The organism is Bacillus sp. NEAU-Y102 (assembly GCF_054788175.1).
This window is the reverse complement of record NZ_JBTWFK010000001.1, coordinates 287,351-402,693: the sequence shown is the minus strand read 5'-3', so window position 1 is coordinate 402,693 and position 115,343 is coordinate 287,351. Positions and strand designations below refer to the sequence as shown.

General features: G+C 33.7%; 114 protein-coding genes and 7 pseudogenes (2 of these 121 running past the window's edge). 88 read left to right on the top strand and 33 right to left on the bottom strand.

The features are described 5' to 3' along the window. From ACYFX0_RS02020 to ACYFX0_RS01970, 11 genes and pseudogenes are all read left to right on the top strand, one after another. Positions 1 to 588, top strand: partial view of a glycosyltransferase family 2 protein gene (locus tag ACYFX0_RS02020; protein WP_106081745.1) — the 3' portion only. The gene continues 180 nt to the left of window position 1, outside the view; the window shows 588 of its 768 coding nt (coding positions 181-768); its start codon lies beyond the left edge, outside the window; the stop codon is at positions 586 to 588. A gap of 4 nt (positions 589 to 592) precedes the next feature. Next, a complete protein-coding gene (locus ACYFX0_RS02015; protein WP_001280559.1) occupies positions 593 to 1,996 on the top strand; it encodes a CDP-glycerol glycerophosphotransferase family protein in 1,404 nt (467 codons plus the stop codon). A gap of 213 nt (positions 1,997 to 2,209) precedes the next feature. Then, positions 2,210 to 3,235, top strand: coding sequence for an SDR family NAD(P)-dependent oxidoreductase (locus ACYFX0_RS02010; protein ID WP_000465155.1), 1,026 nt, complete (start codon positions 2,210 to 2,212; stop codon positions 3,233 to 3,235). After that, a complete protein-coding gene (locus ACYFX0_RS02005) occupies positions 3,232 to 4,194 on the top strand; it encodes a dTDP-glucose 4,6-dehydratase (protein WP_000699376.1) in 963 nt (320 codons plus the stop codon). The genes ACYFX0_RS02010 and ACYFX0_RS02005 overlap by 4 nt, the downstream gene beginning before the upstream one ends. After that, positions 4,194 to 5,399 carry a UDP-4-amino-4,6-dideoxy-N-acetyl-beta-L-altrosamine transaminase gene (gene pseC / locus ACYFX0_RS02000; protein ID WP_106081743.1) on the top strand — a complete coding sequence of 402 codons (1,206 nt, stop codon included), beginning with the start codon at positions 4,194 to 4,196 and terminating at the stop codon, positions 5,397 to 5,399. Before ACYFX0_RS02005 ends, pseC begins: the two co-directional genes overlap by 1 nt. After that, positions 5,400 to 6,395 carry a cytidylyltransferase domain-containing protein gene (locus ACYFX0_RS01995; RefSeq protein ID WP_000679359.1) on the top strand — a complete coding sequence of 332 codons (996 nt, stop codon included), beginning with the start codon at positions 5,400 to 5,402 and terminating at the stop codon, positions 6,393 to 6,395. It begins immediately after the preceding gene. A 39-nt stretch (positions 6,396 to 6,434) separates the two neighbouring features. Continuing rightward, positions 6,435 to 7,535, top strand: coding sequence for a UDP-2,4-diacetamido-2,4,6-trideoxy-beta-L-altropyranose hydrolase (pseG, locus tag ACYFX0_RS01990; RefSeq protein WP_106081742.1), 1,101 nt, complete (start codon positions 6,435 to 6,437; stop codon positions 7,533 to 7,535). Between the two features lies 1 nt (position 7,536). Then, entirely contained in the window at positions 7,537 to 8,097 is a 561-nt protein-coding gene (gene pseH / locus ACYFX0_RS01985; protein WP_000884084.1) for a UDP-4-amino-4,6-dideoxy-N-acetyl-beta-L-altrosamine N-acetyltransferase, read from the top strand. After that, a complete protein-coding gene (gene pseI, locus ACYFX0_RS01980; protein WP_016077412.1) occupies positions 8,090 to 9,139 on the top strand; it encodes a pseudaminic acid synthase in 1,050 nt (349 codons plus the stop codon). The genes pseH and pseI overlap by 8 nt, the downstream gene beginning before the upstream one ends. A gap of 767 nt (positions 9,140 to 9,906) precedes the next feature. Continuing rightward, positions 9,907 to 10,747 (top strand): annotated as a pseudogene (locus ACYFX0_RS01975) (FtsW/RodA/SpoVE family cell cycle protein). After that, entirely contained in the window at positions 10,723 to 10,908 is a 186-nt protein-coding gene (locus tag ACYFX0_RS01970; protein WP_367399326.1) for an FtsW/RodA/SpoVE family cell cycle protein, read from the top strand. Before ACYFX0_RS01975 ends, ACYFX0_RS01970 begins: the two are co-directional and overlap by 25 nt. Before the next feature lie 73 nt (positions 10,909 to 10,981). On the opposite strand, the gene ACYFX0_RS01965 is transcribed toward ACYFX0_RS01970, so the two are convergent. The 3 genes from ACYFX0_RS01965 to ACYFX0_RS01955 all read right to left on the bottom strand — a co-directional run bounded on the left by ACYFX0_RS01965 (position 10,982) and on the right by ACYFX0_RS01955 (position 12,694). Continuing rightward, complete coding sequence (locus tag ACYFX0_RS01965) at positions 10,982 to 11,959, bottom strand: CgeB family protein (protein WP_000772272.1); 978 nt, start codon at positions 11,957 to 11,959, stop codon at positions 10,982 to 10,984. 31 nt (positions 11,960 to 11,990) lie between these two features. Next, the gene (locus ACYFX0_RS01960) at positions 11,991 to 12,236 is read right to left on the bottom strand and encodes a hypothetical protein (protein ID WP_000477970.1); all 246 of its coding nucleotides are present in this window, start codon (positions 12,234 to 12,236) and stop codon (positions 11,991 to 11,993) included. Between the two features lie 224 nt (positions 12,237 to 12,460). After that, the gene (locus ACYFX0_RS01955) at positions 12,461 to 12,694 is read right to left on the bottom strand and encodes a hypothetical protein (RefSeq protein WP_000752669.1); all 234 of its coding nucleotides are present in this window, start codon (positions 12,692 to 12,694) and stop codon (positions 12,461 to 12,463) included. 1,016 nt (positions 12,695 to 13,710) lie between these two features. Between ACYFX0_RS01955 and ACYFX0_RS01950 the strand changes: the two genes are divergently transcribed. Together ACYFX0_RS01950 and ACYFX0_RS01945 are read left to right on the top strand one after the other, a co-directional pair. Continuing rightward, the gene (locus tag ACYFX0_RS01950; protein ID WP_000857326.1) at positions 13,711 to 14,910 is read left to right on the top strand and encodes an FAD/NAD(P)-binding oxidoreductase; all 1,200 of its coding nucleotides are present in this window, start codon (positions 13,711 to 13,713) and stop codon (positions 14,908 to 14,910) included. A 66-nt stretch (positions 14,911 to 14,976) separates the two neighbouring features. Then, positions 14,977 to 16,413 (top strand): MBL fold metallo-hydrolase, encoded by a 1,437-nt coding sequence (locus ACYFX0_RS01945; RefSeq protein ID WP_000925301.1) that lies wholly within the window; start codon positions 14,977 to 14,979, stop codon positions 16,411 to 16,413. Positions 16,414 to 16,466: 53 nt separating this feature from the next. Here the strand turns inward: ACYFX0_RS01945 and ACYFX0_RS01940 are convergent, their stop codons facing one another. Then, entirely contained in the window at positions 16,467 to 16,970 is a 504-nt protein-coding gene (locus ACYFX0_RS01940) for a GNAT family N-acetyltransferase (RefSeq protein WP_000636433.1), read from the bottom strand. Positions 16,971 to 17,221: 251 nt separating this feature from the next. Between ACYFX0_RS01940 and ACYFX0_RS01935 the strand changes: the two genes are divergently transcribed. The 6 genes from ACYFX0_RS01935 (at position 17,222) to ACYFX0_RS01910 (ending at position 21,916) form a co-directional block, all read left to right on the top strand. Next, positions 17,222 to 17,620, top strand: a complete 399-nt coding sequence (locus ACYFX0_RS01935; RefSeq protein ID WP_000737896.1) for a DUF2871 family protein — start codon at positions 17,222 to 17,224, stop codon at positions 17,618 to 17,620. A 126-nt stretch (positions 17,621 to 17,746) separates the two neighbouring features. Next, positions 17,747 to 19,138, top strand: coding sequence for an FAD-binding oxidoreductase (locus ACYFX0_RS01930; RefSeq protein ID WP_106081741.1), 1,392 nt, complete (start codon positions 17,747 to 17,749; stop codon positions 19,136 to 19,138). A 4-nt stretch (positions 19,139 to 19,142) separates the two neighbouring features. After that, positions 19,143 to 20,120: a bile acid:sodium symporter family protein gene (locus ACYFX0_RS01925; protein ID WP_000865817.1), complete on the top strand. Its 978-nt coding sequence runs from the start codon at positions 19,143 to 19,145 to the stop codon at positions 20,118 to 20,120. A 12-nt stretch (positions 20,121 to 20,132) separates the two neighbouring features. Continuing rightward, entirely contained in the window at positions 20,133 to 20,480 is a 348-nt protein-coding gene (locus ACYFX0_RS01920) for a DUF4260 domain-containing protein (protein WP_001172057.1), read from the top strand. Between the two features lie 155 nt (positions 20,481 to 20,635). Then, positions 20,636 to 21,730, top strand: a complete 1,095-nt coding sequence (locus ACYFX0_RS01915; RefSeq protein ID WP_001025501.1) for a response regulator aspartate phosphatase — start codon at positions 20,636 to 20,638, stop codon at positions 21,728 to 21,730. 54 nt (positions 21,731 to 21,784) lie between these two features. After that, positions 21,785 to 21,916 carry a hypothetical protein gene (locus ACYFX0_RS01910; RefSeq protein WP_000229165.1) on the top strand — a complete coding sequence of 44 codons (132 nt, stop codon included), beginning with the start codon at positions 21,785 to 21,787 and terminating at the stop codon, positions 21,914 to 21,916. 153 nt (positions 21,917 to 22,069) lie between these two features. Here the strand turns inward: ACYFX0_RS01910 and ACYFX0_RS01905 are convergent, their stop codons facing one another. From ACYFX0_RS01905 to ACYFX0_RS01895, 3 genes are all read right to left on the bottom strand, one after another. Then, positions 22,070 to 23,536 carry a protein adenylyltransferase SelO gene (locus ACYFX0_RS01905; RefSeq protein ID WP_000164912.1) on the bottom strand — a complete coding sequence of 489 codons (1,467 nt, stop codon included), beginning with the start codon at positions 23,534 to 23,536 and terminating at the stop codon, positions 22,070 to 22,072. 178 nt (positions 23,537 to 23,714) lie between these two features. Further along, positions 23,715 to 24,713 (bottom strand): NADP-dependent oxidoreductase, encoded by a 999-nt coding sequence (locus tag ACYFX0_RS01900; protein ID WP_017763469.1) that lies wholly within the window; start codon positions 24,711 to 24,713, stop codon positions 23,715 to 23,717. A gap of 18 nt (positions 24,714 to 24,731) precedes the next feature. After that, complete coding sequence (locus ACYFX0_RS01895) at positions 24,732 to 25,076, bottom strand: ArsR/SmtB family transcription factor (protein WP_017763468.1); 345 nt, start codon at positions 25,074 to 25,076, stop codon at positions 24,732 to 24,734. A 91-nt stretch (positions 25,077 to 25,167) separates the two neighbouring features. On the opposite strand from ACYFX0_RS01895, the gene ACYFX0_RS01890 reads away from it, so the two are divergent. From ACYFX0_RS01890 to ACYFX0_RS01880, 3 genes are all read left to right on the top strand, one after another. Beyond that, the gene (locus ACYFX0_RS01890) at positions 25,168 to 25,299 is read left to right on the top strand and encodes a hypothetical protein (RefSeq protein ID WP_000516656.1); all 132 of its coding nucleotides are present in this window, start codon (positions 25,168 to 25,170) and stop codon (positions 25,297 to 25,299) included. Between the two features lie 287 nt (positions 25,300 to 25,586). Continuing rightward, on the top strand, positions 25,587 to 27,206 hold the full coding sequence (locus ACYFX0_RS01885; protein WP_460269753.1) for an FAD-dependent oxidoreductase: 1,620 nt from the start codon (positions 25,587 to 25,589) through the stop codon (positions 27,204 to 27,206). A 395-nt stretch (positions 27,207 to 27,601) separates the two neighbouring features. Further along, the gene (locus ACYFX0_RS01880; protein WP_460269751.1) at positions 27,602 to 28,546 is read left to right on the top strand and encodes a glycerophosphodiester phosphodiesterase; all 945 of its coding nucleotides are present in this window, start codon (positions 27,602 to 27,604) and stop codon (positions 28,544 to 28,546) included. Between the two features lie 38 nt (positions 28,547 to 28,584). Here the strand turns inward: ACYFX0_RS01880 and ACYFX0_RS01875 are convergent, their stop codons facing one another. Further along, complete coding sequence (locus ACYFX0_RS01875; RefSeq protein WP_001208326.1) at positions 28,585 to 29,094, bottom strand: DUF3916 domain-containing protein; 510 nt, start codon at positions 29,092 to 29,094, stop codon at positions 28,585 to 28,587. Further along, positions 29,087 to 29,938: a LysR family transcriptional regulator gene (locus ACYFX0_RS01870; RefSeq protein ID WP_000351677.1), complete on the bottom strand. Its 852-nt coding sequence runs from the start codon at positions 29,936 to 29,938 to the stop codon at positions 29,087 to 29,089. The genes ACYFX0_RS01875 and ACYFX0_RS01870 overlap by 8 nt, the downstream gene beginning before the upstream one ends. Before the next feature lie 117 nt (positions 29,939 to 30,055). Between ACYFX0_RS01870 and ACYFX0_RS01865 the strand changes: the two genes are divergently transcribed. Next, entirely contained in the window at positions 30,056 to 31,255 is a 1,200-nt protein-coding gene (locus ACYFX0_RS01865) for an MFS transporter (protein WP_081359131.1), read from the top strand. Positions 31,256 to 31,365: 110 nt separating this feature from the next. Here ACYFX0_RS01865 and ACYFX0_RS01860 read toward each other — a convergent pair whose 3' ends face one another. Beyond that, positions 31,366 to 31,596, bottom strand: a complete 231-nt coding sequence (locus tag ACYFX0_RS01860; RefSeq protein WP_000798793.1) for a hypothetical protein — start codon at positions 31,594 to 31,596, stop codon at positions 31,366 to 31,368. A 257-nt stretch (positions 31,597 to 31,853) separates the two neighbouring features. On the opposite strand from ACYFX0_RS01860, the gene ACYFX0_RS01855 reads away from it, so the two are divergent. The 7 genes and pseudogenes from ACYFX0_RS01855 to ACYFX0_RS01825 all read left to right on the top strand — a co-directional run bounded on the left by ACYFX0_RS01855 (position 31,854) and on the right by ACYFX0_RS01825 (position 38,634). Continuing rightward, entirely contained in the window at positions 31,854 to 32,981 is a 1,128-nt protein-coding gene (locus ACYFX0_RS01855) for a serine hydrolase domain-containing protein (RefSeq protein ID WP_199669931.1), read from the top strand. A 250-nt stretch (positions 32,982 to 33,231) separates the two neighbouring features. Continuing rightward, positions 33,232 to 34,389: an agmatine deiminase family protein gene (locus ACYFX0_RS01850; RefSeq protein ID WP_199669930.1), complete on the top strand. Its 1,158-nt coding sequence runs from the start codon at positions 33,232 to 33,234 to the stop codon at positions 34,387 to 34,389. A 164-nt stretch (positions 34,390 to 34,553) separates the two neighbouring features. After that, positions 34,554 to 34,970 (top strand): phosphate-starvation-inducible protein PsiE, encoded by a 417-nt coding sequence (gene psiE / locus ACYFX0_RS01845; RefSeq protein WP_000916567.1) that lies wholly within the window; start codon positions 34,554 to 34,556, stop codon positions 34,968 to 34,970. A 210-nt stretch (positions 34,971 to 35,180) separates the two neighbouring features. Then, positions 35,181 to 35,372 (top strand): annotated as a pseudogene (locus ACYFX0_RS01840) (bestrophin family protein); the annotation flags it as partial. Positions 35,373 to 35,603: 231 nt separating this feature from the next. Continuing rightward, positions 35,604 to 36,551, top strand: coding sequence for an agmatine deiminase family protein (locus ACYFX0_RS01835; RefSeq protein WP_098015280.1), 948 nt, complete (start codon positions 35,604 to 35,606; stop codon positions 36,549 to 36,551). A gap of 35 nt (positions 36,552 to 36,586) precedes the next feature. Next, positions 36,587 to 37,408: a MerR family transcriptional regulator gene (locus tag ACYFX0_RS01830; RefSeq protein ID WP_460269746.1), complete on the top strand. Its 822-nt coding sequence runs from the start codon at positions 36,587 to 36,589 to the stop codon at positions 37,406 to 37,408. Between the two features lie 188 nt (positions 37,409 to 37,596). Beyond that, positions 37,597 to 38,634, top strand: a complete 1,038-nt coding sequence (locus ACYFX0_RS01825; protein WP_079245794.1) for an agmatine deiminase family protein — start codon at positions 37,597 to 37,599, stop codon at positions 38,632 to 38,634. A gap of 48 nt (positions 38,635 to 38,682) precedes the next feature. Here ACYFX0_RS01825 and pepF read toward each other — a convergent pair whose 3' ends face one another. Both pepF and ACYFX0_RS01815 read right to left on the bottom strand, forming a co-directional pair. Further along, positions 38,683 to 40,470 carry an oligoendopeptidase F gene (gene pepF, locus ACYFX0_RS01820; RefSeq protein ID WP_106081736.1) on the bottom strand — a complete coding sequence of 596 codons (1,788 nt, stop codon included), beginning with the start codon at positions 40,468 to 40,470 and terminating at the stop codon, positions 38,683 to 38,685. A gap of 117 nt (positions 40,471 to 40,587) precedes the next feature. After that, positions 40,588 to 41,379: an arylamine N-acetyltransferase family protein gene (locus ACYFX0_RS01815; RefSeq protein ID WP_106081735.1), complete on the bottom strand. Its 792-nt coding sequence runs from the start codon at positions 41,377 to 41,379 to the stop codon at positions 40,588 to 40,590. Positions 41,380 to 41,582: 203 nt separating this feature from the next. Here ACYFX0_RS01815 and amyS point away from each other — a divergent pair, with 203 nt between their 5' ends. Beyond that, the gene (gene amyS, locus ACYFX0_RS01810) at positions 41,583 to 43,124 is read left to right on the top strand and encodes an alpha-amylase (RefSeq protein WP_079245791.1); all 1,542 of its coding nucleotides are present in this window, start codon (positions 41,583 to 41,585) and stop codon (positions 43,122 to 43,124) included. 101 nt (positions 43,125 to 43,225) lie between these two features. Here the strand turns inward: amyS and ACYFX0_RS01805 are convergent, their stop codons facing one another. Next, positions 43,226 to 43,939 (bottom strand): exosporium leader peptide-containing protein, encoded by a 714-nt coding sequence (locus ACYFX0_RS01805; protein ID WP_001001586.1) that lies wholly within the window; start codon positions 43,937 to 43,939, stop codon positions 43,226 to 43,228. A gap of 608 nt (positions 43,940 to 44,547) precedes the next feature. Between ACYFX0_RS01805 and ACYFX0_RS01800 the strand changes: the two genes are divergently transcribed. The 3 genes from ACYFX0_RS01800 (at position 44,548) to ACYFX0_RS01790 (ending at position 47,851) form a co-directional block, all read left to right on the top strand. Then, complete coding sequence (locus ACYFX0_RS01800; protein WP_001095201.1) at positions 44,548 to 46,449, top strand: endonuclease MutS2; 1,902 nt, start codon at positions 44,548 to 44,550, stop codon at positions 46,447 to 46,449. Between the two features lie 6 nt (positions 46,450 to 46,455). Next, a complete protein-coding gene (locus ACYFX0_RS01795; RefSeq protein WP_000256473.1) occupies positions 46,456 to 46,980 on the top strand; it encodes a GNAT family N-acetyltransferase in 525 nt (174 codons plus the stop codon). Between the two features lie 160 nt (positions 46,981 to 47,140). Then, positions 47,141 to 47,851, top strand: a complete 711-nt coding sequence (locus ACYFX0_RS01790; protein WP_001042048.1) for a histidine phosphatase family protein — start codon at positions 47,141 to 47,143, stop codon at positions 47,849 to 47,851. A gap of 67 nt (positions 47,852 to 47,918) precedes the next feature. Here the strand turns inward: ACYFX0_RS01790 and ACYFX0_RS01785 are convergent, their stop codons facing one another. After that, positions 47,919 to 48,884, bottom strand: a complete 966-nt coding sequence (locus ACYFX0_RS01785; RefSeq protein WP_000645236.1) for a quinone oxidoreductase family protein — start codon at positions 48,882 to 48,884, stop codon at positions 47,919 to 47,921. A 123-nt stretch (positions 48,885 to 49,007) separates the two neighbouring features. Between ACYFX0_RS01785 and ACYFX0_RS01780 the strand changes: the two genes are divergently transcribed. The 3 genes from ACYFX0_RS01780 to ACYFX0_RS01770 all read left to right on the top strand — a co-directional run bounded on the left by ACYFX0_RS01780 (position 49,008) and on the right by ACYFX0_RS01770 (position 51,207). Beyond that, on the top strand, positions 49,008 to 49,901 hold the full coding sequence (locus ACYFX0_RS01780) for a LysR family transcriptional regulator (RefSeq protein WP_000403874.1): 894 nt from the start codon (positions 49,008 to 49,010) through the stop codon (positions 49,899 to 49,901). Positions 49,902 to 50,200: 299 nt separating this feature from the next. Beyond that, positions 50,201 to 50,713: a YjfA family protein gene (locus ACYFX0_RS01775; RefSeq protein ID WP_000473731.1), complete on the top strand. Its 513-nt coding sequence runs from the start codon at positions 50,201 to 50,203 to the stop codon at positions 50,711 to 50,713. A 17-nt stretch (positions 50,714 to 50,730) separates the two neighbouring features. After that, on the top strand, positions 50,731 to 51,207 hold the full coding sequence (locus tag ACYFX0_RS01770) for a DUF2690 domain-containing protein (RefSeq protein WP_000771161.1): 477 nt from the start codon (positions 50,731 to 50,733) through the stop codon (positions 51,205 to 51,207). A 113-nt stretch (positions 51,208 to 51,320) separates the two neighbouring features. Here the strand turns inward: ACYFX0_RS01770 and ACYFX0_RS01765 are convergent, their stop codons facing one another. Then, on the bottom strand, positions 51,321 to 51,809 hold the full coding sequence (locus ACYFX0_RS01765) for a DinB family protein (RefSeq protein WP_000902413.1): 489 nt from the start codon (positions 51,807 to 51,809) through the stop codon (positions 51,321 to 51,323). A gap of 192 nt (positions 51,810 to 52,001) precedes the next feature. On the opposite strand from ACYFX0_RS01765, the gene ACYFX0_RS01760 reads away from it, so the two are divergent. Together ACYFX0_RS01760 and ACYFX0_RS01755 are read left to right on the top strand one after the other, a co-directional pair. Then, entirely contained in the window at positions 52,002 to 52,457 is a 456-nt protein-coding gene (locus tag ACYFX0_RS01760) for a DinB family protein (protein WP_106081733.1), read from the top strand. Positions 52,458 to 52,650: 193 nt separating this feature from the next. After that, positions 52,651 to 53,688: a DUF4003 domain-containing protein gene (locus tag ACYFX0_RS01755; protein WP_003309751.1), complete on the top strand. Its 1,038-nt coding sequence runs from the start codon at positions 52,651 to 52,653 to the stop codon at positions 53,686 to 53,688. An 83-nt stretch (positions 53,689 to 53,771) separates the two neighbouring features. On the opposite strand, the gene ACYFX0_RS01750 is transcribed toward ACYFX0_RS01755, so the two are convergent. Continuing rightward, complete coding sequence (locus tag ACYFX0_RS01750; RefSeq protein WP_000499382.1) at positions 53,772 to 54,536, bottom strand: DUF817 domain-containing protein; 765 nt, start codon at positions 54,534 to 54,536, stop codon at positions 53,772 to 53,774. Positions 54,537 to 54,804: 268 nt separating this feature from the next. Here ACYFX0_RS01750 and ACYFX0_RS01745 point away from each other — a divergent pair, with 268 nt between their 5' ends. The 5 genes from ACYFX0_RS01745 (at position 54,805) to ACYFX0_RS01725 (ending at position 58,882) form a co-directional block, all read left to right on the top strand. Then, positions 54,805 to 55,839, top strand: coding sequence for a FecCD family ABC transporter permease (locus tag ACYFX0_RS01745; protein WP_000902700.1), 1,035 nt, complete (start codon positions 54,805 to 54,807; stop codon positions 55,837 to 55,839). After that, the gene (locus ACYFX0_RS01740; protein ID WP_000677264.1) at positions 55,840 to 56,856 is read left to right on the top strand and encodes a FecCD family ABC transporter permease; all 1,017 of its coding nucleotides are present in this window, start codon (positions 55,840 to 55,842) and stop codon (positions 56,854 to 56,856) included. 21 nt (positions 56,857 to 56,877) lie between these two features. Next, a complete protein-coding gene (locus ACYFX0_RS01735) occupies positions 56,878 to 57,786 on the top strand; it encodes an iron-hydroxamate ABC transporter substrate-binding protein (protein WP_000728216.1) in 909 nt (302 codons plus the stop codon). 217 nt (positions 57,787 to 58,003) lie between these two features. Further along, positions 58,004 to 58,555 (top strand): GNAT family N-acetyltransferase, encoded by a 552-nt coding sequence (locus ACYFX0_RS01730; RefSeq protein ID WP_106081732.1) that lies wholly within the window; start codon positions 58,004 to 58,006, stop codon positions 58,553 to 58,555. Between the two features lie 99 nt (positions 58,556 to 58,654). Then, the gene (locus tag ACYFX0_RS01725; RefSeq protein WP_017763453.1) at positions 58,655 to 58,882 is read left to right on the top strand and encodes a coiled-coil domain-containing protein; all 228 of its coding nucleotides are present in this window, start codon (positions 58,655 to 58,657) and stop codon (positions 58,880 to 58,882) included. 71 nt (positions 58,883 to 58,953) lie between these two features. On the opposite strand, the gene ACYFX0_RS01720 is transcribed toward ACYFX0_RS01725, so the two are convergent. Further along, positions 58,954 to 60,279 carry an ArsB/NhaD family transporter gene (locus ACYFX0_RS01720; protein ID WP_106081731.1) on the bottom strand — a complete coding sequence of 442 codons (1,326 nt, stop codon included), beginning with the start codon at positions 60,277 to 60,279 and terminating at the stop codon, positions 58,954 to 58,956. Positions 60,280 to 60,541: 262 nt separating this feature from the next. Here ACYFX0_RS01720 and ACYFX0_RS01715 point away from each other — a divergent pair, with 262 nt between their 5' ends. Together ACYFX0_RS01715 and bshB2 are read left to right on the top strand one after the other, a co-directional pair. Beyond that, a complete protein-coding gene (locus tag ACYFX0_RS01715) occupies positions 60,542 to 60,892 on the top strand; it encodes a YojF family protein (RefSeq protein WP_000407045.1) in 351 nt (116 codons plus the stop codon). Between the two features lie 15 nt (positions 60,893 to 60,907). Continuing rightward, positions 60,908 to 61,570, top strand: coding sequence for a bacillithiol biosynthesis deacetylase BshB2 (bshB2, locus tag ACYFX0_RS01710; RefSeq protein ID WP_000439480.1), 663 nt, complete (start codon positions 60,908 to 60,910; stop codon positions 61,568 to 61,570). Positions 61,571 to 61,680: 110 nt separating this feature from the next. On the opposite strand, the gene ACYFX0_RS01705 is transcribed toward bshB2, so the two are convergent. Next, positions 61,681 to 62,424, bottom strand: coding sequence for an SDR family NAD(P)-dependent oxidoreductase (locus ACYFX0_RS01705; protein ID WP_460269737.1), 744 nt, complete (start codon positions 62,422 to 62,424; stop codon positions 61,681 to 61,683). Positions 62,425 to 63,186: 762 nt separating this feature from the next. On the opposite strand from ACYFX0_RS01705, the gene ACYFX0_RS01700 reads away from it, so the two are divergent. Then, positions 63,187 to 63,465: a hypothetical protein gene (locus tag ACYFX0_RS01700; RefSeq protein ID WP_000865002.1), complete on the top strand. Its 279-nt coding sequence runs from the start codon at positions 63,187 to 63,189 to the stop codon at positions 63,463 to 63,465. 318 nt (positions 63,466 to 63,783) lie between these two features. Further along, positions 63,784 to 64,008 (top strand): hemolysin XhlA family protein, encoded by a 225-nt coding sequence (locus tag ACYFX0_RS01695; protein WP_000390464.1) that lies wholly within the window; start codon positions 63,784 to 63,786, stop codon positions 64,006 to 64,008. A 66-nt stretch (positions 64,009 to 64,074) separates the two neighbouring features. On the opposite strand, the gene ACYFX0_RS01690 is transcribed toward ACYFX0_RS01695, so the two are convergent. Beyond that, positions 64,075 to 64,641 (bottom strand): DUF5823 family protein, encoded by a 567-nt coding sequence (locus ACYFX0_RS01690; protein WP_000570034.1) that lies wholly within the window; start codon positions 64,639 to 64,641, stop codon positions 64,075 to 64,077. A gap of 397 nt (positions 64,642 to 65,038) precedes the next feature. Here ACYFX0_RS01690 and ACYFX0_RS01685 point away from each other — a divergent pair, with 397 nt between their 5' ends. After that, the gene (locus tag ACYFX0_RS01685; protein WP_106081728.1) at positions 65,039 to 66,238 is read left to right on the top strand and encodes a multidrug effflux MFS transporter; all 1,200 of its coding nucleotides are present in this window, start codon (positions 65,039 to 65,041) and stop codon (positions 66,236 to 66,238) included. A gap of 549 nt (positions 66,239 to 66,787) precedes the next feature. Continuing rightward, positions 66,788 to 68,179, top strand: coding sequence for an amino acid permease (locus ACYFX0_RS01680; protein WP_001284408.1), 1,392 nt, complete (start codon positions 66,788 to 66,790; stop codon positions 68,177 to 68,179). Positions 68,180 to 68,377: 198 nt separating this feature from the next. On the opposite strand, the gene ACYFX0_RS01675 is transcribed toward ACYFX0_RS01680, so the two are convergent. Continuing rightward, the gene (locus ACYFX0_RS01675; protein ID WP_000643781.1) at positions 68,378 to 69,397 is read right to left on the bottom strand and encodes a zinc-binding alcohol dehydrogenase family protein; all 1,020 of its coding nucleotides are present in this window, start codon (positions 69,395 to 69,397) and stop codon (positions 68,378 to 68,380) included. Between the two features lie 188 nt (positions 69,398 to 69,585). Between ACYFX0_RS01675 and aiiA the strand changes: the two genes are divergently transcribed. Further along, on the top strand, positions 69,586 to 70,338 hold the full coding sequence (gene aiiA / locus ACYFX0_RS01670) for a quorum-quenching N-acyl homoserine lactonase AiiA (protein ID WP_000216598.1): 753 nt from the start codon (positions 69,586 to 69,588) through the stop codon (positions 70,336 to 70,338). A gap of 40 nt (positions 70,339 to 70,378) precedes the next feature. Here aiiA and ACYFX0_RS01665 read toward each other — a convergent pair whose 3' ends face one another. The 3 genes from ACYFX0_RS01665 to ACYFX0_RS01655 form a co-directional block, all read right to left on the bottom strand. Further along, the gene (locus ACYFX0_RS01665; protein WP_000901705.1) at positions 70,379 to 70,873 is read right to left on the bottom strand and encodes a hypothetical protein; all 495 of its coding nucleotides are present in this window, start codon (positions 70,871 to 70,873) and stop codon (positions 70,379 to 70,381) included. Positions 70,874 to 70,962: 89 nt separating this feature from the next. After that, complete coding sequence (locus tag ACYFX0_RS01660) at positions 70,963 to 71,427, bottom strand: DMT family transporter (RefSeq protein ID WP_000965812.1); 465 nt, start codon at positions 71,425 to 71,427, stop codon at positions 70,963 to 70,965. A gap of 13 nt (positions 71,428 to 71,440) precedes the next feature. Next, a complete protein-coding gene (locus ACYFX0_RS01655) occupies positions 71,441 to 71,887 on the bottom strand; it encodes a DMT family transporter (protein ID WP_002082423.1) in 447 nt (148 codons plus the stop codon). A 108-nt stretch (positions 71,888 to 71,995) separates the two neighbouring features. Between ACYFX0_RS01655 and yeiL the strand changes: the two genes are divergently transcribed. The 4 genes from yeiL (at position 71,996) to ACYFX0_RS01635 (ending at position 74,879) form a co-directional block, all read left to right on the top strand. Then, a complete protein-coding gene (gene yeiL, locus ACYFX0_RS01650; protein WP_000754841.1) occupies positions 71,996 to 72,688 on the top strand; it encodes a transcriptional regulator YeiL in 693 nt (230 codons plus the stop codon). A 15-nt stretch (positions 72,689 to 72,703) separates the two neighbouring features. Beyond that, positions 72,704 to 73,063 (top strand): glyoxalase superfamily protein, encoded by a 360-nt coding sequence (locus ACYFX0_RS01645; RefSeq protein ID WP_106081727.1) that lies wholly within the window; start codon positions 72,704 to 72,706, stop codon positions 73,061 to 73,063. Between the two features lie 194 nt (positions 73,064 to 73,257). Then, positions 73,258 to 74,301 carry a flavin-containing monooxygenase gene (locus tag ACYFX0_RS01640; RefSeq protein ID WP_000882897.1) on the top strand — a complete coding sequence of 348 codons (1,044 nt, stop codon included), beginning with the start codon at positions 73,258 to 73,260 and terminating at the stop codon, positions 74,299 to 74,301. A gap of 329 nt (positions 74,302 to 74,630) precedes the next feature. Continuing rightward, positions 74,631 to 74,879, top strand: a complete 249-nt coding sequence (locus ACYFX0_RS01635) for a hypothetical protein (protein ID WP_000666947.1) — start codon at positions 74,631 to 74,633, stop codon at positions 74,877 to 74,879. Between the two features lie 36 nt (positions 74,880 to 74,915). Here ACYFX0_RS01635 and ACYFX0_RS01630 read toward each other — a convergent pair whose 3' ends face one another. Together ACYFX0_RS01630 and ACYFX0_RS01625 are read right to left on the bottom strand one after the other, a co-directional pair. Beyond that, positions 74,916 to 75,953 (bottom strand): serine hydrolase domain-containing protein, encoded by a 1,038-nt coding sequence (locus ACYFX0_RS01630; protein ID WP_106081726.1) that lies wholly within the window; start codon positions 75,951 to 75,953, stop codon positions 74,916 to 74,918. Between the two features lie 111 nt (positions 75,954 to 76,064). Next, entirely contained in the window at positions 76,065 to 76,259 is a 195-nt protein-coding gene (locus ACYFX0_RS01625) for a hypothetical protein (RefSeq protein ID WP_000819655.1), read from the bottom strand. 133 nt (positions 76,260 to 76,392) lie between these two features. On the opposite strand from ACYFX0_RS01625, the gene ACYFX0_RS01620 reads away from it, so the two are divergent. After that, complete coding sequence (locus tag ACYFX0_RS01620; protein ID WP_000397727.1) at positions 76,393 to 76,674, top strand: hypothetical protein; 282 nt, start codon at positions 76,393 to 76,395, stop codon at positions 76,672 to 76,674. Between the two features lie 28 nt (positions 76,675 to 76,702). Here ACYFX0_RS01620 and ACYFX0_RS01615 read toward each other — a convergent pair whose 3' ends face one another. After that, on the bottom strand, positions 76,703 to 76,993 hold the full coding sequence (locus ACYFX0_RS01615; RefSeq protein ID WP_000171767.1) for a DUF3784 domain-containing protein: 291 nt from the start codon (positions 76,991 to 76,993) through the stop codon (positions 76,703 to 76,705). Between the two features lie 141 nt (positions 76,994 to 77,134). Here ACYFX0_RS01615 and bla point away from each other — a divergent pair. The 7 genes and pseudogenes from bla to ACYFX0_RS01580 form a co-directional block, all read left to right on the top strand. Then, positions 77,135 to 77,650: pseudogene (bla, locus tag ACYFX0_RS01610) on the top strand (subclass B1 metallo-beta-lactamase); the annotation flags it as partial. Between the two features lie 741 nt (positions 77,651 to 78,391). Further along, complete coding sequence (gene hcp, locus ACYFX0_RS01605) at positions 78,392 to 79,678, top strand: hydroxylamine reductase (RefSeq protein WP_002082429.1); 1,287 nt, start codon at positions 78,392 to 78,394, stop codon at positions 79,676 to 79,678. An 865-nt stretch (positions 79,679 to 80,543) separates the two neighbouring features. Beyond that, entirely contained in the window at positions 80,544 to 81,860 is a 1,317-nt protein-coding gene (locus tag ACYFX0_RS01600; protein WP_000415486.1) for a condensation domain-containing protein, read from the top strand. Between the two features lie 463 nt (positions 81,861 to 82,323). Continuing rightward, the gene (locus ACYFX0_RS01595; protein ID WP_000429487.1) at positions 82,324 to 82,644 is read left to right on the top strand and encodes a PadR family transcriptional regulator; all 321 of its coding nucleotides are present in this window, start codon (positions 82,324 to 82,326) and stop codon (positions 82,642 to 82,644) included. Positions 82,645 to 82,719: 75 nt separating this feature from the next. Next, the gene (locus tag ACYFX0_RS01590) at positions 82,720 to 83,061 is read left to right on the top strand and encodes a DUF1048 domain-containing protein (RefSeq protein ID WP_000891986.1); all 342 of its coding nucleotides are present in this window, start codon (positions 82,720 to 82,722) and stop codon (positions 83,059 to 83,061) included. A 168-nt stretch (positions 83,062 to 83,229) separates the two neighbouring features. Further along, positions 83,230 to 83,991: an ABC transporter ATP-binding protein gene (locus ACYFX0_RS01585; RefSeq protein WP_000063331.1), complete on the top strand. Its 762-nt coding sequence runs from the start codon at positions 83,230 to 83,232 to the stop codon at positions 83,989 to 83,991. Continuing rightward, positions 83,992 to 84,741, top strand: coding sequence for an ABC transporter permease (locus ACYFX0_RS01580; RefSeq protein ID WP_460269727.1), 750 nt, complete (start codon positions 83,992 to 83,994; stop codon positions 84,739 to 84,741). 163 nt (positions 84,742 to 84,904) lie between these two features. Here the strand turns inward: ACYFX0_RS01580 and ACYFX0_RS01575 are convergent, their stop codons facing one another. Then, positions 84,905 to 85,867, bottom strand: a complete 963-nt coding sequence (locus ACYFX0_RS01575; protein ID WP_074789798.1) for a helix-turn-helix transcriptional regulator — start codon at positions 85,865 to 85,867, stop codon at positions 84,905 to 84,907. 110 nt (positions 85,868 to 85,977) lie between these two features. Here ACYFX0_RS01575 and ACYFX0_RS01570 point away from each other — a divergent pair, with 110 nt between their 5' ends. The 8 genes and pseudogenes from ACYFX0_RS01570 to ACYFX0_RS01535 all read left to right on the top strand — a co-directional run. After that, positions 85,978 to 86,457: a GyrI-like domain-containing protein gene (locus tag ACYFX0_RS01570; RefSeq protein WP_000801027.1), complete on the top strand. Its 480-nt coding sequence runs from the start codon at positions 85,978 to 85,980 to the stop codon at positions 86,455 to 86,457. 146 nt (positions 86,458 to 86,603) lie between these two features. Further along, the gene (locus tag ACYFX0_RS01565) at positions 86,604 to 86,861 is read left to right on the top strand and encodes a DUF3963 domain-containing protein (RefSeq protein ID WP_001036202.1); all 258 of its coding nucleotides are present in this window, start codon (positions 86,604 to 86,606) and stop codon (positions 86,859 to 86,861) included. A gap of 648 nt (positions 86,862 to 87,509) precedes the next feature. Then, entirely contained in the window at positions 87,510 to 88,232 is a 723-nt protein-coding gene (gene sigI / locus ACYFX0_RS01560) for an RNA polymerase sigma factor SigI (RefSeq protein WP_002082432.1), read from the top strand. Next, on the top strand, positions 88,222 to 89,511 hold the full coding sequence (locus tag ACYFX0_RS01555; RefSeq protein WP_086397778.1) for an anti-sigma-I factor RsgI family protein: 1,290 nt from the start codon (positions 88,222 to 88,224) through the stop codon (positions 89,509 to 89,511). The genes sigI and ACYFX0_RS01555 overlap by 11 nt, the downstream gene beginning before the upstream one ends. Positions 89,512 to 89,704: 193 nt before the next feature. After that, positions 89,705 to 93,052, top strand: a complete 3,348-nt coding sequence (locus ACYFX0_RS01550; protein ID WP_460270073.1) for a glycosyltransferase — start codon at positions 89,705 to 89,707, stop codon at positions 93,050 to 93,052. 250 nt (positions 93,053 to 93,302) lie between these two features. Next, complete coding sequence (locus ACYFX0_RS01545; RefSeq protein WP_000660065.1) at positions 93,303 to 93,578, top strand: ArsR/SmtB family transcription factor; 276 nt, start codon at positions 93,303 to 93,305, stop codon at positions 93,576 to 93,578. Between the two features lie 537 nt (positions 93,579 to 94,115). Further along, positions 94,116 to 94,793 carry a hypothetical protein gene (locus ACYFX0_RS01540; RefSeq protein ID WP_003279185.1) on the top strand — a complete coding sequence of 226 codons (678 nt, stop codon included), beginning with the start codon at positions 94,116 to 94,118 and terminating at the stop codon, positions 94,791 to 94,793. Continuing rightward, positions 94,784 to 95,068 (top strand): annotated as a pseudogene (locus ACYFX0_RS01535) (hypothetical protein); the annotation flags it as partial. The gene ACYFX0_RS01540 and the pseudogene ACYFX0_RS01535, both read left to right, overlap by 10 nt. 230 nt (positions 95,069 to 95,298) lie before the next feature. On the opposite strand, the gene ACYFX0_RS01530 reads toward ACYFX0_RS01535, so the two are convergent. Together ACYFX0_RS01530 and ACYFX0_RS01525 are read right to left on the bottom strand one after the other, a co-directional pair. Continuing rightward, complete coding sequence (locus tag ACYFX0_RS01530; protein ID WP_000371162.1) at positions 95,299 to 96,750, bottom strand: FAD-dependent monooxygenase; 1,452 nt, start codon at positions 96,748 to 96,750, stop codon at positions 95,299 to 95,301. Between the two features lie 1,102 nt (positions 96,751 to 97,852). After that, positions 97,853 to 98,176 (bottom strand): winged helix-turn-helix transcriptional regulator, encoded by a 324-nt coding sequence (locus ACYFX0_RS01525; RefSeq protein WP_001072997.1) that lies wholly within the window; start codon positions 98,174 to 98,176, stop codon positions 97,853 to 97,855. A gap of 124 nt (positions 98,177 to 98,300) precedes the next feature. Between ACYFX0_RS01525 and ACYFX0_RS01520 the strand changes: the two genes are divergently transcribed. The 4 genes and pseudogenes from ACYFX0_RS01520 to ACYFX0_RS01505 all read left to right on the top strand — a co-directional run bounded on the left by ACYFX0_RS01520 (position 98,301) and on the right by ACYFX0_RS01505 (position 102,091). Continuing rightward, on the top strand, positions 98,301 to 98,834 hold the full coding sequence (locus ACYFX0_RS01520; RefSeq protein WP_002082441.1) for an NAD(P)H-dependent oxidoreductase: 534 nt from the start codon (positions 98,301 to 98,303) through the stop codon (positions 98,832 to 98,834). Positions 98,835 to 98,968: 134 nt separating this feature from the next. Beyond that, positions 98,969 to 100,471: a class I adenylate-forming enzyme family protein gene (locus ACYFX0_RS01515; protein ID WP_016077429.1), complete on the top strand. Its 1,503-nt coding sequence runs from the start codon at positions 98,969 to 98,971 to the stop codon at positions 100,469 to 100,471. A gap of 144 nt (positions 100,472 to 100,615) precedes the next feature. After that, a complete protein-coding gene (locus ACYFX0_RS01510) occupies positions 100,616 to 101,179 on the top strand; it encodes a GNAT family N-acetyltransferase (protein WP_460269723.1) in 564 nt (187 codons plus the stop codon). Between the two features lie 12 nt (positions 101,180 to 101,191). Further along, positions 101,192 to 102,091 (top strand): annotated as a pseudogene (locus ACYFX0_RS01505) (PhzF family phenazine biosynthesis isomerase). 83 nt (positions 102,092 to 102,174) lie between these two features. Here ACYFX0_RS01505 and ACYFX0_RS01500 read toward each other — a convergent pair. After that, positions 102,175 to 102,384, bottom strand: coding sequence for a hypothetical protein (locus ACYFX0_RS01500; RefSeq protein WP_000801655.1), 210 nt, complete (start codon positions 102,382 to 102,384; stop codon positions 102,175 to 102,177). 83 nt (positions 102,385 to 102,467) lie between these two features. On the opposite strand from ACYFX0_RS01500, the gene ACYFX0_RS01495 reads away from it, so the two are divergent. The 6 genes from ACYFX0_RS01495 (at position 102,468) to ACYFX0_RS01470 (ending at position 108,009) form a co-directional block, all read left to right on the top strand. Then, the gene (locus ACYFX0_RS01495) at positions 102,468 to 103,217 is read left to right on the top strand and encodes a Nif3-like dinuclear metal center hexameric protein (RefSeq protein WP_199664331.1); all 750 of its coding nucleotides are present in this window, start codon (positions 102,468 to 102,470) and stop codon (positions 103,215 to 103,217) included. A 187-nt stretch (positions 103,218 to 103,404) separates the two neighbouring features. Next, positions 103,405 to 104,244: a phosphotransferase gene (locus ACYFX0_RS01490; RefSeq protein ID WP_460269721.1), complete on the top strand. Its 840-nt coding sequence runs from the start codon at positions 103,405 to 103,407 to the stop codon at positions 104,242 to 104,244. 28 nt (positions 104,245 to 104,272) lie between these two features. Continuing rightward, the gene (locus ACYFX0_RS01485) at positions 104,273 to 104,830 is read left to right on the top strand and encodes a DUF7010 family protein (protein ID WP_001099747.1); all 558 of its coding nucleotides are present in this window, start codon (positions 104,273 to 104,275) and stop codon (positions 104,828 to 104,830) included. Between the two features lie 28 nt (positions 104,831 to 104,858). Further along, complete coding sequence (locus ACYFX0_RS01480) at positions 104,859 to 105,683, top strand: MBL fold metallo-hydrolase (RefSeq protein ID WP_086397780.1); 825 nt, start codon at positions 104,859 to 104,861, stop codon at positions 105,681 to 105,683. Positions 105,684 to 105,698: 15 nt separating this feature from the next. Continuing rightward, the gene (locus tag ACYFX0_RS01475) at positions 105,699 to 106,265 is read left to right on the top strand and encodes an SGNH/GDSL hydrolase family protein (protein WP_460269719.1); all 567 of its coding nucleotides are present in this window, start codon (positions 105,699 to 105,701) and stop codon (positions 106,263 to 106,265) included. A 367-nt stretch (positions 106,266 to 106,632) separates the two neighbouring features. Continuing rightward, positions 106,633 to 108,009 carry a S8 family peptidase gene (locus ACYFX0_RS01470; protein ID WP_086397782.1) on the top strand — a complete coding sequence of 459 codons (1,377 nt, stop codon included), beginning with the start codon at positions 106,633 to 106,635 and terminating at the stop codon, positions 108,007 to 108,009. Between the two features lie 160 nt (positions 108,010 to 108,169). Here the strand turns inward: ACYFX0_RS01470 and ACYFX0_RS01465 are convergent, their stop codons facing one another. Together ACYFX0_RS01465 and ACYFX0_RS01460 are read right to left on the bottom strand one after the other, a co-directional pair. Then, positions 108,170 to 108,586 (bottom strand): SRPBCC family protein, encoded by a 417-nt coding sequence (locus ACYFX0_RS01465; protein WP_000951538.1) that lies wholly within the window; start codon positions 108,584 to 108,586, stop codon positions 108,170 to 108,172. Positions 108,587 to 108,665: 79 nt separating this feature from the next. Further along, positions 108,666 to 109,676: an aldo/keto reductase gene (locus ACYFX0_RS01460; RefSeq protein ID WP_000040529.1), complete on the bottom strand. Its 1,011-nt coding sequence runs from the start codon at positions 109,674 to 109,676 to the stop codon at positions 108,666 to 108,668. Positions 109,677 to 110,079: 403 nt separating this feature from the next. Between ACYFX0_RS01460 and ACYFX0_RS01455 the strand changes: the two are divergent. The 3 genes and pseudogenes from ACYFX0_RS01455 to ACYFX0_RS01445 all read left to right on the top strand — a co-directional run. Further along, positions 110,080 to 110,217, top strand: a pseudogene (locus ACYFX0_RS01455) (winged helix-turn-helix transcriptional regulator); the annotation flags it as partial. Between the two features lie 154 nt (positions 110,218 to 110,371). Next, the gene (locus ACYFX0_RS01450; RefSeq protein ID WP_000176638.1) at positions 110,372 to 111,433 is read left to right on the top strand and encodes an oxidoreductase; all 1,062 of its coding nucleotides are present in this window, start codon (positions 110,372 to 110,374) and stop codon (positions 111,431 to 111,433) included. Positions 111,434 to 111,465: 32 nt separating this feature from the next. Then, a complete protein-coding gene (locus tag ACYFX0_RS01445) occupies positions 111,466 to 112,203 on the top strand; it encodes a GntR family transcriptional regulator (protein ID WP_017763438.1) in 738 nt (245 codons plus the stop codon). A gap of 53 nt (positions 112,204 to 112,256) precedes the next feature. Here the strand turns inward: ACYFX0_RS01445 and ACYFX0_RS01440 are convergent, their stop codons facing one another. Then, positions 112,257 to 112,601 (bottom strand): winged helix-turn-helix transcriptional regulator, encoded by a 345-nt coding sequence (locus tag ACYFX0_RS01440; RefSeq protein WP_000860831.1) that lies wholly within the window; start codon positions 112,599 to 112,601, stop codon positions 112,257 to 112,259. Positions 112,602 to 113,180: 579 nt separating this feature from the next. Here ACYFX0_RS01440 and spxA point away from each other — a divergent pair. From spxA to ACYFX0_RS01420, 4 genes and pseudogenes are all read left to right on the top strand, one after another. After that, positions 113,181 to 113,576: a transcriptional regulator SpxA gene (spxA, locus tag ACYFX0_RS01435; protein ID WP_000236191.1), complete on the top strand. Its 396-nt coding sequence runs from the start codon at positions 113,181 to 113,183 to the stop codon at positions 113,574 to 113,576. A 47-nt stretch (positions 113,577 to 113,623) separates the two neighbouring features. Further along, complete coding sequence (locus tag ACYFX0_RS01430) at positions 113,624 to 113,758, top strand: BA3454 family stress response protein (protein ID WP_000573531.1); 135 nt, start codon at positions 113,624 to 113,626, stop codon at positions 113,756 to 113,758. A gap of 317 nt (positions 113,759 to 114,075) precedes the next feature. Beyond that, a pseudogene (locus ACYFX0_RS01425) lies at positions 114,076 to 114,160 on the top strand (transposase); the annotation flags it as partial. A gap of 71 nt (positions 114,161 to 114,231) precedes the next feature. Beyond that, on the top strand, positions 114,232 to 115,343 hold the 5' portion of the coding sequence (locus ACYFX0_RS01420; protein WP_086397784.1) for an RNA-guided endonuclease TnpB family protein. 244 nt of this gene lie beyond the right edge of the window; only the first 1,112 of its 1,356 coding nucleotides appear in the window; its start codon is at positions 114,232 to 114,234; the stop codon falls past the right edge of the window.

Below are 115,343 nucleotides of genomic sequence, written 5' to 3'. Positions count from 1 at the left end.
TATAAAAGTAATGTAGCTCGTATTTCTGAAAGGACAAAAAAAGTAAGATATGCCGCTTTAATTAATGAGGCACTTAAGCATGCTAAAGGAGAATATATAACTTATATTACAGATGATAATCAATATGAAGAAGAACGTCTTAAAAAGATGTCTAGTTATCTTGATGAGAATAAAGATGTTCAAATTATTTATTCTGCATCAAAAACGATTCATATAGATGAAACAGAGATGCCTATTAAAACGGTTGAGAGACCTGCAAAAAAAATTACGAATAATGCTCCATGTACAATTGATCATTGTTCTATTATGCATAGAGCATCTGTTTTACCAATTCTTGAAAAAAGGTGGAATTCTTATTGGGATGAAGATCCTCAGTTTTACCGGATAGGAGATGCACGCTTCTTTTGGAGATTAAATCACTATTGGGATTTTTATCCCTTAGATGAAATTTTAGATATCAATTATATTACTCCCCATTCAATACATGCGCAGTTATTTGCAGAAGAAAAAAATGAATTTGTGCAATTATTACCACCACAAAGAACATGCAAAGAATTAAGGGAAGACTTAAGAAGAAAAAGAGGGTGAAAAATTGAGTGACATTTATTTGAAAAATTACTGGCTATTAAATTTAGAGTATATAAATATTTTTTCAAGGTTAAAGCATTATAATATTCCTTTACCATTACTGAGTAATTTTTATCAATATTTAGATGAAGATATAAAAAATAAAATGAAAGATAATAATTTTTACAAGCAATTGTCAATTGAGCCAATAGCAGAAACACAGTTACAGTTAGAGTTTGAAAAAATAATGTCTGTATTTCAATCAAAAATAAAAAGAAAAAACCAAAATGGAGCAATCCTCCTAAATTCAGATTATCTCCGTTTTTCAGTAAGTAACTTTACTCACTTTAATCCAAATCAAACAAAGATATTAACTAGATCAAAAAAGACCGAACTCTATGGTCTTCCTACAGTTTGTGCACCAGATTATATAAATAAATCTGCTAATACCGCACATGTTTTTATAGAAAAAGCTAAAGAAATCTTTTTAAAGTTTAATAAGCACCCACTATTTTCAAACCTCTTTTTTCAAAAAAAATTACTAAGCGACCTTCCTATCATGATTGAGAAACTTAATATGGCTCATTTTATTTTTAAAGAACAAGATATTTCTGGTGTGATTGTCGGTACTACGGAAGATATAACAAGTAGAGCTCTTACTTTTCTTTCTAGTAGTGAGGGTATACCGAGTTATTGTCTGCAGCATGGTGCAGTAATGGGGGAAGAAGCATACTTTCCGGTTTTCGCAACAAAACAGGTCGTATATGGGAAATATGAAGAAGATTGGTACCTTCAAAAAGGGGTCAGTGAATCTCAAATCGAAATACTAGGGCACCCCAGATATGATGAGATCTTTGATAGAGTATATATGGATAAAAAGAATCTTTTTAATAAATTAAAAATAGACCCCTCTACAAAAGTGGTTTTTATTGCAACCCAGCCATTTAAAACTTCATTTTATACTGAATTGACAGAAAAGTTAGTGGAAGACAAAAATATTACGGTTATTATAAAACCACATCCTTGGGAAAAAGGGCGTAATTTAGTGGGAGAATATATTAAGTTAAGTAACTTATATCCTAATGTTAAATATATAACAAATGAAGTAAACATATATGATGTTATTTTACATGCAAATCTTGTGGTTATCTCAAATTCAACAGTGGGATTAGAGGCAATGTTATTAGATATACCTGTAGTTGTTTATAAATCTTTATTAGAGGAAAGGGATTATAAATATTACGATACATTAGATTGGCTTGTAAATCATTCTATGGAGGATATGACTAGCACGATTAAAAAGGTTCTAAATAATCCTTTACAATCAAATTTAGCAAAAGAATTAAGAAGAAAATTTATTAATGAAAACTATCCGCAAGAAGCATGCACAAAAAGATTAATAAATTTAATTCAAATTGAAAAAGATTAAAATCGTCACCATTTATAAATATTTGAAGTAAAAGATTATATCCTCAGTTTTCAATGATTAATATGTATTTTAAACTTGCAATAGAAACGTATGTTTCTATATCCGGCAAACTAGTTTATCTCTCAACAAATGGATTGCCTATGGAATTACAAACAAGTTGAAGAGAGGTTTTTTGCTAAAATTATTTTTTAATATGAGGAGGTATATATTTTCATGTTTTTTAAAGATAAAAATGTTTTAATTATTGGTGGAACAGGAACAATTGGAAAAAGCATTCTTTCTAATGTTCTACAGGAAAAGCCAAAAGTGGTAAGAGTTTTTAGTAGAAGTGAATACAATCAATTTTTATTACAAGAAGAATTTAGGGATAAAAATCGAAATATTCGTTATTTAATTGGAGATATTCGTAATTATGATCGAGTATTTAGTGCGATGGAAAATATTGATTATGTATTTCATGTGGCCGCGATGAAGCATGTTTCGTTTTGTGAATATAATCCGTTTGAAGCAGTTTTGACCAATATTTTTGGAACACAAAATGTAATAAAAGCGGCAATTGCTCAGAAAGTAAAAAAGGTAGTTTTTACAAGTTCTGATAAAGCGATTTCACCAACAAATAATTACGGTGCAACAAAATTGACTGCTGAAAGATTGATTACGTCAGCGGAATATTCAAAAGGTTCAAGTGAAACGACATTTACAAGTGTTCGCTTCGGAAATGTGATGGGATCAAGAGGCTCTGTCATTCCTTTATTTGAAAATCAAATTAAAGAAAACCAAAAAATAACTGTAACGGATCTTAGTATGAGTAGATTTATGATGACACTGAACCAAGCAACTATGTTAACAATTGAAGCAATGAAAATAGCAAAGGGTGGTGAAACTTTTATATTAAAAATGCCAGTTATTTCATTAAACGATTTAAGTGAAGTGATGATAGAAGAAGTTACAAAGTTATATGGATTGTCCAAGGAGAATATTAAAATTGAAGAAATTGGTTTAAAACCGGGTGAAAAAATGTATGAAGAACTTATGACACATGATGAATCTTTACAGGCTTTTGAATTACCAGATATGTTTATCATTCCTAGCCCATTAAAAAAGGGTACTCAATATGAAAATGCAAAAAGGGCGAAGGCAGGCTTTTACCGTTCTGATAATCAAAATGCTATTTCAAAAGAAGAGCTTAGAAATTTAATATTAAACCAGCAGCTATTAACAGGAGGGGAGAAAATATGAAAATATTAGTAACTGGTGGTGCAGGTTTTATTGGTAGGTGGGTTGTAAAGAGATTATTGCAGGATAAGCATGAAGTATGGATATTAGACAACTTAGCAAATTCAACTACTGCAAATATTACCGAGTTTGCACACGATCTAAATTTAAAACAATGCATTCAAGGAGATATTAAAGATAAAAAATTAGTTGCTCAATTATTTGAAAATAATTCATTTGACCTTTGTTATCATTTAGCAGCGAGTATCAATGTTCAAGATAGTATAGATGATGCTAGAGCAACTTTTGAAAATGATACAATAGGTACTTTTAATTTGCTAGAACAATGTCTTAATTATGATGTCAAAATGGTCTTTATGAGTACTTGTATGGTATATGATAAAGCTACTAATATACAAGGGATATCAGAATTAGACCCAATTAAACCAGCCTCTCCATATGCGGGATCAAAAATTGCTGCTGAAAACATGGTTTTATCTTACTATTATGCTTATAAGCTACCAGTAGTGGTTATTCGCCCATTTAATACGTATGGTCCATTCCAGAAAACAGGTGGGGAAGGTGGGGTTGTTGCCATTTTTATAAATAATAAATTAGATAATGTACCACTGAATATATATGGGGATGGAAAACAAACGAGAGACCTTTTATACGTTGAAGATTGTGCAGATTTTGTTGTGGCAGCAGGATACTCTGCAAAAGCAAATGGTCATATTATCAACGCTGGAACAGGGCAAGATATATCCATTAATAAATTAGCAGAATTGATTTCGGGAAATAAAGTAAGCATTCAACATGTAACTCATATCCATCCGCAAAGTGAAATTCAAAAATTATTATGTAACTATGAAAAAGCAAAAACAATATTAAACTGGGAACCAAAAGTTTCTTTAGAAGATGGAGTTATTAAAACAGAAGAGTGGATTAAATCTTTAAAAATTAATCCTAAGGAGAAAGAGTAATGGTAAGGGGAATCCTCGGTATGCATGGAGGAAAGCCTGTTAGAGAAACTTATTTACCATATGGCCAGCAACAAATTGATGAATATGATATTCAGGCTGTTGTAGATGTATTAAAAGGGGATTTTTTAACAACAGGACCAATGGTTCAACAGTTTGAAGAGGCTATAGCGAAATATGTGGGAGCAAAATACGCTGTTTCCTTTTCAAATGGTACAGCTGCATTGCATGCTGCCTGCTATGCAGCAGGCATAACTGAGGGAGATGAAGTAATTACAACTCCGATGACATTTGTAGCAAGTGCAAATTGTATTTTATACCAAGGGGGAAAGCCGGTATTCGCTGATATTGACAATGGAACATATAACATTAGTCCTAAATCTATAGAGGAAAAGATTACAAACAAAACAAAGGCTATTATTCCCGTACACTTTACTGGGCAGCCTGTAGAGTTAGAAGAAATACAAAAAATAGCAAAAGAAAACAATTTGATTATCATTGAAGATGCAGCCCACGCATTAGGAGCCACATATAAAAATAAAAAGATTGGTTCAATTGGTGATATGACAATGTTTAGCTTTCATCCGGTGAAACATATTACTACCGGAGAGGGGGGGGTAATTACCACAAATAATCCTCTGTTTTACAAAAAACTTTTTCAATTCCGTACGCACGGAATTGAAAAGAATCCTCGAAATCTTCTTGAAAATCATGGGCCTTGGTATTATGAAATGCAATTCTTAGGTTACAACTATAGAATAACGGATATACAAGCTGCTCTTGGCTTATCACAGTTAAATAAATTAGACTCTTTTATTAAAATTCGAAAGAAATATGTAGACATTTATAATAAAGAATTTAGTTGTTTATCTGAAATCATCATACCAAAGCAATTGCCTCAAACCGATTCAAGCTGGCACCTTTATATTATTCGTTTAAATACTAAATTATTAAAATGTAATCGAAAAGAAGTTTACGAGGCATTACAAAGAGAAAATATCGGTGTGAATGTGCACTATATACCCGTACATTTGCAACCGTTTTATCAAAAATTAGGTTATGGAAAAGGTATTTGTCCGCAAGCAGAAAATGTATATGAGGAAATTATTACGCTGCCTCTATTTCCTAAAATGACAGAAGCTGATGTGTGGGATGTAATACAAGCTGTGAGAAAAGTTCTTTCGTTTTATAGAGTTGCTAAAAATTAAATGAAAGGGGTGTTATTAAAATTGCAAAACCAAAAATTGTTAAGAGCAGTTACAAAAGGTGACATTAAAAAAGGAGAGATTATTACAGCTAATAAAGTAACAATGGAATTAAATGTTGTAGAAAATGCGCTGACCGAGCTTGAAGCAGAGGAATTATTACCTCAGGTAGCTGTATATAATTTGTCTGCAGGTACCCCAATAACAAAAGAGGTTATTGAACCTCCAAAGGTAGTAATAATTGTACTTTGCCGCTTAAAATCTACTAGGTTACCTTTAAAGGCAATATTGCCAATACACGGAGTTCCTTCCATTGAACGATGTCTTATAAATACATTAGCTATTCCAGGAAAACACCAGGTCATACTTGCTACTTCAGATATTGCACAAGATGACCCTTTGGAAAAATTTAATTTAGACGGGAAAGTTAAGATTTTTAGAGGTGATCCAGAAAATACCGCTGATCGCATGTTCCAAGCTGCAAAACAAGAAAATGCAAATATTGTCATACGGATTACAGGGGATTGCCCAGCTGTGTCACCTGAAATAAATACTTTTTTACTAGATGAACATTTGAAAAGTGGTGCAGACTATACACAGGCAGAGTTAAGTACGTTACCTGTTGGAACAGCAGGTGATATTTTTACATTAGAGGCAATCGAACGATTACTACAAACCCCAAAACCTTTAACTTATGCAGAATACCTTCCGTTTTATTTTATTAATAATCCACATTTATTTCGTATCAATGTAGTGAAACTTCCTCCAGCAGTTTGTTATCCTACTTGGAGGTTAACATTAGATGAACAACCAGATTTAGATATGTTCAATGAACTTTATAGAGGTCTGAATGTAAAATCTAAACCTTTATTCTTTCATCAAATAAAAGATTACATCCTTCGAAACCCTGAACTTATTGAAATTAATAGTCATGTAAAATTGAAATGGGCAAATCAACAATCATTAGTAGATGAGTTAAATAGAGAAACGATATTATAAATTAATAAATTGTAGTGCTTTTAGTGAGGAGGGAGTATCTTGCTTGAGAAAAAAATTGCCTTTCGCGCCGACGCATCTATTGAAATAGGTACCGGTCATATTATGCGTTGTTTAACACTGGCCCACGAGTTACGGAATAAAGGTGCTCAAGTATATTTCATTTGTCGTAAGCTAGAAGGTGATTTACATCAATATATTTTAAATAAGGGATTTTGTGTGTTTGTATTAGATGGAGATAGTGAAAATACAAATTTCTTAAGTTCAGAACACGGGAGTTATTTAAATTGGCTCAAATATCATTGGTTTGTTGATGCACAGCAGACCAATGATATTTTGTCGCAACTTCCCAAGTGTGATTGGTTAATCGTTGATCATTATGGATTAGATAATAGGTGGGAGTCTGCTTTAAGAAAAACTGTAAGGAAAATCATGGTAATCGATGATCTTGCAAATCGAATGCACGACTGTGATTTGTTACTAGACCAAAATTTATACGATAACCCTAATGATCGCTATAAAGATTTAATACCAGAGCACTCATTAGTAAAATTGGGGCCTAAATATGCTATATTACGGCCAGAGTTTCATGCTGCTAAGAAATTTTCACGAAAAAGAACAGGAGAAATTGAGAGGATTTTTATTTTTTTTGGTGGGCATGATGTAACAAATGAAACATTAAAAACATTAAGAGCTTTACAAAATATAAATCAAGATAACTTAAAAATAGACGTTGTGGTAGGAAGCCAAAATCCACATAAAGAGGAGATTCAAACTTATTGTAAGAGTGTTTCTAACGCTTCATATTATTGTCAAATAGAAAATATGGAAGAGCTTCTCGTACGAGCGGATTTAGGGATAGGAGCTGGAGGAACAACCACATGGGAACGCTGCTTTCTTGGATTACCTTCTATTACAATTATAACTGCCCAAAATCAAATTGAAGTAACCAAGGCTGTAGCAAAGGTTGGAGCTACATGGAATATTGGTACAGCTGAAAGTGTTTCGGATAAAGCAATTATGGAATGTCTAAACAAACTTTTATCAAATTCTAAAATAGTGAAAGAAATGTCTAATAAAGCTCTTTCTATACAGTGTGCCAGTAATTCAAATGAAATAGCAAAAAATATTTTAGGAGGATAGTATGTTAGATATTGAGGATTTTCAATTGGAAAGGTTAGAAAAGAAAGATTTAGAACTTATTTTAAATTGGCGGAATGCAAAAGAAATACGTTCAGTTATGTATGAAGATCATCAAATAACAATAGACGAACATTTAAAGTGGTATGAAAAACTCGTAATGGATGAAACAAAGGTTGCAAGAATATTAATATATAAAGAAAAACCAATTGGATTTGTTAATTTTACAAAAATAGATGAAATGAATCGAACTTGTTATTGGGGATTTTATATAGGTGAAAAACAAAGTGTAAGACGTGCCGGAACTGTATTAGGTTTATTAGCATTAAATTTTATTTTTGAAATTAAAGACATACACAAAGTATATGCAGAAATAATAGAATCAAACTGTATTAGTTTAAATTTTCATCAGAAACTTGGTTTCCAAGAAGATGGAAGATATGAAGATTATATTTATAGGGACAATGATTATATAGATGTCATTACAATGACCTTGTCCCGTGAACAATGGGAGGAAAGAAAAGAAGCTATAAAAATAGAACTTGAAGGTGAAAAAAATGAGTAATGTATATATCGGAGGTAGAGAGATTGGCAATAGTTTGCCACCATTTATTATTGCAGAAATGTCAGGAAATCATAATCAATCATTAGATAGAGCGTTGAAAATTGTAGAGGCAGCTGCGGAGGCCGGGGCACAAGGATTTAAAATTCAAACATATACACCAGATACAATGACTTTAAATATAGAAAATGATGATTTTTCAATTCACGATACGAAAAGTTTATGGAAAGGCAAATCACTTTATCATTTATACAAAGAAGCATATACACCATGGGAGTGGCATAAACCAATTTTTGATCGCTGTATAGAGTTAGGGATGATACCATTTAGTACGCCTTTTGATGAAACAGCTGTAGACTTTCTAGAGACATTAAATGTTTCATGTTATAAAATTGCATCTTTTGAAAATACTGATATCCCCCTCATACGTAAAGTAGCCGCAACAGGAAAACCAATAATTATTTCGACAGGTATGGCTTCAATTGCCGAACTAGATGAAACAGTAAGGGCTGCGAGAGAAGAAGGGTGTAAAGAACTAATTCTATTAAAATGTACGAGTACGTATCCTGCGTCTCCAAAATCTACAAATATAGTTACCATACCTCATATGAAAGAGTTATTTAAATGTCAGGTGGGTTTATCTGATCATACACTGGGTGTAGGAGTATCTGTAGCGAGTGTTGCCTTTGGGGCCACAGTAATTGAGAAACATTTAACGCTCTCGAGGTTGGATGGAGGAGTTGACGCTAAATTTTCAATGGAACCAGCTGAATTTAAATTATTAGTAAGCGAAACTGAAAAAGCATGGGAATCTTTGGGGAATGTATATTATGGACCGACTGATATAGAAAAAGATTCTTTAAAATTTAGAAGATCATTATATGTAGTAGAAAACATAAAAGCGGGAGAATTCTTTACAAATGAAAATGTTAAAGCTATTAGACCAGGGAATGGCTTATTACCAAAACACATATCCAAAATTATTGGGAAAAAAGCGAATAAGGATATCGAAAAAGGGACGCCTGTTTCATGGGATTTAATTTGATATCGAGGAAATGAGAGTGTTTATAGAAAGATTTATAACAAAAATACTATTTAAGTAGAGAATAAATTTTAAAGGCCCTGTTTAAAAACAGGGCCTTTAAAAAGGGCATAATATTTAACAACTGAAGGTACCTTCATATTACCATTATTGGAATATCGATACCATATGTTAGGTGTTGAGAAATAAAAAGTTCATTCGGTACAACAAAGTGGCCAGCGAAGCTAGCTAAACACTTGTTGCACAAAAGAAAATTAGGCCCTGAAAGTAATAGATATGTAACCTAAAGTTACATTTATAGTGTTAACAAGCTTGCATATATTATACGAAAAGGTATCTAGTAAAAAATTTATTTTGTAGAAATAAAAAAGAAATTGTCACCGGATCACCTTTTGATAAAACAGCGTACTTTCAAACATAATATATTCAAATCCTTATGATATATGTAAATAAAAGAGCAGCTAGTGAAAGCTAGCTGCTTAATACAGAAAAGAGAAGAACTACAGGGACGTTTAAATGAGTTCTGGCTTTCGCCTATCTTTAGTATTGACGGAATGTTTAGTTTTATGCTGAAAAACTTAAGAAGAGCATCTATAAAAAGACCTCTTTAAGGAAGAAATGAGATATTGAAAAGTGAATTAGGTTTTTAAAATTCAAGAAAATATATGACTATTTCATCATAATGTGACGATGAAACATAAAATAGTAGTTAACAAACTGGCCAGTATGGAAGCACAAACTTTGCATTTCAGCAAGGTAGGAACTATTTAATTGGTTTTGTACTGTTAATATTAGTTGCAAGTATTGATTGGGATCAATGGCAAAATTTATCTTGTCCAATGTATATTATTGGATTTGCATCAATTGTTATATTAAAAATACTACCAGAATCAACATTTACTCCCGTTAAATTGGGAGCAAAAAGATGGTTTCAATTTCCTGTTATTGGTCAAATTCAACCATCGGAGTTTTTCAAAATTGCACTAATTATATTTGTCGCAAATTTAGTAATGAATCATAACGCTAAATATATGATTCGGACATATAAAACTGATTTCCTGTTGGTTGGAAAAATTATGTTAGTCTCAATTCCTCCTATTGCTCTGGTATATAGCCAGCCAGATACAGGGATGGTGTTCTTATACGCAGCATCTATTGTATTTATTCATATCAGGGATTCAAAAGAAATTAATTGCATTTTGTACATTCATTCCGGTAACTCTACTATCTACATTAATATTTACATACGTAAGATATCCAGATTTTTTCTTTAAAGAATTAGTTACTAGGTTAAAACCTCACCAACAATCACGCATTATAGGTTGGCTGAATCCAGCTGAAAATACAGATCAAGGGTATCAAACGCAACAATCTCTTTTAGCTGTTGGAAGTGGCGAATTACATGGAAAAGGATTTGGTCAAGGAAGTGTATATATTCCTGAAAAGCATACTGATTTTATTTTTGCTACCATCGCTGAAGAAGGTGGATTTATAATAGCGGCTCTCGTTGTATTGGTCTTGTTACTTCTTATATATCGAGTAACTATAATTGCTTATTCAGCAGAGAATCTGTTTGGTACATTACTATGTGCGGGGCAATTAGTGTTCTAACACTTCGAATCTTCGAAAATATTGGTATAATGCCAGTAAAAGGAATTGCACTTCCTTTTTTATCATATGGAGGAAGTTCACTGTTTTCAAATATGATAATGATCGGGCTTATCTTATCGGTGCATAAAAATTATAAAAAATACATGTTTCAAGTGAAATAAAAGTTAAGAATATGTTATAGATTAATTTGAAGAAATCCCCTTGTGCATCTATATGCACAAGGGGATTTCTATTTTAATAAAGCTGTGACTGTAAAATAGTTGTTATAAAGTGGATTCTCTTATGAAAAGTATGCTGTGTTATCACTTTTGTATGAATTTTTTCAACCATTAATCTTTTTGAAATCGTGTCATCTAAATAAAGAGATACTTTATTTAAACAGTCTTCAAAGCTGTTATAGGATATAATTTCATCTTTATTGAAGAACGATAAAAGATCAGACTTTTCTTCAATAATTTGAAAGCCTTGGCAAGCGGCAATATCAAACGTACGATTATTAATAGTATTATTTTTTACTTTATTTTTATTTTTATTTTGTGGAAATAGATGACTACGATGAGGATTTAAAATAAGACTAGCGTTGTTATAATAGAGCGCAACTTCTTGAGGTGGAATCCATTCTTCTATAATTTTAATTCTTCGGTGATTTTTCCATTTTTTTAATAACTTATTTCTCCAATGTCGGCCAATAATAGTATAGTGATAGGGGGTATTTTCTAAAAGGAAATGTATTAATTTTACTCGGTTTGGATAAGGATAGCCAATGAATAATACTTCACTTTTATATTTTATATTTTTTAGACTAGGTTTAAATACGTCTATATTAGTTGCTAATGGTAAGTGATATACATTGGTATATCCTAAAGCTGTGTAATATTTAAGTGCTTCGCTATCAATAGTAAATATAAAATCAAAGTTATTTAATAGAAGAAGAGAAGTATCTATATAAAATGGATCCTCAGTTAACCAGACAGCTAATTTAATGTTCCATTTTTTAAAATATTGAATTGCTTTTTGTGGTAGATGATTACCTAATAAGGTGAATACAATATCGGGATGAAAAGTTGTTGTAATGAAATCCAATTGTTGTATTAATTCACTCGGTTGTATCGCTAACCATTCGAAATTTTGATCTATAAGTGTTCCTTGTATGCTTTGATCTAGATATTGATAAATTTTTGAGTAACCAGAAGTAATGTATAAGAGTTTCATATTTCAACCCCTGCTTTAGGTTTAAAATATATTATGAGATAAACGTAACACTTTCTATTTCTTTACAACTAATTTTAGTAATACTTGTAGTAGGAGGAGTAACTGAATTTTCCTCTTCTAATGTGACGATACAAGTATTAGGGTTAAAATTTGTAAAAATAGCAGGTCCAATAATATTCCCAGATTTACCAGTCACAGTAACGACTTCGCCTGGCTGTAAATTTTTAAAAATACTACATACTCCACCTGAACAACCAAATAAATTGCATAAGAACAAATTTATTCCTCCTTTAAACAATATACTATATCATATGAAGTTTTGTAGAACGATGTGTAGACAAGTAACCTTTAGAAGAGAAAAAATTTAAATTAAAGCAATTTATTGAAATAATAGGTCAATAGAATGTTACATCTCAGGGGATACTGATTAGATTTTTCATGAAAAAAGACATTCATTAGAATGTCTTAAATATGGATTAAGCTAGAAAAATATGAATCATTTTAAAGAGTGGTTAAAGTAACACTTTCTATATCTTCACAACTTATGAATGTAGTATTGGTAGATGAAGGGGTTATCACATCTTCTTCTTCCAATACTACTGCACATATATTCGGAAAGAACAGTGAAAAAGTAGCAGGTCCAATAATTTGACCTGATCTAGTAGTAATTGTAACAACTGTTCCCGTTGGCCACGAAGAGAATAGAAAACAAGCTAAACCTGTACAATCTGCCATAATAAATCCTCCTAACTTTAAGTTTTAATTGAAGTAATAAAGTCCAAACATTTTATAGTGTATGTGGGAGTAACATGAAGTGCTTGGACTAATAGAAATCACTTTCTGGTTTTATCTCTTTATGATCAATGAGATAACTATTAAATCCTACAATACAAAGGTTTAATAAATACAATATGGTCAGAAGGTTTAATGAAAAAGATATTCTATGATATAGTAATTAGCTATTCCAAGGTCAAAATACTGTGAATAGGAATTATAAAGTGAGGAATTTTTCAGAGTAACAAATGGAAGTTTTAATAATGTAACAAAAATTGAACATAATCTTCATTAAAAAAAAGAACACAAATCAGTGCTCTTAGAAAGTAGACTATAGGGCTTTCGGATTAGTATATACTATCATATGCTCGTTTTTTTTAAGGGTGTAAACAAAATTAAATAAAAATAATACATATGAGGTTTTTAAAAGAGTAATAGCTCAACAGGATGGATTTGCATACATATAAACTAAATAACCATAATTTCATTTGTAAATTTATATAAACAAAAATATTTGAAAACAAACTTTTCGCGTTGCTAAATTGAATATTCCGGTTCTTATAAGTGACAAAGGATACTTTGAGAGAGTATTGAGACAAGGATAAACTGTAAGGAAAAATTATATAAGTGATTAATTAATATAAAACCATCCTATTATTGTATATGTGGACACTGGATGTTTCTATGTAGTTTGTTTCAAGTGACTTATAATCCAATGTCTATTGGCATGTGATGTAATTAAATGTAGCTAGAATACAGTATAATATTGAAAAATATAAAGTTTGTAGTGTTTGAAACAAATTAAAGAAGTAACATAAGGAATTTACGCATAAAGTAATGTTGATGGTAAAATTAATAGAATTTTCATTTTAATAAGATAAAAATGTGATGTTTTTAACGTATAATAATTTTACTACGATGAAAATACGGCCACAAATTAGTTAATTTAAAAATTAAATTTAGATAGGAAGAGGATAATGAAGACCAGAGATAGTTATAAAATTATTGTCGTTGGTGCTGGGACTGCAGGACTATCTTCTACTGCACATTTATTAAGAAATATCCCCCTATTGAAAGAAAGTATAGCGATTATTGATCCGTCAAAAAAACATTATTTTCAGCCACTATGGAGTTTAGTGGGGGGAGGAATTGTTTCAAAGGAAAGTACAATGCGTGATCAAGAATCGCTTATTCCAAAAGGGGCAACGTGGATCCCTAAAAGTGTTGTTAAGTTATTTCCGGATGAAAATAAGATACTGTTAGATGACGGACTGCTGCTTGAGTATGAAATTCTTATTGTAGCAGCTGGTATACAAATAAATTGGGAAGGTATTAAGGGCTTAAAAGAATCTATTGGGACTAATGGGGTATGTAGCAATTATTCTTATACATATGTTGACTCTACTTGGAGAGAAATCGAAAAATTTAAAGGAGGAAATGCGCTTTTTACCCACCCTAATACTCCTATTAAATGCGGTGGTGCTCCACAAAAAATTATGTATTTAGCAGAGGAGTATTTTTGTAATAGTGGTGTAAGAAACAGAAGTGAAGTAATGTTTTATTCTGCAAACACTGACATATTTCAGGTTCCACGATATGCAAATACTTTAGAACAAGTACTAGAAAGAAAGCAAATTATAACGAATTATAATAAAAACTTAGTAGAAATTATCGCCGAAAAGAGAGAAGCAATTTTTGAAGATACGCAAACGCTGAAAAGAGAAACCATACCATATAGTATGATACATGTTGTTCCACCAATGGGGCCACCAAATTTTATTAAAGAGAGTGAAATAAGTGATTATCAGGGATGGGTAGATATAAACCCTTATACTTTGCAGCATGTAAAGTATAAAAATATTTTCGGACTTGGAGATTGTACTAATTTACCTACTTCTAAAACTGGAGCGGCAATTCGAAAACAAATACCTGTCTTAAAACAAAATATTATGGACGTACTTAGTGGAAGAGATTTGCAGGCTAAATATGATGGGTATACATCTTGTCCAATTATTACAGGATATAAAAGTCTTATACTCGCTGAATTTAACTATAAACATGAGCCTCAAGAAACGTTTCCGTTTAATCAAGCGAAAGAAAGGTATAGTATGTTTTTACTTAAAAGATTTATGTTGCCATATATGTATTGGAATTTTATGTTGAAAGGGATCCTATAGGGGAAGATAGAAAGTGGTTATAAAAATTGAAAAGCAATTTGAAATACCTATTTGGAGGGAATAGCTATGCTTTTAAAATATTTTTATGATGAAAAATTAGCACATGCTTCCTATTTAGTCGGTTGTCAGAAGGAAGGCGTAGCAATTGTAATTGATCCAGGTCGCTATATAGAACAATATATAGAATTTGCTAAGAAAGAGGGAATGGAAGTAATTGCTGCGGCTGAGACTCATATTCATGCTGATTTTCTTTCTGGGTCTAGAGAACTTTCCAATCTTTATCATGCAAATTTATATGTATCTGATGAAGGAGATTGTGATTGGAAATATCAATATCTTAATGAAGGTCGATACAAATTGGTTAGAGAGGGCACAGAGTTTAAAGTAGGTCATATAAAATTTAATGTAATTCACACCCCAGGGCATACGCCTGAAAGTATTTCTTTTTTAGTGACTGATACAAGTCAAAATAATTATACGAATGATAAACCGATAGGGATATTCACAGGTGATTTTATATTTGTAGGAGATATAGGAAGACCGGATTTATTAGAAACTGCAGTCGGTATGAAAGATACTGCAAAAATAGGAGCGAAACAATTATTTGATTCTATACAAAAAATAAAAATACTTCCTGATTATTTGCAAATATGGCCATCACATGGTGCGGGAAGCGCATGTGGAAAAGCATTAGGAGCAATTCCAACTTCTACATTAGGTTATGAAAAGATGTTCAATTGGGCATTTCAGTGTAATGAAGAAAGTGATTTTATATCAACTTTATTGACGGGACAGCCAGAGCCTCCAAAGTATTTTTCATTAATGAAGAATTTAAATAAGTATGGTCCGCCAATTCGTAAGAAGAGAAAAAGTAATGCTATTAATACAGTAGAAGAACTTCAAGAAATTTTGAAGAGCGTTCATCAAATAGTTGATATAAGGGATGTAGAGAGTTTTGCTGCAGGTCATATCGAGAAGTCAATTAACATACCTTATAACAATTCTTTCACAACTTGGTGTGGATGGTTATTAGATTATAAAACAGAAACGTTAATAATTCTAGATGAGGAAAAGGTTAAAGTGGAGGCAATTATTAGAGAATTTGAATCTATTGGGTTAGATAATATTATTGCTTTTGCACCCTTAAAAGTAATACAAAGACTTGATAGATTTGAAAGTTACAAAGAAAAAACATCGATTGAATTATATCCGCATATAAAAGGTGGAAGCGTTAAGGTTATCGATGTGCGTAGTAAAAAAGAGTGGGAGGAAGGACACCTTCATGATGCAATACATATCACTTTAGGTAATCTATTTGAACAACTAGATTATATACCGAAAGATTGTCCAATAGTTTTGCAATGTCGAACCGGATTACGTTCCGCTATAGCAGCTAGTATTTTACAAAGAGCTGGTATAAAGGAAGTAGTGAATTTAAAGGGAGGATTTCTTGCATGGAAAAAAGAAAGGCTTCCTTATACAACAAGCAATCTCAATGTGTAGGAAAATATTATTACAATAGTAAAGAAGGTCGCCATTCACGGCGACCTTCTTTACTATGCGTTATACCCAAATAATTTTAAATCTTCTCCAGACCCTGAAATAATCTTCTCAAATCGTAATCCTACTTTTTCTAAAAGCTTTCCTGAGGCGATGTTATCTATAGAAGTAATTGCTACAATTCGATTCATGCCGAGCTTTTGTACACCGTATTCGATTATTGCAGAAGCTGACTCGTAGCCATATCCTTTTGAACGGAATGTTTCTAAAAAGGCAAATCCGATATCAACGTCTTCTAATGAATCTCTTTTAATAAGGCCACACATACCAAGTGGAGTGAGATCTTCTTTTCGTTCTACTAAGTAAAGGCCAAATCCGAGTTTGTTATACATATCGATGGGACCGTTTACAATATAATTTTTTGCATCTTCTAAGTTTCTAACTCCTTTGTCACCGATAAACTGAATCCATGCAGGATCGTTTACTAACTCAAGAATAAAAGGAGCGTCTTTTATATCAAACCAACGAAGGTTAAGACGTTCTGTTTTAAGAACTATCAATGATTACACCACCTTTAAAAAGTTATAACAATTAGTATGGATTGTGTAAAACAAAAGTGCAACATATTTTAATGGGGGGTTGTTCACATAAAGTTCGTTTGTTTTGTATAGAGAGATATTTTATAATTAGGATTGATTGTAAAGAGTGAGATGCTTATACAATGACTCCTAGGTAACTAGGAATTTTTACTATATAACTATCATTATTGCTAAATATGACACACTACACATTCTACTCAAGGAGGTACATAATGAAGAAATTATATAATGCATCGTTTACGTATTTGATTATCGGTTTATTATCAGGGATTTTCGCTAGGGAGTATGGTAAGTATAAAGGGATTTTAGGATCTACTTTGTTAAATCTTTTGCATACACATACACTTGTACTTGGCTTTTTCTTCTTTTTAATTGCTTTAGGATTAGCAAAAGTATTCGCGTTTCATGAAGTGCAAGGGTTTAATAAGTGGTTTGTTTTACATAACATTGCATTAACATTAATGTTAGGTTCGCTAGCAGCGAGAGGGCTTCTTCAGTTAAATGGAGCTGACTTTAAAGGGTTAACTTATATTGTAGGATTTTCTCATTCGTTGATGGCAGTTACTTTAATTTGGTTTATGTTGTTAATAAAGAAATCGTTTAAAATGTAGTGAAAAAGAACTTGTAGCGTGTGCTGCAGGTTCTTTTTTGTATGTTCAGGTTTAATAATCTTATTTTTCTAATTATTTTGTATAAAGATGGTATACTTGTTTTAAAATTAAAAAGGAGAGTTGATTATGGAAATAACAATTGAACATGTAGTAAATGAATTAAAAGGCATACTTCCTGAAGATCGAGTAGTAATAAATATGACAGTACGAGAGTTACATAGTAAAGATGAATCTTATCATACTAGTAGTTTACCTGATGTAGTTGTTTTTCCAAAAACGACCGAAGAAGTTAGCGCGATAATGAAAATAGCGATTCAGCACGGAACAGCTGTCGTTCCATTTGGAGTAGGGTCCAGTTTAGAGGGACATGTAATTCCTTACGAAAAAGGAATTACAATGGACTTTTCTCTTATGAACAAAATACTTGAAATAAGAGAAAAGGATTTTCTTGTGAGAGTACAGCCAGGGGTGACGCGCTCTCAGCTTAATAAAGAATTGAAAAAGTATGGATTATTTTTTAGTGTAGACCCAGGAGCTGATGCAACGTTAGGAGGAATGGCTGCTACAAACGCGAGCGGAACGACAGCAGTAAAGTATGGTGTAATGCGTGATCAAGTTCGAGATTTAGAAGTCGTTCTTGCGGATGGAGGGGTAATGCATACCGGGAATTTAGCGGCGAAGTCATCATCAGGTTATCATTTAAATGGTATTTTCGTAGGATCAGAAGGAACACTTGGATGTTTCACGGAGTTAACTTTAAAAGTATACGGTATACCAGAACATGTTATGGCTGCGAGGGCATCGTTTCCAACTATAAATGATGCAGTAGAAGCTGTAATTAACATATTACAAGCAGGTATTCCAATCGCGAGAATTGAACTCGTTGATGAATTATCTATGAAACAAGTAAATCATTACAATGAAACAAGTTACAGAGAAGAACCGACACTATTTTTAGAGTTTCACGGCAATGAAGCAGGGTTAAAGCAAGATATTGAATTTACGAAAGAAATCGTTCTTGATCATAAATGTAAAGAAATTGCGTTTGAGACGGAAACAGCAGCAAGAAATAAACTGTGGGATGCAAGGCATAACTTAGCGTACTCTTACGTGCATAGTTATCCTGGTAAAAAGCTAATGAGTACAGACGTATGTGTGCCAATTTCGGAATTAGCTGGCGCGATTCAACATGCGAAAGAGGTATTAGATAAAGTAGGGCTTATTGGCGGTATTCTAGGTCATGTTGGAGATGGGAATTTCCATGTACTCTTAATGATTGACACAAATGATAAAGAGGAAGTAAAGAAGGCAGACGAAATAAACGAAAGTATCGTTTTGTATGCTCTTAAACGAGGAGGAACATGTACAGGAGAACATGGCGTTGGAATCGGAAAACGAAAGTATCAAGAAGAAGAACATGGGGCGGCATTATGTGTAATGGAGAAAATAAAGAAAGCTCTTGATCCGCAAAATATTTTGAATCCGAATAAGGTGTTTCAATTAAAAGATAGGGGCTGATCGGGTGAAAGTACTAGAAGCGATAAGTAATATAGCTGGAAAGTATTTTGCATTTTGGGTTATTTGTATTGCAGCTATTGCATATTTCATTCCCGCGCCATTTCTCGGGTTAACTAGTTACATAACGATTTTACTTGGGGTTGTCATGTTTGGGATGGGATTAACATTGAAGGCTGTTGATTTCAAAATCATAGCTACAAAACCATTAGCAGTTATTATCGGTGTATGTGCTCAGTTTATTATTATGCCACTTGTCGCATACGTACTAGCCTACGTTATGAATCTGCCAGCGGAATTAGCAGCTGGGTTAGTGTTGCTCGGTTCAGTACCGGGTGGCACTGCATCAAATGTTATGGTTTATTTAGCAAAAGGGAACTTAGCGTTGTCTATTGCAATGACTTCAGTATCAACGTTACTAGCACCAATTGCTACACCGCTCATTCTACTATTACTTGCAGGGCAATGGATGCCAGTAAATGCTATGTCCATGTTTCTTTCTATCGTACAAGTCATTATTGTGCCTATTATTTTAGGACTAGTAGTGAAAAAGTTTTTCCCTCATATCGTTAATAAAGGAATGACTGTTATTCCTTTAATATCAGTTGTAGCAATTATCATAATTGTTTCTGCAGTTGTTTCAGCAAATGTAAGTAGCGTTACTTCTTCAGGACTTCTTATCTTTATTGCGGTGATGCTCCATAATGCTTTCGGTTTTTTGCTCGGATATATAACTGCGTTCGTACTTGGACTAGACGAAGGGACAAGAAGGGCTATTTCAATAGAAGTAGGAATGCAAAATTCAGGTTTAGGTGTTGCACTGGCGACAGCGCATTTTGGACCGGCGGCTGCACTCCCAAGTGTATTAGCGGCAGTATGGCATAACATTGCAGGGCCAATATTAGCAACCATCTGGTCAAAAAATGCAAAAAATGAAAAGAATACTTTTAGCGATGAAAATGTATTAATAAATATAGAAAAATAGGAATGATAAATAATGCAAAAACGTATTGTACATTTTGAAGGAATGGTTGTATTTTTAGCCGCGATTTATATGTATTCGATATATGAGTTTAGTTGGATTATATTTTTTGTATTCCTTTTAGCGCCGGATCTATCAATGTTAGCATATGGGATTAATAATCACGTTGGTGCGAAAATATATAATGTATGTCACACATATATCATATCCATATTAATTGTTCTAATAGGTGTCTATTTTAAGATAGATACCGTTATAATGATTGGCTTAATATGGACAGCACATATTGGAATGGATCGAATGTTTGGATATGGATTGAAATATGAGACGGATTTTAAGGATACTCATATTCAGAGGTTATAAGAAAAAGTATTCATATTTACAGCGGGTCTATTAAAATATTGAACAAAATTCAGTGAATGAATTTTGTTCAATTGTTGAGAAATATATATATAGATAGATACAAATAATCGAATTATGTTATTTTTATGATAATTAAAAGAAGGAGAGTGGATTTGATGAATATACAAATCACTGGCAATGAATTAATTAATAAGATGCTGAATGATTGGTATCGAGATATTAGAGCTCAACGTATAAGTGAAGCAAAAAAATTAAAAGAAGAGATCGATAAAAAGCTTTATATTATCGAATCAGATGTAAAGGTTTCATTTCACTATTATCTGTTAGAATTTCGATATAAAGTGCTAATAGATGGTTTAGGTAATTTGAAAAAAGCTTTTGATAAAATAGATGCATTGCCTAAACCGAATGATGAATATTCTAATTATTATTATTATTTATTCAAAGCCATTCATTATACAATTCTTACTAATTATAGTGAAGCTAGCAACTATTTTGAAAAAGCTGAAGGGTTATTAGAGCATATTTCAGATGAAATTGAATATGCAGAGTTTAATTATAGAGTTGCTATATTAAAATACCACTTGCATTACGCATATTCAGCTATTGAATACGCTTCAAAGGCAAGAGATATCTTTGTTAAACAAGCAGGGTATGAAGTGAACATAGCGCTGTGCGAAAATATATTAGGATTATCTTTTTCGGAATTAAAGCAGCATGATAAAGGTGAGGAATATATTGCGTCAGCAATAAACATTTTACAAAAAAATGATGCTGAAATGTTAGTATTAAGAATCAGACATAATTTAGGTTTATTGTATGCGAGTCAAAATCTTTCAGTTTTAGCAATTAGACACTTATCTGAGGTTTCTAAAAAAATGCCTACTCATTATAAGGCAATCTTTTTAGAGGCAAGAGAATATTATAAATTAGGTGAAATAGAAAAAGCGAAGGAATTAATTGAAAGTGGATTGAAGGTTTGTGAGGAATTAAAAAATGATGAATATAGATATCACTTTTTAATTCTAAAGGGATTTTGTCAGCATTTAGAGGTAGAAAAAATAGAAAAAATTATTCTTGAAGGTTTTTCTTACTTTGAAAGAAAAAATTTATCGGAGTATATTCACGAATATACCGAAAGTCTGGCATTAGAGTTTCATAAGGTAGGTAATATAGAAAAAGCAGAAAAGTATTTTTTTATGAGTTATGAAATAAAAAAGAGAATATTTGAAAAAGAAGCATTAAAATAAAGAAAAAACTTGGATTATCTATAATGGGAATAGCAGCTGGAGTTATGGGGTTTTATGGTAGAAGGTCTTTGCAATAAATTAGCTCACAGTGGATATGGTAGAATGTTTATAATTATAAAACCTAATGAAAATCCATATGCTGTCTCTGAAGATACAACGATGCCTGCAAAACAAATCTTCTATTGAACGTGGGTAATTAAACAAGTCACAAATTATAATTTGTGACTTGTTTAAGGTTGGATACTAAATGTGTTGCTTTCAATATTGAAAGCAACTTTTAAGTTTGTGATTAATAGTTAACTTAATAAATTTTGGGTTAAAATAAAAACAAATTTTTAATCAAGTCCCACAAAAAGTACGATAAGGGCGATTCGTCGGTGCAGGCGGAATGCAGTATTCTTCTTGATCTGTAGAATACGCATAAGGGTTTGATAAAGCTTCAAGAAGTTTCTCCATTACGCTATAGTCGTCATTTGTAACAGCTGCTTCTAGTGCTTCTTCTACACGGTGGTTCCTTGGGATGATTGATGGGTTATTATTTTTCATCATTTCGTAGGCGTTTTCTTTCGATTGTTCTTGTCTTTTTAATCGAGATTGCCACAGTTTGTACCAATCTTTATATTCAGGACTTTCAAATAGAGCTGTATTTTCAATAGCATCAAGAGTTAATGAACGGAATGTATTTGTATAATCTGCTTTATATTTCTCCATCATTTTTAAAAGTTGCTCAATAAGTGGTTGATCTTGTTCTTCGGTACTAAATAGTCCTAATTTCTTTTTCATTCCAAGGAACCAATGGTTTTCATACTGTACGCTAAATTTCGAAATTTCGTCTTGGGCGATCTTTAATGCTTCTTCTTCATCTTCGTGCAGAATTGGTATTAAAGATTCTGCTAATCGAGCGAGGTCCCATGCGGCCATATATGGTTGATTTCCATATGCATAACGACCTTGTGTGTCAATAGAGCTAAATACGGTTCCTTGATTGTAATTGTCCATAAATGCACAAGGACCGTAATCAATTGTTTCGCCACTAATCGTTATATTGTCAGTGTTCATTACACCGTGGATAAATCCAACAAGTTGCCATTTTGCGATAAGACTGGCTTGTCTTTTAATGACTTCTTGTAGTAATGCAGTATATCGGTTTTCATGAGCTTCAATTTCTGGGTAATGCCTTTTTATCGTATAGTCAGCTAGTGATTTCAGGTCCTCTATTGAACCACGAGCTGCAGCATATTGAAATGTACCGACGCGTATATGGCTACTAGCTACTCTAGTTAAAATTGCTCCAGGTAACTTTGTTTCACGATATGTTGCTTCACCAGTTGTGACAACTGCTAAACTGCGAGTAGTCGGAATATCAAGTGCATACATTGCCTCACTAATGATATATTCACGTAGCATCGGACCGAGTGCAGCACGGCCATCTCCTCGGCGTGAATAGGGAGTAGGGCCAGAACCTTTCAGTTGAATATCGAAACGCTCACCTGAAGGAGTAATTTGTTCGCCAATTAAAAGAGCACGACCGTCGCCTAACATATTAAAATGTCCGAATTGATGGCCAGCATATGCTTGAGCTAATGGATGAGCTCCTTCTGGGAGTGCATTACCAGCGAAAATAGCAATTTCAGCTTCCTTTTTCAGTTCTTCAGGGGTCAAGCCAAGAGATATCGCTAATGAATGGTTTAGTTTAACTAACTCCGGTGAACTTACGGGAGTAGGGGGGATTTCTGTATAAAATGATTGTGGTAAAGTCGTATAACTATTATCTAAATTCCAACCTGTTTCATTATTTTTAGTCATTGTATCTCCTCCTTTTTGTATTTTAAGTTATGTATTTGTACGTATGTATTCTTTGTAAAGTTAACTAAAAGTATAATATAATATTTCCCCTTGCAATCTATTGTAAGGACTTCATTGCACTATGTCTATTTAACAGCAAATTTAAAACCTCCATTTTAAGAAAATGGAGGTTTTATTATTATTTAATTTTTACAATTATTTTTCCTTTTGCTCTTCCAGACTCTGAATATTCCATTGCTTTTTGCGCATCTTCAAAAGGGAAGACTCGATCGATTACCGGTTTGATTTTTTCGGCTTCAATATAGTTTGCAATAGTACGTAATTGATCCCCGCTTGGCTTCATAAATAAAAATGAATATTGAGCATTATGCTTTTTTTCAAGTGCAGTAAGTTTTTTGCTGGCTAATGAAAATAAGAGAGTTTTAAAGAATCCTGAACCAAATTCTTTACCGAAGCGAGCATTCGGCATACCTGAAACGGAAACAATGTTTCCTCTGCTTTTTATAATATTGAATGATTTTTCAAGTGTTGCACCGCCGATTGTATCAAATACCGCATCATAATTTTTTAGTATATCTTCAAATTTTTCTGTTTTGTAATTAATAATTTCATCTGCGCCAAGAGACGTTACTAAATTTGCACCAGCTTCACTAGCAGTCGTTGTAACAGTAGCACCCATTATTTTTGCTAACTGAATTGCGAAAGTACCAACACCACCGGATCCAGCGTGAATTAAAATCTTTTGTCCTTTTTGTAATTGCATGATGTCATGTAATGCTTGATATGATGTTAAGCCAACAAGTGGAATCGAAGCAGCTTCCTCAAAACTTAAATTTTTCGGCTTTAAAGCTATATCATCTTCATGAATGGCTATATACTCCGCGAAAGTACCAATCTTATTTTTTCTTGGACGAGCATATATTTCATCACCAACTTTAAAACGAGTTACTTTTGATCCAACCTTCGTGATGACACCGGCAAAGTCATTACCAAGGATTAGGGGCATTTCATATTTCAGTAACATTTTTACTTTTCCGTCGCGTATTTTAAAATCAATTGGGTTAATACTAGCTGCATGAATTTCTGCGAGCACCTCATACTCTTTTATTTCAGGAGTAGGTACCTCTGCCATACGCATTGGGACTTTTCCATATCTATCAATTATCATTGCTTTCATTTCTTATACCTCCAAGTTTTAATAAAAGTTTTGCAATAGCTTCTCAATATCTAATACAAGATTTTTTAATAAACCTAATTTTGTACGTATATCAATATAATAAAAATTCTTTGTACCTTCTTTTCTCATTAAAATAATGCCAGCTTCTCGTAAAATCTTAAGGTGATGTGATACTGCTGGACGGGAAAGGTGTGTTTGCTTCGTGATTTCTCCTACACGTAATCCTGTTTGACATTCCGTTTCCATTAGCACTAATAAAATAGCTTGACGTGTTTCATCACCAATTGCCAATAATACTTTTTGAGAATCAATAAAATTTTTTTTTATAATATTTAATTGTTCTTGTTTATTCATTTCAATCACTTTGCCTCCTGCTAATTAGTCGAAAGGTTTAAGATAACGAACCATTACTTCGATACGGTAATGCTACATGATTGTTGTATGAGGTGCAATATTGGGAAAGAAAATCGAGACGAATGAATTTTTTATTTTTGAAAATTATAGGGAGATAGAAAAGGGATTGGAAGGACTACATAACACAATAGATGAAGTTTTAAAAACAAAAAATGATGTAACAATAAAATAAGCGGTCGTAACCTTGTATAATCCATAAGGTTACGACCGTTTATAATGTTTGTATTATTTTTGATTTTTACGATAGAACATAGTTCAACGTAAAGTACGTTCTTTTGTTTTACACTTTCATACAGACACAATTCAGGTGGATTATAGATGTATGAAAAGGTAAAAGGGATTTTGGGGCGTAATCTATCTATATGATAATTCAAAATGAAATATAAGTCTATATTTTAATGTTTTTTTTGATTATATTTATGTCACTGAGCTCAGAACAATGATGTGGAGGGTAAATATATGAAATCGAATTATGTACCAGTTTTAATTGTTGGAGGGGGATTATCTGGGTTAGCGTCTGCGTTATTTCTTGCAAAACATAACATTGAGTACTTACTTATTGAAAGGCATCCGTCTACTGCCATTCATCCGAAAGCAGGCGGTCTTACTTTACGTACAATGGAGTTATTTCGAGAATTAGGCTTGGAACAAAGAATTAAATTGGCAGGTAAAGCACTAGAGAACTGCCGAGGAAGAATAGCGGTTCATACAATAGCTGAGGCGAATAAAGAAGAATTGGAACAAATGAGAGCGACGCAATACAGAAACGATGAAGAGTTACTTCAAAAAATAGAAAAGATTAGTCCATCAAAACAAACTGCATGTTATCAAATTATTTTAGAAGAGATGATGTTACAAGAAGCAAAAACGCTAGGCGGGCAACTATCTTTTTATCATGAATTAGTTTCATTTGAACAAAATGAAAACGGGGCAAAAGCAAAGATTCGAAATCGTGAAACAGAAAAAGAAAGTGTCATACATTGTGACTATGTAATTGCAGCGGATGGAGCGAAAAGTAAAATACGTGAGCAGTTAGGGATTAAAACTGAGGGGCGTGGAACCATTGGTGGCTATTATATGAATATTTATTTTGAAGCTGATTTAAGAGAGTTTATACAAGGAGACGCATTCGGTTTTTCGATGGTACTTCATCCGGAGGTTCTTGGTGCACTTATCCCAGTTGATAACGTAAAAAAATGGATTTATCATGTAGCCTACGATCCATTAAAAGGAGAGGGGCTAGAGGACTTCACTATAGAACGTTGTAAACAAATTATTCAAATAGCAATTGGAAGTACAAGTGTTGAATCAAAAATATTAAGTGTTTTACCGTGGGAAGCGGCCGAAAGTACAGCGGTGAAATTTCAAGGAAATCGAACCTTTTTAGTTGGAGATTCAGCACATATTATGCCGCCAACAGGAGGATTTGGTTCAAATACAGGAATACAAGATGCGCATAACTTAGCTTGGAAATTAGCGGCTGTTATAAAAGGGAAGGCAAAACCAAAATTGTTAGAAACATATCATGAAGAGAGACACTCTGTTGCAAAATTAACGACAGCTTATGCAAGTAGTTTACTGTTTCGTGCTGCGAATAGAGAGGAAGGCAGTTTGAATAATATGGATGTTTTAGCTGTTACAGTTGGATATCAGTATTGTTCAGAGGCGATTATAGATAATTCAGTCACTCCACATAGAATGGATAGCATAGAGTTGAACGGGAGACCTGGAACGCGAGCGCCGCATTTATGGGGAACGTATGAAGGAAAGAAAGTTTCTACATTAGACTTATTCGGTAACAGTTTTGTATTACTTATAGGAGTAGAAAATATTTCTTGGGCTGAGGCAGCACATGCTGTTTCAGCTAAATTAGGAATAAATATAAAAGGGTATCGTGTTGGCTTAAGTGGAGACTTTGTTGTTCCAGAAGATATTTTTAGCAAATTATATGGTATAGAGAATGGAGGTGCTGTATTAATTAGACCAGATGGCTTTATCGGATGGCGTTCGGAAAAAACGGTAGTAAATCCAGATATAGTATTGGAAGAGGTAATGAGGAATTTATTATGTGATTTTTAAGTAACTACAGAAATATTGTTTTATGTGCTTCACTGTACTGAAAAAAATATTCACAAATTTCAATAGGTTTGATATGATTAAATTCGACAAGTTAATAGAGGCCGGAGATATTTGAGAAAAGCCATAAATTTATTTAGGGATACAGGAGTGTATTCTAAATAATTTATGGCTTTTTTTATTGAATGAATCGTACAAAATAGAGAGTTACATGTGAAAAGGAGGACTATAGGAATTAAATAGGATAATACTAGTTTTCTATATTAATAATATAGATAAAGTATATTTGTAAGATTGGAATTTTAATATAGGTTTATAAAAATAATGAAAGTGTGTCTTCTATTTCGTGTAAATCTCATTAGCTTGTTGAAATTTGCAACGTAGGAAGGGTTAGAAGGATGAGAAAGATTATTAGCGTTTTAGTTATTTTCTTTATGACGGGAAGTATCTTTGCTGGGGGAGCTGTTCATGCGAAAGCAGAAGGGAAGCATGAATGGAATACGAATAAGTTTTTAAATATTGCACATCGCGGAGCAAGTGGACATGCACCTGAGCATACTTTTGCTTCTTATGATTTAGTGAAAAAAATGAAAGCGGATTATTTAGAGTTAGATATTCAATTAACAAAGGATGGCCAATTAATTGCAATGCATGATACAGCAGTTGATCGCACTACAAATGGAACAGGCGAAGTACGTGATAAAACGTTAAGCGAAATAAAGAGTTTAGATGCAGGAACGTGGTTTAATAAAGCGTATCCAGAAAAGGCTAAGCAAGAGTATGTTGGGCAAAAAGTTCCGACTCTTGAAGAAATCTTCCAAAAGTATGGAAGAAGCATGAAGTATTACATTGAAACAAAATCACCAGATGTGTATCCAGGAATGGAAGAGAAATTGTTAGCATTGTTAAATAAATATAATTTAGTAGGTCAAAACATGTCATCTAGCCATGTTATGATTCAATCATTTAGTAAAGATAGTTTGAAAAAGATTCATAGTATGAATGAAAATATTCCGTTAGTTCAATTGCTTTGGTATTATCCAAATGAAAACAATGAAATTGTTGAATGGTCTGGCATTACACATGAACCGAAAAGTGTAACGAATGATGATTTTCAAGAAATTAAAAAGTATGCAGCTGGTATTGGGCCAAACTTACGTAATGATAACGGAGAACTAATTATTGATGAATCATATATGAAAATAGCTAGGAAAAATGGACTGTTAATTCATCCTTATACAATTAATGAGAAACCAGATATGAGACTGTTAATCAAATGGGGTGCTACAGGAATGTTTACAAATTATCCGGATCGATTACATAGTGTATTGAAGGGGAAATAAGTGAAAAAGGGTATACCAGTGTTTTAGGTACACCCTTTTTAATTTAACTCCCCGATAAACAGAATCTCTTTTTCATAGCATTCATCTTCATCATAAATAATTTCTTGAAAGCGAAGCGTTTCGAAGGAATGACAAACTGAAATTTCTAATTTCTCCCAAAAATCAATTTCATTTGAAAGAAGAATCCATTTTTGAAATTCACTATTTCTATTAAAAAAATTATGAAAGTAGTCCTCATTTTTAAATATAATGATTTGCGAACCCCACAAATTATTTATAGAAATTAAAACAACAACTCGATATGTATGTGTATCGCTCGGTTTCATATTTATTAAATGATTTGCTTGATTTAATAAGGTTTGAATACATAATCGCTTTACTTTTCTAGGTGTTTTACGAGAGTCGATAAAAGTTTGCGAAACTGGCAATAGCATATTCCAATATTCATCGTTATAGAAAATAGAAGGGAACGTTTTTGTATGTTCCTCAATTCGCTTTATTAAAGTGTTTGTTTTTCGTTTCATACCACGTATTTTCTTTTCACGCATTGTGAGTCATCTCCATAAATTTTTGTAATGCAGCAGAGTGATATATATCTTTTCTAGTAATAAAAGTAGTAGGAACTTTTTTGAAGCTATTTGGTAAAGGGTTGAATGATATGTCATGTTTATGATCATTTAAAATAGACTTCATCATAATTGCTATGCCCATACCTGATTTTACACATGCGAGTATCGCCTCAATTGTTCCGAACTCTAATACTCGCTTAGGTGAAATTCCTTCTTCTTGAAGCCAATCTTCTAATAAATTTCTATAATAGCACCCGCGACTAAATGCAAGTAAATTCATGTCTCCGATGTCTTTAAAGGAAGATAAAGGATTTTTGCTAATGAGAACTAATTCTTCTTCACGAAATATATTTGTATGAAGTTCAGTATGCTGAGTAGAGCCAGCTATAAACGCTCCGTCCAGTTTTCGTTCTAATACAAGCCTAATCAATTGTTCCGTCGTATTTGATTCTAAAATCAATTCGACTTTTGGGTATTTCTCATAATAGGCTGTTAATATAGATGGAAGTCTTACAGCGGTTGTAGATTCTGTACATCCAATTTTTAAAGTGCCTCTTGGTTCGATCCCATTACTTTGAACTGCTTTAACAGATTGATCTATTAAGTGGATAATTTGTTTGGCGTATGTTAATAAAATCTCACCGTTAGAAGTTAAAGTTACACCTTTTCCGTTTCGGTAAAATAAAGGCACACCTAATTCGTTTTCTAGTTGTTTCATACGCATTGTTACGCCAGACTGTACATAGTTTAAATTTTTCGCTGCGTGAGATATGTTTTTTTCTTTCGCAACTTCGTAAAATACAGTTAAATCTTTTATATCCAAGTATCATCCCTCCATAAAAGGTATCATTTTTTTTGATGGATTACATAATAAATCTTTATTTTATATGATATCAGAACTTTCATACAATTAAAGGGGGATGGAGGGATTATTGTGTTAATGGAAGAAAGGGTGAATAGTACTTATAAGTGGGTTATGTTAATTTTTGCGACAGTTGCTCAAATAACAGCGACACTTATAACGTATGGTGTTGGAGCGTTTGCATTATTTTGGAAAGAAGAATATGCACTTACGAATACGGAGAGTGGATTGCTAGTAAGTGTTGTAAATATAGGACCGCTATTTTGTATGCTTTTTGTCGGGCGGCTACTTGATCAATACAATGAAAAGTTGTTAATTTCGATAAGCTCATTTTTACTAGGAGGTTCATTTTTACTGACTAATATGGTCAATGAATTTAATGGGTTACTCTTTGTACTTTTATTAGTAGGAACGTTTTATAGTGTTTCGCAGCCAGGAGGGAGTAAGGTGATAATAAAGTGGTTCCCAAAAGAAAATCGCGGGTTAGCAATGGGGATTAGACAAGCTGGTATACCGATTGGTGGCACGTTAGCGGGAGTATTGATCCCGTTTCTTACAATAAAATATAATATGGCTTATGCGGTAAATAGTATTGCATGCATTTGTATAATTGGAGGGTTTTTATTTTTTATATTTTATAAGGAACCATATATTCAAGAGAAAGTTAAACAAGAACGTATTAAACTTTCTTTTTGGATGCAGTTAAAAGAAGTGATGTGTAAAAAAGAGTTGTATGCAATTTATATAACTGGCATTTGTATGATTTCATTGCAAATGGTGTTAGTTGCACACTTTATAAAATTTTTAGTATTGGAACAATCAATCACGCCAATTTTAGCTGGAAAAGTATTTTCCGTTATGTTCTTTTCTGGAATGGTTGGTAGGGTTATATTAGCAGCTACTAGTGATTTGTTTTATAAGGGAAATCGGCGCACCCCTTTATTTATAACTGTTTGTATTTCTATTCTCTTCATTCTAATATTAGTAATGAGCATACATACAATAACGAATGTATTGTATGGTGTAAGTGCATTGTTAGGGTTCTTTTCGATTGGATGGTTTAGTCTTTTTATAACTGAAGTTGCAGAATCAGCAAGTGAAGAATCGGTAGGGATGACAGTGAGTTTTGCACTTACATTAAATCAAATTTCCATTATTGTTGCACCTGCTTTATTTGGTTATATTGTAGATAAGAAGGGATATACGTATGCGTGGTTATGCATAGTTGTATTACTAACTATTTCAGCGGTTAGCTTATATAGGAATTATAGAAAATAAAGGAATGTTAGCAATGTAAATTTTTTGTGAAGAAAGTCTAAAGAAATGTTGAATGAGCGACATTTCTTTTTTTATTTGTTGTATAATCAAAATGTAAATGAGATTCGTTTTCAATTTCGTTCATTACCTCTTTTGAAATTACCTGTAATTTTAGCCATAATTAGCTGTTTTTCTTTATCGTTATTTGCATGATTTATTTTATTTAAAAATTTTTCAGCATCATTTCCTTTTAATATCATAATTTGTTTTCCGTAATATTCAATTAATACCATGTTGTTTTTTGTTATCCGATAATGAAACATCTTATCATCTAAACGGTTGCGTTTATCGGTGTTTTTCATATTACATCTCCATTCTTTTTAGTATGTAACAAATGTTACAAAAGAATTTGAAATTATAGTGTAATGCATCCGATTGTATGTTGGAAATTTTGCTAGAAAGAAATACAATAGAGAGTAGTCAAAATTGAAAATGAGAAAAAGGAATCTAGTTTTAACATAGTGAATATTAAATAATATTATAATATACTTGATAATTAAAAGATATAAAATAGAATGGATGTACGTTAAGTGAAACTAGATAAAAGAGGGTTCCTAGTATGTTAAAGAAATGGTTAATCGTTTTCTTTATTTTTGCTGTTTTTTGTGGAAGTGTTGTTACACTAATACATGCAAATAAAGGAAAAAAATATGATGTAAAGGCATTTTCAAATGTAAATAGTAAGCAAAAAGATGTTAAGCAGGAAGTTGATGCGAATGCGAAAAAGCGTTATGAAATTGCAGCTGGAAAACTAGATCAGTACTTAAAAGATAAAGGATTTAATGGGAGTGTTCTTGTAGCAAGTAAAGATCATGTCATTTTACGAAAAGGGTACGGTTATGCGAATGTGAAAGATCAAGTATTAACAACTCCAAGAACGAAATATCGCATTGGGTCTATTACGAAAACAGTTGTTGCAATATCTATTATGCAACTAAAAGAAAAAGGGAAGTTGAACATTGAAGACAATGTAAATAAATATATCCCATCGTTTCCGGCAGATAAAAACATTACGTTACGAAATTTGTTAACACATACGTCTGGATTACCAGAACAGGGACAAGGTAGTGTTGACGCAGCATCACGGTTAAAATTAGTAACGTGGATTGGGGCACAAACGTTACAATTTCCAGCAGGGACAGGATGGAAATATACAGATTATAATTATATGGTGCTTGCATATATTGTAGAAAAAATATCGAATAAACCACTTGCTGAATATGTGAAAGCAAATATTTTGACTCCTGTTGAAATGCATGAATCTGGAATGGGCGCAACACTTCCAGAGGATATTTTCTTAGCAGAAGGGTATACGAAAAAAGATAATAAGTTAATAGCCACGCCTCGCTTAAAAATGAACTGGCTGTATGGTTGTGGTGAAATGTATACGACTGTTGAAGATATGAAAAAGTTAGATGAAGCTATTATGGATGGTAAACTACTTTCTAAACAAAGTGTATCAGATATGTTTTCTGCATCACCTGCAAGAAAATATGGATTTAGTTTCTATATTTACCCAGATTATTATCATAACCACGGTGTATTAGCTGGCTGGAACACTTTTAATAATTTTAACTGGGATAAACGAACGTTTGTCATATTATTTTCTAACGTCCAAAATGGTATGAATGATGCATTTAATCAAGAATTTAGGAAAATGGCGAATGATTTAATAGAAGGAAAATAATTATAAAAAATCGGTATTGATATGTAATTATCAATACCGATTTTTTTATTTTGTAAAGTTTTACTTACTGCCCACAAATAGCGGGATAAATAGGTAAGAAAGGTGATTGGCATTTGAATAAACCAAAATAGGTAGTTAAATGCTAAGTAATGTAAAGAATAATTGGTAATTTTTACATTGATAAAAAAGCTTGAGCTTCACACTATGTGAAGCTTTACATTATTGGAGACAAGAACAGGAGGTTGAAAAAATGAAAAAAGCAATAAAGTTTTGTTTAATAGCTACATTATCTACAACGATTATTAGTGGATGCTCTTTTGAGGGTAACAATGAAAATGTTAAAGGGAAAGAAGGAGAAAAAGTAGAGGTACAGAAAAATGCTGGGAAATATACGATGCCAGATGAAAAAGATAAACATGAAGGTACATGGCTACAATGGCCACATGAATACACATATGGTGAAGAGTATAAGCAGGAAGTTGAACCTATTTGGGTTAAGATGGCAAGTGCTTTAACTGAGGGTGAGAAAGTCCACATTGTTGCATATGACCAGGAAGAAAAAGAAAGAATCAATAACCTTTTAACAGATGAAGGGTTAAATATGGAGAAGATTGATTTCTTTATCGCGCCTACTGATGATGTATGGGCAAGGGACAGTGGACCAATTTTTGTTTATGACAGCAATAAAAATCTCAAAATATTAGATCCAGCATTTAATGGTTGGGGGAAGAAAACACCTTATAAAAATGATGCTCAAATACGTAAGAATGTGAGTAAACAATCAGGAATTGAAAGAATTGATTGGGGGAAATTTGTCCTTGAAGGCGGCGCAATTGAATTAGACAGCAATGGGACTGCGTTATTAACTCGAAGTGCGGTAACGAATAAAAATAGAAATCCTAATTTATCAGAAAAGGAAATTGAAAAATATATAAGTGATCTTGGGGTATCAAACTTTATTTGGTTAGACGGAGTACCTAATTTAGATATTACGGACTTTCATATTGATGGATTTGCTAAATTCCATAATAAATCTACCATTGTAACGATGAAAGAAGATGACCTAGCCGAATGGGGTTTATCTAATAAAGATATGGATACATTGTTAGATGCAAAAAATGCTTCAGGACAGAAATATAAGTATGAATACTTGCCGCTTAGTAAAGAAAAGGTTGCTTTAGAAAATGGTAAAACTCTCGATTATAAGGGGTCGTATATCAATTATTATATCGGAAATACAGTTGTATTAGTGCCTAATTATAATGATCCGAATGATAAAATTGCAAACGATACGATTCAGAAGTTATACCCAGATCGTAAAGTAGTCGGTATTGATGTGAGAGAGTTGTATAAAAACGGCGGTATGATTCATTGTGTGACACAACAACAACCCATTGCATTGAAGTAATTGATTGTAATTTCGTTGTTCTGCTATATAGACAAAATAGGTGGAATCTTATTACCTATTTTGTCGTTCCTTATTATTTATAATAATAAAATTTTAATATAATGATAAATGAATTATAGTGTATATTCACTTTTCGTTTTATATGGTAAAGGAGAAAAATGTTTGTGTTAAAAAATTTTAAAATAGTGTTTTCGTATTTCCCTATCGTTTTACAGTACATTTTAAATGTAGCTTTAATTTGCTTAGGGGTTATTCTAAGTGTGTTTCTTATGAAAGAAGTCATTCAGTTTATACAAGAACTGAAATTGGATGGTAATGAATCGAGTTATCATTTAATTGATAGTATCGTTGTATTCTTTTTGTACTTTGAATTCATCGTAATGATTATAAAGTATTTTCAAATGAATTTTCATTTTCCATTACGATATTTTATATATATAGGTATAACAGCTATTGTGCGTCTCATCATTATAGATCACGATAGTCCGTTAGATTTATTGTTATATGCCTGTGCAATCTTTGTATTAATTAGTGCGTTGTTCATTGCGAATTCTAAAATGATGCGTCGGGATTTAGAATAGTGAACATTTGTTGTTGAATTAAATAAGATATTTTATCTTTTTGCAAAAAAGGAGTAACGGTATTGAAAGAAATAATCTTAACCAGCCCCATAATGATAGGGTTTATGATTCTATTATTTAATTGTATACTTTCGTGATTTAAAAGAATAAAAGGTTAATAGAGAAAGAGGTTTTTGTAAATATGGTTCATTACAATAATCAAAATAGTTTACATTTATAAGTTTTGCATTCATAGGTATTGAAGCAATAGGGGTTGAAATTGAAGATCCCTTTGGTCAGGATCCAAATGATCTTCCGCTAGAAGGAATTTGTATAGGAGTAGAAGCGCATTTAGTGAATTTATATAATCAAAACGATCTATTAGAAGTAATGGGTTTGAATCTTGATAAAAAAATCATTTAATCATTTATTGTTGTTTTAAAATATGGTATTTAAAAAACTTGTCAAGAGTCAATTTAAGGCTTAACGTCAGCTTTATATTTTTTATATAAATATATAATATTTCTCCATGCTATAATCCATTCATGAAATATACGCGGTTCATGAGTTGTAATGAAAAGAGAAATGAATTGAGGAATAGTTGGCTTTGTGAAATCAGTTATGTAACTACTATTAAAAAGCGAGGTAAATAATATGGAACAAAAACATAATGGGATTATTTTTACTGCAATACCAGACGAATCGAATGAATATTATCAACCATTTTATGAAGACTTGATTTACTTTAATGAATGTTTAAATGAAAAGAAATCAATTGCGGATCAACTTATATCTTTATCTGTTGAAGAACAAGACTTTCATACGAGCTGTTTTGAGTATGATGATATTTGGCTAAGAGATGTTGCACCGGTTGTCACAACTCATCTAGTTAAATTTAAATATAGACCCAATTATTTGCCAGATGATCAGGGGCGATATTTAGATCAACAGTTTAATAAATGGTTGAAAAAGAATGACTTTGAATATGTGAAATCCCCATTAATATTAGATGGTGGTAATCTTATTTGGAATAAAAAAGATACCGTAATATTAACAGAACGTATATTTGATGATAACGATGATTGGACAGAAGAGGAAATTATTGAGCAGTTAGAATGGGATTTAGATGTGAGCCGAGTTATTATTATTCCTGCTGAAGAAGGGGATGTACTAGCACACGCAGACGGAATGGTTAAATTTATTGATGAACATACAATGTTTATTAGTGATTTTTTAGGGGATCATGAATTTAGATATAGTGTTCAAGAGATTATTCAAGAACAAATGCCAGAAGCTGAATTTATAGTTGTTCCTTCATCATATACAGAGAAAGGACAATATGATCAAGAGATAGCATCAGCAAAAGGGTTGTATATAAATATGTTAGAATCATGTGATGCTCTTTATGTTCCTAAGTTTGGACTAGCTAAAGATGAGGAAGTTTTACGATATATTCAACAGTATACGGAGAAGCAAGTTATTCAAATTCATGTAGGAGAAATATCAACAATGGGAGGCGCAATGAATTGTTTAACGTGGTATTGTCCAAGCCATTTGTTACCTTCGAAAATGAGAAGATTTTTGATTGGTTTTAATAAATAAGTAATGAAAAGAAAATATATTCAAGGAGTATTGATATGTATACCATCGCTGAGTTTTCTCGGATTTGTAAAATGAGTACGCGGATGTTAAGACATTATGACAAAGAGGAGATATTAAAACCGGCATATGTGAATCCGGTTAATGGGTATAGGTATTATGAACAAGAGCAGCTGGAAGTAGCATTGAAAATAAAAAAGCTAAGGGAGTATAAATTTCCTCTTCCAAAAATTAAAATTGTTTTGCAGTCATCGGATCAAGATTCGTTTGTTCAACATATACAATCACAAATTATCGAGTTGTCTCAGGAAGTGAAGCAAAATTTACAGGTTATTTCAGAAATGAATGAAATGGTAAAGGTGAATAGTAGTCTAAATATTGCTCGTCATAGAAATTACGATATATTAATGGGAATGAGGAATGAAGTAACGATAATTATTCAAAGAGTAAAAATAGATATGGATGATATGGATGATTATTTTTATGACTTATATGAAGAGGTACAAAAAAATAATTTTCAAATAGTCGGTTCACCATCTGCAGTCTTTTATGATGAAGAATATATTCCAAGTAACAGTGATATTGAATTAAGAATCCCGGTTATGCAGGGGAATGATGAAGACGTAGCACAAGAGTATGAAATGAAAAAACTAAGTCCACATCAAATCGTTACTACTATGCATTATGGAAGTTACGACTATATTGGTTACGCTTATATAGCGTTAGAAGAATGGGTTGAAAAAAATGGGTGTGTAATAGTTAATTCGCCATATGAGGTTTATATAAAGGGGCCTGAATGTGATTGTTTAGTAGAGGAATATGTGACACAAATTTGTTTTATAGTGATGAAAATAGACTGAAGATAAGGATTGACATTAACATTATGTCAATCCTTATTCTATGTACGAAAGCAATTTATCATAATAAAAAGGCGAAATAAAGAGTCACCTTATAAAGTAGTTACAAGTAAATGAATATATATCTGTTGACCTTAACACGATGTCAAAGTTTAGACTGAAATTACATTCAAAGAAGGGGGGGAACACGTATGATAAAAAATTTATTTTATATGCCTGCTGAGTGGGAGAAACATGAGGGGACATGGCTCCAATGGCCTCATGATAAAGCTCATAGAGGTGAAGGTTACAGAGCTAAGCTAGATGATATTTGGGTAACGATGGCAAAGGAGCTTCATTACGGAGAAATTGTGCATATTGTTGTATATGATGAGGAAGAAAAAGTACATGTCCAATCGAAGTTAATGGAAGCGAAAGTGGATATGGATAAAATTGATTTCTTAGTTCAAGAGACGGATGATGTGTGGATAAGAGATAATGGACCGATCTTTGTAAAAGATAAGGAAGGCAATCTCTGCTTAACACACTGGGTTTTTAATGGTTGGGGAGATAAATATCCGTATGAAAATGATGCTGTTATTCCGGCAAAAATAAGTGAGATGTATAGTATTCCAAAAGTTAAATCTAGTGTCTGTCTAGAAGGTGGGGGAATTGAGATAAACGGAAACGGGACCTTAATGGCGGCGAAAACGTCTATTATAAATGAAAATCGAAATCCCACACTAAGTCAGAAAGAAATTGAAATGGAGTTAACGAAATATTTAGGAGTAACAAATTTCATATGGATAACTGGTATACGCGGAGAGGATAATTATGATGAAGATACGGATTATCATATTGATGGCGCGGCACGGTTTGTAAATGAAAATACGATACTATACGAATATGATCCTTTCGATGAAGGAGAGCCATACCTTTTGGAGGCGTACGAAAAGCATTATCAAGAATTGAGACAAGCAAGAAATATAGATGGAAAACCATTTCAGCTTATACCAGTACCGGTGACAAGAAAAGCTGTAAAAGAAGCAGATTGTAAGGGCTCATATTTAAACTTTTATATTGGAAATGAGGTTGTATTGGTTCCTATATATGGCGATGAGCATGACAAGTTAGCGCTTCAAATTATTGAAGGGCAGTTTCCGGGAAGAAGAATTGTCGGCATTTATGTAAATGAGCTGTTTGCGTATGGTGGCATGATTCACTGTGTGACGCAGCAACATTTAGCATAAAGTAACCGAAATGAAAAAAGCATGCAGAGTATATACTCTGCATGCTTTTTATAATGCTGAAAACTCCTCAACAAGTTGAGTGAATTGTTTCAATGCACTTTCAATCGGTTCTGGCGTAGTTAAATCAACACCAGCTTTTTTCAATAAGTTTAGTGGATAGTCAGAACTTCCGCCTTTAAGGAATTCAATATAATGTTTTTGAGCATTTGGATCGCCGCTTAATAGTTTATCAGCGATTTGAATGGCAGATGCGAATCCAGTTGCATATTTGTATACGTAAAACGGGCGATAGAAATGAGGGATTCTAGCCCATCCGTATTTTACTTCTTCATCAAATACAAGTGAATCACCGTTATATTCTTTAAATAGCTTTTCATAAATTTCACTGAAGACTTGTGCATTTAATGGTTTACCTTGCTCAGCCATTTCATGTGTGATTTTTTCAAATTCTGCAAACATGATTTGTGTAAAGAAAGTACCTTTAAATTTCTCAATAAAATGGTTAACTAAATGGTTACGCACGTTCGTTTCTTTTGCTTCTTTTAATAAATAGTGAATTAATAACACTTCATTTACTGTAGAAGCGACTTCTGCAACAAAGATAGAATAATGTGCAGAAATTCTTGGTTGGTATCCATGTGAATAGTGCGTATGCATACCGTGCCCGCATTCATGAGTAAGAGTGAACAGGCTGTTTAAATCATCGTGATGATTTAAAAGAATGAAAGGATGAACACCGTATACACCAAAGTTATAAGCACCAGAACGTTTTCCTGGTGTTTCTCTTACGTCTATATATCGTTTATCTTTAAAACTTTTTAATGTCTCAATATATTCTTCTCCTAAAGGAGCTAGTGATGCAATCATAATGTCAAATGCTTCACTATATGGAATGTCTTGTTTTGCACCCTCGACTAAATCGACGCCTAGGTCGTATTGTCTTAGTTCATCTACGTTTAATTTTTCTTTTCGAATTTCATTGTATGTATGTAATGTTTGAATGTTTTTTTTCGTTGTATCAATTAGGTTTTCATATACTTCTTTCGGAACCATATCGCCAAATAATGATTTCTCTAACACCGATGGATAGTGTCTTAGCTTCGAAACAGTAACATTATTTTTAATAGCAGCGGATAAAGTAGATGCGATGGAATTCTTTAACTGAACATATGGTTTGTAATATGCTTTATAAGCTTCTTTACGCTTTTCACGATTCGTATCTTCTATTAATTTTGCATACATTCCGCGTGTTAAGTTCACTTTCTCTCCATCGTCAGTCGTCACTTCACCAAATAATATATCTGCATTGTTTAACATACCAAATGTGTGCTGTGGAGAGGAAAGAGCTTCACCCATCTGTGATAAAATTGCTTCTTGGTCCTTATTCAATACGTGTTTTTTATAACGATATAATTCAAACAAGTCTTCTTTATAATATTGTAAGCCTTCTGTTTCTTCTATGTAAGAATGTAATGTGTTTTCGTCTATGCTAAGTAAGAAGGGGGAAAAGAAAGATTTAGCCGCACTTACTTTCACATGTAATTGTGATACTTTATCGACAAGAGATTGCGCGTCAGTATCGCGCGTATCAAGGTCAGATTGTAATCGTGCATAAGCGAACATTAAAGATATTATGCTAGAAATTTCTTCACTCTTCGTTAAATAAGCTAATAAACTATTGCCATCGTGAATATTGCCATTAAACTCGTGTAATTCCTTCGTTAAAACTTCAATTTTATGAAAATCACTTTCCCAATCTTCAATTGTATGGTAAATGTCTGTTAAATCCCATTTTTCTATATCAGCTACTTGTAATCGATCTTTAAGTTCTGTCATAATCATTTCCTTTCTAAACATGTAGTTATATTTCTATATAACTATGAAATACAACAAATTGCAAAAAATCCCTGCTGAAAATTGAAAAGCCTTGCTAAAATAACAAGGCTTACATACTTATAGTGTAATTCCGAATTTTGAATGTAAAAGGTTTGTATATTGCATGTCTGTAACGGTTTCTTTCGTTTTTTTACCATTTTTCGCTACTGTAAGGCTATCTTTCGTTAAAGAGGCATGCCCATCTTCAGTTAGTTTTACAATAAGAGGTACTTTATTAAAGGGTGATCCTTCATGTTCAACGATAATTTTTTGTGCTGTATTTGCTTTTTTTTCATCCACTTCTTCTATATAAAATGCATAGCCTAACGTCCAATCATCAGCAGAAGATTGATCCAAAAACTCATTGTTTTTACGCATCTCTAAAATGTAGTTTCCCTTTTCGGTCATTTCTTTACGAATACGATAATCTCCTGTAACAGAGTGAATGACTTCACCTGAGAAAGGGACAGGTGCAAGAGGTAAGTATGATCCGAATCCTACTTCAATTAAATAAAGTTCATTATGATGTGTTAAAACGGTTGCGATATGGCCAGAATCAACAGCCCATATGGAGTTTGCAGCGTTATAAACTGTTCCTGAAACGAGATGAACATCAAATCCAGCGTCTTTAAGGAAGTAATACATAGTAGGATTGAGTTCATAACAAAGACCGCCACGGTTATTTACTAAAATTTTCTCTTTCAAATTTTCTTTTGATATTTCTTTAAAATTCTTTTCGAGAATATTTAAGTTTTCAAAAGGAACAGTTTGTGCCATTGCGTACATAATGTTAGATAAATCTTCAAATGAAACTGTGTCTTTTTCTTCTATATATAATCGTGCGAAAAATTGTTTTTGAAAGTCTGTCATAGAAATCCCTCCGTTATGTTTTTATAGGTAAATTGTAAACAATCTTGAATAGGATGTGAAATTAAAACTACGTTGAATATTTGAAGTGAGATTAAAAATAATGTGGGAGAGTGAGAGATTGCTACTTTACTAACGGTGGAACGAATATTATAATAATTCTGATAAACTATGCAAACGCTTTCTTAGAAGGGGATGGTGTACAGATGTTTAAAAGAGTAACAATAGTCGGATTGTCAGTTGTTATGTTTTTACCTAGTATATATGAGGGGAGTAAAGCATATGCAGATACAGTTAACAATGGAACGTTAATGCAGTATTTTGAGTGGTATGCTCCGAATGATGGGGATCATTGGAATCGTTTGCGTACTGATGCTGAAAATTTAGCGCAAAAAGGAATTACATCTGTTTGGATACCACCTGCATATAAAGGAACTACGCAAAATGACGTAGGATATGGGGCATATGATTTATATGATTTGGGGGAATTCAATCAAAAGGGAACAGTGCGGACGAAATATGGGACGAAAGCACAATTGAAGTCTGCAATTGACGCTTTACATAAGAAAAACATCGATGTATACGGTGATGTAGTTATGAATCATAAAGGTGGGGCTGATTATACAGAAACTGTCACAGCAGTTGAGGTAGACCCAAGCAATCGAAATGTTGAAGTATCAGGTGATTATGAAATTAGTGCTTGGACAGGATTTAACTTTCCAGGGCGTGGAGATTCTTATTCTAATTTCAAATGGAAATGGTATCATTTTGACGGTACAGATTGGGATGAAGGAAAGAAATTAAACCGAATTTATAAATTTAGGGGCATAGGTAAAGCGTGGGACTGGGAAGTGTCTAGCGAGAATGGGAATTATGATTATTTGATGTACGCGGATCTTGATTTTGATCATCCAGATGTTGCGAATGAAATGAAAAAATGGGGAACGTGGTATGCGAAGGAATTAAATTTAGATGGCTTTCGTTTAGATGCTGTTAAACATATTGATCATGAATATTTGCGCGATTGGGTAAATCATGTTAGACAGCAAACGGGGAAAGACATGTTTACAGTAGCTGAATATTGGCAAAATGATATCCAGACTTTAAATAATTATTTAGCGAAGGTCAATTATAATCAATCTGTGTTCGATGCGCCACTTCATTATAATTTTCATTATGCTTCAACAGGAAATGGAAATTATGATATGAGAAATATTTTAAAAGGAACGGTAGTTGCGAATCATCCTACACTTGCGGTTACTCTAGTTGAAAATCATGATTCACAGCCTGGTCAGTCATTGGAATCTGTAGTGAGCCCTTGGTTCAAACCGTTGGCATATGCATTTATTTTAACGCGTGCAGAGGGATATCCTTCTGTTTTCTATGGTGATTACTATGGTACAAAAGGAAATAGTAACTATGAAATTCCAGCGTTAAAGGACAAAATTGATTCGATTTTGACGGCACGAAAAAACTTTGCATATGGTACGCAGCGTGATTATTTTGATCATCCAGATGTGATTGGCTGGACAAGAGAAGGTGATAGTGTGCATGCTAATTCTGGTTTAGCAACGTTAATCTCTGATGGACCAGGAGGGGCAAAGTGGATGGATGTTGGAAAGAATAACGTAGGGGAAGTATGGTACGATATTACGGGTAATCAAACAAATACTGTAACAATTAATAAGGACGGGTGGGGGCAGTTCCAAGTAAGTGGAGGATCAGTTTCCATATATGTTCAGCAGTAATTTTGTGATGAAAAAGGAGAGGTAGACTGAAATATAAGTTTTCCTCTCCTTTTTATATGGTGCATATTTATTTTTCCTGAATCTTTATTGTAATAAAAGAACTAGTCGACCTTTATAACAACAAGAGATGCATTGGAATAAATAATGTCACCCGTGGCTTCTCTTATTCGTAATCGAAGAACATCTCCTTGGTTTAAAGGTAATAGATCAGTTCTGGCGGATGTGGCTCTTACCCCAGAAGCACCACCAACTCGTGTTTCAATTGCGAATTGAATGGAATCGTTTATTGTAAGATTTAATATGCTAGACGAAATAGCTTGTATTACAAATACGATTGAAAAGGATACAGAGTATACACCAGTGGTATCAATTGTAATGGAGTTGTCTACTGGATTTAGAGTAGTTCCGCTAACAGGTCCTGGAATGGTAAAGTTGACATTTGTATTAACTACTGCTGAAAAACCGATTCCTACTTCAGAAGTTATTGTTCCAAATACGGGAAGAATCCCTAAACCAGTTGCGCCAGTGGGACCAGTTATTCCAATTCCGGTAGGGCCTGTAACCCCAGTGGGACCAGTTATTCCGATACCGGCAGGACCTGTAACCCCAGTGGGGCCAGTTATTCCGATTCCGGTAGGACCTGTAACCCCGGTGGGACCAGTTATTCCGATTCCGGTAAAACCTGTCGCACCGGTAGGGCCTGTGATTCCAGTAGGTCCAGTAGGGAAAGTAAATGGTGGAATTGATGGTAGTGTGGGACCGATTAAATTTGGTTCCAGAGCAGGTCCATGTAAAGTATTATATTCTTCATTCATATAGTAAACCTCCTATCATTGCTTGTCATAATTATTAAATGTATTAGAGGAAGTAAATGACATTCGCAATAGCGGAGCCGCTTCTATAATTTTTCCTCAGCAAATATAGGTCTAGTTTAAGTGATATTGAAGCGTACAGTTACGTACTACTTAAGTATGACACCTTTACTTCTCACGTAACATATAGTATGATGATTTCAATAAATTAGATTTCAATGACTATAATATAAATTAATGAGAGGTGCTTTTTGTGAGTGCGGTAGGTACTAAATAGGAAAAATTTAATGAAATAAGTCAGATAAGAACAGGGGATTTTTATGTATACCATACCCCTAACTTTGTCATGGATTTATTTCGATACCTATGAAGATACCTACAATACTTTATAAAGCGTGTAATAAGGGACTGCCATCTATTTTTTTATGGCTTATTTCCTCATATGTTATTACACATGCCTTGTAAATGTAAAAGCTGCGGTATCCCCGCAGCTTTTTTGTATATATTTTTAATGTATAAAAATGGTAATTGAATAATGTAGAACTCATTGGAATCTAATGAGTAGGTATCTTCATTTATGATAAAAATCAATCATAGTGAGGAGAAACAAAATGAATACGATGACTTTTGAAAAGTTACAATATAACGAATTAAAGGATATAGTGAAATCTTATTGTGTAAGTGGATTAGGTAAGGAATTATTAAACAAATTAGAGCCGAGTACGAGTCTAAAAGTAGTGAGAAATCGCTTGAATGAAACGACAGAAGCACGAGCTATATTAGATGCAGAGGGGCATGTTCCTTTCTTCGGCATTTCTAATATTGCTAGTACAATTCAAAAATTAGAAAAAGGGATGATTTTAGATCCAGAAGAATTAGTAAGTGTTTCAGACTTTTTACGTGGATGTAGAAAGATTAAAAAGTTTATGTTAGATAAAGAATTTTTTGCACCAGTATTAGCTTCTTATGCAAATTCAATGACTGAATATAAAAGTATTGAAGAGGAAATTAACTTTTCAATTAAAGGAAATAGTATTGATGTAGCTGCAAGTAAAGAGTTAAAGCGAATTCGAAATAATATTGATTCTGTAGATGGGAAAATAAAAGAACGTTTAATGAAATTTTTAAATAGTAGTGCAAATAAGAAATTCATTCAGGAATTCTTTATTAGTAAAAAGGATGACCGTTATACGATTCCAATTAAATCTTCCTATAAAAATCAAGTTGCTGGAAGTATTATTGAAGCCTCGGCAAAAGGCTCTACTGTATTTATAGAACCGCATACGGTTACGAAATTGAATGCAGAATTAGCAGGTTTGAAAGCAGAAGAAGCGGTTGAAGAGTATCAGATTTTAGCGACTTTATCAGGAATGGTGTTAGAAAACATTTATAGTATAAAGATTAACATGGAGCTAATTAGTCAGTATGATATGGTATTTGCGAAGGCAAAGTTTAGTAAATCGATTGATGGAATAGAGCCGAAGTTAAATGATCATGGCTACATTCATTTAGTGAATTGTAAGCATCCGCTTTTAACAGGGCAAGTTGTACCGTTACATTTTAAAATTGGTCAAGAGTATCGTAGTTTAATTATTACAGGGCCGAATGCGGGCGGAAAGACAATTGTGTTAAAAACGATTGGATTGTTAACATTAGCTACAATGTCAGGCCTTCATATTGCAGGAGATAGAGGTACAGAAATCGCTATTTTCGAAAATGTATTCGTAGATATTGGTGATAATCAAAGTATTGAAAATGCATTAAGTACATTTTCGTCTCATATGAAAAATCTTTCTGAGATTATGAGGATGTCAAATAATAATACGTTGCTATTATTTGATGAAATAGGGAGCGGTACAGAACCGAATGAAGGTGCAGCACTTGCAATTTCTATTTTAGAAGAATTGTACCTTGCGGGATGTATTACCGTTGCGAGTACGCATTACGGAGAAATTAAACGCTTCTCAGAAATGCACGATGACTTTATGAATGCAGCGATGCAATTTAATAGTGAAACGTTAGAGCCGCTTTATAAATTAGTTATCGGAAAATCAGGGGAAAGTAATGCACTTTGGATTGCGAATAAAATGAGCGTAAAAGAACATGTACTGAAAAGAGCGAAAGAGTACATGGGAAATAAAGAGTACGCTTTAGAAAAAGTGAATGAAAGTAAAATTAGAAAACCGAAATTTGTACAAGAAAAAAGAGAATCTCATTATGAGTACAAAATCGGCGATCGTGTGAATTTATTGGATTATGATGATTTTGGTATCATCTATAAGGAAAAAGATAATTTTTATAACGTTGTTGTATATTATAACGGTGAATTCGTTGAAGTAAATGTAAAACGTATTACTTTAGAAGTAGCAGCGAAGGAGTTATATCCAGAAGGATACGATTTAAATACACTATTTGTTGATTATAAAGAAAGAAAAATGCAACACGATATTGAGCGCGGATCGAAAAAAGCACTGCGTAAAATTCAAAAAGAAATAAGAAAGAATAGAGGATAAGTTAAAATGGTAACGATTAGACAAGAACAAAAAAATGATTATAGAAAAACAGAAGAAGTCGTAAAAGAAGCATTTTTACTTGAAGAATTTAGTGATAAAACAGAACATGAACTTGTAAAACGTATTAGAGAATGTGACGCGTTTGTTCCGGAGTTATCAATTGTTGCGGTAGATGAAGATATAGTTGGTCACATTATGTTATCGAAAATTACAATAGAACAAGATGGAACTTCTGTAGAATCGTTAGCACTTGCGCCAGTTTCAGTTGCTAGGGGCCATCAGAAGAAAGGAATTGGCGGAAAACTGATTACGGCTGCTTTAGAAAAAGCGAAAGAACTTGGATACGGATCAGTTGTAGTATTAGGACATCCAGAGTACTACCCGAAATTTGGTTTTAAGAAAGCAAGTGAGTGGAATGTAAAAGCACCGTTTGAAGTGCCTGAAGAAGTGTTTATGGCGATGGAGCTAAGAGAGAACGCTCTCCAAGGTGTAGAAGGAGTTGTTCAGTATTCGAGTGCTTTTGCTGAGTAGGAGTAACGGTTAAGAAATGTAATCATAAAAGATGCTATCTTTTTGTATGGATATACAGAAAGATAGCTTTTTTTATTAAGCGGATCTACTGACGTATATTTTGCTCAATGAATAATTGAGGTGGTAAAATTGAGATAGAAACGTAAAGGGAGAGAATAGAATGAATAAGCGAGAAACAGATAGCAATGAGAATGCAGTTACGTTATATGTTACAAGACACGGTAAAACAATATTAAATACGAATCATCGCGCGCAAGGTTGGGCTGATTCTCCATTAGTAGAAAAAGGTGTTGAAGTTGCCACAAATTTAGGAACAGGATTAAAAGATATTCATTTTATGAATGCGTATAGTAGTGATAGTGGCCGAGCGATTGAAACTGCTAATTTAGTATTAAAATATAGTGAGCAATCAAAATTAAAACTTGAGCAAAGAAAAGATTTGCGAGAATTAAATTTCGGTATTTTTGAAGGTGAAAAACTTGAGAATATGTGGGATGTGGTTGGAAAAGCTGCAGGCGTTCCATCACCAGAAGAACTTATGAAGTTTTCTATTCAAGAAGTGATTAATCTTATTAGAGTAGCAGATCCTACAAAACAGGCGGAAGATTGGGAATTATTTTCTACTCGTATAAAAGCTGAGATAGATAAAATTAGTGAAGAAGCTGCTGGAAATGGTGGCGGTAACGTTTTAGTTGTCGTTCATGGGCTTTTGATTACTACCTTAATAGAAATGTTAGACAGTAGCAAAACAAAACTTGGGGTGGAAAATGCTAGTGTGACGAAGATTGTATACCAAGATGGAACATATACAGTCGAGTCGGTTGGAGATATGAGTTATGTTGCAAAAGGGAAAGAAAGTGTGGAAATATAATTAAATCTCCAAGAGATATAAGAAAAGGAAGGTAGAGAAATCTAGCTTCCTTTTCTTATTGGAACGATTATGGAATTAATAAAATCTTCCCTGTACTTTTTCTGCTCTCTAATAATTTATGTGCAAGAGCACCATCTTGTAAGGAGAATGTAGTAGGGCACTCAATGTTTAATTTGCCAGTTGCGATCCAATCGAATAATTGAGTAGATCGTTTTTTACGTTCTTCATAAGTGGTAAGAACGTTCCAAAGGTCTCCGCCAGTTAAAGTTTTTGAAGTATCCATAAGCATACGTGGATCAACTGGCGCAGGATTACCACCAGCCATTCCGTAAAATACGACAGTACCGCCAATTTTAGTAGCGTTAAAACTGTCCTCTAATGTAGAACCTACTGATTCATATACAACATTTACTCCAGTTCCATTAGTCATTTCAAGTACTTTCGTATGCCATTCTTCGTTATATAAAAATACGTGATCGGCACCAGCTAATGTAGCTATCTTTGCTTTCTCTTTTGATGACGTTAAACCAATTACTTTTCCGCCATATAGTTTAATCATTTGAACAAGAAGTTGACCGACGCCACCAGCTGCAGCGTGTACTAAAGCTATATCACTTTGTTTTAGTTGATAGCTATCTTGCGTTAAATAATGTGCAGTTAATCCTTGTAATAAGACAGAAGCGGCTGTTTCAAAAGAAATAGAATCTGGTAGTGGGATTACTTTTTCAGATGGAACGGCAACTAGTTCTGCATTTGCAAATGGGACGTCCGCAAATGCAATACGGTCTCCTAGGTTGATAGTAGTAACGTCAGCTCCTACTTTTTCAACAATTCCAGCTCCTTCATAACCTAATACATAAGGCGGATTGCCAGCAAGATGATAATCGCCGCGGCGTCTATAAATATCAGCGAAGTTTAATCCGATTGCTTTCGTGCGGACTAGAATTTCATTTGGATTTATGATTGGATCATGTATTTCTTTATATTGTAGTACATCTGGATTTCCAAACTGTTCGAAACAAAGTGCTTTCATATGGAATCCCTCCATTTGTATTGTTTGTCGATGCTCTTTATCATACAATACAAATATCAATAGGCAAAGAGGATTATTTTGATGAAATCAATCGGAAATATCGATTGAAAAGAGGGATGATAAATGGAGATAAAACAATTAATTACATTTAAAGTAGCAGCAGACACTTTGAATTTTACACAAACTGCAAAGAAATTAAATTTTGCCCAATCAAGCGTAACGGCACAAATTAAAACGTTAGAAGCTGAGCTTGGTACACCGTTATTTGAAAGATTAGGAAAACGCCTTTTCTTAACTGAAGCAGGAAGAAAGTTTCAACTATATGCGGACAAGATAATCGCACTTAGTAAAGAAGCAAAGACGGCCGTGAAAGATGATGAGGAAATAGCAGGTACGTTAATAATTGGTGCACAAGAAAGTCAATGTACATACAGACTGCCTTCTATATTAAAGAGGTTTAAAGCACAATTTCCTCAAATAAAACTTATATTTAAACCAGCACATTCCAATAAAGATGCAAAGGAACAATTGATGGAGGGGAAAGTAGATCTTGCATTTATTTTGGACGAATGTAAAACAGAAGATGTTTTACATGTGGAACCACTTATGAAAGAAGAATTAAAAGTAGTAGCTGCTCCTACGCATCGTTTACTTGAACAACCTTCAGTTTCTATAAAAGATTTAGAGAGTGAAACACTTCTACTAACAGAATTAGGCTGCTCGTATCGGACTTTATTTGAAGAACTATTTCGTACAGAAGATGTGTATCCAGCAAATAAAATTGAGTTCGTTAGTGTCGAGGCAATTAAACAATGTGTTATTGCAGATTTAGGTATAGCTGTTCTACCAGCGATAGTAGTAGAAAAAGATATAAGAGAAGGGACAATAAAAGAGTTACATTTAGAAAATGCAATTTCATCGATTTATACACAAATTGCTTGGCATAAAGATAAATGGATGACAGCACCACTGCAGCAATTTATTGATGTAACAAGGGAGTTTTTTACAACGGATTAAGTGGAGAAATATTTATTTTATATAAAAGAAAAAATGGCAATTTTGTATAAAGAACCGATGCTTGAATATAACAAGTATCGGTTCTTTTATGTTTTAAATATAGAATGCTATAAAATGTGTATTTCTCAACTTTTTTCTTACAAGGATAAGTAAAATTCTTCGTATATTCCAATAATCATCAGGGAATTTACAACGTTTATTCGTTTCTGTAAGATGCCTCTAGGAAGAGTGAAAGGAGGGCTTACATAGCAGTATAGCTTGTCTTTAGTATACGTACTTATTGTGAGGGGGAATTTAAAATGTTTAAAAAGTTAATGAAAGTATGTGTGTTAAGTGCGGCAAGTATTGGTGTATTATTTAGTTTTCAAGGAAGTACATTTGCAGCTACTGATTTAAGTAGTTATTATGACGGGAAAAATCCAGCAACAACGAAAGTATACGGGGGAAGTACAACATGTGATGCAGATGGATTTAATGCAAAGTCTACAGCAGTTTATGAAGGTAGTAAAAAAGTGGGGACAGTGTATTTACGTTACAGTAATAAATGTCATGCAGCATGGGCTAAGTTTGTGTTAGATCAACCAGCACCAGCTGTTTCGGGAGGAGTGTACGCGTACGCTGTTGTAAATAAATACAAAAATGATGTATTCCAAAAATCAGTTACTTCTAATCAGGGGAACGGCACAATAAAAACAGGTCAAACGAGCACTTATACAGGAATGGTATTTGATTTAACTGCTGATTTCGGATACACAGCAGATGCTGAAGCAGTTACGTTTAATAACGGTTACGGGAAAACAGCACGTTACTAATAAAGGAGTGAAATTATATGAAACTTTTAAAAAAGACGAGTGCATGTTTATTGCTATCTTTACTCGTTGTAACTAGTATGTTTAGCACGATTAATAGCGATAAAGCATATGCAGAAGATCATTCATATGATGGGAAAAGTCCTTATTATAATAGTTGTGATCAATCCGCAGTAACGAAAGAGAAGAAATGGATAGATTCAAATTCTTATGTAGAATTAAAATTTAGCACGACGTGTAAGACGGCTTGGGCGAAAGTTACTGTAACTCGTCCAGCAGTTTATAATAACGAAGCTGATGCAAGGGTTGTTAGAAAAACAGATGGAAAGGCATATACTTGCGGAAGTGCTGGAGGAAATGGTGTTGTAAATAAAGGACAAACATCATGCTATACGCCAATGGTATATGACTTGGATCCAAGAAAAGCGCAAGCACAGGGGAAACATGCCATTCCGAATAGCGATGCTTATAATTATGCGGAGACTATTTGGTATTGATGAGGATATGGAGATTGTAAGGTAGAGTATTTTAAGAGCATGTTTAGATTGGATTTCAAAACATGCTCGATTTGTATTCATTCTAATTTTTTCGGTAATCATAAACCATTGAATTAACTAAGGTCAGTATCAGGAGGAGTATATCCAAGGTACCTAGCCATCGATACAATTTGTCCTTTATGATGAAACTCATGAGTCTCCGTATGAGTTAAAAGCCATAGCGGAGTTGTGCTCCAAGGTTCTTTTTGCCATTTCACTTCATTTGCTATATTTTCGAGCCAACGGTCATTGTATTCATCTAAAAAACGTTGTACAGTCTCATCTACTAACTTAAATCTAGCACGGACTTTTTCCACATCTGCATGCTCAATTTCGTAATCGCTAGCAAATGAAAAATCTGCTCTTTTTTGCTTGAATGCGAATGATCCAAGCCAGTATCGGTAGCAATCGGCTACATGAATATGAGTCTTTATAATGCTACCGCTTCCGAAATTAGGAACTGTGCTATGTAATGTTTCTACGGGGATTTCTTCCAAAAACGAAAATAGAGTTTCTCTTGTAGAGCTAATAAGATTATATTGTTGTTTTAAAATATGTAACATGCAAGTACACTCCTCTTTTATTTACATAGTAAGTAATTCTATATTTACGAGGAGTGAACCTTTTTATTATTTTTAATAAGCATATTAGATGTATTTCTTATTTGTTTCTGATAGATTAAACAAGGTGAAACGTTAATAAGTTGAACATTCTTAGTTCATAATAAATTGTACATCAAGAAGGGGAACGATAAAATGAATAGACTAGTGGGTTTAAAACAATTTGAAATAACGCGCGGGGCGTTACTTAAATTTATGGAAACGTTAGATGATAAAACTGCGGATACGCAGCCAGAGGGTTTTAACAATACAATTTGTTGGCATATCGGTCACGTGTTAACAGCAGCAGAAGTTTTCATGTTTGGAAAAGAATTCAAACAATTACCAACTGAATATCCAGGTATGTTTGGGTATGGATCACGACCATCTAAATGGAAAACAGAAGGACCATCGTTAGAAGTATTAACGGCTCAATTAAAAGAACAAGCAAAACGTATTAACGAAATTCCAGCAGAAGCATTTGAAAATAAACTGCCAGAGCCATTCCTAGGATTGGAAACAGTAGGGGAGCTTTACGGTATGATGCTTTATCATGAAGCTGATCATATTGGGCAAATGAAAGCGATGGAACGTATTATTAAAGCTCTTTAGTCTTAATTGCATATAACAAGCAATACAGTTGTAATGTTAAATAATATATACAAAAAAGGTAGATAAATTATTATCTACCTTTTTTGTATAACTTCTTGAAGGATTAGGGATTATCATCGTGGTGCTGATGAAGAAGGATTAGAGAATTTTATAATTTTTTAGGTTGTGATTATTAATTGTAGTATTCCTAAATATGGAATATAAGTATAATGATAGAGAAGAACTAGAAATAGGGGTGAATACTATGATTACATTAGAGCAAAAGTTAGAGCAATATAAACATACATATGTACAGTTAAAGGGAGAACTAAAATGGAAAACGAGTGATTCTCGAACAGGAATGATGATTGCTGCTATGTATGCAGGTAGTGATAAATTGTTTAATCTCGAACGTTTTTTAGAAATTAGTAGTTATATTAAGAATCAGGTAGGGATGTTTTCATACTTAAAGTCTTATCATCGTTTTGTAGTGGCCGCAACATTAGATATTCACTTTACAGATTACAAGAAAGCTTTTCGGACGTTTTTAGATTTATATGAACAATTGGTCACTAGTGGCTTTAGCCGGAGTATATTTACTTATCTCGCAGCAGCTGTGCTTTTAACAGAAGAAAATGAACAGCATGGCGCGCACATTCAGCGTTCGATGCAAGTATATAAACGCATGAAAAAGGATCACCTCTTTCTTACAAGTACAAATGATTATCCGCTCGCGGTTTTATTAGCAGGACAATCAGAGAATGTAGAAACACTTATGGATCGTGTAGAACGTCTGTATCAGAAACTAGCGAAAGCTGGTTTGCGTAAAGGGAATGATCTTCAGTTTTTAAGTCATATTCTTTCACTAAAGAAGGATGTCCGTGAAGAAATGTTAGTTGCAACATGTACAAACATATGGAATTTGTTAAAACAAGAAAAGGTAAAAGTGAAACAGATGCATTATCCAGCAATCGGGCTACTAGCGTTACTTGAAGATGGAGAAAAAGAGATTTATGCTATTAAAGCGTTGATTGAAAAACTGCAGGGGGAGAAATTATTCCGTTGGCATGCAGATGCGAATATTCTTATTGCTATTCAACTGTTCGTAAGTCAGAAAGGTGAGGAAAGTAAAGCTACCAACACAGGTTTACAAACTATGATAGAAGTCCTCATACAAGCACAACAAGCAGCTATGATGGCAACGATTGCCGCTTCATCTGCAGCAACATCTTCTGCTAGTAGTAGCTCATAATATGTAACTACTTTAATAAGGAAGGTAAAAAAGCCCATCACTTTCTAATGAGTGATGGGCTAACTATTTTTACATAATCAGCATTATTTTTTCGACTCTTTCAAATGTTTGAGTTGTGTAACAATCATAATGCTAATAACAACGAGTAAAAACCATGAACTAATTTTGCTTAAGTGAACGAGATTCCACGCTTCCCGTTGATTTGGATATTGCCATGCTCCGAAAAATGTTGCGATGTTCTCTGCAATCCAAATAAAGAACCCAATAAGGAAAAAGGAGAGAACGAGTGGCATTTTATATGTAACGCCTCGTAATGAAAATTCTACAAATGTCCGAAAGAAAACGATGAATAAAAGTACAGTTAATACCCATCTAAAGTCATATAGAAAATGATGTGTGAAAAAATTAAAGTAAATCATAGCGCCTAGCGGTATAGCAAAAATAGCCCTCGGCCAATGGTACATTTGTAAATGTAATCTTCTCCACGCTTGGCATATGTAACTGGCAACACTTGCATACATAAAGCCACTGTAAAGTGGAACTCCAAAAACTTTTGAATATGCCTCTTCTGGATAACTCCATGAACCGAAATGTACTTTATATATTTCTAGTAAAAGCCCGATAAGGTGAAAAACAGTAATTACTTTTAGTTCATCTTTCGTCTCAAGTCCAGTCTTATACATAATCCACTGCATAAGAAGACATACGATGAGTATGAAATCATAGCGGTATAACCCTGGGATGGAAATGATTTTTGATAGGGCTAGTGTTAAGAAAATAACGACTGGGAATAAACAGGATAATGCTTGCTCGTAAGTGAAATGTAATAGTTGTTTTATATAGAACATTGTATCTCCTTTTTGTTAGAAAAATCAAAATAATGACTAAGTATACTACAATTTAAAAAATAAACCAGCAGTCTATTTTGCATGTATTTGTAAGTTTTAGAAAGGAATTGTAATAAGTATTTTAATATTTAACAAATTAAAAAAATAGTTTGCTATTTTAAAAAAGTGAGGATATAATTTCTAAATAAAAATGATAATTATTATCAATAAATATTATAAAATAAAAATAATTATAAAAAACAACTGAATATAAAGGATGAAATGAAACATGTTACATAAGTCTGCTGTATATGCTGGCAATAAGCACATGAAACATATTAAGTTCATATGTTTCATGTGCTTATCAATTTTATGTTTAATCGGATCTATATTTTTAGCTATTGCATTCGGTGCAAAGGATATCCATTTGCAAACCGTATGGACAGCGGTTTTTGATTATAATCCGAAATTAACGCAGCACCAAATTATATATGAATTAAGGCTCCCAAGGGTAATTGGAGCAGCAGTTGTAGGAGCAGCTTTTGCGGTCGCTGGGGCTGTTATGCAAGGAGTAACACGAAATCCTTTAGCTGATGCAGGTGTGCTTGGCATAAATGCAGGTGCGATGTTTGTAGTAGCACTTAGTTTTGCCTTTTTTCCGCATATGCCATATTCCTATTTAATGATTGTCTCTTTTATTGGAGCGGTTTTAAGTACAGTACTCATTTTTATTATCGGATCGGCCACATCAGGCGGATTAACACCAATGAGGTTAACGATTGCTGGAGCGGTTATGGCAGCGCTTTTACATTCATTAAGTTCAGGTGTTGCGATTTATTATGATTTAAGCCAAGATTTAGCGTTTTGGTATGCTGGTGGTGTTGCAGGGGTTAAGTGGGAACACTTGAAATTTTTAGTCCCTATTATTCTTATAACGATTATTTTTGCGACAATGCTAGGGAGATCTATTTCACTCATATCAATGGGAGATGATGTTGCTACAAATTTAGGAGTGAAAACGAACCGAACGAGAATACTAGGGATGATTATAGTAGTCATTCTTGCAGGTGTATCTGTTTCAGCTGTTGGTTCTATCGGATTTGTAGGACTCGTTATTCCGCATATTGCTAGAAAATTAGTTGGTGTTAATTATCGACTCATTATTCCTATGTCAGCATTATTAGGTGCTATGTTATTAGTTTTAGCTGACCTAGGAGCAAGAGCAGTAAACCCTCCTAAAGAACTTGCGATAGGAATTATGGTAGCTCTTGTTGGAGTTCCGTTCTTCCTCTATATAGCACGTAAAGTTGGGAGGGAGCTATAAGTGAAGGGTCTTATTAACACAGATAAAAAAAGAGCCATTACTGTAACTACAATATTCGGTTGTATTGGTATCGCTGTCATTTTACTTAGCTTAAATACAGGGACACTTAGTATTGCACCGCTCAAAGTAATTCAAACGCTTTTCGGTTATGGTGATTTTGAAAGTGCAACCGTGCTATACGATTATCGTATGCCAAGAATTATAATCACAATGTTAGCTGGTATTGGCCTTGGGATTTCCGGTGCGATTTTACAAGGATTATCACGTAACGCACTTGCAGACCCTGGTATTTTAGGATTGCATTCAGGTGCATCTTTCGGGCTAATTATATTTGTTACTTTCTTTCATTCTATTAATGAGAATGCATCGATTTTAATACCGTTATTTACATTTGGTGGGGGAATACTAGCTGCATTTTTAATTATTATACTTGCGAGTGATCGATCAAAAGGTTTACTTCCTATTAGACTTATTCTCGTTGGTATTGCTGTTTCAGCTGGATTTAGTGCGATTTCGTTATTTTTCTCTCTCAAGTTAAATGATGAGACATATACATTCGCTTCCAGATGGTTAGTTGGTAACGTGTGGGGAAGGGATTGGATTCATGTCCTTGCATTATTACCTTGGATTTTCATACTAACCCCGTATGCATGGCTAAAATCTAAAACGTTAAATGCATTGTCACTAGGTGATAGTGTGGCAGCAGGACTTGGTGTTTCTGTTCAAAAAGAACGGTTACTACTTTTAGCTACAGCGGTTGGATTATCTTGCGCGAGTGTATCGATGGCAGGAGGAATTGGTTTTATCGGTTTAGTTGCTCCGCATATTGCAAGAAAGTTAGTAGGTACTACGTATCAACATTTTCTTCCTTTAGCTGGCATTATCGGAATGATTATTTTAGTGCTAGCAGATACGATAGGTCGTTCTATATTTGAGCCAAACTCTATTCCAGCTGGTGTAGTAGTGGCAGCTTTAGGAGCACCGTATTTTCTTTATTTACTTACAAAAACAAAATAAATACTTCAAAGAGGAGAACATATGAAAAAGAAACTTACTATTTTATTTAGCATGATGTGTATTTTAGTATTAGCAGCATGTGGTCAAACGAAAGCTAATGAAGAGGCAACGAAAAAAACGGAAAAAAGTAATGACCCAAAAATTGCTTCAATGTCTATTCATTTAACAAATGATTTACTTGCATTAGGAATTACACCAGTAGGTTCTGTTATTGGGGGAGATTTAAAAGATTTCTTACCGCACGCTAAAGAGAAGTTGAAAGATACGAAGAAGCTTGGTGTTGTAACAGATCCGAATATGGAAGCGTTACTTCAATTAAAGCCAACTGACATTTATGTTGATGAAAAATATGCTGGTAAAGATGTAGCGAAATACGAAAAAATTGCAAAAACACATTCTTTCAATTTAGATGAAGGTACGTGGAGAGATCATTTAAAACAAGTTGGTAAACTTGTAAACCGTGAGAAAGAAGCAGATAAATATATTCAAGATTACGAAGAGCAATCAAAACGAGTAAAAGGTTTAATAGATAAAGAGCTAGGTAATAACGAAAAAGTAATGGCAATTCGCGTTACTGCAAAAGAATTGCGTGTATTTAGTACGAAAAGACCGATGGGACCAATTTTATTCCAAGACTTAGGGTTACAGCCTGCAAATGGTGTAGAGAAAATTGATGGAAACCGCCCTTTCGAAGTCATTTCACAAGAAGTATTACCTGACTTTGATGCAGATGCGATTTTCGTTGTTGTAAATAGAGATGATAAAGCAAAAGCAGCATTTAAACAACTTCAAGAAACGCCAATTTGGAAAGACTTAAAAGCAGTTAAAGGCAAGCACGTATACATTATCAATGATCAACCATGGCTGGACTATTCTGCTTTAGGAAACAAAATGGCAATGGATGAAGCGGAGAAAATGTTTACGAAATAATATAGTTTTGCTATTAGGAAAGGCCCTCTAAATTTGGAGGGCCTTTCTATTATTGTTAGAATAAATAAAAAATTATACAATGAAGTTAATTCAATATGGAGGAGATGTGCCAATGTCAGCGCTTATTGTAAGTATCCCATTTATGAAACAGTTTATGGAATAAGGGGATAAATAGTCTAAAATAAGTATCCCCGTTATTTAAAAGGGGGAGTTTGAAATGACAATGAATCTTTTTCGAAATAAAACGATTAAATTATCAGCTATGAGAGAAATAGATGCTGAAGTAATGGCTATGTGGCAAGAAGATAGTGAGTATTTAAGACATGTTGATACAGATGTAGCATTCCCGCAATCTTTAAATGAAATAGCAAGTGATGAGTTATTAAAAGGACGGAGATCGAATAGTGTTTCTTTCATGGTAAGGACAGTTCAAGAAGATCGCTTAATTGGTTTTGTGGCGATTCATGGTATAGAGTGGAATAACAGAACAGGTTTATTAGCCATTGGTATAGGAGATGCGAATGATAGAGGAAAAGGATATGGGAAAGAAGCAATACATCTTATTCTAAAGTATGCTTTCTATGAATTGAATTTACACCGCATCGGTCTCGATGTTATTTCGTATAATAAACCTGCCATTGCATTGTATAAAAAGATGGGTTTTCAGATGGAAGGCTGTATGAGAGAAGCGGTTCAAAGAGATGGGAATTGTTTTGACCGTATGATTATGGGGATATTGCGGGATGAATGGATAGAGCTGCAAGGTTAGAAAGTACATTCGAAATTATATATGTAGTATGCAGGAGATATAATGGTAATTGGCGAAAATTTACAGTGTATTGATTGAACTTATAAGGAGTCATGTGAGATGAACTTAGAAAAAGAAAAGCCAGTAAATGAAGAGGTCGCCGAATTAAAAGAACTAATTAAAGAGTTACACGGAAGTGTGCACCAACTTCAAAGTGAAGTACAGCAACTAAGGCACGAAAGACCAGTTGTTGAAGTACGAAAGGGTGTTCAACTATCACCAGCAATCGTTGGACAAATTGGTGGTATGATATTAGGTGGGTTAGCAATTATCGGTATATTTTGGTGATGAAAAAAGGTTTGCAGCATAGTGCTGCAAACCTTTTGTATTTGACGATATAATTTCACGCACTACAACTTTTATATTAAATAACGCAAATATATATAAGCGTGTGATAATAGTAATGCAATGATTGTTAACGGTAACCCAATTTTTAAGAAGTCCATATACGAGAATCCATGTCCTTCACGTTTTGCAATACCAGCAACGACTACGTTTGCAGATGCTCCGATTAGCGTTCCATTTCCTCCTAAGCAAGCTCCAAGTGATAACGCCCACCATAGTACTTCGATTTGCGGAGAGTCGACAGATAGTCCGAGTCCTGTAGCTAAGTCTTGAATAAGCGGGATCATCGTTGCGACAAATGGGATGTTGTCGATTGTCGCAGATGCGATGCCAGATACCCATAAAATAAGTATAGCTGCGAATCCGATGTCACCGTTTGTTACGTCGAGTACTTCTTTTGCAAGTGAAGAGATAAGTCCGATATCAATTAACCCGCCAACGAGAACGAATAGTCCGGCGAAGAAGAAAATGGTTACCCATTCAACGTGGGCAAATACATCTTCAATATCATGTTCTTTCACGCTGGTTAACATAAGAAGTGTAGCGCCTGTCATCGCGATAACAGCAGCGTCTACATGAATAATCGAATGAAGTACGAAGCCTAAAATAGTTAGTCCTAAAATCGAAATGGATTTTAAAAGGAGGCTTTGATCTTTAATGTAATCTTTTTCGTTTAATGCCATTAGTTTTTCGATTTGTTCAGATGTTGTTTTTAGTTTGTTACGATACATGAAGTAAATAATGCCAAGTGTCACAATAGAAATAATAATTACGATTGGAGCTAAGTTAAGTAAAAAGGCGTTAAAGTCTAAATGTTTGTTTGCTGATCCAATCATAATATTAGGTGGATCACCGATTAATGTTGCTGTTCCACCTATATTTGAAAATAGCACTTCTGAAATCAAATAAGGCACAGGATTTACTTTTAAAATACGTGTAATGGATAATGTAACAGGAACGATTAATAAAACGGTTGTTACATTGTCCAAAAATGCTGATCCGACAGCGGTTAATAGGGATAGTAATAATAAAATGCGAATCGGTTTTCCACCAGCTGCTTTTGCCGCTTTAATGGCCACAAATTCAAATACGCCTGATTGACTCGTAATATGTACGAGAATCATCATCCCGATTAAAAGGGTGATCGTTTCCCATTGAATATGTGATGTGAAAGCGGTATGTAAATCTACAACTCCAAAAATAATCATAATAGCAGCACCGAATAGTGCGATTACAGCACGATTCAATTTTTCAGAAATAATAAATCCGTACGTGATTAAAAATACGGCAATTGCAAAATAATATTGCCAATTTGCTACTTCATGTGCTGATTGTTCCAATCATGTCACCTTCTTTAAAGTATGTATTCAATTGTCGAAATGTATCTCGCTGCAATAATGCGGGATAAAATATATTGTAGCAAATTCAAAAAAGAAAGAAAACTATTTAACGAAGTGAAGGAAAAAATGTATTTTTTACATATCATATAAAAAATATAAAAAACGCAGTGCAAATTATTAGGAAAAGTGAGCGTTGTCCTCTAATATAGAGATAGCAATTTACATTATTTTTGCGTAAAATGGTTTAAAGAGGTGAATTCCGATGGAAATAGTAAAAGATAGTTCTCTTATTCAAAATGAAATTGAACGTTTTGTAAATAAAGATGTATATATTCATTTAGAAACGACAAACGGAGCATATGCATCACACATAAATGAAAAGATGATGACAGTTGGTGCTTTCATTCGAAATGCGATTATCCGTTTTGAACGCGGGAAGATAACTGGAACAAATCCATACCGAGTTGGTCTGAAAATGGATCACGGTTGGGTATATGCTGAAGGTATTACGCACTGGGAAGTAGACGATCAAGAGCGTTTATTATTAGCTGGACATGATAATTTAGGTCGTCTAGCAGTTGCACTTGAGTTAAGCTTAACACCATTTAAGTAAGAAGGAGGGAAACTTATGGAGAGACATGTACTTGTTGTATTTCCGCATCCAGATGATGAAGCATATGCTGCGGGAGGAACAATTCGCTTATTAACAGATCAAGGAGTACCTGTAACATATGCATGTGGTACTCTAGGACAAATGGGACGTAACATGGGTAAGAATGTATTCGCTAACCGTGAAACGATTCCACATATCCGTGAGAAAGAATTGAAAGATGCTTGTGAAGCGATGGGCATTAAAGATTTAAGAATGCTTGGCTTCCATGATAAAACGTTAGAGTTTGAAGATGTTGATTTTGTTGCTGACAAAATTGAAGCAATCATTCAAGAAGTAAATCCATCTCGAATTATTACATTTTACCCAGAGCACGGTGTACATCCAGATCATAATGCATTTGGCCGCGCTGTCGTTCGCGCTGTATCACGTATGCCAAAAGAAGAGCGCCCAGTTATTCATGCTGTTGCGATTACGAAAAATCGTGAAGCAGTATTAGGAGAACCGGATGTTGTAAATAACATTAGTGAAGTATTTGATCATAAATTAACTGCATTAGGTGCGCACCGTTCACAAACAGAAGCAATGCTTGAAGACACGCATGCAAAAATAAAAAACAAAGATGCAGCAACATTAAAATGGCTGCAACTTGAACAGTTTTGGACTTATAAATGGGAGTAGGCTAGAAGGATACCTTCTAGTTGCTCTTATATAGAAAAGCGCCGTCACTTGTGATGGCGCTTTTTTTATTGAAGACTATATATTTCTTAGGGGGCTTCAAAATTTTTAAATTAATGTGCAGTATAGCCTCCATCAACAAGAAGTGTTGTACCGTTAACAAAACTAGCATCATCACTTGCTAAAAATAAGACAGCTTTAGCGACTTCTTCTGGTGTTCCAAGTCGGCCTTGCGGATGAAGTGAAGCTAAATATTCTTTCTGTTCAGGATTAACACTACCAAGTAAAGGGGTGTCAATATAACCAGGGCACACCGCATTAATACGTATTCCATATTTAGCGTAGGCAGTACATAAATTTTGAGTTAATAGTTTCACGCCACCTTTTGCAGAGGAGTATGCTGTTGGGGTAGGTAATGAAACAAAACTATGAATCGAACCAGCGTTAACGATGACACCACCTGTACCTTGTTTAAGAAATTGTTCAATCGAATATTTATCAGAAAGGAATACCCCAGATAAATTAATATCAATAGTTTTTTTCCATTTTTCATAGGATAATTCGTTTGCTGGTGCATCATCAGCAACGCCGGCATTGGCATACATAATATCTAATTTACCGTATGTACTTACAGTCTCATGAATTAGCTGTTTAATATCTGCTTCTTTTGTTACATCGGTTTTAATAAATAACGTATTATATCCATGTGCATTCAATTCATCTGATAGGTCTTTTCCACGTTCAGAAAAGTCAGCAATAACTACTTTTGCACCTTCTTCGATAAAAAGACGAACGGTAGATTCGCCAATTCCACTTGCACCACCAGTTATGATTGCTACTTTGTCTTTTAATTTCATATAAACCTCTCCATTCATCAATGAATTTAAGTCGAATTTTTAAATTTTGTTATTAAACTATCAACCTTAAATAGTAAGTAGATAGAAGAAAAAGCTCGCGTTTACTTAATTGTAAGAGTGCTATTTTTTCTTTAGTGTACTTTTTGATACAGTTATGGACGAAAATATTAATTTGGTCAATCTTATCATTAGATTGAATATTTGGTAAAGAGCTCTCGAACAGAGCGAGTGCCGATGCTGAAAAATTAAAATAAACATTCAGTATTATTTGTAGGGTAAGGAACAAAGGGGAGAGATGCATAACGAAAAATACTATGCTAGTTAAATAGGAAAAAGCCTTGCAGGGGGGCAAGGCTTTAAACAGGGTGTTAAAAATTATTGATTTATTAAGAATAACTTCTTCTTGTGAATAAACTAATTTTAGCATGATAACTCATATATATGTGTTACGAATTTGTGAATAAAAACTCAATGATAAAAGTATGAGTGCAAGGAAATAATGTATTTGAAATATGCATTATTACACAAAGTTCAGTTGAAATAGGGAGGGAAATAAAAAAGCGCAATGAGCAAAATAATTAAAAGACGAATTATACCAAAGATTAGTGGAACGCCTAATACTAAATTACTTTTTGCATTTAATTCTTTAGAACTGATTTTTAATAATGTATATAAGAAGCGTATATTTTGAATTATTTAATAGAATAATATATATTTATATTGATTTAGTGATTTTAGTTTTTTAAAAATGGGGAAATGGATATGAAGGTTAAATTTGCCGTAATAAAAGATGAGAACTTTGATTGTAGTTTATTGGAAACAAAATTATTGAAAACTTTTAAAGAAGTAGATTGTGAAGCAGATATTGTAAAGGTTGAGGATGAAATTTTTGAAAACAATGATATACAAATGCATTTGTCAGAAATAACCATTAATGTTACTGGGAAAAATATCGGATTTAGATCCGTTTCAGCCAGTATATTTATTGTTCTAGAGAGTTTATCAATACAGCTATTTCGTATTCATATTAGTATACTTTAAGCAGTTCAAAAAGTGGATTCTTCAGAAAATCATACTGATTATATTGAGTTGTAAATATGAAAATAATAGAAATTATCGTAGGTGCTCCCGAATGTTGGATTGCACATTGTTTGTTGTTAAATAAACAAGGGATACTTTTTCTAATTTGAACGTATCTTAACGCTAATTTATAAATAGAAGAATGGAAACATGTGAGTAATTCAATTAAATTGTACAAATAATTTGGTACGCGGATATACGGAATGTATTCACAGGTAAGAGGGTTGTCTCATAATATATATAGATTTTTCTATTAAGATGAACAGAGGGTGTGAATATATGGAAGATGTTTACGCTAAAATTGACAGTCTCAAGGCGGAGCAAAAAGAAATTATGCGAGACATTCGAAATTTAGAAACGCGTACCACTATTAATGAGAAAGACATAGCAACAATCAATAAGCAATTAGAAAAAATAAGTACAAACACAACTTGGATTTTGCGAATTATTATTAGTACGATAATAATGTCAGTTTTAGGATTGATATTAAAAGGAATGATTTAGTCTTGTGAAATAGAACAATATAAAAGAAAGAGGGGAGCTCCCTCTTTCTTTTATATAAATGAGAAGCTATAAATTTTCCGTTTCCTTTTCATCTGCATATTTTTCCTCTAAAGAAATTAATAGAGGAATGGATACAGTTACTAGAATGATTAAAGTAGTTATAAAAGATTTAGAAAGAGAAAAAGAACCTTCAATGAAAGGTGATAAAAACTTGAATGAAAGTATACTTGTTATTAAGGAAATTACTAAAAAGCTAAAAAGAGATATATTTTTATTCTTTATAGATGTCTCTATAAAGTTTTTAACACAGGTTATTACGACAAATATAGTTAATATGATAAGAGAAACAAAATAATGTGTTAAATTCGTCATACTAATAGTAGGGTCTTCTATTATGTAAGCAAGTAACTTAGATACTAATATTCCTCCAAACAATAAAATAATAAAAGCAAGTAATCCTTCTGATATATAAGTGCTGAAATTCTCTTTCTTGTTAAAGAGTTTGTAGTTCAGAGTGGATTGGATTATTTGAATTAGGAATAGGGTAATAATCCATACATAATATACAAATGGTAATTCTCCTGAGAATAGAGAAATTAGAAAGTTTACTACTGTCCTTAAAATTTCAATCATTACGAAAGTCCTCCTACTTGTTCAGCGTTATGATATTAGGAATATATCGGTCTATCATTTTATAATTAGGTTTATAAATTCAAACTATTTCTAATTATTCCATAATAAGGTGGTTATATCAAGTTGTTATCTTCTATGGGGTGTATTAGTTGTTCACTAATATAAAAAGAACATTTGAACGTTAATACTAGAAAAATAAAAGTAATATGTAATATAATTGAAAAAGTATGTTTTAAAATCAATGTTAATATTACCCTCCTATAAGTATTAACATACGTAATTGAGGTGTTTTCTTTGTTGTTTTATGACCGGATTTCTATAATGGCCCCTCCTGTTCCATAGCTTAGGAAAGTCTTTTTACTTCTGAGATTTTCAAAGTTATAGGAGGGTATGAAAAATGAAAAAAGTCTCGGTACCATCACTTTTGTTAATGATTGTTCTTGTCGCATTTCCGCAAATTAGTGAAACGATTTACACACCATCTTTACCAGACATTTCAAAGGCATTACAGGTAAGTAATAATGAGGTGCAGTTAACACTTAGTGTGTATTTTGCTGGATTTGCGTTAGGTGTATTTTTTATTGGTTGGTTATCAGATATAATTGGTCGTCGCCGGGCGATGTTACTTGGAATTGTCGTATATGGCGTTGGGAGTTTCTTGTGCTTTATTGCAAATTCCATTGAAGTTTTATTGCTAAGTCGTTTTATTCAAGCGTTTGGAGCAAGTGCAGGATCCGTGGTTACACAAACGATTCTTCGGGAAAGTGTAGATGGGCATAAACGCCATGTTATGTTTGCTCAAATTTCGGCAGTCATTGCTTTTACACCAGCGATAGGCCCGCTAGTTGGGGGCTTTCTTGATCAAATGTTTGGATTTAAAATAGTATTTTTAAGTTTAGTTGTTATGAGTGTCGGGATTTTTCTGTATACGTTTGTTTCTCTTCCAGAAACAAAAACAGACTCAGTGACAAATAAAATAAATGTCTTTTCAGTATTGAAAAGATTAATTACAAATCCGAAAGTAGTAACATATGGGCTATTAATTGGAGGAGCAAATGGTGTTTTATTTAGCTATTATGCAGAAGCACCGTTTATCTTTATCGAATACTTTCAGTTATCACCCAGTACGTATGGATTTTTAGGAATTGTTGTTGCGTCTGCTTCTATTGTTGGAGCGAAAGTTTCAAAACGTTTACTGGTTACTTATAAGCCAGAGAAAATTATATTTATCGGTTGTCTTGTAATGACAGGTGGAGCAGTCGTTTTATCTATTATTACTTCAGTTGGATCAAATCCAAATATAATATATATGATTGGATTTTTAGTAGCGATGTTTATATTGCTATTAGGAATTGGAGTAGCGTTACCTAATTGTTTAAGTTTAGCATTAGTAGATTTTCAAGATGTTATTGGTACAGCTGGTGCATTGTTTAGCTTAGGGTACTATATAATTGTAACGGTGACAATTTTGGGAATGAGTCAGCTGCATACAGGCTCGTTACTGGTGATGCCACTTTATTTTCTGGTTATTGTAGTTATTATGATGGTGTTTACTAAAGTGTTTATTTTAGGTAAACAAACTTCAAAAGCAATTTAAATATGAAATGGTAAAAGGGTCTCATTAAAAATGAGACTCTTTTATATTTTATGCCTCAAAATTGGACTGGACTAAAGAAGTTAGTAATTTATTAATATATTAAATTTCTGATTGGTATATGAATCTAACGTTTGGGAAATCACGTTATCAACTATGAAGATTGAAGTACATGAGATGTGAAACCGAGGAAGAAATGCCATCCTTGGTTATTTATATTGTAATAATATTCATACCGGAATCATATTGAATAGATGTATTTTATTGTTAATTTAGTTAAAAATTAAGCAGGCTTATGTATAATAATTTATTGAAAAAATAATTGAATTTTTCAGATTAATGAATTAATATAAGGTAAGTAATTTTAAGATTTATAGAATATTGGAAGATGAAGGTTTTGAGAATTTTATTAGGAGCACAAAACGATTTTAGGATAGCTTTAAAGCTAGTGTAAAATGACGTTTGCTTCATCATTTTCAGGGCCGAAAGGAATTAGAGGAAAGCATCTTGTTTTAAAATGCGGCTATGAATCATCTAAGAGGGGGAAGTGAAGTGGCAAACAAAGAATTGAAAAGAGGTTTAGAAGCACGTCATATTCAAATGATTGCTTTAGGCGGAACAATTGGTGTTGGTTTATTTATGGGGTCAGCCAGCACAATTAAATGGACAGGTCCGTCAGTAATGCTTGCTTATGCAATTGCAGGTATTTTTATCTTCTTCATTATGCGTGCCATGGGAGAAATGTTGTATATGGAGCCAAGTACAGGCTCATTTGCGACATTCGGTCATAAGTATATTCATCCGCTAGCTGGTTATATGACAGCGTGGAGTAACTGGTTCCAGTGGGTTATCGTTGGGATGTCAGAAATTATCGCGGTTGGAGCGTATATGCAATATTGGTTCCCGGATTTACCAGCTTGGATACCAGGTATAATTGCCATGGTCATTCTTGGTGCAGCTAACTTAATTTCTGTTAAGTCATTTGGTGAATTTGAATTTTGGTTCGCGATGATTAAAATTGTTACGATTCTATTAATGATTATTGCGGGATTTGGTCTTATTTTCTTCGGAATTGGTAACGGTGGAGAAGCGATTGGTATATCTAATCTTTGGTCAAATGGCGGTTTCTTTACAGGTGGTTTTTCAGGATTCTTCTTTGCATTATCACTTGTAGTTGGAGCATATCAAGGTGTGGAATTAATCGGGATTACTGCTGGTGAAGCGAAAAATCCGAAGAAGACACTTACAAGAGCAATTCAAAGTACAATTTGGCGTATTTTAATATTCTATATTGGTGCTATTTTCGTTATTGTAACTGTGTATCCGTGGGATCAATTAAGTACAATTGGTAGCCCGTTCGTAGCGACTTTTGCGAAAGTTGGTATTACGGCAGCAGCTGGACTTATTAACTTCGTTGTAATTACAGCGGCAATGTCTGGTTGTAATAGTGGTATTTATAGTGCTGGACGTATGCTTTATACGTTAGGGATAAATGGACAAGCACCAAAATATTTCACAAAACTTTCTGGAAATGGTGTACCTTTATTTGGTACAGTTGGCGTAATTATCGGTTTAGCGGTTGGTGTTGTATTAAGCTATATTGCACCGAAAAACTTATTCGTATATGTATATAGTGCGAGCGTACTTCCTGGTATGGTACCATGGTTCGTCATTTTAATTAGTCAAATTCGTTTTAGAAAAGAAAAGGGAGCAGAGATGAAAGATCATCCGTTCAAAATGCCATTTGCTCCTGTAACAAACTATTTAACGATTGCCTTTTTAATTATGGTATTAATCGGAATGTGGTTTAACGATGATACTCGTATTTCACTAGTTGTAGGTATTATTTTCTTAGCTATCGTTACAATTAGTTTCTATGCTTTTGGAATAGGGAAGCGAGCTCCGTTAGACGTTCAAAACAATAAAGAGATTTCAAGTAAATAAAGAAAAGGCTGTTCATCTGGAACAGCCTTTTCTTATTGTTGATATAATTTGATTTGTGATAGATATATTTGAAAAATCGTTGATATATTGTACGTTATGATAGATATATTTGAAAAATCGTTGATATATTGTACGTTATGATAGATATGTTCGAAAAATCGTTAATATAATTTCACATACTATCTGTCACTATCATGATTAAAATTTCTCTAATACGATTTTCCCGATGGTACGTCCACTTTCAAGTAGTGCATGTGCCTTCTTTAAGTTTTCAGCGTTAATCGGTGTTAATGTTTCATTTAAGGTAGTCTTTAAAATGCCTTCATCTAGTAGTTCGCTTACTTTATTTAATAGTTCGTGCTGCGTAATCATATCGCCAGTTTCATACATTGCTTTTGTAAACATAAACTCCCAAACGAGTGTAGCACTTTTACTTTTTAAAATACCCATTTCAAGAGGGTGTTCATTTTCTACGATAGAGCAAATTTTGCCTTGTGGTTTAATAAGGTCACATATTGCTTGCCAATGTTGATCTGTATTGTTTAAGCAGAAAATATAATCTACATCGCTGAATCCAAGGCTTTGTAATTGCTCTTTTAAAGGGGCATGATGGTCAATTGTATGGTCAGCTCCAAGCTTTTTAACCCAGTCTATCGTTTCGCCGCGGGAAGCAGTTGCAATTACATTTAGTCCAGCCCATTTCGCCAGTTGAATTGCAATTGAACCGACACCACCAGCTCCGCCGATAATTAAAATGTTTTTAAATGAGTTCGTATCTTTTTTAGTATGATCAATGCCTAAACGTTCAAATAAACCTTCCCAAGCTGTAATCGCTGTTAAAGGAATTGCGGCAGATTCAGCATCATTTAACGTTTTTGGTTTCTTACCAACGATTCTTTCATCAACTAAATGATATTCACTATATGTACCTTGTCTCGTAATGCTTCCAGCGTAAAACACTTCGTCGCCTTCTTTAAATAACGTACAACCTTCGCCCGTTTGTACGACAATACCACTCGCATCCCAGCCGAGTATTTTTGCTATATCTTCTTTTTTATCTTTCGGAGAGCGAACTTTTGTATCAACTGGATTAACGGAAATTGCGTTAATTTTAACGAGTATATCTCTTCCTGTAGCAACAGGTCTTTCAACTTCAATATTAATTAAACTGTTTTCTTCTTCAATAGGTAAGTATTCATGTAAACCAATTGCTTTCATTTCTATTCCCTCCATTAAAGTAAGAGTCATTTACTCTTTTATTATAGATGGTGAAATGCCATTATGTAAAAAAAGTACACTCTTTTTTATTTATGCTGGTATGAAAGTGTGGAAGGAGTTTATTTCTAAAAAGCAGAATTTTTTATTGTGTTACTTTATCTTAAATTAAATGTAAAGGTGGATACATAATGACAGTAAAAAAGCTTTATTTCATCCCAGCAGGTCGTTGTATGTTAGACCATTCTTCTGTTAATAGTACGCTCACACCGGGAAATTTATTGAACTTACCTGTATGGTGTTATCTTTTGGAGACGGAAGAAGGGCCTATTTTAGTAGATACAGGTATGCCAGAAATTGCGGTTAATAATGAAGGTCTTTTTAACGGTACATTTGTTGAAGGACAGATTTTACCGAAAATGACTGAAGAAGATAGAATCATAACTATTTTAAAGCGTGCAGGGTATGAGCCAGATGATCTCCTATATATTATTAGTTCACATTTGCATTTTGATCATGCGGGAGGAAATGGTGCTTTTTCGAATACGCCAATCATTATACAGCGTGCTGAATATGAGGCGGCGCAATATAGAGAAGAATATTTGAAAGAGTGTATATTGCCGCATTTGAACTACAAAATTATTGAAGGGGATTATGAAGTGGTACCTGGTGTTCGGTTATTGTATACACCAGGACATTCGCCAGGGCATCAGTCACTGTTAATTGAGACAGAAAAATCCGGTCCGATATTATTAACGATTGATGCATCTTATACGAAAGAGAATTTTGAAGATGAAGTGCCGTTTGCAGGATTTGATTCAGAATTAGCTTTATCTTCAATTAAACGTTTAAAAGAAGTTGTGGCGAAAGAGAAACCAATTATTTTCTTTGGTCATGATATAGAGCAGGAAAAGGGATGTAAAGTGTTCCCGGAGTATATATAGTGCAAAAAGTCATGAGCTCGCGTGCTCATGACTTTTTCGTTTAAATAATTTTTTTAAATAAATTATAAACTTTTTTTGAACTATCTTCGTTTAACTGATAGTACGTAAGGTTTACATCATCAGGAGTATCTTGCTGAGCAATCATCACTTCGCTGTTGTGATGATCAACTACCCATATGAAATATTTTTTATAAGTTCCATCTTCGAAAGTAATCCACATATCACAATCTATTAAATCTGATCCTTCCTCATCCAATGTTAATTTGCCTTTTTTTGCGGTATTCATACTGTTAATAAACGTTTTTAACTCATCTGTTTTTGTGAGAAAGATATCCTTTTTTGTTTTAATTGATTCGACATGTATATCTTTTATTTCCTGTTTTCCTAAAAAAACAGGAGGCTCATTTGGATCTCGGGAGCTTGAAATAATAGTAGCTTTCTTTTTCGGCTTATTTGCAGTATACAGATCTTGAATAGATTTTCCCGAGTTTACAAACCATACAATTCCAGAAATAATTAATACGCTACCTAACAATAAAATAATTTTTTTAATAGGATTTTCTCCTCTCTATTACTTTGTGTGAAGAGCTTTTCTATTAATATATGATAGGTAAGCGTAAAGTATTATAGTTGAACTTGGTTATGCTTCACAGTTTTTATCGGGCGATCTATGAGTAAATTGTAAGTGAGCCCAATTAATACGAAAATGCCACCGATAACTTTACCGATAGAGAGTTCATTTGTCAGGAAGAAATCAATAATAGTCCCCGCAAATAATTGTCCGATAAAGATGAGTAATGTTAAATAAAAGGCTGATATTTTAGGAGTAATATAGTTGGATAATGAAATAACGATAACGCCTACTAATCCGCCTAAGTACACGGCGATAGGAATAGATTGCAACGTATGAATAGGGATATACAATGAATCTGAACTGAAAATTAAAAATAACATAGAGAAAAATAATCCAGTAATATAATTGAAAAACGTGCCTTCCCAGTTTCCAATTTCCTTTGCTAAATTCGCGTTAATAATTCTAGCAACGACGATAGAAACACCAGCTAAAATAGCGATCGTAATATATAACATATTTTTGCCCCCATTAATAAATTGTCATGATAATAATCCCAGAAGAGATGAATGCTAATCCAACTAGTTTTTTCTTTTCAAACTTTGCAACTTTCATTCCTAATAAGCCGAAATGATCAATAACGATGGAAGCAATAGATTGACCGAGTAAACTTAATGCGATCGTAATAGAGGCACCGAGGACGGAGAAACTTATATTATTAAAAAGAACAGTGAATACTCCAATCGCTCCAGCGCTATATAAAAAAATCGGAATACCTTTATCGAAATGAATTTTATGTTTGTTTAAGATTAAAATGAAGATAACTGCAATTAAACCGACGAGGTGAATGACAACGCTTGCTGTATACTTCCCAATTAACTCGGATAAAATTCCATTCAATGGGAGCATAACGGCGATGAGCACACCAATAAAGACAGAAAGAAAGTTATACAATGTAATATCCCCTTTATATTTCATATTTGTAATGACTGTATCATGCTGAAATTGTGTATTGTTATGACATATGTCATAGTGGAAGAAGAAAATTTTAATTACAATGGGGATGAGTTGTAAAGGTGGGGGACTATGAAGAAAGTATGTAATTCTATTAAACTAGCAGAGTATATGAAGCAAAATAATATTGATTCATTTTTTAGTCATGATATGAAGCCGTATATGGAACTTATATTTTTTAAAAAGAATGAGTTTATTTGTAGAGAGAATGAAGAAATAGAGTATTTATTTTTCTTCGTTGAAGGAAAAGCGAAAGCGTTTAATACATTAAGTAACGGGAAATCTGTATTGCTATGTTTCTATGATAGTTTGCAGCTGTTAGGAGATGTTGAGTTAATTCATTCTCAAAAGACTGCTTCAAACGTACAAGTAATGGCAGATTCATATTGTGTTGCTTTACCTTTAGGAAAAGTGAGAAATCAGCTATTTCATGATGCGAAATTTTTAAGATGTATTTGTGGATCGTTAGCACATAAGTTAAATCGACTTTCAAAAAATAGTACAATTAATTTACTATATCCACTTGAAAATAGACTTGCAAGTTACATGTTAGCAGCAGGGGAACGAGCGGTGCAGCACGGAAATCGAATTGTGTTTAGTGGGAATTTAACGGAAACAGCTGAATTGTTAGGAACGAGTTATCGGCACCTATTACGTACATTAAATATTTTTTGTGATAAAGAGATTATAAAGAAAAACAATGGTTGCTTTGAAGTAGTGAATGTGGATGTTTTGAGGGAATTGGCTGCGGATGTTTATAAATAGGAGATGAAGTTATAAATGATTACACCTATATTTAGAATTTTTGATATTGAAAAAGCAAAACTATTTTACATAGGTTTTTTAGGATTTAAACTGGATTGGGAACATCGGTATGAGGAAAATATGCCATTATATATACAAATTTCGTTAGATGATACTGTGATACATTTATCAGAACATCATGGTGATGCCTCACCAGGTGGTGCGATTCGGATCAAAATAGATGATGTAAAGGATTATCATTCTGTATTATTAAGTAAAGAATATGCTTATTCGAAGCCGAATATAGAAAAAACACCTTGGGGTACAATTGAATTAACTGTGATTGATCCGTTTTTAAATAGAATTATATTTTATGAGGAAAAATTGTCGGAGTAGAAAGGATTCATATACAAATATTCATGGGTTAAGTAGTGTAGTTACGTGGTAAATGTAATGAAGAGTAGTTCATAAAGTAGTGAACTGCTCTTTTTCATGTTGTTAAACAGATTGAATTATTGAAAAATAAATCGTATGATAAAATACATGAACAAATGAGCATATATTCATTTGTTGTAAGGAGGAGGGAAAAGATGTTAGATGCAATCATTGTTGGAGCTGGTCAAGCGGGATTGACAATAGGATACTACTTGAAGCAGGCAGGATATAATTTTTTATTACTCGAGGCAGGAAACCGAATTGGTGATTCATGGAGAAATAGATATGATTCTTTGCGGCTCTTTACACCGAGTGAATATAGTAGTTTACCAGGTAGGATATTAAAAGGAGCAAGGAATGAATTTCCACATAAAGATGAAATTGCAACTTATTTAGAAGAATATGCAAGACATTTTCAATTACCGGTACAATTACAAACGGAAGTTCTAAAAATAAAGAAAGAAAAAGAAATATTTGAATTACATACTCCTACAGAAATTTTACAAACGAAAAAAGTTATTATCGCATCAGGTGGTTTTCAGCATCCATTTATTCCCTCGTTTTCAGAAAATCTTTCACCACATATTTTTCAAATACATTCATCACAATATAGATCATCATCGCAAATTCCACAGGGGAAGGTACTTGTAGTAGGTGGCGGAAATTCAGGAATGCAAATCGCAGTAGAACTTGCAAAAACGCATGAAGTTACGGTGTCTATTAGTCATCCCTTAACGTTTTTACCGTTACAACTTTTTGGAAAAAGTATTTTTAATCTGCTAGAAAAAGTGGGTTTATTGTACGCTGAAATAAATACAAAGAGGGGAAGATGGTTTCAGAAGAGAAAGGACCCTATTTTCGGTTTTGAAGGTAAGAAACTTATTCGTAATGGAGCAATCAAACTACAAGAAAAAGTAGTAAGTGCATCAGGAAATAACATTATGTTTCAGAATGGTGATATTTATAGTGCAGAAAGCGTTATATGGTCAACTGGTTTTGTTCAAAATTATAATTGGATTGAAATTGAACAGGCAGTGAATGAGAAAGGGTTTCCTAATCATATAAAGGGAGTTAGTCCAGTAAGAGGATTGTATTATATCGGATTGCCGTGGCAATCTCAAAGAGGCTCTGCGCTTATTTGTGGTGTAGGAAAGGATGCAGTATATTTGCTTTCTGAAATCAAAAAAATAGATCAGTAGCAATAACTACTGATCATCCATATGTACATGAATTAGGAGAGGTCAAACATTTATTAACTTTATTATAATAGATTTTCATAGAATTAAAAACTGAAAATTCAAATTTCATGTTGAGAAAGTTTTTTGTATCGAAATATATGAAAAAATAGGGATTTTCATCCCACATTAACGGACAGTAAGGCCTCCACTGATTAAAGTTTCACTTTATTAAAAGGAAAAATGATATTTATATTTTAGTAAATTATGATATAGTCTAAATAAGTGTGTTTTTCCATAAATGTAATTATTTTCATTGTAGTTTCGTTTATATAAGGGAAGGAGAAGTAATTATGAAGTTTGATGATCAACGCTTACTAGGAGTCCGATTAGGTTCTGTACTTGTGACAGAGGAAAATCAATATTTAGTAATTAAGAAAAAAGATCATTATGCACTATTAAATATACATAATTTAGAATGCACTCATGTTGAAGTGCAGTTAGAACATTTGGAAGAAATGTTACATGAAGATTTCCAGGAAAGTATAACGGAAATTATCGCACCAGAACATATAAAAATTGTTGCGAAAAATGTTATATAGATAAAGAAGCTGGAAGGAACAGCTTCTTTATTTTCATTATAAGGATAACGTTTTTACAACCTCACCAATGATCCCTTCCATTTGATGAACACCTAAATCGGAATTGGTCATAATAACAGCGCCATTCCCGCAGTATGGATAACAAACCATCATACATTGAAATCCGACGCCCCATCCGAGTGAATAAATCTGTAATTCTTCATTAGAATCATCTAGAAAAACACCTAATCCAGTCCATTTTGAGCAACCTTGAGGAGAAATCATGTCTAGTACTAATTTTTGAGAAAGTTTTAGTTTGCCCTTTCCTTGTAAGGAATGAATGATTTCAATGACTAAAGCTGATAAGTCAGTTGGTGTTGTCCAAATGCCTGAAGCAGCTGCGAATGGATAAAATGGAAATCTCTCATTTGTTACAGTTCTATCTTTATTATGGCCGCAAGCAAAAACATCGGTTTTATCTATGTCTTTTGGAGAGAAGAGTGTACTATTTTTCATTTGTAGTGGCTGAAAGATATATTCTTCAAGTAAAAGGTTAAATGGTTTTCCAGTTATATCTTCAAGTAGTAGTTCGATAATACAAAAGTTTGCATCAGAGTAGTGAAATTCACTTTCTGGTTTATAAGTTATTTCTATTGGTACTGAACAATATGATGTTTTACCAGCAAGGAGTTCAGATAAGTTTGGTCGCCCTTGTGCAAATGTAAAATGTTCAAAACTATTAGGAGGATCAATAATTCCAGATTGGTGACTTAATAAATTTCGCAGGGTGACTTTTTTCTGTGAGGTAAATAGATTGGTAGGTATGTTCCAAGATGTAAGTCTATCATTTACGTCTCCATCTAAATGTATGATTTCTTGATCTGGTAACGTTAGTACGAGCATTGTAGTGATAAACTTACTAATAGAACAAGAATTAAATATAGAATTCGTAGTGACAGTTCTAGTTGTTCCAGATTCAAGTGTTCCGAAAGTAATCGCTTCGTCTAGTTTGCCGTCACGTATAACGGCAAGACTTAAACCTGCAACGGAATATTGGTTCATTTTCTCGTATATATTGTTACTTTTTAAGTTCATAGTGACTCCTTTCTTCAAAAAAGACAGAATGTTAGTTCTATTATACTATAGTGAATAGAGAGTGTGAGAGAAAAAGAAAAAACTTCATCGATCAAAGATGAAGTTTTTTAGTTAATTTGAAGTGAATGTTTTAAAAAATTTATCGCGGTACATGTACATAATCCATGAGGTTGTTATTAAAGAAATGATGATTTGTTTGTTTTTAATTGGTGCATTGAAAACAAGCCAACCCACTATATCAAATAATAAATGTAGCATGATTGAAAGAACTACAAATTGAAGTAACGTATTTAAAAATCTTTTCATAAAGTGTCCCCCTAAAATAATAGGTTTTATTAACAGTTTGATATAGTGGTATTATACAGTAAATGTTTCTTGTGGTAAAATTTACATAAGTTAGTGAAATAAAACAAATGAAAGTTAGTAAGGGGGAACATTCATGGAATTCTGGATGGTTATACCGATAGTAGCCTTTGGTTTCATTTATATCGCTGAAAAATTAACTACAATTGAAAAGAAAAATGATGCGCGTTTAAAGAGAATTGAAGATAGATTACAATTAATTACGAAAGAATTGGGAATTGTAGAAAGAGAACCTGAAATTAATAAAGAACTACGCCAGCTTGTAGAAGAAGGCAAAAAAATTACAGCAGTTAAGAGAGTAAGAGAAGCTTTTGGTTTTTCCTTACTAGAAGCGAAGCAATATGTTGATAAATTATAAAAAAGATCACCCATTTGGGTGATCTTTTTCACTGCACCATGCGTGTATTTACATAAGCCGCGATTATAACGTGTCCAATTATAATGATAGGAAATAAGATTTTGGCATTAGGAGTAGTGAAGACACTACCGATTGTCGCAATGACACCAGCAATTAAATTATAAAGACCTACTATTTTTGATAGTGTCACTTTATCAAGCACGCGGCGTTCGTTGAATCCTGATAAGAGGCAAGTGTATTGTTTTACTCCGATGAAATAAGCTAGTGCAAATGAAATGATTGCTACTATGAATAATGATGGTGAAGCGAAGAGAGTCATTGCAAACACCTCCGTTAATGGGCTATAAATAAATTATAGTCTGAATGTTATAATTTAACAAAATACAATTTTGATTTTAAATGTAATAGAAAAATGGAGTATTTGTAATGAGGGGAGATTAAGTATGAATATTGTGGAGTTTCAGATTGGGATGACAAATTAACGAAGGAACTAATAGAAATGGTAGAAAAGAAATTTCAGAAGCGCGTAACGGATTTCATTATTACACATGCGCACGCTGATCGAATTGGCGGAATAAAAACGTTGAAAGAAAGAGGTATTAAAGCGCATAGTACAGCATTAACTGCAGAATTAGCAAAGAAAAATGGATATGAAGAGCCGCTTGGAGATTTACAAACAATTACGAGTTTGAAGTTTGGCAATACAAAAGTAGAAACGTTCCATCCAGGGAAAGGACGTACAGAAGATAATATTGTTGTTTGGTTGCCACAATATAAAATTTTAGCTGGAGGCTGTTTAGTGAAATCTGCGGAAGCAAAAGATTTAGGAAATGTTGCAGATGCATACGTAAATGAATGGTCTACATCGATTGAGAATGTGCTGAAGCGATATGGAAATATAGATTCGGTAGTACCTGGTCATGGAGAAGTAGGAGACAGAGGATTACTTTTACATACATTGGATTTATTAAAATAAGAAATTGTAGAAATACAAAAGAGAGGAGAAATAATTTTCTCCTCTCTTTCTTCTAACTATATTTAAATGCTGAATCTGTCGATTACGCCAGCATGTATTACTGAGATTTTAATTCCAAGTATACAAATACTAGAACTGTCATAATTGCTATAACAACGTAAGTAGCATCAAGCATTATAAGTGTTTTTAAAGTTTCAGTCATTCTAATTCACCCCTGTTATAAAAATATAACATGATCTTTTTATTGATTAGATAAGAGATCATAAAGATAAAATGTATATGAAATTTCTTAAGTAGTTTCTATATAAATATATCATATAAATAATGTAAGTAATGTTAAGATAGTGTAAATGTATTGTAAATAAAAAGCTTTACAATAAAGGCTTTAATAAAAAATGATAGTTCCTTAAAATAAAAAATACGCTATTCTTTCTATTGAATGATAGAAAAGGATGGCGTTTTTGTATGTCTATTTTCATATGTGATGAATTGCAACTATTTGTATAAGGATTCAAAAAATTTTCGTTGTATATATTTCTCCAAATTAATTATTTAGCTATTTAAAAGTATCGAAAGATGTGTGCACACTAATGTACATTTTTTAGTGTCAATAAAAATATTATGTCAACAATATGAACTGTCACAAATCTTTATATATTATTGTGATTGATATCACATCACTTTTTTTCAATGGGTATTATGCTTAAGGTGTAATGAATGATTGGGAGAGGGTGGGATGATATGTTTTGTTATCAATGTGAACAAACGCCAACAGGCGGATGTAAAGTGATGGGTGTTTGTGGTAAAAATGAAACGATTGCGAGTTTACAAGATACGATTGTGTTTGGGCTAAAAGGAATTGCAGCTTATCGCACACATGCTGCTCAGCTAGGGTATACGGATGCATTTGTAGATGCTACAACACAAGAAGCTTTATATATGACATTAACAAATTCTAATTTTAACGAACAAGAGCATATTGATATGGCTATGAAAGTTGGGAAATCAGCTTTACGGGTGATGGAGTTATTGGATGAGGCACATACGAATCATTTTGGTGTGCCAGAACCTGTACAAATTACACAAAATCGTGTAGAAGGTAAAGCAATTGTAGTTACGGGCCATAATTTATTTGCATTAGAAGAACTATTAAAGCAAACAGAAGGAAAAGACATTAATATTTATACGCATTCTGAAATGCTACCAGCACACGGATACCCGCAGCTGAAAAAATATAAACATTTAAAAGGAAACATCGGTAAGGCATGGTATGATCAAAGACGCCTTTTTGAAAAATTTACTGGTGCCATATTAGCTACAACGAACTGTGTTATGCCAATTAAAGGCTCGTACTCTGATCGATTCTTTTCATATGACATTGCAGGTTTAGAAGGTGTACAAAAAATTGAAAATGATGATTTTACAACGTTAATTCAAAAAACGCTAGAACTTCCAGAAGTACATATGGAGTCGGATGAACAGTTAGTGACAGGGTTTCATCATAATACAGTATTATCATTAGCTCCAGAAATTATTGACGCAGTAAAAAAAGGGAAAATAAAGCGTTTCTTTGTTATCGCCGGTTGTGATGCACCGGGAAAAGGCGGAGAATATTATCGTGAATTAGCAACGTCACTTCCGCCAGAAACGGTTATTTTAACAACTTCTTGCGGGAAATTCCGCTTTAATGATGTGGATTACGGTGTTGTACCTGGTACGGAAATTCCGCGTTACATTGATTTAGGACAGTGCAATAATTCAATTTCTACAGTGAAAATAGCGGCTGCTTTAGCTGATGCTTTTCAATGTGAAGTGAATGAATTGCCAGTAAGTATTGTCCTATCATGGTTTGAACAAAAAGCGGTTGCCATTTTACTAGGGCTATTTAGTCTTGGGATTCAAGATATTCGCATCGGTCCAAAGGCTCCTGAATTTATTTCAGCTGGCGTGCTTGATGTATTACAAGAAACATTTGGTTTAAAACTAATTACAAATGCAGCAGAAGATATGGCTATGATGTTATCGTAACGGAAAAGATGTTTTCACTTAATTGTGGCTTTATAAATCATTTGTATGTGTGTGAGTAAACGTACATACATACAAATGATTATTAATAAAGAAAATTTGCTATATCTATAAATTTTATAATTTTATAAAGCTTTTAAAGTGTAACACCACATGCCCATCACCTTAAGATTTTAAGTATCCCCAAAACGAAATTTTTACATGAATATCTATAATTTCACCTCTTTTTCATTTGATTTGAAAATAAGCTTTCTATTTTTAAAAACCAACGATACCACCTCAAATTATATGAATAAAATCCATTCATTTATTAGGAAAATGGATTAAAAATAATAAGGTAGACTAAAAAGTAAAATATTATTTATGATAATCATTCTTTTATAAAATTCAAATAGGAAATAGCCCTACTCATTTTCAAAATGGAGGGGCTTTTTTTACTGTAAAATCAATATCTGCAGCTTATTTTTGTTGAAAAAATTCTCATTCTTATTTTGATAGTGATATGGGTACATATACATGCACATCAATCTTTTATTATGAAGTAGCCCTTGAATATATTGTTTTTTATTGACAGACATAAAAATGATTTATTTGCTGTATTGATAATTTATAGACGTTATAATAAAATGTTTATGTATATGTAAACTTAATTTATTTTTGTTTGGTTTCATTGGGAGGTTAGGCAGTGTTAATAACAATAAAATAATGGATATGTCACCTGCAAAAAGAATGAAACCAATACGGAGAAGATGATTTCGTTAAAAATTCGAAAAATAAGCGTTATTAGCTCTTGAAGAAAAATGACTAGAAAAATTACAAGCATATGGAAAATAGGGTTATACAAAAAGTCCTAAAGGGGGACGGAATTATGGAGAAAAGAAAGTATTCAGTAACACCACAAGATCGAATGAATTATGTATTAGGTCTTTATTCTGCAGATCAACAAATTAATGCAGTTCTTTATTTTCCTGTAGGTATATCCAAGGAAATACTTGAAGAATCAGTAAGGATAACGTTGCAATTGCAACCAGTTTTGAACAGCCGGTTTGTAGAAAATGATATTCCTTACTGGGAGGAACATTCATCTGACACTAACTCATCTATTTGCTTTTTTGCAGAAGGAAATAATCAAGAACTTGAAATAATGGCAATAGATTTTATTAAAGAACCTGGTGATCGTATACAGGGGCCTATGGTTCAAACGAAATTATTACGGGGCACTACAACAGATATGTTAGTTGTGAAATTATCTCATCTATGTTCAGATGGTGCAGGAGTCAAGGAATATATTAAATTGCTTGGAACAATATATACGCACCTTTCATTGGGACGGTCTAAGAAGCAAATTATAAAGGAATTTGATGAGGGAAATGAGAGTTGTCGAGATCAATCACATGTATTCAAATACGCTGGAATATCGGACATAAAAAGTGCGTATCGTCCTAACCAAGAACAACAGGCATCGTTATGGTCTTTTCCATCTCAACCTAACAAAAATAAATTTCCCCAAATGTCCGTACGGCGATTGAGCCATGAGCAAACTCTACGTTTAACCCAATGGACAAAAGCACAACAGGCTACCTTGAATGATGTAATCATGACTGCATACTTCCGAGCTTTATCACATTTCACTGTGTATGCAGAACCTCGCACTGCAGAAAAAATGATTGGCTTGACAATTGATTTACGTCGATATCTGCCTAATAATACAACTGGTGCTATTTGCAACTTATCCGGTATGGAAATGCCAGTGATTAAAATGGAAGACGATGAAACATTTAAGCAGACTCTTGTTCGAGTTAAACAATCAATGGATAAAATAAAGTCTCAAAATCCAGGTCTTTCTTCAGCAGCAGGAATGGAGCTACTGGCAGAAATGAAGCTATCTACAGTGAAGGAAATGTATAATCAGCAATATGAAGAGGCTGTACAGATGGGGATGGCGTTGCCATTACTGACAAATTTGGGAGTGATCGCTGAGGAACCTATTCAGTTTGGTCAAATTCAAGCTGAGGACGGGTATATGGCATCACCTATTATGTATGCACCATTCTTTTCAATGGGAGTAAGCTCTTATAATGGAAGACTTACATTTACGATTGGTTATCATGCGCCGGATACATCAAAAGAAAAGGTAGAAAAATTTTTAGATAGTGTTGTTAATCAACTATCAGAAATAAAATAAAAGAGAATATAGAGAACAAATTTCTAACAGAATTGTATTTTAGGGGCTCGTATCATGTACGGATAATCTCTGGGAATTTTCTCTGACCGCACTTGCCTTTATGCTTTATATGCAATGGGAATGGTAGTGAGAAACAATTTGTATCGTGAAAAAACATGATATATCGGTATGAAAACAATAAAGCAGAGCTGATTTAAATTACACTTTGAATCAGCTCTGTTTTACTAGTTTGATGGCCCTTACAACAAAAAAAGGAGACTGTATCCGGTTAGGGTAAAGCGGATTTTTAATTTTTTTGAAAATAAAGTTGACATCCACAACTACTTAGTCATACAATGTAGTTGTAATAAGTAATACTAAATAGTGTAGTTTTACTCAAAAGCTATTCAGTAAAAATTCGCCTTAGTACTCTGTAGTACTGAATATAAGTCAGACAGAATAGGGGGTAAAGGAGGATCAGGACATGGAAAATTTAACTGAAATGCTGAAAGGTTCACTGGAAGGGTGTGTACTGGAAATCATTAGTCGCCGTGAAACGTATGGCTATGAGATTACCCGCCACCTGAATGATCTTGGGTTTACCGAAGTTGTAGAAGGTACGGTGTATACTATCCTCGTACGATTAGAGAAGAAAAAGCTTGTGAATATTGAAAAGAAACCATCAGATATGGGGCCTCCTCGTAAGTTTTATTCATTAAATGAAGAAGGCCGCCAGGAGCTTGAATTGTTTTGGGAAAAATGGGATTTTGTATCGTCAAAAATTAACGTCTTGAAGTCAAAATAGGTTCATAAGATAAAATGTTCTGGCCGATACTTTGAGAATTTCTTGTTCGGCTTTATAAAAAAGGAGGAAAATAAGATGTTAGAAATGTTCAAAAAGTTAATTGGTGATAAAAAAGAGTACAAAATGATGATGGCACGAGTTGAGGCTCTGCCAGAGGACTACCAATTTGTATTTAAGAAAATTCAAAACTACATGTGGAATTTCTCAGCGGGTAACGGGATGGATATGTTACACATACAGTATGAATTAATCGATTTGTTCGAAGCGGGTGCAGCGGAAGGAAGACAAGTGCTTGACATTACTGGGGATGACGTGGCTTCCTTTGCTGACGAACTAGTGGCAAACGCTAAAACTTACGTCTCCAAGTATCGTGAAGATTTGAATGAAAGTATTATGAAGAAATTGAGAAAAAAATAAATGGAATAAGTAATAACGACTGATTAGCTGGTTACACATATGAATTGCATCATAGCTATTCAGTTATATTTTTAACTCGGTACTAAGTAATACAGAATATCAGTGATACTAAATAGGTAGAGGTAAATAAATTATCTTCGCAAAACATTTTATAGGGAGGGAAAAAGTATGAGTAATGCAGCGATTTCTGTAAAAAGCTTGAAAAAATCCTTTAAAGACAAGGGAGTTTTAAAAGGGGTAGATTTTGAGGTGCAGCGTGGAGAAATTTTCGCGCTGCTAGGCTCAAATGGAGCGGGAAAGACGACAACGGTCAATATCCTTTCGACGCTAATGAAGCAAGATGATGGCGAAGTGAGTATTTGCGGTTTTGACGTCCAGCGACAACCAGATTATGTTCGTCAAAGCATCAGTTTGACAGGACAGTTCGCAGCTTTAGACGGCATGCTTACTGGAAGGGAAAACTTGATAATGATCGCTAAGTTACGTGGTGTTTCCAATCCCGCACAAGTTGCTGATAATCTACTTGCAAGATTTAGCCTGACTGATGCGGCCAACCAGAGGGCAGATCAGTATTCAGGAGGGATGAAGCGCCGGATTGATATCGCAATGAGTTTGATTGGGGCGCCAGCAGTTATTTTTCTCGACGAACCAACGACCGGACTTGATCCAGAAGCGCGGATCGAAGTGTGGGATACAGTAAAGGAACTTGCCGGTAGCGGTACAACTATTTTGCTTACGACTCAGTACTTGGAGGAAGCAGAACAACTGGCAGACCGTATCGCTATTTTGCATGGCGGAAAAATTATTACGACAGGTACTCTTGCTGAACTGAAAGAGATGTTCCCACCGGCAAAAGTGGAGTATATCGAAAAGCAACCGACATTGGAAGAAATATTCCTTGCGATTATTGGCAAAAAGGAGGAGATGTAAATGAAAAGTAAAACAGGTGTATTACTAGGTCGTTTAATGCGTAACATTATGCGCAGTCCGGATACAATTATTACAGTAGCAATTACACCGATTATGATGATGCTATTATTTGTTTACGTATTTGGCGGGGCTATAAAGACAGGAACGGATAACTACGTTAATTATTTATTGCCGGGAATTTTGCTAATGGCTATCGCATCCGGTGTAGCTTACACTTCCGTGCGACTATTTACGGATGTAAAGAGTGGGCTGATGGCACGTTTCATTACGATGCCTATTAAGCGCTCATCGATATTGTGGGCTCACGTTTTAACCTCTTTTGTTGCTAATGTACTTACTATCGTGGTGGTTATTCTTGTTGCGCTCTTAATGGGCTTTCGTTCTAGTGCAAATATGCTAGATTGGCTTGCGGTAGCGGGAATACTGGGGATGTTTACGTTAGCGCTCACATGGCTAGCTATCATTCCAGGGCTGAAAGCGAAGTCTATGGAAGGGGCGACAGCTTACTCGTACCCGCTAATTTTTCTTCCATTTATTAGTTCGGCCTTCGTACCTACTGAAACGATGCCTAAAATTGTTCGTGCGTTTGCAGAGAATCAGCCTGTAACTTCAATCGTGAATGCGATTCGTGCTCTTTTATATGAAGGAACTGTGGGTAACGATATTTGGATTGCACTCGCTTGGTGCGTAGGTATAATGGTCATCTCTTACTTTTTCGCCAGTAAAGCATTTAAACGTCAGTTAGGGTAAGAAACGAGATAAACGAAACCTTCAGGAATAATATATATTTAGAAAAGCACGGGAGATTTTCCGTGCTTTTATTATTTATCATGCTCTCATTGTAGTAAATGAAATGGTATTTAAAAATAGGATAATTATCCAGTGATAAAGCTTAATATTTGAGGCTCACTGCTTATGGAATGTATAAGCACACTCGTTTTTGTAAATCTGCTAATACTTCATCGGGTATTTCTTTGATTTTAATATCCTTCCCTAGAAAAAGCAGCCAATTTATTATTTCCATCACTTCATCGGGATTGTTAACATTGATAAAAGTTTTTAAAATGGCTGTGGATTGGTAAGGATTAGTATAAGATATTGAAATTTTTAAAGGATGGTATTTTTTGAACTGGGCAATTGCTGTCGGACCAAGTTCAAATACAAGGTTAATTGCTTCGTCCTTCTTACTTAGTTTTTCTAAAATCTTTTTCTTATTTAGCCTTTTGTTCGTCGTGTATGGTTCGATATTAATGAGATCATCGACAGGAAACATCATCTTCTTTTCTTCTTTTAAGTTAAACCCTTCAATGATCCAATGGCTTTTTTCTTGATAAAGGTGCAATAGATAAATTGGATAAGACTTGATTTCTTCATCTTCTTTCATAGTAATCAATAAATGGTTATCTAAAAGAAGGATTTGAATGAGTTTTTCTAACATAGGATGGGGGAGATCAGAAAGCTCAAGTAGATCGGGATTATAAGGATTAGTCCCTTGGAAAAGCAAGAGTTGATTTAAAAGAACGAGATCATCTTGCTGGGTTTCTGAGATGAGTCCTAGTAGTTTTTCGGCTAAAGATTGACGACTCTTTAGGTAGGGAAGTTGTTGATTCCTCGTAGCCATAAAGGCAATAAAAAGAGCTTTCACTTCATTATCAGTAAAGCGAACAACGGGCAGGATAGAGTTATGCATAACAAAATATCCACCAGTTCTTCCAACTTCAGCGACAAGTGGCATGCCCATAGCTTCAATTTCTCTTATGTCTCTAATAGCTGTCGATCGCGATATGTTAAATTCTCGTATGATTTCAGAAATTGTAAAGTGGGAGCGATTGTTGATATACCGCATAATTGTATTAATCCGTTCAACTTTTTTCATTAGAGTCTCCTAAACAGTATCATTTTTTGACATGATTTAAAGTTATTATAAACGTATCAGATGAAAAGATAAATCATTTGAATCATTTTAAAAGAAGGAAGGTTTTGAATATGAAAAATTATACGATTGAAGAAAAAGATAGCTTTATTGTGTTAGGTATTGGAACTGAAATTAAGAGTGACTATACAGACTTTGCTGGGATAAATAAAGAAAAGGAAGACTTTTGGTCGGCTGTTAAAGAAGATGGAAGGCTGGATACTTTAAAAGCTTTAGCTACAAACGAATACATTTTTTCTGTGAGTGAAGCGGTGAATAACAAGATGATGTATTATGCTGGTGTTATGACAGAGGCACAAATAGAAGAAGCATCTAGAGTAATCCAATTTCCGAAGGGAGAATACTTAGTAGTGAAAGGGGAAGATAAGACGGCTGAAGAGCTAAGTAATAAGCTGACTGGTATTGCCTTCGGTCAAGCTTTACCAGATGCAAAAGATTTTGCCTATGTTGGCGGGCCAAATACAACAGTTGAGATGGGACAAAGAAACGGCTTAGTATTTGGTGAAATGTGGATTCCGGTTGTTAGGAAGTAAAGTGATAAAAGGTACGAATATGGAAAGTAGAGGCTAACAATATTGAATTGTTGGCCTTTTTGATTTGAATATAATATTCATATACGACTACACAGTATGTTCTGATAAAATGGAATAAAAGGTAATTATTGTAAGGTGGTGGTGAGGTGAATAAAAAAAGGCTTTTTGAGCTATTCATAGTAGCGTTTGTGTTTCTATTCCTTCATGTAAGTACATTTACTAATGAAAGATTTAACGATAAATTGGGATCATTTACTTTCATTGTGCTCCTTCTTATGCTTTCTATTTACAGCGTATTTATAGAAAAGTATTTTGATGATATACAAAAGTGGATTCGAAATATTACATGTTGCTTTGCTTTATTCGTAGTGGTTTTAGTAGCTCTATGGATAGGTTATTTTTAGTCCTTACTTAAGAGAATGAGAAATATGTGATTACACTACATTCGATTCGATAATATGACTTAGCTGCATCGGTTTATATTAATCTTTTCTCTCCTCAATCATGATAAAATGTACAAAATGAGAATCCAATTTAATAGATATTATAAGAAAACCATCAATTTGATTATCCTTTTTCAAATTGATGGTTTTTATTTTTGAAATAAATATGTATTTTTTAAAAAAATATTTTTTGACCCCCATAAAACTATGTATTCCTCCGAATATGTATAGTGAAGAAAATAAATAGAAGAAAAATGACTATGAAAGAATATAGAAGCATTAATAAATTTACTAGATTAAGTGGGCATCCGAAATAAAAGGATGAAATTACCAATGATATAGAGAAGAGTTATTCAAGGATTGCAGATAAAATAGAAAAAGAATAAGCAAAACGAACGGTAGAAAATAAGAAAGTAGATAAAAATTAAAACTTAACTTTTGTGCCGAGAGAAAAGGAAAATCATTAAGAAAACGTTAGGAAAAGTTAGAATCGAAAAATATAACTAACAGCAAGAAGACAAGACCGAAGAAAAGTACCAAGAAAATCTGGTTAAATGGTCACTTGTGTAGTGGCCATTTTGCTATTTGAAGGAGGCTGGGAGATTACAAGTGTTGAGTTTAGTAATGAAGATCTTAAGAAAACCGAAAATAGAAGATATCGTATGTAACATACAAAACAACGAAGAAGACAAAGAAGCGTTTATCGTACAGTATCAGCCTTTTATTAGAAAATCAATCTCATCTGTCTGCCGCCGATATATTACAGAACAGGATGATGAATATAGCATTGGATTGTTTGCGTTTAACGAAGCAATTGAACAGTATTCATATACAAAAGGAAAATCCTTTTTAGCGTTTGCTGATCTTCTTATAAAAAGAGATGTAATTGACTATATACGTAAGGAGTCTAAACATAACTTTGTCTTTTTAAAAGAAGATGAGCAAGAGGAAATGTTAGAAATGCAAGTATCGCTTACGGAGTATATGAAAGAGATGGAAAATAGTAACCGTAAGGAGGAAATTCTTCATTTTCAAAGTGTGCTAGCTGAGTTTAAAATCACATTCTCAGAGCTTGCTAAAGAATCTCCTAAGCATCGTGATACACGTGAGCACTTAATAGAAATTGTAAAAATTATTATAAAAGAAGAGGAAATGATGGAAGAGCTGTTCCGAAAGAAAAAGTTACCGCTTAAACATATAGAACCACGTGTTAGGGTAAGTCGTAAAACGTTGGAACGACATAGAAAATACATTATTGCAATGTGTATTATTTTTGCAAACAACTATACATATATTCTGGATTACATAAGAGGGGAAAAGCATGATGAATAAAGGAATTGTGATGGATATAAAAAAGCATAGCGTAGTTGTTTTAACACCAAATGGAGAGTTTATTACGTGTAAAAGAAAAGGGGATTCTTGCATAATCGGGGAGGAAATCTTATTTGATGAGCAAGAACAAAAAGCATCGCATTTTTCGATCCCTTCCTTTTTAAAACCTGCATCAATACTTGTTGCTTGTTTTCTATTTGCAGTGCTGTTTTTCTACAACCAACCAGAAGAAAAAGTATTTGCTTACGTCTCAGTTGATATAAATCCAAGTTTAGAGGTGAGCGTAACAAAGGATTTTCGTGTTATAGATTTGCAGGCTTGTAATGATGATGGAAGGCGTATTTTAAAAGAATTGAAGCAATGGGAAAATAAACAATTGCAAGAAGTAATACGTAGGATTATAAAGCAAAGTCAAGAGGATAAGTATTTAACGAATGATAAGCAAGTTATGCTAACAGCTGTTGCAAAGGACAAGGCACTAGAACCACAGTTGGAAAAGGCGATGAAAGAATTAAAGAAAGAATATGAGCTAAAACATATTACAGTTGAATATCAAAGTAGCACAATGCAAGTACGAGAGAATGCTAGAAAAGCTGGAATTGGCACAGGTGTCTATATAAAGCAAGAGAGTGAGAAGAACAAATCGCTTACGCCTCCTGCCACGCCGTCTAATCCGGTGGAAAACGAAGAAGAGATACAATTGCAGCCGGAGTCATCTCCTGATGCATCACCGGATTTGTCTCCCGTACAAGAAAAAAAATATGAGAAGCCAGAGCATAAAGAACAAAAGAAAACAGAAGAACAGCCATCGAAGCAAATAAAAGAAAACAATGGAAGAGGATCCCAGCAAGAAAATAGAGGGAATCAACAGGAGAATAACAGTAGAGAATCTCAACAGGGAAATAATGGGGACCGACAAGGGAACAATGGAAGAGGATCTCAACAAGGAAATAATGGGAATCAGCAAGGGAACAACGGAAGAGGATCTCAACAAGGAAATAATGGGAATCAGCAAGGGAACAACGGAAGAGGATCCCAACAAGGAAATAATGGGAATCAGCAAGGGAACAACGGAAGAGGATCTCAACAAGGGGATAATGGAAATCAGCAAGGGAACAACGGAAGAGGATCTCAACAAGGAAATAATGGGAATCAGCAAGGAAACAATGGAAGAGGACCCCAGAAAGAAAATGGTGGAAACGAGCAAGGGAACAATGGTAGGGGGTCTCAACAAGAAAATAGAGGCCACCAGCAAGGGAATGAAAAGAAGAATCAATAGAATATGGAAGTGAGAGATTCATTTCAAAGCTAAAAGGATTTCTCTCGCTATTGTGGGCAGTAAAACTCCCATCTCAAAATTTGGCTTGGGCAAAGAAGTTAGGTGGGAGTTGGGCTGCTTGTAAATGAGGGCTGATTAAAGTTGCACTTTATTATTCTATAGTTCTATTAAGAAGGAGTATGTGAAAAATATAATGGAGAAAAACATTCAACAAGAGAAAGATAAAGAAAAACCTGTTTTTTATGATCCGAAAGGAAGGAGAAACATAGCCTTTATTTGGTTTCTATGTATCTCAATAGTTAGTGTAGGTGTTGTATTTTATTTTTTCTTTCAAAGTATTTTTTCAACACCAGAAATTCCAAACATGAATCCTACTGTAAAACAAGATACGAAACTTGTACCAATTAATCAAAAACTTAGTGAGGAGCAGTTAAAGAACGAAGAATTCAAGCCAAATACCGAAATGAAGGATAATAAAAATTTGGTGAATTCGACAAACGATAGTAAACAACCTAAAGAAGTGTATGGTTTTTATGTAAACTGGGATGAAAATAGTACCGCTTCTTTAAAAGAAAATATCGATTCATTAACCACGTTAGTACCAGAATGGTATCATTTAAAAGAAGATTTAACGATTAGAAGTGAGATAAAACCTGAGATAGTAAAACTAGCAAAGAAAAATCATGTGAAAATTATGCCGTTACTTACTAACTATACAGAAAAAGCTTCTGGCCCTGATAGTGAGCTTATCCATAAGTTACTGAATTCGCCGAATGATGTGAAGACGAAATTTATTAATGATTTAGTAAGCGAAGTTAAAAAGAATCAGTTTTCAGGTATTAATATTGACTTTGAGGCCGTACCTGAAAGTGATAGAGAAAACTTAACAAATTTCATGAAAGAAATTACTACGGTCTTTCATAAACATGATTTGCTCGTTACACAAGATGTTCCAGCTAATGATAAGGCTTTTGATTATGGTGCGTTAGCAAAAATAATAGATCGTATGATTGTAATGATGTACGATGAGCACTATGGAGCGGGGGAACCAGGACCAATTGCTTCAAATAAGTGGTTCCAACATACATTGAATGAACTGAATATTCCGTCTAATAAACTTATAGTTGCTTTCGGTAACTACGGATATGATTGGGAAATAAATAGTAAAAAACCTGCGAAGTCTTTAACTTTTTCAGAAGTTATGACAATGGCGAATGATTCCAATATGAAAATTCAATGGGATAACATGAGTGGAAATCCTTATTTTAGATATAAAACAGGAGAGAAAGAACATACTGCTTGGTTCTTAGACAGTGTTACTCTCTATAATCAAGTGAAAATCGCAATGGACAACAATGCAAAGGGGTTTGCGTTATGGAGATTAGGAGCAGAAGATCCTACAATATGGAAAGTTTTAAAAAATCCGATTGAGGTACAAAAAAATCCTGATGTATTACATAAAATCACTAGTTTAGATGAAGTGAATTATTCTGGACAAGGTGAAATTTTACAGATTGAGAATGAAAAGCAAAATGGATTGAGAGATTTTAAAGTAGGCAAAGATGGTTATCTTACAGATGAAGTATATCAATCTTTACCATCTGCATACGAAGTGCAACGATATGGAAAACCGAAAGGGAAACAAGTAGTATTAACATTTGATGATGGACCAGACCCGAAATATACGCCAGAAATTTTAGATATATTAAAAGAGAATAAAATAAAAGCTGCTTTTTTTGTCCTTGGTGAAAACGCACAACTAAATCCTAGTATTGTAAAAAGAATATACGATGAAGGGCATGAAATTGGCAATCATACTTTCAAGCATCCTAACGTAGCTGATACGTCTTTACTACGAACAAAAGTAGAACTTAATACGACGCAACGTCTGATCCAGGAAATAACTGGGCATTCTACAGTTTTGTTTAGGCCACCATACGAAGCGGATGCTAACCCGGATTCCTCAAATGAAATAGTGCCTATTTTACGGGCACAAAATATGAACTATACAATGGTAGCAGAAAAAGTGGATCCTGAGGACTGGGCAACACCATCAACTAATGAATTAGTAAAGCGTGCTCTTAATCCCGTTTATAAGGGAGAGGGAAATATTATTCTTCTCCATGATGCGGGAGGGAATCGTACCCATACGGTAGAGGCGTTGCCGATCATTATTAAAGAGCTTAAAAAGCATGGATATAGTTTTGTAACAATTTCAGATTTAATGAATAAAGAACGAGATGAAATTATGCCCCCAGTTTCTTCTGAGGGTGAGCAATATTTACTTTACAATAAAGCTGTCTTTTCAGGGGCGGGATACTTTAAACATATATTAACAACTATTTTTTATATTGCTATTGGATTAGGGATTTTTCGATTCTTATTCTTAATTTATTTTGCATGGAAGCAAAAAAGAAAAACGTTATCTCGCTCTATTAATTCGTCCTACCAACCTTTTGTTAGTGTTGTCATAGCAGCATATAATGAAGAAAAGGTGATAGCTAAGACAATTCGCTCAATTTTGGATAGTAAGTATGGAGAATTTGAAGTTATTGTTGTGGATGACGGATCGACAGATGGTACGTCAAAAGTAATGCAAGAAACATTTTATAAACACCCTAAAGTTCGTTTCATTCAGAAAGAAAACGGCGGGAAATCATCGGCAATGAACCTAGGGTTTCAACAATCTCGAGGAGAGATTATTGTCACTTTAGATGCGGATACTATTATTGCGCAAGACGCCATTTCTCTAATGATTAGACACTTTGAAGATCAGAATGTAGCAGCAGTTTCAGGTAATGTTAAAGTGGGGAATAGACGAAATTTGTTAACTACTTGGCAACATGTTGAGTATATTACAGGGTTTAATTTAGAACGTAGAGCTTTTGATGAGTTAAATTGTATTACAGTTGTTCCAGGAGCTATTGGGGCGTGGCGCAAGAAGAATGTAGTTGAATCTGGATATTTAAGCGAAGATACATTAGCAGAAGATACGGATCTTACTATTACATTTTTACGTCAAGGATATAAAATTGTATATGAAGAAAAGGCCTATGCTTTTACGGAATCACCTGAAGATGTGAAAAGTCTCATTAAACAGCGATATCGTTGGTCATATGGTACACTCCAATGTCTTTGGAAACATCGAAAAGCAGTGTTTCATACAAAACATAAAACGTTAGGATTTATTGCATTGCCTAACATGTGGTTATTCCAATATGTTCTGCAATTCATTGCTCCTTTTGCAGATATTTTAATGATTATGGGGCTGTTTGGTAGCAATCCGCTAAAAGTGTTAGGGTTTTATCTTGTATTCTTTTTATTAGACCTTTTTGCATCTCTGTTTGCATTTAAATTAGAGAAAGAGGACCCTAAACCGTTAGTGTGGTTAATTTTACAACGCTTTATTTATCGTCAATTTATGACTTATGTTGTCATTAAATCTATATTCTCATCTATTCGAGGCGTAGCGGTAGGATGGAATAAACTAAAGAGAATGGGGAGTGTTAAACATTCCACGGAACATAAGGAGGCATCATAAGAGAGCAGACTATCTGCTCTTTTTTTCATTGATTTTAGTTAGTTGAATGTAGAGTTGTAGCATAAAAACTGCTGCTTCTATAACGAGATTCCTATTCATCATTAATAGTGAGACATTATGTTAAGCTAATCTTTTAGTTTCGGATTAAAGTTTTTTTATATTTTTTTAAAATGACGGACACAAAAACGCATATACCTTCGAATTATATATATGGATAACATAAATATGTATATAAAAGGGGAGAAATAAGATGAAAGAAAAAAAAGAAATGTTTCAAGAAATCGCTGAGGTGTTAAAGGTATTGGCGCATCCAGTTCGTCTATCTTTAGTAAAAATAATGCTTGCAAAAGGTCCTACTAATGTAACAACAATGTATGGGGATTTGGAAATGCCTCAAAGTACAATTAGTCAACATTTATCTAAACTAAAAGCTGCTAAAATGGTTACAGGTACTCGGAAAGGATTAGAAATTTATTATGAGGTAACTGACAATCGCACAAAATCAATATTAGCATGTTTAGTTTAAATGCTGACTTCTAGACGTCAAAATTAAGAAGAGGATAGGAAAGCAATTCTATGGAGAGAATTTTTAAGGTTTTTACACAAGTGAAGATCTGAAGTAAAGTTCCTTAATAAATAAAATAGTTGTTTGAAAATATGGTATAAAATGGAATTTTTATACCATATTTTTTAATATCTGTAATAAAAGGAAGAATGTTTTGGTTTCAATTTATACGCTATCTTTATAAATTTTGATTACCTTAAACGTTTGACAAACTAGCAATAGGTCTGGAGTCAAAGTAAGTCCACACAGGCTTAATTCCTAAGTGGAAAGATCAACATGCTCAATATGCAAAAAAATATAACTTAAATCCTCTGCATCCTAGATTTTGCAAAATTACTTGTTACCTTATTTATTAAAAAAATCAATTAAGGAACTATTTAGTGAAAATAAATTGTTCAGTTAAAGGTGCATTTTATAGAATGTAAGGAAAGGTCTCAATTTCAGTAGACACGTGGATTCGCATACTGATAGAATAAGCGAAAATATAATAAAGGTGGAATGGATTTGAGAAAAAGGTTAGGATGCTTACATGCCCATTATTCAAATATAGAATATATAGAAAAGGCACTTACCTCATTTAACATTGAATTAATCCATTTTGTTGACCCGGCATTAATGTATCAGGTTACATCCAATGAAAAATTTCAAGAATCAGATGCTCAATTTAAAGTTAAAGAGCAAATAGAATGGATTGCTCAATGTAATGTTGATGCTATCCTTATTACTTGTACAAATTATATTGCAATTTTACATGAAGACCAAGACTCAATATCAGTGCCAATTATTAAAATTGATGTACCTTTCTTTGATTACATATGCAATATACAGCAACCTCAGACAATTGTTTTTACAAATCCTGCAACTGTTGAAGGCACAGTAGAACGTCTTAAACATCATGCTAATAGCCTTCAAAAATCTTTAGATTTAGAGGTTGTTGTCATAAATAGTGTTTTTGAATTGATAATGAAAGGACTAAAAAAAGAATACAACCAAGAAGTTACAAAGTTCTTAAATCAAATCATTAAAGATGAAAAGAAATTTATCTCTGTTGCTCAATTATCTATGGTTGATGCATCTAAGCAAGTTGAGTATAAAACATCTAAGACTATTATTACTCCATTGAATACATTGGTATCTTACATTGTTAATAAATTAAAATTAGAGAAGAAAAATTAGTGGTAGAAGACAGAGGATTTGGAATTATGTATGGCTTTCTATCAATTTTCCTCGGGTTAGGTACTGTTATCTTACATAATGTTTGGACACTTAATTGGCAGGGACTCATTACACTTATTGCATGGCTCGCACTATTAAAAGGGATTTATGTAATTGCATATCCTGAACCATCCAAGAAAACCGATTTTGAAGTAAGAGTACTATCTACTCGTATAGTGCTTGCTATCCTTGGTGCTTTATCTTTATGGATGCTTTTCATACTTTATATGAAATAGAGACAAATATTTTTGATCATGGGAGTATATAGGTGAGGAGTTTTGGGTAGTCCTTTGGAACGGGATTTTATAGTTAACTGTAAATATAGTGTTTCTTCCCTTGTAGATATGTTTTTATAAATAGTGAGATGGGCAAAACGAAAAGAGTCCTAAATAAATAGGATTCTTTTCGTTTTATAAAAGTGAACTTATTTTGTATCACTAATACAATGGATGATTATTTTTCCGGACTATTCGCAGTTATCTATCTTGGTATACTCAATGGTGGCTATGTGACCATCCGGTCGAATCAAAACGGTATCTATATTTTTTAACTTGGAATCTTGTATTTCTCCTATTATCACCTTTATGTGTGAATCAATATTTATTTTATTTATCTTATCTATATAAGTAGGGTGTATTAATAAAATAAATTTACCATCCTGCATTAATTCAAAGAGTTTATAACTTTTCTTATTTAGAGAAGAAATAGTGAGGTTTGTACATCTTTTTCCTATCAATGGATGCCTTTCTGTATCGTGCATCGACGAATACATTATCCCTAAGCCACTTACTCTTTCAGATAAATCTTGATTTATCTCGGGGTATGTAAGTAGGTACGAAAATAAATCCCTCAATTCCATTCCTGCGTTTGAAAAGTTTATCATTAATTGTTCTTGCGCTTGTACTTCCTTGAAAAATTGTTTTCCCACAGCATGTCTTTCAATATGATAACTTTCTAATAGGCTTTCATATTTTTTTTGTTTTATTGCGAGTCCTAATTTCCAGCCTATATTAAAAGCATCTTGTAGACCTACATTCAAACCTTGTCCTCCAGCAGGGAAATGAATATGTGCTGCATCCCCTGCTAAGAATACACGCTTATGTTGATAAGTATTTGCTAGTTTGGTTGCATTGCCAAAACGAGAAAGCCATATTGTGCTCTTAATTTGAAGATGTTCACCTGTAATACTATAAATACTATCTATAAACTCTTTTTCTGTAACAGCAACATGAACAGGTATTGTCTGATTCTTAGGATCAACAATTGCAAAACGAAATACATCAGTTGTAATAGGTACCATCATTAATATCCCATTTATATTAGAAGTAGATAAAAATGGAGTATCTGGTATATCTTCTAAAATAACATCACCTAATATAGCAGTAGTTGTTGTGTTTGTTCCATTAAACGGTATATTTGATAACTCACGAACTATACTTCTTGCTCCATCAGCTCCTATTACATATGGAACTTCTATTTTATATATTGTTTCTCTTTGTTCTATTTCTAGTTTTACAAATGTTTCATATTGTTTTAAGTCTTTCACAGTATGCCCGCGTTTAATGACTACACCTAATTCTAATGCACGTTCTTCTAATATTCCTTCTGTAATAGATTGGGGAATAAAAAGTGTATACGGAAAATCAGTATTTAAATTTTTAAAGTTTAATCTTGTATCTAAGGCAGCAAAATGACTTGTATTTAATTTCTTTCCTCTAGCTAAAAATCGATCTGCAATACCTCTCATAGCCATCAATTCTAAGGAGCGGGGGTGTAGTGTGAGTGCTCTAGAATTTCGTACCCGGTCTAATCTTCTCTCTAAAACAACAACTTTTACGTCTTGGATAGCTAATTCACATGCTGCCATAAGTCCAACTGGACCACCACCAACTACCGCTACATCATAATAATTGTCCATATCATGCCCTCCATTTATTTAATTGTTTAAGAGCTAATGTGAAAAATTGTAAATAGATTTATAAATGTTATCTATTGTACATATATAATTATACTTCATTTTGGTTTCCGAGGAAACTAAAATGAAGTTCCTAGGAGAAGTTTACTTAGTAAGTGTGTAGTTAAAGCTATATAGCGTGTCTGCAGCTTCTTCTGCTTGTACTATTTTTGCTAAAAATGCTACTACTGTAGTTCCATATGGGAGTTGTAAAGGTCTTTCTGCTATTCGTAGTTTTAATGAAGTAGTAGTGGTTGTAACTCGACTTCAAATAATTCGCTTTCAATTTCATTAAGTGCATACATTGATACAGGATGTGGAGAGGTATTAGATAAGACTTGTGATGAAAGGAGTTCTCCTGATGAGGAGTAAAATGTAACAAACACTTGTGAAAATGGAGGGACCATAATGATTACACGGTCAGTTTTTTGTAACGTATTAACCAACTCCAAAATAATATAGTTTTATAAAAATCAAAAAACAATAGATAAATATAAAGATATTATTATGGGTACTTTTCCAATAGTGAATTAAGCAAATTAATAAACTCTTTATTTTATTGTAAATAGTTTAAGAGCACACAAATATGCGTGCTCTTAGAATAGAAAGGTAGTTTTCTATGAGTAGGGAGTCCCCATACAATAAAATATGCTTGTCCAATTTAAATGTGAGAAGTTTTTTATAAAAATTCTATTTGGTAAGTCTATGTGAAAAATCACCTTGTACAGGAACTCTTTGCAAAGTATTTTGTCTGCAGTCATGATTATTAAAGTTGATGAGAGCTGTTATCCGAATAATAAAACCACATCTCAAATTGTTGACTATATGTCTAACAACTAGGATGCGGTTCAATGAATAAAAAGTGTCCGAATAAAATATAAGGTAAAAAGTATAGGATACTTTTGTTATAAAGAGTATTTGTAGATGAATGTTATTGTTTTTTACTTTTGAAAGATTTGGGCTTCTAAATTACGAGTTGTTGGAGTACCTCTAATATAAAATTTCAGTAGAAATATTGAACTACTAATATGAATGTAGAAGATTTAATAAAGACGGTAATGTTCTTTTAGTCATGTAATCTTTTCATTTGATGATCTTTTCCCCATTCACATAGTTCATCCATAATTTGCATTAAAGATTTCCCGTATTCGCTTATTGTGTACTCAACCTTTGGTGGTACTTCTTGATATACAGTACGATGGATAATCCTATCAGCTTCAAGTTGGCGAAGTTGTTGAGTTAGAACTTTTTGCGTAATGTTTGGGATTTCTCGTCGGATTTCGTTTGTTCGCATTTTTCCATCCATCAACACACATAAAATATGAACTTTCCATTTTCCGCCGATTACATCGAGTGTCGTTGCAATTGGGCAGTCTTCATTTTGATTCATATAACACCTCCACAGGTACTTTAAGGTTCCTATAGCACTTTAAAGTACGTACTTTTCAATTATATGTGACTCATTCATACTAATACGTAAAGGGTTGAATAATTTATAAAGGGGATGAAAAATGATGAAAACACTTGTAATTGTAGCACATCCTGATATTGAAAAATCAAAAATTAATAAAAGATGGATTGAAGAACTTGAGAAATATTCGGATGAAATTACGGTGCATGAATTGTATAAAGTGGCACCGAATTGGGAGTTTAATGTGGAAGAGGAACAAAAGCTGTTAGTAGAACATGACCGATATATATTTCAATTTCCTCTCTACTGGTACAGCTCACCACCTTTATTGAAAAAATGGTTCGATGATGTATTAACATATGGGTTTGCATACGGATCACAAGGAGATAAAGTGAAGGGAAAAGAATTTGGTGTAGCTATTTCTATAGGTGGATTAGAAAAAGACTATGAAAATAGTGGGATTACAATGGATGAGTTGACGAAACCATTCCAAGCTACATGCTTATATACAGGTATGGAATTTATACCTTCCTTTTATTTATATGGTGCAGAATATAAACTAAGTGATGAAGAGATTGATAAAAGTGCACCTGAATATGTGCAATATGTGATGAACAAGAAGTATTCTAATATATAATGAAAAATAGCCATTTACTTGTGAAGTAAATGGCTATTTTATATTCTTCTTATATTCACTAAGTGTAATCTTTAGTAAATTAATAGTTAATCTGGTAAAATAAAAAACCTAACATATATAAAGGGGAGTTTTACTTGAGAACGATGCAAAAATTATTACAAAAAAGAGCAATGCAATCACCAAATTTGGAAGCGCTTGTAGGCGGAGAGAAAAGGTATTCGTTTCAGCAGTATAATGAACGAGTAAATCAGCTTGCACATTATTTGTTACATAATGGTGTGCAAAGAGGAGACCGTATAGGAATACTATGCAAAAATAATCACCCGTTTCCAAGCGTTATGATGGCAAGTTTAAAAATTGGAGCGGTATGTATTCCGCTAAATCATCAGCTTACTGCTTATGAATTAGAAACGATTGTAAAAGAAGCGAAATTAAAAGTATTAGTTATTGATGAAGAATTTAGTGAAGTATTATTAAAGATTGATGCTGTTAAAGAAATCCCTTATGTAATTCAAACGACAAAAGAAGGCTTTGGTTCATTTGAATTAGAGTTGCAAAAACAGCCAACGTCAGAAACGAACGTAGAAGTTCATGAAGAAGACGATGCCATTTACTTATTTACTTCAGGAACGACTGGACAGGCGAAAGCATGTGTAATTGGACATAAAAACTTGCATCATTATTTTGCTGAAATTGCGGGCCAAAGAGAAATCCCAGCAGGTGAACGTTTTTTATCCGTGCATCCATTGTTCCATATGAGTGGCGTGCTTTCTATTTTAAATTGTATTTATCATGGCGTTACGATGATTTTCTTAGCTGATTCGAATCCTGCTATTATTTGGGATAAGATTGAAGAAGAGAAAATTACTACGATGCTTGCGTTCCCAGCTGTTTATAGTTACATGCTTGATGAGCTAAATAAAAAAGAACGTAACATTTCAACCTTTAAAGTAGCACAAAGCGGTGGTACAAAAGTGCCAGAAACACTCATTCAAAAATATATGGAAAAAGGAATATATATGGTGCAAGGCTATGGCAGTACAGAAGGTTGGGTTGTAACCTCATGGCATCCAATGATGGGAAAAGAAAAGATGTCTTCTGTAGGAAAAACACTGAAACATGTAGAGGTGAAAATTGTTCATCCAGAAACAGGTGATGAACTAACAACAAATGAAGTCGGAGAGATTCATGTAAGAAGTCCATACATGTTTAAAGGATATTGGAATAATGAAAAGGCGACAAAGAAGGTAGTGAAAGATAATTGGTTTAACATGGGTGATGCTGGCATGATAGATGACGACGGATTCCTACATATTATGGGAAGATATAAAGATGTTATCATACGCGGTGGTGACAATGTATATCCAGATCAAGTAGAAGATGTTATTCATGAACTACATGGTGTTTTAGAAGTTGCAGTAGTTGGAGTTCCAGATGACTTTTGGGGAGAAGTTCCAAGAGCTTACATTGTGAAGGATGGCGAAACAACATTAACAGAAGAAAGTATTACTCAGTATTGTAAGGAGAAATTAGCCAGTTACAAAATACCAGAAGTGGTATTCATAGAAGAATTACCGAAAAATGCTTTAGGAAAAGTGTTGAAGAGGGAATTACGAGATGTAGTTCTTATGAAATAGAAAATTATGAAACGATGGAGAACCCAGTTATGTATAAAGCATGACTGGGTTTTTATGTATCAAAAACATAATAATTTACTAGATTTTGTATTTTGTGTAAGATAATAAAGAATATTCAATTAATAATTCGAGGGATGAAATTAAATGAAGCTATCGTTATTAGAAGTAGAGACGGATAGACTCATTATCCGTCCATTTCAAAAAGATGATTACGAAAGTTGGTTAGATGGATTTAATAAGAGACTGCCATCGCAGTATAAATATGACGATGGCTATCAAGTTCTGGTATCATCAACAAAAGCATGGTTCACGGAATGGATAAGAGGTTTTGATGAAGTAGCACATAGAGATGAGATGTATGTATTAGGCATTTTTCGTAAAGAAGACGGAGCTAATATTGGAAAGCTAGAGCTGATAAAAATTTTACGAATGGATTACCAATGGGCGATGATGGGGTATTCCATACATAATCAATACTGGAAAAATGGATATGGCATAGAAAGCGTGAAAGCTGCGTTATCGTTATTTTATAATAGTCTTCATTTTCATAGAATTGAATTACATATACATGTTGATAATGAGCCATCCGTTCGTCTTGCGGAACAATCAGGTTTTTCTTTTGAATGCGAGAGAGAGGCGTTTTCTTTAGAGAATGGTAAGTGGATGGATTTTCTTATTTATTATAAAAATAAAGAAATGAACAAATAAGGAGAAAAGAAAATGAAGACTATAAACGTATTTCATTACGACGCATTTACGAATAAACCAAATAAGGGAAATCCAGCAGGTATTGTATTAGAAGCAGATGGATTAACGGAAGAGAAAATGCAAATTATTGCTGAAAAAGTTGGATATAACGAAACAACTTTTGTTCTTTCTTCAGAAGTAGGAGATATAAGAATGCGTTATTTTACACCTGGTTTTGAAATGGATTTATGTGGTCATGGGACAGTAGGGACGATATATGCCTTGCGCGAAAAAGGTTTATTAGAAGAGAAAAGTAACCTTACGATTGAAACGAAGGCTCGGATTTTACCGATACAAATAGGTGTAAATAAAAATGGAGAAACCTTTATTAAAATGAGACAGGCAGCACCTCAGTTTAAAGAATTTACAGGTTCAAAAGAAAAATTAGCTCATAGTATTGGTTTAGAAATAAATGATTTAGATGTAAGTTTACCGATTGTATATGGAAGTACTGGTAATTGGACTGTAATTGTACCGATTAAAAATCTTAATGCATGCGAGAGAATGAAACCTAATAATGCTGCATTTCCATCAGTATTAAAAGAAATACCTAATGCTTCTATTCACCCAATTTGTCTAGAAACTTATGATGAACTAGCACAAATGCACGGCCGTCATTTTTCATCAGCTTACGCTGGGACGATTGAAGATCCAGTGACAGGAACAGCTTCAGGTGTAATGGGAGCGTATTATGCGGAGTATTTAGAGAAAGATTTTGAACATGAATTGGATTTAATCGTTGAGTAAGGACAGGAAATAAATAAAGATGGTCGTGTAACTGTTTATGTAACGAAAGAGATAGAAAACGAGAAGTTACAAATAGATATTGCTGGAACAGCGGTGTATGTGAAAGAGTTTGAAGTTTCAATATAAAGTGAAACTTTAATCAGTGGGGGTTTTACTGCCCGGTGAATAGCAAGATAAAAAAGAAAGCCCGGAATACATCCGGACTTTCATTATCTGTTCAATACTTCAATGTACGAAGCATTTCCGGTTGTTCTTAAAGCGGAGCGGAAATTATTATTTTCTAACGCCACAGCAACTTGTTGTAACTGCTGTGCATCATCATGATGGATAAGTAAGCTGTCAGCACCGCTTTCTTCTATATGAATGTGTTCGACATTTCCGATAGCATCATGTACAGCTTTTAAAAATTCAGGTTTCATGGTGTCCTCCTATATGTATGTAACGTTGTTATTTAGTATTTCCTTATTTTTGAAATATAAAAGTAAATGAAAGGAGAAATAAAATGAATATAACGCAGTTTAACGAACAGATAACATCATTATTTGAAGAGCATCTTCACAAATATGGCGATGATGAATATGGTTTTACTCATATAAGTAAAGATGAATTTCACAAAATCGGTTACACAACAAATCTGACATTAGAGACGATTGAAGAAGCGTATAAAAATGGAGTCGATATGATAGTTACACATCATGCGCCGTGGAGTTTTTTATTTGGTATGGAAAAGGCTTGTATTGAGAAATTGAAGCAATATGAAATGAATCATTTTTGGATTCATTTGCCGTTAGATTTTGTAAAGTTTGGCACGTGTACGTCGTTATTTAACGGAATTGGGATAGATACAATACTAGAATATTCCACGTATGAGGAAGAAGAACTACCGGGAATAGGAGAATATAAAGAAGCGATTCCTTTTTCAAACTTAGTTGGAAAACTGGAAGAAAAAATGGAAGAGAAAGTGAAGAGCTGGAGAAATCATGATAAACCAGTAAAATGGATTGCGATTTTAACCGGTGCAGGAAACAATACAAATTTAATTGAACGTGCATTAGAAAAAGGATGTGACACGTACATAACAGGTGAAAAAACATTATATACAGTGCAACATGCGAAATTTAAAGGGATTAATTTAATTGTAGGCAGTCATACTTTTACAGAAGTGTTTGGTGTAGAAAGTTTGGCTCATAAATTACAAGACAGAGACCCGGCAATAGAAATTATTAGAGTATATGAAGAGCATTTAGAGTGATGAAATCACATCACATTACCATAAATGGAATGAACTATATGATGGAATATTGAAGAAAGCCATTGTAATAAAATAAAATTGTTGTTTGCTATATTAGGATGGTTGGCAGGATTCCCCTCACGTTTGTCAAATAATAGTAAAGTTGTCTTTTAAATTAAGGGAATCTTCCGAATTAAAGGGTGAGAGAATGGAAATTTCAATAATCACTGCACAACTAATTAAGGAAAAAGTTATTTCACATTATCCAAATAGCGTAAAAGCATTAAACGGGGGAACGACAAGTACTGTATATTTGTTGGATGAACAATACGTTGTAAAGTTGAATGAATCGGATGTCATACGTGAAGCAGCTTATTTTTTTCAGTTTTATAAAAAGGATGAATTATTTCCAAAGCTTTTATATAAGGAACCTTTAAATCGCTATATTGTTTACTCATTCCTTGAGGGCACAACGTCTTGCAAACTAGGCCATAAACGGAGTGTTCTTTGTAAACTTGTAAAGGAAGTTATCAATAAGTATGAAGTGGCTACAGAGGTTGATGGCTGGGGATGGAAAGAAAATCTGCTTCAATCTTGGAGTGAATTTTTAACAACAAATGTGATAGAAGCTCATGAAAATGTAAGACGTTACATAAGTGAAGAAGAGTATAGAACGGTTCTTAATTTAGCAAATAGGGATGCTGGAATAAATCAGCCATTTTTATTGCATGGTGATCTTGGATTTCATAACTTTATATTTAAAGAGAATAAACTGCACGGTGTAATTGATCCTTTACCAGTGTTAGGAGATCCTATATACGATTTAATTTACGCGTTTTGTTCAACTCCGGAAAATTTAACAAAAGAAACAATTAATTATGCGATGAAACAGTGTGTATTTCATAAAAAAGACTGTGATTTATATGAAGAAATAGTCATAGGATTATATTTACGTATAGACACATGTTTAAGACACCACCCGAAAGATTTAGAAGATTATTTAATAGCTTGGCGTTATTGGATGGGTGAAATTAAGCCGGCTTTATAGCACAAATATTTTTGGGGGAGATAGTGAAATGAATGTTGCAGAAGCGAAAAAGGATTTAGCAATAAAAACGAAGAGAGGCTTACCGATTATATTAGCCGGCGTTTTATTTTGGATAGTTATGAGTATAACGGGATTTGTTCTTTCTGAAAAACAAGTGGTGTGGGTATATTTAATCGGTATGGGCTGTGTGTTTCCTTTTGGCTTAATGATAGCTGCTATATTGAAAATTGATATGTTTGCGAAAGGAAATCCGTTAGGGGTTTTGGCAGGCTTAATTGGTGGGATAAATGTATTGAATATTCCACTTGTATTACTTGCCTATTTTCAATTTCCAGAATGGTTACCTTTTGTAGTAGCGATGTTAATAGGTGTTCATTTTATTCCGTACGTATGGATTTATGAAAGTAAAAGTTATGGTTTATTGTCAGTAGGGACTGTATTTGTAACGTCAGTTTGTGGGATTCTTTTTGCAGAAAAAGGATTTATTGTAATTCCATTATCGGTTACAGTTGTCTATTTACTTACTTTTATAAGTTTGTTAATTGAAAATAAAAAAGCAGATCATTATCAACAAAAGTCAGCTTAATAAAGAAATAGGGATAGGGGGAATTATTATGGAAAATTTCGTTTGTACAACGTGTGGTGTGCAGTATGCAGCGAGTGTAGAAGAACCGGTGAGTTGTCATATTTGTGATGAAGAGAGGCAATATGTTAACCAAAAAGGACAATCTTGGACGACACTAGAAAGCTTACAAACAGGTGATACATATAAAAATGAAATAATCGAAGAGGAAAATGGACTTTATAGTATTACGACAAAACCAGGATTTGCGATCGGTCAAACTGCATTTATAGTGAAAACAGATTCATATCGTTTACTATGGGACTGTATTACGTATTTAGATGAAACGACAATTGAGAAGATAAAAGAGCTTGGTGGATTAGATGCAATTGCATTGTCTCATCCGCATTATTATTCAACGCAGGTAGAATGGGCGGAGACATTTGATGTACCAATTTATATACATGAAGATGATAAAGAGTGGGTAATGCGCCCGAGTAGTCGTATTATTTACTGGTCTGGAGAGTCATTACAATTAGCTGATGGATTAGTCATTCATCGTTTAGGGGGACATTTTAAAGGTGGATCTGTCTTACATTGGGAAGAAGGTAATGATGGAAAAGGGATTTTGTTAACAGGTGATATTATTCAAGTTGTAGCGGATGAAAGGTGGGTAAGCTTCATGTACAGCTATCCAAACTTAATTCCACTACCAGCGAGAAAAGTGGAAGAAATGGTGAATCGAGTGAAGCCGTTACAGTTTAATCGTTTATACAACGCTTTTCATCGAGTAGTAAAAGAAAATGCAAATGAGGCAGTTGAACGTTCTGCTGAAAGATATATAAAAGCAATAGAAGGAAAGTTGTTTCATACGTAAAAGGAGAATAGCTTAATGAAAACGTTAGTATGCTTTGGAGATAGTATTACAGCTGATGAAACATTTTTTAATGGAATGCCGAGATTAACACCACGTTTGCAAGAGGTGTTTCCGAACTGGAAAATAGTGAATGCAGGTATTTCAGGTGATAATACATTTGATGCGTTAAATAGAATTGAAGAAGATGTAATATCATATAAACCAGATTTCGTAACAGTTTTTCTTGGTACGAATGATGCAGTCCCTTTTTCTCAAGTGTCATTACAAGCATATAAAGAAAACTTAGAGAAGATTGTGAACCAAATTTCATCAAATAAAGTACTACTGATTAGTCCTGCACCAGTTGATGAAGAAAGACAGCATAACAGAACAAATAGAGTACTTGGTCAGTATGCAGACGTGGTGGAGGAAGTGGCGAGGGAAACAGGAAGTTATTTTCTAAACGTATTCACTGAAATGATTCAAGAACGGGATTATAAAAGATTTGTAGAAAATGATGAAAAAGATGGATTACACTTTGGACCAGAAGGTTATGAGTATGTAGCGAAGTTAATTGGTGAAAAGTTAAAAGGGATTTTATAAGGAGCAAAGCACTTAGTGTTTTGCTTTTTCTTATTTCTTTCGCAGTCCATAAACTTATTGATTGCTGTAATTTGGACAAACGTTTTGCATTTGTATGTGCGTAAAAGGCTAGTACTGTTTTAAAGTAATATAAATTTATTTTTTAAAATTTATATTTCGTAGTTGAAAATCAACAAAGGTGTAACTATAATAGTTACAGTAAGTTCGTTGTTTTGAAATGTACACATTGAATTACAAGAATGAAGGGAGTTTTTATGTAAATCAAAAAGTTATAAAAATCTATTAATTTTTATAATGAGATAAAAAGTTTTTTGTTCGTACAAATTATTAAATATGTTATTTCTAATAGAAAACTAGAGGTGGAAAAATGAAAAATTTTAAGGGTATGTTGATATCATCACTTGCAATTACAACTTTTGCTGGGGTAGGTACGACATTTGTAACAAATACAGTACATGCTGCTAATAACGATTCTAGTAAAATACAAGTTCGTTCTAATAAGAGTATAAACACAACAACTGGCTCGAGAGGGCCTGTATTATCAGTCAATCCTTATGATGAACCTAGATTTTCGAGACAGGGATATCTTGAAGAGGCACCTTTAGGAATTAATGCTCCTTATGCTTGGGGAATTAAAGGAGGAAATGGTCAGGGAGCAACTTTTGTAGATTTGGAAGAAGGCTGGTTATTAAATCATGAAGATTTAGTCGGTCAAAATATTGAATTTATGTCTGGAAAAATGAGTAATGATCTTTCTCACGGTACTTCAGTTCTAGGTGTTGTTTCTGCAGCTGACAATGGAATTGGGAACATTGGGATTGCACCAAAAGCAAAGGCAAAAGTAATTTCAGTGATCCGAGATAATGGGAGAATCGATGTAAGAGATGCTATTTTAAGTGCCGTAGATTCTTTACAGGCTGGAGATGTTTTATTAATTGAAGAATCCTTTAAATATGATGGATATGGAGATGACCCTTTACCAGTCGAAGTGTATCCTAGTATATTTAACGCGATTCGCAAAGGTACAGATAAAGGCATTATTATTGTAGAAGCAGCTGGTAATGGTGGGATTGATTTAGATGAATTTAAAGACCGTAATGGTAAACAGATTTTAAATCGAAATAGTCCAGACTTTAAAGATTCAGGATCTATTATAGTTGGAGCATCTACTGCAAGAGTTCCTCATAAACGTTTAGCTTTCTCTAACTATGGTAGTAGAATTGATGTATATGGTTGGGGAGAATATGTTGATACATTAGATACATATCAAAATCAAAATAGTAAAGGACAAAAAGTTACAGATCAGAACATAATTAATCGTTATACTTCTAATTTCCGTGGTACTTCTAGCGCTTCGCCTATAATTGCTGGGGCTGCTGTATCGATTCAAGGGATTGCTAAAGAACATTTAGGTAAGGCATATACACCAAAAGAATTGAGAGCAATTTTAAGTAATCCTAATACAGGCACAAAGTCTAATAACCCATCATCTGATAAAATAGGGGTTTTACCAGATTTAAAAGCGATTTTGTCTAACCTTGGATTTCATAGTGATTTGACTACCAATGATCCTATGGTATTTCCAGATAACGTAGAAAAAAATGAAGGAAAAGAAAATTCAACTTTCGTATTTCCAGGTGAAGAAACAAAAAGAACAGGTGATAAAAATTCAACTGTAACCTTCCCAGAAGAAGATTTAAAACAGGAGGAAAAAGAAGAGGGATTAATTGTTTTTCCTGATTAATAAAAAAATACTACCTTCCATTTGGAGGTAGTATTTTTTATTTCTTGTCAATAACAAGCAGGCATGAAATTTGTATTTGTTTATCTTTCATAATGAACTTAACCACAAAATCGAATATTTGACTGTTAATTTACTTTTTCGTCTCAATCAATTATATGAATTAATCTAGAAATGCTTGCTGCAATGCTTTCAGTCCATCACTGTAAATGCCATGAAACAGATTAATTGCCTCTTCATCACTAACTTCAACAGGAGTGAACGTACCAGACCACTCTACTAACGATGTGTTACTTTCAGTACCTTCTTTAACCTGGATTGTAGATAAATAATTAGTGACTGGGAACGGTGCATTCATGATTGAATACGTGTAGTAGCGCTCTTTATCATTGAATACTTCTAATCGTTCTATAATTGTATCGCCATCTGGATTAGCTAGATGACGTACACGACCGCCTTCAGTTAATTTACTGCTAGGTATATAAGGTAACCAGTCTGGAAGGGAGTTGAAACCTCCGATTAATTGCCATACTTGTTCCGGTGAAGAAAAAATTTCCATAGATGTAGTAGTATGTGCCATATTCATTACGCTCCTTTTCATCCCGGTATTTACGGGTAAATAATCAGTGGGGATGCTCCCACTGATTAAAGTTTCATTATTATTTTACGTTGATTGGTAGTGGTGCATTAGGTGCTACTAGTTTTTGTTCGCGCATTTCTTCCCAGAATGCTGCTGGAATTACTGTATTTAAGGCGTTTTGGTCTTCTACAATTCGTTCCGGTTTACTTGCACCAGGAACAACGGCAGCAACTGCTGGATTTGCTAGTGAAAATTGTAATGCAGCAGCTTTGATGCTGATGTCGTGACGATCTGCAAGAGCTTTGATTTTCTCAACCTTTGCAATAATTTCTGGCGATGCTTTTTGATATTCGAAGTGAGCGCCTCCAGCAAGAATACCTGAGCTATATGGGCCACCAACAACAATATCCATATTATGCTTTACAGCTGCAGGCATTACTCGTTGCAATGCACGTTCGTGGTCTAATAATGAATAGCGACCAGCTAGTAAGGATATATTTGGTTTCGCTTCTTCTAAATCAAGCATAAGTTCAATTGATTCTACTTTGTTTACTCCAAGCCCCCAGCCCTTAATAACTCCTTCTTCACGTAAACGTGTTAGCGCACGGAATGCTCCTGTTCGAGCTGTTTCAAATTGTGAAATCCACTCATCACCATAAAAGTCTTGTGCTAAATCATGAATGAAAACAAAGTCTAGACGATCTGTTTTTAAACGTTTCAAACTTTGCTCGATAGAACGAAGTGTTGCATCTGCGCTATAGTCATTGATCATTTTATTTTTGCGACCAAATTCGAAAAGTCCGCCTTTTTCACCTAAATCACGTGCAGATGGATCTTCTAGTTCATCTGAAATCGTTCGACCTACTTTGGTGCTTAAAAAGTAATCATCACGATTTCTTTTTGACAGTGCTTCACCAAGACGGATTTCCGCTAATCCAGATCCATAAAGTGGAGCTGTATCAAAGTAACGAACGCCATTCTCCCAAGCAGCATCCACTGTAGCGATTGCTTCTTCCTCTGGGATATTACGGTACATATTTCCTAGTGGTGCTGTACCAAACCCGATTTTTTCTTTTAGTAATTTACTCATTATAGATATCCTCCTAAAATATATTTGAAAATTATTTATTCATTGTGAATGGATGTGAAAATGAAAACATGTCATTTCATCGTCTGACAAAATGTATGATAAAAATACTCACTTTAAAGTACAGGTAATTTCTAATACTTCATGACTTACTCAACTCTTACAAATGCTATTATGAAATGTATTTTACATAATGAAAAGTACGTACTTTAAAGTGATATAGATACTAAAAAGTAATACAGGTACTTTTTGGTGCCGTACTACTCATCTGCTGTTTACGTATGCTATTATGAAACATGTTTAACACAATAAAAAGTACGTACTTTAAGGTGCTATAGATACTTAAAAGTAATATTTAAATATTTTAGCTTATTTGTCTTATAAAATTATTAAAGGAGATTTTTATATGAAAACATACAATATTCCTGTAGAGGCAACTTTAGAGGTTATCGGTGGAAAGTGGAAAGTAGTTATCCTTTGTCATTTAAAGAAAGACAAAAAGAGAACGTGCGAGTTAAAACAATTAATGTCTGGTATTACACAAATATAGTAAAGAAGTAGGGATGAAAATCGAAATGGTTTCTATCCCTACTTTTTCATTTTATATACAAATTAAGAACTAAAACTATATACTTTTAAAAAGTAAACTATATAATAAATGTAGAAACGAAAATTTATGAGCAAGGAAGTTGAAAAATATGACATTAACAATGGGCTTTATTGGATTTGGAAAGTCAGCTAACCGCTATCACTTACCTTATGTAAACACACGTAATAATATAAAAATAAAAACGATTTTTGTACGTCAAATAAATGAAAAATTAGCGGCTCCATATAAGGAAAAAGGTGTTTACTTCACTACTGATTTGGACGAATTGTTGAATGACAAGGAAATTCAAGTCGTGACGATCTGTACGCCAGCACATACGCATTATGAATTAGCAAAAAAAGTTATACTAGCTGGAAAATCAGTTATCGTTGAAAAACCATTTTGCGATACAGTGGAACATGCGAAAGAATTATTAGCTTTAGGACGAGAAAAAGGTGTAGTAGTTATGCCTTATCAAAACCGCCGTTTTGATGGTGATTTTTTAGCTGTGAAGCAAGTAATTGAACAAGGGTTCCTTGGTGATATTATTGAGATTGAATCACATATTGATTATTTCCGTCCTGGTTCAATCACTCATGAAGCTCCAAAAGAAGAAGGTTCATTTTACAGTTTAGGTATTCATACGATGGACCGTATGATTTCACTATTCGGCCGTCCAGATACGGTGACATACGATATTCGTAATAATGAAATGGAAGGTGCGGTTGATAACTATTTCGATGTTGGTTTACATTACGGAAATCAGTTGAAGATTAAGCTGAAAACGAACCATGTCGTAGCAAAAGATTATCCACGCTTTATCGTTCATGGAACAAATGGATCATTTATTAAATATGGTGAAGATCAGCAGGAAAATGATTTGAAAGCGGGTGTTATGCCTGAGAGTGTAGGGTTTGGTGAAGATTCACCGATGTACTATGGAGTTGCTAAGTATCGTAATGCAAATGGTGACTGGATTGAAAAACAAATTAAAACGCCACTTGGTGATTACGGTCGTTTCTATGATGCCGCGTATGAAACAATTATAAATGGTGCACCAAAACTTGTGAAAGACGAAGAAGCGGTAACGAATATTGAAATCTTAGAAAATGGATTTGCTTCCCCATCACCTTCAGTTTACAAACTTGAGGCTTTACATTTGAATGAATAGAAGAGAGTTTGCAGTATAAAGGAGGTATGGAAATGGCAAGCGGATCAACACAAGTAAAATACCTCGGCATTTATCAAAAGATTAAACAGCAAATTTTAGACGGTGAATATAAAATCAACGAAAAAATTCCGAGTAGCCCCGTCCTTGCTGAAGAATTTGGTGTTTCAGCCCTTACTATTAAGAAAGCGCTGGATCTATTAGTTAGAGACGGCTACATTATCCGCCGGCGCGGAAGTGGAACAGTGGTGCAAGATTGGCGTCAACAGGAAAAGGCACGAATGATTCAAACTTTAACGGGTACGAAAGCTGTATACGGCAGTGAGGTAGAAAGTCAAATTATCGAGTTTGCGATTGTTGGGGCTGATGAAGTAGTTGCTGAGAAATTGGGAGTTTCAATCGGTGATTTCGTCTATAAAATCATTCGCCTCCGCATCATTCACAGCATTCCGACGATTATAGAGCATACATGGATGCCAATTTCGGTTATCCCAGGTGTTGAGGCTTCTGTTTTAGAGGAGTCGATATACTCACATATTCAAAATAAACTTGGTCTTGAAGTAGGGACATCTGTTGTCAGGGTTAAAGGAATTCGCCCAGATGATAGGGAAAAGCAGTTTATGAACTTAACAAATCAGGATTTCCTAATGCGAGTTGAACAAGTAGCTTATTTAACGGATGGACGAACTTTTGAATATTCTTATGCAGATCATCTACCCGAAACCTTTGAGTTTGAAACAGTCATTACTGCAAAAAATTATAAAGAGACATAAAAACCGGTTGAGGCAAGTATTGTCTCAACCTATTTTTATGTCTTCTACAGTTATTATTCATCTGCTGTAATCAGCATGGATGTGTTCCCGGTTTTTTCAAGATGAACTTCTCCCCAGGAACAGAGGGAATCAAGTATAGCTCCTAAAGACGAACCGTAATCCGTTAAAGAGTACTCTACTTTTGGTGGTACTTGGTCATATACTTTCCTTTGAATTACACCATCTTCTTCTAGTTCCCGTAATTGTTGGGTTAACATTTTTTGCGTAATACCAGGCATTAAACGTTTTAATTCACTCGTTCTTTTTGTTCCTTTTTTTAAATGACAAAGGATAACAACCTTCCACTTTCCACCAATAACTTCTAAAGTCGCTTCTACAGGAATATTGTATGTCTTCATAAAAAAAACTCCTTTGATGAATTTAGATTACAGTTGTGAGCCTACATCCGTTGCAATACTAAAATTATTTCTTTTTAGTACCTATAACACTTTAAAGTGCGTACTATTTATTGTGCTAAATATCGGTCATAATAACCGATGTAAGAGAGAAATAAGCAGAATGGCACTTGAAAATGCATATGTTACTTTTTAGTACCTATAACACTTTAAAGTACGTACTTTTTATTAGGATGAATATAATCCATAATAGCACTTGTAAGCAAGAAATGCGTGAAATGTGCTTTGAAGGAGCCATCATGCTATGGGGAATTTTACATGAGAATAATTTGTTGTGTTATTAAAATTAATCCAAGACTTAACAGTTGATTAATTGAACTGTAAAGTTTAAAATTACAGTAAGATTTTTAAAAGTGAGTTGTTAACGTCTGTAAAATGTAGCATGAATAATAGCGATAAATGAAACATTGCTGAATAATTAACATTATGTGAATTTGATTCTAAACTGTAATTTTTTTTAATACATTTCAATAAGCGATATTTAAAATGTACGTTTAATAACATTAAAGGAGTGAGTTAAATATGGTAATTCTATATACAACAGCAAGCTGTGCTTCATGCCGAAAAGCGAAAGCATGGCTTGAAGAGCATCAAATTGATTATATTGAAAAAAACATCGTATCAAATTCTATGACAGTTGATGAGCTTAAATCGATTCTTCGTTTAACTGAAGAGGGGGCTACTGAAATTATTTCAACTAGATCGAAAACTTTTCAGGACTTAAATACAAATATTGATGAGCTCTCGCTAAATGAATTTTATACATTAATAATTGAGCATCCATTAATGTTGCGTCGCCCGATTATGCTGGACGAAAAAAGATTGCAAATTGGTTTTAACGAAGAAGAAATTCGTAAATTTTTACCACGTAGCGTCCGAACATTTTTAAACATTGAACTGCAAAAGCTGGCTAATTAATAAGTAATATTTTTTAGGGGAAGTGGTATAAAAGGAGGAAGCAGAAAATGATAGAAGTATGTGTTACAGTCAATTATAACGATAGAAATTATCAAACAAATGTTATTGTAAGTAAAGATACGATATGGACAAAAATTAAACAATTGGCAGAAGAACAAGTGAAGAAACAATGGAGTCTTTAATGTATTTTTAACTTAAAAAGCTAAAGTGAGTTATGGAATCTATTTCTTTATGCTAAGAGTGGTTCTTATTATATTTTAACGTCTGGCTAACCTATCTGTAATATTTATCCTTTCCGGCAAGAAGAACCCATCTGATTTGGGTTACGGTTGAAACCCAACAATTCAGGTGGAGATGAATTGCCGTCAGAAGATAGGCTGAACGCTTTTGTTTCTTTTGTCTTACGATATAATCTGCCCTAGGTAAGGAGGGGATATATCGTAGGACAACTAAATTAGATAAGGATAATCATAATCATTTGGATACTTGGACCAAAAGGAATTACGATGAAGACCATGTTCACATTTTGTTCCGTTCTAAATATTGATTTGTCAAAAGTAATTAACAGTTACAAAAATATTTCTTTCCTAAGAAAAAACACGATTTTAGGAAAGAAATAATTGTAATAAACTCTCTGAGAAAGGTGGTGAAAACAATGGCTAGAAAGAAAGCAGTGAAAGTATTACGGAAACAAAAGAAAAGAGAAACCATGCAACGATTCACGCAGAAACAGAATATCGGACGAGCTTGCCTCACAGCTAAAGAATTTCGTTTACTGCAGCGCATGTCGCATAGTTCAAAAGCGTTGCGAAATGTTGGGCTATACACGATGAAACAAAGTTACTTGAACAATAACAGGATGGCTACTGTAAAAGAAGTGGACACTGCTATGCAAGCCGATACGAACTACTCGGGCGTTCAATCAAACTCTGTTCAAGCGATTCGTAGAGCCGTATTTACAGAAGTAAAAAGCTTTTTTAAAGCGTTGGAACAGTGGAAGAAACATCCTGAGAAGTTCACAGGTCGTCCGAAGTTTCCAAATTATTCTCGTTCCACGGACAAACGAATTATTGAAATCTATCAAGTGCCAAAAGTGGATGAGAACGGATATTGGATCATTCCGATGAATGTGGCATTCAGGAAAAAATTCGGTTCCATTAAAATACGTATGCCTAAAAACTTGAGAAATAAAAAAATCTCCTACATTGAGATTATACCGAAGCAAAAAGGTCGGTTCTTTGAGGTGCATTACACATATGAGATGCACGTTTCTCAAGTGAAGAAACCACCCACGACCACGAGTAACGCTTTGAGTTGCGATTTAGGTGTAGATAGATTAGTAAGTTGTGTGACAAATACAGGTGATGCATTTTTAATTGATGGGAAAAAATTAAAATCCATTAACCAGTACTTCAACAAAATGATACGTAATCTAGGGCGGAAAAATATGGACAATGGAATTTCAAAACGTATTGTAACGAATCAAATGGCTGTACTTTGGCACAAACGAGAACGACAAATAAATGGTTACATTTCACAAACTGTAGGCCTGTTGTTCAAAAAAGTGAGAGCATGTAACGTAGATACAATTGTCGTAGGGTATAACGCTGGTTGGAAACAAAAATCTGATATGGGGAAAAAGAATAATCAAACATTTGTTCAAATCCCATTTCACAAACTGATGGCAGCAATTGAGAATAAATGTATAAAAGAAGGCATCCGATTTGTAAAACAAGAAGAAAGCTATACTTCAAAAGCTAGTTTTCT

Excerpts from the sequence above, each read along its gene's own strand:
- pseH (WP_000884084.1), top strand. The coding sequence starts at position 7,537 with ATGTTAGATATTGAGGATTTTCAATTGGAAAGGTTAGAAAAGAAAGAT.
- ACYFX0_RS01945 (WP_000925301.1), top strand. The coding sequence starts at position 14,977 with ATGCTTTTAAAATATTTTTATGATGAAAAATTAGCACATGCTTCCTAT.
- ACYFX0_RS01625 (WP_000819655.1), bottom strand. The coding sequence starts at position 76,259 with ATGAAAAGATTTTTAAATACGTTACTTCAATTTGTAGTTCTTTCAATC.
- ACYFX0_RS01675 (WP_000643781.1), bottom strand. The coding sequence starts at position 69,397 with ATGAAAGCAATTGGTTTACATGAATACTTACCTATTGAAGAAGAAAAC.
- ACYFX0_RS01660 (WP_000965812.1), bottom strand. The coding sequence starts at position 71,427 with ATGTTATATATTACGATCGCTATTTTAGCTGGTGTTTCTATCGTCGTT.
- ACYFX0_RS01600 (WP_000415486.1), top strand. The coding sequence starts at position 80,544 with ATGGAGAAAAGAAAGTATTCAGTAACACCACAAGATCGAATGAATTAT.
- ACYFX0_RS01910 (WP_000229165.1), top strand. The coding sequence starts at position 21,785 with ATGGTAGAAGGTCTTTGCAATAAATTAGCTCACAGTGGATATGGTAGA.
- ACYFX0_RS01805 (WP_001001586.1), bottom strand. The coding sequence starts at position 43,939 with ATGAATGAAGAATATAATACTTTACATGGACCTGCTCTGGAACCAAAT.
- ACYFX0_RS01920 (WP_001172057.1), top strand. The coding sequence starts at position 20,133 with ATGCAAAAACGTATTGTACATTTTGAAGGAATGGTTGTATTTTTAGCC.
- ACYFX0_RS01700 (WP_000865002.1), top strand. The coding sequence starts at position 63,187 with ATGAAGGTTAAATTTGCCGTAATAAAAGATGAGAACTTTGATTGTAGT.
- ACYFX0_RS01540 (WP_003279185.1), top strand. The coding sequence starts at position 94,116 with ATGGATTTGAGAAAAAGGTTAGGATGCTTACATGCCCATTATTCAAAT.
- ACYFX0_RS01855 (WP_199669931.1), top strand. The coding sequence starts at position 31,854 with ATGTTAAAGAAATGGTTAATCGTTTTCTTTATTTTTGCTGTTTTTTGT.
- ACYFX0_RS01860 (WP_000798793.1), bottom strand. The coding sequence starts at position 31,596 with ATGAAAAACACCGATAAACGCAACCGTTTAGATGATAAGATGTTTCAT.
- ACYFX0_RS01530 (WP_000371162.1), bottom strand. The coding sequence starts at position 96,750 with ATGGACAATTATTATGATGTAGCGGTAGTTGGTGGTGGTCCAGTTGGA.
- ACYFX0_RS01865 (WP_081359131.1), top strand. The coding sequence starts at position 30,056 with ATGGAAGAAAGGGTGAATAGTACTTATAAGTGGGTTATGTTAATTTTT.
- ACYFX0_RS01970 (WP_367399326.1), top strand. The coding sequence starts at position 10,723 with ATGTGCGGGGCAATTAGTGTTCTAACACTTCGAATCTTCGAAAATATT.
- ACYFX0_RS01590 (WP_000891986.1), top strand. The coding sequence starts at position 82,720 with ATGTTAGAAATGTTCAAAAAGTTAATTGGTGATAAAAAAGAGTACAAA.
- bshB2 (WP_000439480.1), top strand. The coding sequence starts at position 60,908 with ATGGAGAGACATGTACTTGTTGTATTTCCGCATCCAGATGATGAAGCA.
- ACYFX0_RS01830 (WP_460269746.1), top strand. The coding sequence starts at position 36,587 with ATGTATACCATCGCTGAGTTTTCTCGGATTTGTAAAATGAGTACGCGG.
- ACYFX0_RS01930 (WP_106081741.1), top strand. The coding sequence starts at position 17,747 with ATGGAAATAACAATTGAACATGTAGTAAATGAATTAAAAGGCATACTT.
- ACYFX0_RS01780 (WP_000403874.1), top strand. The coding sequence starts at position 49,008 with ATGGAGATAAAACAATTAATTACATTTAAAGTAGCAGCAGACACTTTG.
- ACYFX0_RS01575 (WP_074789798.1), bottom strand. The coding sequence starts at position 85,867 with ATGAAAAAAGTTGAACGGATTAATACAATTATGCGGTATATCAACAAT.
- ACYFX0_RS01800 (WP_001095201.1), top strand. The coding sequence starts at position 44,548 with ATGAATACGATGACTTTTGAAAAGTTACAATATAACGAATTAAAGGAT.
- ACYFX0_RS01585 (WP_000063331.1), top strand. The coding sequence starts at position 83,230 with ATGAGTAATGCAGCGATTTCTGTAAAAAGCTTGAAAAAATCCTTTAAA.
- ACYFX0_RS01475 (WP_460269719.1), top strand. The coding sequence starts at position 105,699 with ATGAAAACGTTAGTATGCTTTGGAGATAGTATTACAGCTGATGAAACA.
- ACYFX0_RS01745 (WP_000902700.1), top strand. The coding sequence starts at position 54,805 with ATGTTACATAAGTCTGCTGTATATGCTGGCAATAAGCACATGAAACAT.
- ACYFX0_RS01545 (WP_000660065.1), top strand. The coding sequence starts at position 93,303 with ATGAAAGAAAAAAAAGAAATGTTTCAAGAAATCGCTGAGGTGTTAAAG.
- ACYFX0_RS01570 (WP_000801027.1), top strand. The coding sequence starts at position 85,978 with ATGAAAAATTATACGATTGAAGAAAAAGATAGCTTTATTGTGTTAGGT.
- ACYFX0_RS01485 (WP_001099747.1), top strand. The coding sequence starts at position 104,273 with ATGAATGTTGCAGAAGCGAAAAAGGATTTAGCAATAAAAACGAAGAGA.
- ACYFX0_RS01500 (WP_000801655.1), bottom strand. The coding sequence starts at position 102,384 with ATGAAACCTGAATTTTTAAAAGCTGTACATGATGCTATCGGAAATGTC.
- ACYFX0_RS01995 (WP_000679359.1), top strand. The coding sequence starts at position 5,400 with ATGAAAGGGGTGTTATTAAAATTGCAAAACCAAAAATTGTTAAGAGCA.
- ACYFX0_RS01470 (WP_086397782.1), top strand. The coding sequence starts at position 106,633 with ATGAAAAATTTTAAGGGTATGTTGATATCATCACTTGCAATTACAACT.
- ACYFX0_RS01755 (WP_003309751.1), top strand. The coding sequence starts at position 52,651 with ATGGAATATAAGTATAATGATAGAGAAGAACTAGAAATAGGGGTGAAT.
- ACYFX0_RS01595 (WP_000429487.1), top strand. The coding sequence starts at position 82,324 with ATGGAAAATTTAACTGAAATGCTGAAAGGTTCACTGGAAGGGTGTGTA.
- ACYFX0_RS01550 (WP_460270073.1), top strand. The coding sequence starts at position 89,705 with ATGGAGAAAAACATTCAACAAGAGAAAGATAAAGAAAAACCTGTTTTT.
- ACYFX0_RS01520 (WP_002082441.1), top strand. The coding sequence starts at position 98,301 with ATGAAAACACTTGTAATTGTAGCACATCCTGATATTGAAAAATCAAAA.
- ACYFX0_RS01465 (WP_000951538.1), bottom strand. The coding sequence starts at position 108,586 with ATGGCACATACTACTACATCTATGGAAATTTTTTCTTCACCGGAACAA.
- ACYFX0_RS01885 (WP_460269753.1), top strand. The coding sequence starts at position 25,587 with ATGAAATCGAATTATGTACCAGTTTTAATTGTTGGAGGGGGATTATCT.
- aiiA (WP_000216598.1), top strand. The coding sequence starts at position 69,586 with ATGACAGTAAAAAAGCTTTATTTCATCCCAGCAGGTCGTTGTATGTTA.
- ACYFX0_RS02005 (WP_000699376.1), top strand. The coding sequence starts at position 3,232 with ATGAAAATATTAGTAACTGGTGGTGCAGGTTTTATTGGTAGGTGGGTT.
- ACYFX0_RS01900 (WP_017763469.1), bottom strand. The coding sequence starts at position 24,713 with ATGAAAGCAATGATAATTGATAGATATGGAAAAGTCCCAATGCGTATG.
- ACYFX0_RS01630 (WP_106081726.1), bottom strand. The coding sequence starts at position 75,953 with ATGAACTTAAAAAGTAACAATATATACGAGAAAATGAACCAATATTCC.
- ACYFX0_RS01685 (WP_106081728.1), top strand. The coding sequence starts at position 65,039 with ATGAAAAAAGTCTCGGTACCATCACTTTTGTTAATGATTGTTCTTGTC.
- ACYFX0_RS01795 (WP_000256473.1), top strand. The coding sequence starts at position 46,456 with ATGGTAACGATTAGACAAGAACAAAAAAATGATTATAGAAAAACAGAA.
- ACYFX0_RS01785 (WP_000645236.1), bottom strand. The coding sequence starts at position 48,884 with ATGAAAGCACTTTGTTTCGAACAGTTTGGAAATCCAGATGTACTACAA.
- ACYFX0_RS01430 (WP_000573531.1), top strand. The coding sequence starts at position 113,624 with ATGATAGAAGTATGTGTTACAGTCAATTATAACGATAGAAATTATCAA.
- ACYFX0_RS02010 (WP_000465155.1), top strand. The coding sequence starts at position 2,210 with ATGTTTTTTAAAGATAAAAATGTTTTAATTATTGGTGGAACAGGAACA.
- ACYFX0_RS01495 (WP_199664331.1), top strand. The coding sequence starts at position 102,468 with ATGAATATAACGCAGTTTAACGAACAGATAACATCATTATTTGAAGAG.
- ACYFX0_RS01705 (WP_460269737.1), bottom strand. The coding sequence starts at position 62,424 with ATGAAATTAAAAGACAAAGTAGCAATCATAACTGGTGGTGCAAGTGGA.
- yeiL (WP_000754841.1), top strand. The coding sequence starts at position 71,996 with ATGAAGAAAGTATGTAATTCTATTAAACTAGCAGAGTATATGAAGCAA.
- ACYFX0_RS01765 (WP_000902413.1), bottom strand. The coding sequence starts at position 51,809 with ATGTTACATATTTTAAAACAACAATATAATCTTATTAGCTCTACAAGA.
- ACYFX0_RS01510 (WP_460269723.1), top strand. The coding sequence starts at position 100,616 with ATGAAGCTATCGTTATTAGAAGTAGAGACGGATAGACTCATTATCCGT.
- ACYFX0_RS01875 (WP_001208326.1), bottom strand. The coding sequence starts at position 29,094 with ATGCGTGAAAAGAAAATACGTGGTATGAAACGAAAAACAAACACTTTA.
- ACYFX0_RS01880 (WP_460269751.1), top strand. The coding sequence starts at position 27,602 with ATGAGAAAGATTATTAGCGTTTTAGTTATTTTCTTTATGACGGGAAGT.
- ACYFX0_RS01690 (WP_000570034.1), bottom strand. The coding sequence starts at position 64,641 with ATGATTGAAATTTTAAGGACAGTAGTAAACTTTCTAATTTCTCTATTC.
- ACYFX0_RS01715 (WP_000407045.1), top strand. The coding sequence starts at position 60,542 with ATGGAAATAGTAAAAGATAGTTCTCTTATTCAAAATGAAATTGAACGT.
- ACYFX0_RS01825 (WP_079245794.1), top strand. The coding sequence starts at position 37,597 with ATGATAAAAAATTTATTTTATATGCCTGCTGAGTGGGAGAAACATGAG.
- ACYFX0_RS01445 (WP_017763438.1), top strand. The coding sequence starts at position 111,466 with ATGGCAAGCGGATCAACACAAGTAAAATACCTCGGCATTTATCAAAAG.
- pseC (WP_106081743.1), top strand. The coding sequence starts at position 4,194 with ATGGTAAGGGGAATCCTCGGTATGCATGGAGGAAAGCCTGTTAGAGAA.
- ACYFX0_RS01965 (WP_000772272.1), bottom strand. The coding sequence starts at position 11,959 with ATGAAACTCTTATACATTACTTCTGGTTACTCAAAAATTTATCAATAT.
- ACYFX0_RS01580 (WP_460269727.1), top strand. The coding sequence starts at position 83,992 with ATGAAAAGTAAAACAGGTGTATTACTAGGTCGTTTAATGCGTAACATT.
- ACYFX0_RS01750 (WP_000499382.1), bottom strand. The coding sequence starts at position 54,536 with ATGTTCTATATAAAACAACTATTACATTTCACTTACGAGCAAGCATTA.
- ACYFX0_RS01655 (WP_002082423.1), bottom strand. The coding sequence starts at position 71,887 with ATGAAATATAAAGGGGATATTACATTGTATAACTTTCTTTCTGTCTTT.
- spxA (WP_000236191.1), top strand. The coding sequence starts at position 113,181 with ATGGTAATTCTATATACAACAGCAAGCTGTGCTTCATGCCGAAAAGCG.
- ACYFX0_RS01725 (WP_017763453.1), top strand. The coding sequence starts at position 58,655 with ATGAACTTAGAAAAAGAAAAGCCAGTAAATGAAGAGGTCGCCGAATTA.
- ACYFX0_RS01935 (WP_000737896.1), top strand. The coding sequence starts at position 17,222 with ATGAAGAAATTATATAATGCATCGTTTACGTATTTGATTATCGGTTTA.
- ACYFX0_RS01555 (WP_086397778.1), top strand. The coding sequence starts at position 88,222 with ATGATGAATAAAGGAATTGTGATGGATATAAAAAAGCATAGCGTAGTT.
- ACYFX0_RS01645 (WP_106081727.1), top strand. The coding sequence starts at position 72,704 with ATGATTACACCTATATTTAGAATTTTTGATATTGAAAAAGCAAAACTA.
- ACYFX0_RS01915 (WP_001025501.1), top strand. The coding sequence starts at position 20,636 with ATGAATATACAAATCACTGGCAATGAATTAATTAATAAGATGCTGAAT.
- ACYFX0_RS01640 (WP_000882897.1), top strand. The coding sequence starts at position 73,258 with ATGTTAGATGCAATCATTGTTGGAGCTGGTCAAGCGGGATTGACAATA.
- ACYFX0_RS01730 (WP_106081732.1), top strand. The coding sequence starts at position 58,004 with ATGACAATGAATCTTTTTCGAAATAAAACGATTAAATTATCAGCTATG.
- ACYFX0_RS01450 (WP_000176638.1), top strand. The coding sequence starts at position 110,372 with ATGACATTAACAATGGGCTTTATTGGATTTGGAAAGTCAGCTAACCGC.
- ACYFX0_RS01955 (WP_000752669.1), bottom strand. The coding sequence starts at position 12,694 with ATGGCAGATTGTACAGGTTTAGCTTGTTTTCTATTCTCTTCGTGGCCA.
- ACYFX0_RS01635 (WP_000666947.1), top strand. The coding sequence starts at position 74,631 with ATGAAGTTTGATGATCAACGCTTACTAGGAGTCCGATTAGGTTCTGTA.
- ACYFX0_RS01615 (WP_000171767.1), bottom strand. The coding sequence starts at position 76,993 with ATGACTCTCTTCGCTTCACCATCATTATTCATAGTAGCAATCATTTCA.
- ACYFX0_RS01525 (WP_001072997.1), bottom strand. The coding sequence starts at position 98,176 with ATGAATCAAAATGAAGACTGCCCAATTGCAACGACACTCGATGTAATC.
- ACYFX0_RS01460 (WP_000040529.1), bottom strand. The coding sequence starts at position 109,676 with ATGAGTAAATTACTAAAAGAAAAAATCGGGTTTGGTACAGCACCACTA.
- ACYFX0_RS01790 (WP_001042048.1), top strand. The coding sequence starts at position 47,141 with ATGAATAAGCGAGAAACAGATAGCAATGAGAATGCAGTTACGTTATAT.
- ACYFX0_RS01620 (WP_000397727.1), top strand. The coding sequence starts at position 76,393 with ATGGAATTCTGGATGGTTATACCGATAGTAGCCTTTGGTTTCATTTAT.
- ACYFX0_RS01950 (WP_000857326.1), top strand. The coding sequence starts at position 13,711 with ATGAAGACCAGAGATAGTTATAAAATTATTGTCGTTGGTGCTGGGACT.
- ACYFX0_RS01490 (WP_460269721.1), top strand. The coding sequence starts at position 103,405 with ATGGAAATTTCAATAATCACTGCACAACTAATTAAGGAAAAAGTTATT.
- ACYFX0_RS01735 (WP_000728216.1), top strand. The coding sequence starts at position 56,878 with ATGAAAAAGAAACTTACTATTTTATTTAGCATGATGTGTATTTTAGTA.
- ACYFX0_RS01905 (WP_000164912.1), bottom strand. The coding sequence starts at position 23,536 with ATGACTAAAAATAATGAAACAGGTTGGAATTTAGATAATAGTTATACG.
- ACYFX0_RS01815 (WP_106081735.1), bottom strand. The coding sequence starts at position 41,379 with ATGACAGACTTTCAAAAACAATTTTTCGCACGATTATATATAGAAGAA.
- ACYFX0_RS01760 (WP_106081733.1), top strand. The coding sequence starts at position 52,002 with ATGAATAGACTAGTGGGTTTAAAACAATTTGAAATAACGCGCGGGGCG.
- amyS (WP_079245791.1), top strand. The coding sequence starts at position 41,583 with ATGTTTAAAAGAGTAACAATAGTCGGATTGTCAGTTGTTATGTTTTTA.
- hcp (WP_002082429.1), top strand. The coding sequence starts at position 78,392 with ATGTTTTGTTATCAATGTGAACAAACGCCAACAGGCGGATGTAAAGTG.
- ACYFX0_RS01480 (WP_086397780.1), top strand. The coding sequence starts at position 104,859 with ATGGAAAATTTCGTTTGTACAACGTGTGGTGTGCAGTATGCAGCGAGT.
- ACYFX0_RS01695 (WP_000390464.1), top strand. The coding sequence starts at position 63,784 with ATGGAAGATGTTTACGCTAAAATTGACAGTCTCAAGGCGGAGCAAAAA.
- ACYFX0_RS01775 (WP_000473731.1), top strand. The coding sequence starts at position 50,201 with ATGTTTAAAAAGTTAATGAAAGTATGTGTGTTAAGTGCGGCAAGTATT.
- ACYFX0_RS01440 (WP_000860831.1), bottom strand. The coding sequence starts at position 112,601 with ATGAAGACATACAATATTCCTGTAGAAGCGACTTTAGAAGTTATTGGT.
- pseI (WP_016077412.1), top strand. The coding sequence starts at position 8,090 with ATGAGTAATGTATATATCGGAGGTAGAGAGATTGGCAATAGTTTGCCA.
- ACYFX0_RS01770 (WP_000771161.1), top strand. The coding sequence starts at position 50,731 with ATGAAACTTTTAAAAAAGACGAGTGCATGTTTATTGCTATCTTTACTC.
- pepF (WP_106081736.1), bottom strand. The coding sequence starts at position 40,470 with ATGACAGAACTTAAAGATCGATTACAAGTAGCTGATATAGAAAAATGG.
- ACYFX0_RS01850 (WP_199669930.1), top strand. The coding sequence starts at position 33,232 with ATGAAAAAAGCAATAAAGTTTTGTTTAATAGCTACATTATCTACAACG.
- ACYFX0_RS01835 (WP_098015280.1), top strand. The coding sequence starts at position 35,604 with ATGGAACAAAAACATAATGGGATTATTTTTACTGCAATACCAGACGAA.